95 protein-coding genes, 5 tRNA genes and 1 other RNA gene are annotated in these 88,543 nt (G+C 64.5%); 49 read left to right on the top strand and 52 right to left on the bottom strand.

What is annotated here, in order from left to right:
- Nucleotides 1-153: 153 nt before the first annotated feature.
- The 3 genes from DY926_RS09185 to DY926_RS09175 are packed head-to-tail and all read right to left on the bottom strand — an operon-like array spanning nucleotide 154 to nucleotide 1,789.
- Nucleotides 154-663, bottom strand: a complete 510-nt coding sequence (locus tag DY926_RS09185; protein ID WP_116703086.1) for a DUF192 domain-containing protein — start codon at nucleotides 661-663, stop codon at nucleotides 154-156.
- 35 nt (nucleotides 664-698) lie between these two features.
- A complete protein-coding gene (locus DY926_RS09180) occupies nucleotides 699-1,358 on the bottom strand; it encodes an MBL fold metallo-hydrolase (protein ID WP_116703085.1) in 660 nt (219 codons plus the stop codon).
- 50 nt (nucleotides 1,359-1,408) lie between these two features.
- Nucleotides 1,409-1,789: a baeRF12 domain-containing protein gene (locus DY926_RS09175; protein ID WP_116703084.1), complete on the bottom strand. Its 381-nt coding sequence runs from the start codon at nucleotides 1,787-1,789 to the stop codon at nucleotides 1,409-1,411.
- Nucleotides 1,790-1,917: 128 nt separating this feature from the next.
- Between DY926_RS09175 and DY926_RS09170 the strand changes: the two genes are divergently transcribed.
- The 4 genes from DY926_RS09170 (at nucleotide 1,918) to DY926_RS09155 (ending at nucleotide 5,124) form a co-directional block, all read left to right on the top strand.
- The gene (locus tag DY926_RS09170) at nucleotides 1,918-3,003 is read left to right on the top strand and encodes an XdhC family protein (RefSeq protein ID WP_116703083.1); all 1,086 of its coding nucleotides are present in this window, start codon (nucleotides 1,918-1,920) and stop codon (nucleotides 3,001-3,003) included.
- Nucleotides 3,000-3,638 carry a nucleotidyltransferase family protein gene (locus tag DY926_RS09165; protein ID WP_116703082.1) on the top strand — a complete coding sequence of 213 codons (639 nt, stop codon included), beginning with the start codon at nucleotides 3,000-3,002 and terminating at the stop codon, nucleotides 3,636-3,638. Before DY926_RS09170 ends, DY926_RS09165 begins: the two co-directional genes overlap by 4 nt.
- An 80-nt stretch (nucleotides 3,639-3,718) precedes the next feature.
- On the top strand, nucleotides 3,719-4,069 hold the full coding sequence (locus DY926_RS09160) for a RidA family protein (protein ID WP_116703081.1): 351 nt from the start codon (nucleotides 3,719-3,721) through the stop codon (nucleotides 4,067-4,069).
- Nucleotides 4,070-4,389: 320 nt separating this feature from the next.
- The gene (locus tag DY926_RS09155; protein WP_116703080.1) at nucleotides 4,390-5,124 is read left to right on the top strand and encodes a CHAP domain-containing protein; all 735 of its coding nucleotides are present in this window, start codon (nucleotides 4,390-4,392) and stop codon (nucleotides 5,122-5,124) included.
- A gap of 22 nt (nucleotides 5,125-5,146) precedes the next feature.
- Here DY926_RS09155 and DY926_RS09150 read toward each other — a convergent pair whose 3' ends face one another.
- The 13 genes from DY926_RS09150 to lgt all read right to left on the bottom strand — a co-directional run bounded on the left by DY926_RS09150 (nucleotide 5,147) and on the right by lgt (nucleotide 16,445).
- Nucleotides 5,147-5,605: a 23S rRNA (pseudouridine(1915)-N(3))-methyltransferase RlmH gene (locus tag DY926_RS09150; protein ID WP_116703079.1), complete on the bottom strand. Its 459-nt coding sequence runs from the start codon at nucleotides 5,603-5,605 to the stop codon at nucleotides 5,147-5,149.
- 3 nt (nucleotides 5,606-5,608) lie between these two features.
- A complete protein-coding gene (gene rsfS / locus DY926_RS09145; RefSeq protein WP_116703100.1) occupies nucleotides 5,609-6,058 on the bottom strand; it encodes a ribosome silencing factor in 450 nt (149 codons plus the stop codon).
- 95 nt (nucleotides 6,059-6,153) lie between these two features.
- Nucleotides 6,154-6,801 carry a nicotinate-nucleotide adenylyltransferase gene (locus DY926_RS09140; protein WP_116703078.1) on the bottom strand — a complete coding sequence of 216 codons (648 nt, stop codon included), beginning with the start codon at nucleotides 6,799-6,801 and terminating at the stop codon, nucleotides 6,154-6,156.
- A gap of 4 nt (nucleotides 6,802-6,805) precedes the next feature.
- Nucleotides 6,806-8,089: a glutamate-5-semialdehyde dehydrogenase gene (locus tag DY926_RS09135; protein ID WP_116703077.1), complete on the bottom strand. Its 1,284-nt coding sequence runs from the start codon at nucleotides 8,087-8,089 to the stop codon at nucleotides 6,806-6,808.
- Between the two features lie 46 nt (nucleotides 8,090-8,135).
- On the bottom strand, nucleotides 8,136-9,230 hold the full coding sequence (gene ychF, locus DY926_RS09130; protein ID WP_116703076.1) for a redox-regulated ATPase YchF: 1,095 nt from the start codon (nucleotides 9,228-9,230) through the stop codon (nucleotides 8,136-8,138).
- Nucleotides 9,231-9,236: 6 nt separating this feature from the next.
- On the bottom strand, nucleotides 9,237-9,809 hold the full coding sequence (gene pth / locus DY926_RS09125; RefSeq protein ID WP_116703075.1) for an aminoacyl-tRNA hydrolase: 573 nt from the start codon (nucleotides 9,807-9,809) through the stop codon (nucleotides 9,237-9,239).
- A gap of 34 nt (nucleotides 9,810-9,843) precedes the next feature.
- The gene (locus DY926_RS09120; protein WP_116703074.1) at nucleotides 9,844-10,461 is read right to left on the bottom strand and encodes a 50S ribosomal protein L25/general stress protein Ctc; all 618 of its coding nucleotides are present in this window, start codon (nucleotides 10,459-10,461) and stop codon (nucleotides 9,844-9,846) included.
- Nucleotides 10,462-10,575: 114 nt separating this feature from the next.
- Nucleotides 10,576-11,166 (bottom strand): histidine phosphatase family protein, encoded by a 591-nt coding sequence (locus DY926_RS09115; protein WP_116703073.1) that lies wholly within the window; start codon nucleotides 11,164-11,166, stop codon nucleotides 10,576-10,578.
- Nucleotides 11,167-11,234: 68 nt separating this feature from the next.
- Nucleotides 11,235-12,224 carry a ribose-phosphate pyrophosphokinase gene (locus DY926_RS09110; RefSeq protein ID WP_116703072.1) on the bottom strand — a complete coding sequence of 330 codons (990 nt, stop codon included), beginning with the start codon at nucleotides 12,222-12,224 and terminating at the stop codon, nucleotides 11,235-11,237.
- Between the two features lie 100 nt (nucleotides 12,225-12,324).
- The gene (locus DY926_RS09105; protein ID WP_116703099.1) at nucleotides 12,325-13,737 is read right to left on the bottom strand and encodes a hypothetical protein; all 1,413 of its coding nucleotides are present in this window, start codon (nucleotides 13,735-13,737) and stop codon (nucleotides 12,325-12,327) included.
- A 10-nt stretch (nucleotides 13,738-13,747) separates the two neighbouring features.
- Nucleotides 13,748-14,539, bottom strand: coding sequence for a peptidoglycan editing factor PgeF (gene pgeF, locus DY926_RS09100; protein ID WP_116703071.1), 792 nt, complete (start codon nucleotides 14,537-14,539; stop codon nucleotides 13,748-13,750).
- Nucleotides 14,536-15,588, bottom strand: a complete 1,053-nt coding sequence (locus DY926_RS09095) for a class I SAM-dependent methyltransferase (protein ID WP_116703070.1) — start codon at nucleotides 15,586-15,588, stop codon at nucleotides 14,536-14,538. Before DY926_RS09095 ends, pgeF begins: the two co-directional genes overlap by 4 nt.
- Nucleotides 15,585-16,445, bottom strand: a complete 861-nt coding sequence (gene lgt / locus DY926_RS09090; RefSeq protein WP_116703098.1) for a prolipoprotein diacylglyceryl transferase — start codon at nucleotides 16,443-16,445, stop codon at nucleotides 15,585-15,587. The genes DY926_RS09095 and lgt overlap by 4 nt, the downstream gene beginning before the upstream one ends.
- A gap of 147 nt (nucleotides 16,446-16,592) precedes the next feature.
- On the opposite strand from lgt, the gene DY926_RS09085 reads away from it, so the two are divergent.
- The 5 genes from DY926_RS09085 to DY926_RS09065 all read left to right on the top strand — a co-directional run bounded on the left by DY926_RS09085 (nucleotide 16,593) and on the right by DY926_RS09065 (nucleotide 19,240).
- On the top strand, nucleotides 16,593-16,877 hold the full coding sequence (locus DY926_RS09085) for an accessory factor UbiK family protein (protein ID WP_116703069.1): 285 nt from the start codon (nucleotides 16,593-16,595) through the stop codon (nucleotides 16,875-16,877).
- 149 nt (nucleotides 16,878-17,026) lie between these two features.
- On the top strand, nucleotides 17,027-17,530 hold the full coding sequence (locus DY926_RS09080; RefSeq protein ID WP_116703068.1) for a type III secretion system chaperone family protein: 504 nt from the start codon (nucleotides 17,027-17,029) through the stop codon (nucleotides 17,528-17,530).
- Nucleotides 17,530-18,372, top strand: a complete 843-nt coding sequence (gene proC / locus DY926_RS09075; RefSeq protein WP_116703067.1) for a pyrroline-5-carboxylate reductase — start codon at nucleotides 17,530-17,532, stop codon at nucleotides 18,370-18,372. The genes DY926_RS09080 and proC overlap by 1 nt, the downstream gene beginning before the upstream one ends.
- 62 nt (nucleotides 18,373-18,434) lie before the next feature.
- Nucleotides 18,435-19,076, top strand: coding sequence for a TetR family transcriptional regulator (locus DY926_RS09070; protein WP_116703097.1), 642 nt, complete (start codon nucleotides 18,435-18,437; stop codon nucleotides 19,074-19,076).
- Nucleotides 19,077-19,165: 89 nt separating this feature from the next.
- Nucleotides 19,166-19,240: transfer RNA gene (locus DY926_RS09065), tRNA-Gln, on the top strand.
- A 199-nt stretch (nucleotides 19,241-19,439) separates the two neighbouring features.
- Here the strand turns inward: DY926_RS09065 and DY926_RS09060 are convergent.
- Nucleotides 19,440-20,492, bottom strand: a complete 1,053-nt coding sequence (locus DY926_RS09060; RefSeq protein WP_116703066.1) for an alpha-E domain-containing protein — start codon at nucleotides 20,490-20,492, stop codon at nucleotides 19,440-19,442.
- Nucleotides 20,474-21,940, bottom strand: a complete 1,467-nt coding sequence (locus DY926_RS09055; RefSeq protein WP_116703065.1) for a circularly permuted type 2 ATP-grasp protein — start codon at nucleotides 21,938-21,940, stop codon at nucleotides 20,474-20,476. Before DY926_RS09055 ends, DY926_RS09060 begins: the two co-directional genes overlap by 19 nt.
- Before the next feature lie 286 nt (nucleotides 21,941-22,226).
- Here DY926_RS09055 and DY926_RS09050 point away from each other — a divergent pair, with 286 nt between their 5' ends.
- Both DY926_RS09050 and DY926_RS09045 read left to right on the top strand, forming a co-directional pair.
- Complete coding sequence (locus tag DY926_RS09050) at nucleotides 22,227-23,144, top strand: transglutaminase family protein (RefSeq protein ID WP_116703064.1); 918 nt, start codon at nucleotides 22,227-22,229, stop codon at nucleotides 23,142-23,144.
- Complete coding sequence (locus tag DY926_RS09045; RefSeq protein ID WP_116703063.1) at nucleotides 23,141-24,202, top strand: zinc-binding metallopeptidase family protein; 1,062 nt, start codon at nucleotides 23,141-23,143, stop codon at nucleotides 24,200-24,202. The genes DY926_RS09050 and DY926_RS09045 overlap by 4 nt, the downstream gene beginning before the upstream one ends.
- A 15-nt stretch (nucleotides 24,203-24,217) precedes the next feature.
- Here DY926_RS09045 and DY926_RS09040 read toward each other — a convergent pair whose 3' ends face one another.
- Entirely contained in the window at nucleotides 24,218-25,174 is a 957-nt protein-coding gene (locus DY926_RS09040; protein ID WP_116703062.1) for a LysR substrate-binding domain-containing protein, read from the bottom strand.
- Nucleotides 25,175-25,280: 106 nt separating this feature from the next.
- On the opposite strand from DY926_RS09040, the gene DY926_RS09035 reads away from it, so the two are divergent.
- Genes DY926_RS09035 through DY926_RS09025 form a run of 3 tightly spaced genes read left to right on the top strand, consistent with a single transcriptional unit; the run spans nucleotide 25,281 to nucleotide 28,011 of the window.
- Nucleotides 25,281-26,024: a (Fe-S)-binding protein gene (locus tag DY926_RS09035; protein ID WP_116703061.1), complete on the top strand. Its 744-nt coding sequence runs from the start codon at nucleotides 25,281-25,283 to the stop codon at nucleotides 26,022-26,024.
- Nucleotides 26,021-27,430, top strand: coding sequence for a lactate utilization protein B (locus DY926_RS09030; RefSeq protein ID WP_116703060.1), 1,410 nt, complete (start codon nucleotides 26,021-26,023; stop codon nucleotides 27,428-27,430). The genes DY926_RS09035 and DY926_RS09030 overlap by 4 nt, the downstream gene beginning before the upstream one ends.
- Nucleotides 27,427-28,011 (top strand): LutC/YkgG family protein, encoded by a 585-nt coding sequence (locus DY926_RS09025; protein ID WP_116703059.1) that lies wholly within the window; start codon nucleotides 27,427-27,429, stop codon nucleotides 28,009-28,011. Before DY926_RS09030 ends, DY926_RS09025 begins: the two co-directional genes overlap by 4 nt.
- 47 nt (nucleotides 28,012-28,058) lie before the next feature.
- Here the strand turns inward: DY926_RS09025 and DY926_RS09020 are convergent, their stop codons facing one another.
- The 3 genes from DY926_RS09020 to DY926_RS09010 form a co-directional block, all read right to left on the bottom strand.
- Complete coding sequence (locus tag DY926_RS09020; protein WP_010514654.1) at nucleotides 28,059-28,328, bottom strand: HU family DNA-binding protein; 270 nt, start codon at nucleotides 28,326-28,328, stop codon at nucleotides 28,059-28,061.
- A 299-nt stretch (nucleotides 28,329-28,627) separates the two neighbouring features.
- The gene (locus tag DY926_RS09015; protein ID WP_116703058.1) at nucleotides 28,628-30,064 is read right to left on the bottom strand and encodes a hypothetical protein; all 1,437 of its coding nucleotides are present in this window, start codon (nucleotides 30,062-30,064) and stop codon (nucleotides 28,628-28,630) included.
- Between the two features lie 141 nt (nucleotides 30,065-30,205).
- Nucleotides 30,206-32,266, bottom strand: a complete 2,061-nt coding sequence (locus tag DY926_RS09010) for an NAD(+) synthase (protein WP_116703057.1) — start codon at nucleotides 32,264-32,266, stop codon at nucleotides 30,206-30,208.
- Nucleotides 32,267-32,392: 126 nt separating this feature from the next.
- On the opposite strand from DY926_RS09010, the gene DY926_RS09005 reads away from it, so the two are divergent.
- Nucleotides 32,393-32,569: a DUF1328 domain-containing protein gene (locus DY926_RS09005; RefSeq protein ID WP_116703056.1), complete on the top strand. Its 177-nt coding sequence runs from the start codon at nucleotides 32,393-32,395 to the stop codon at nucleotides 32,567-32,569.
- Here DY926_RS09005 and DY926_RS09000 read toward each other — a convergent pair.
- From DY926_RS09000 to DY926_RS08970, 7 genes are all read right to left on the bottom strand, one after another.
- A complete protein-coding gene (locus DY926_RS09000; protein WP_241503138.1) occupies nucleotides 32,526-33,017 on the bottom strand; it encodes a disulfide bond formation protein B in 492 nt (163 codons plus the stop codon). The genes DY926_RS09005 and DY926_RS09000 overlap by 44 nt on opposite strands.
- A gap of 27 nt (nucleotides 33,018-33,044) precedes the next feature.
- Entirely contained in the window at nucleotides 33,045-34,397 is a 1,353-nt protein-coding gene (locus DY926_RS08995) for an alpha,alpha-trehalose-phosphate synthase (UDP-forming) (RefSeq protein WP_116703054.1), read from the bottom strand.
- Nucleotides 34,385-35,140, bottom strand: coding sequence for a trehalose-phosphatase (otsB, locus tag DY926_RS08990; protein WP_116703053.1), 756 nt, complete (start codon nucleotides 35,138-35,140; stop codon nucleotides 34,385-34,387). Before otsB ends, DY926_RS08995 begins: the two co-directional genes overlap by 13 nt.
- A gap of 102 nt (nucleotides 35,141-35,242) precedes the next feature.
- On the bottom strand, nucleotides 35,243-35,896 hold the full coding sequence (locus DY926_RS08985) for a DUF2155 domain-containing protein (protein ID WP_116703052.1): 654 nt from the start codon (nucleotides 35,894-35,896) through the stop codon (nucleotides 35,243-35,245).
- Nucleotides 35,893-36,123 carry a hypothetical protein gene (locus tag DY926_RS08980; protein WP_116703051.1) on the bottom strand — a complete coding sequence of 77 codons (231 nt, stop codon included), beginning with the start codon at nucleotides 36,121-36,123 and terminating at the stop codon, nucleotides 35,893-35,895. Before DY926_RS08980 ends, DY926_RS08985 begins: the two co-directional genes overlap by 4 nt.
- Nucleotides 36,120-36,653: an outer membrane lipid asymmetry maintenance protein MlaD gene (gene mlaD, locus DY926_RS08975; RefSeq protein WP_116703050.1), complete on the bottom strand. Its 534-nt coding sequence runs from the start codon at nucleotides 36,651-36,653 to the stop codon at nucleotides 36,120-36,122. Before mlaD ends, DY926_RS08980 begins: the two co-directional genes overlap by 4 nt.
- Before the next feature lie 58 nt (nucleotides 36,654-36,711).
- Nucleotides 36,712-37,080 carry an NADH-ubiquinone oxidoreductase subunit NDUFA12 family protein gene (locus tag DY926_RS08970; RefSeq protein WP_116703049.1) on the bottom strand — a complete coding sequence of 123 codons (369 nt, stop codon included), beginning with the start codon at nucleotides 37,078-37,080 and terminating at the stop codon, nucleotides 36,712-36,714.
- A 295-nt stretch (nucleotides 37,081-37,375) separates the two neighbouring features.
- Between DY926_RS08970 and DY926_RS08965 the strand changes: the two genes are divergently transcribed.
- The 6 genes from DY926_RS08965 to DY926_RS08940 all read left to right on the top strand — a co-directional run bounded on the left by DY926_RS08965 (nucleotide 37,376) and on the right by DY926_RS08940 (nucleotide 44,576).
- Nucleotides 37,376-38,959, top strand: a complete 1,584-nt coding sequence (locus DY926_RS08965; RefSeq protein WP_116703048.1) for a TSCPD domain-containing protein — start codon at nucleotides 37,376-37,378, stop codon at nucleotides 38,957-38,959.
- Between the two features lie 42 nt (nucleotides 38,960-39,001).
- The gene (locus tag DY926_RS08960) at nucleotides 39,002-39,469 is read left to right on the top strand and encodes a RidA family protein (protein ID WP_116703096.1); all 468 of its coding nucleotides are present in this window, start codon (nucleotides 39,002-39,004) and stop codon (nucleotides 39,467-39,469) included.
- 77 nt (nucleotides 39,470-39,546) lie between these two features.
- A complete protein-coding gene (locus DY926_RS08955) occupies nucleotides 39,547-40,701 on the top strand; it encodes a GNAT family N-acetyltransferase (protein ID WP_186336118.1) in 1,155 nt (384 codons plus the stop codon).
- A 106-nt stretch (nucleotides 40,702-40,807) separates the two neighbouring features.
- Nucleotides 40,808-41,794, top strand: a complete 987-nt coding sequence (locus DY926_RS08950) for a zinc-dependent alcohol dehydrogenase family protein (RefSeq protein ID WP_116703046.1) — start codon at nucleotides 40,808-40,810, stop codon at nucleotides 41,792-41,794.
- A 165-nt stretch (nucleotides 41,795-41,959) separates the two neighbouring features.
- On the top strand, nucleotides 41,960-43,729 hold the full coding sequence (locus DY926_RS08945) for a DEAD/DEAH box helicase (RefSeq protein ID WP_116703045.1): 1,770 nt from the start codon (nucleotides 41,960-41,962) through the stop codon (nucleotides 43,727-43,729).
- Between the two features lie 91 nt (nucleotides 43,730-43,820).
- Nucleotides 43,821-44,576: a hypothetical protein gene (locus tag DY926_RS08940; RefSeq protein ID WP_241503137.1), complete on the top strand. Its 756-nt coding sequence runs from the start codon at nucleotides 43,821-43,823 to the stop codon at nucleotides 44,574-44,576.
- 107 nt (nucleotides 44,577-44,683) lie between these two features.
- On the opposite strand, the gene DY926_RS08935 is transcribed toward DY926_RS08940, so the two are convergent.
- Nucleotides 44,684-45,202, bottom strand: a complete 519-nt coding sequence (locus DY926_RS08935; protein WP_116703043.1) for a hypothetical protein — start codon at nucleotides 45,200-45,202, stop codon at nucleotides 44,684-44,686.
- A 308-nt stretch (nucleotides 45,203-45,510) separates the two neighbouring features.
- On the opposite strand from DY926_RS08935, the gene DY926_RS08930 reads away from it, so the two are divergent.
- The 5 genes from DY926_RS08930 (at nucleotide 45,511) to DY926_RS08910 (ending at nucleotide 49,979) form a co-directional block, all read left to right on the top strand.
- Nucleotides 45,511-45,729, top strand: a complete 219-nt coding sequence (locus DY926_RS08930; RefSeq protein WP_116703095.1) for a hypothetical protein — start codon at nucleotides 45,511-45,513, stop codon at nucleotides 45,727-45,729.
- Nucleotides 45,726-46,397, top strand: coding sequence for a S24 family peptidase (locus tag DY926_RS08925; protein WP_116703042.1), 672 nt, complete (start codon nucleotides 45,726-45,728; stop codon nucleotides 46,395-46,397). Before DY926_RS08930 ends, DY926_RS08925 begins: the two co-directional genes overlap by 4 nt.
- Before the next feature lie 87 nt (nucleotides 46,398-46,484).
- Entirely contained in the window at nucleotides 46,485-48,290 is a 1,806-nt protein-coding gene (lepA, locus tag DY926_RS08920; protein WP_116703041.1) for a translation elongation factor 4, read from the top strand.
- A gap of 144 nt (nucleotides 48,291-48,434) precedes the next feature.
- A tRNA-Ser gene (locus DY926_RS08915) sits at nucleotides 48,435-48,525 on the top strand.
- Between the two features lie 632 nt (nucleotides 48,526-49,157).
- A complete protein-coding gene (locus tag DY926_RS08910) occupies nucleotides 49,158-49,979 on the top strand; it encodes an SDR family NAD(P)-dependent oxidoreductase (protein ID WP_241503136.1) in 822 nt (273 codons plus the stop codon).
- Between the two features lie 29 nt (nucleotides 49,980-50,008).
- Here DY926_RS08910 and DY926_RS08905 read toward each other — a convergent pair whose 3' ends face one another.
- Nucleotides 50,009-51,376 carry an 8-oxoguanine deaminase gene (locus DY926_RS08905; RefSeq protein WP_116703040.1) on the bottom strand — a complete coding sequence of 456 codons (1,368 nt, stop codon included), beginning with the start codon at nucleotides 51,374-51,376 and terminating at the stop codon, nucleotides 50,009-50,011.
- 181 nt (nucleotides 51,377-51,557) lie between these two features.
- Here DY926_RS08905 and DY926_RS08900 point away from each other — a divergent pair, with 181 nt between their 5' ends.
- Nucleotides 51,558-52,112: a DsbA family protein gene (locus tag DY926_RS08900; protein WP_116703039.1), complete on the top strand. Its 555-nt coding sequence runs from the start codon at nucleotides 51,558-51,560 to the stop codon at nucleotides 52,110-52,112.
- A 55-nt stretch (nucleotides 52,113-52,167) separates the two neighbouring features.
- Here DY926_RS08900 and DY926_RS08895 read toward each other — a convergent pair whose 3' ends face one another.
- The 3 genes from DY926_RS08895 to DY926_RS08885 form a co-directional block, all read right to left on the bottom strand.
- Entirely contained in the window at nucleotides 52,168-53,061 is an 894-nt protein-coding gene (locus DY926_RS08895; RefSeq protein WP_116703038.1) for a diacylglycerol/lipid kinase family protein, read from the bottom strand.
- Between the two features lie 123 nt (nucleotides 53,062-53,184).
- Nucleotides 53,185-53,259, bottom strand: a tRNA-Thr gene (locus DY926_RS08890).
- A gap of 95 nt (nucleotides 53,260-53,354) precedes the next feature.
- The gene (locus DY926_RS08885; RefSeq protein WP_116703037.1) at nucleotides 53,355-55,496 is read right to left on the bottom strand and encodes an AsmA family protein; all 2,142 of its coding nucleotides are present in this window, start codon (nucleotides 55,494-55,496) and stop codon (nucleotides 53,355-53,357) included.
- Nucleotides 55,497-55,685: 189 nt separating this feature from the next.
- On the opposite strand from DY926_RS08885, the gene ilvD reads away from it, so the two are divergent.
- Complete coding sequence (ilvD, locus tag DY926_RS08880) at nucleotides 55,686-57,548, top strand: dihydroxy-acid dehydratase (RefSeq protein WP_116703093.1); 1,863 nt, start codon at nucleotides 55,686-55,688, stop codon at nucleotides 57,546-57,548.
- Between the two features lie 86 nt (nucleotides 57,549-57,634).
- Here ilvD and DY926_RS08875 read toward each other — a convergent pair whose 3' ends face one another.
- Nucleotides 57,635-57,847: a hypothetical protein gene (locus DY926_RS08875; protein WP_116703092.1), complete on the bottom strand. Its 213-nt coding sequence runs from the start codon at nucleotides 57,845-57,847 to the stop codon at nucleotides 57,635-57,637.
- Nucleotides 57,848-58,321: 474 nt separating this feature from the next.
- On the opposite strand from DY926_RS08875, the gene DY926_RS08870 reads away from it, so the two are divergent.
- The 3 genes from DY926_RS08870 to DY926_RS08855 all read left to right on the top strand — a co-directional run bounded on the left by DY926_RS08870 (nucleotide 58,322) and on the right by DY926_RS08855 (nucleotide 60,273).
- Entirely contained in the window at nucleotides 58,322-58,981 is a 660-nt protein-coding gene (locus DY926_RS08870) for a hypothetical protein (protein WP_241503135.1), read from the top strand.
- Nucleotides 58,982-59,120: 139 nt separating this feature from the next.
- Nucleotides 59,121-59,960 (top strand): DNA/RNA non-specific endonuclease, encoded by an 840-nt coding sequence (locus DY926_RS08860; RefSeq protein ID WP_241503134.1) that lies wholly within the window; start codon nucleotides 59,121-59,123, stop codon nucleotides 59,958-59,960.
- Nucleotides 59,961-59,988: 28 nt separating this feature from the next.
- A complete protein-coding gene (locus tag DY926_RS08855; protein ID WP_116703034.1) occupies nucleotides 59,989-60,273 on the top strand; it encodes a hypothetical protein in 285 nt (94 codons plus the stop codon).
- Nucleotides 60,274-60,366: 93 nt separating this feature from the next.
- Here the strand turns inward: DY926_RS08855 and rpsI are convergent, their stop codons facing one another.
- Both rpsI and rplM read right to left on the bottom strand, forming a co-directional pair.
- Nucleotides 60,367-60,870: a 30S ribosomal protein S9 gene (gene rpsI / locus DY926_RS08850; RefSeq protein ID WP_102325205.1), complete on the bottom strand. Its 504-nt coding sequence runs from the start codon at nucleotides 60,868-60,870 to the stop codon at nucleotides 60,367-60,369.
- Between the two features lie 5 nt (nucleotides 60,871-60,875).
- Nucleotides 60,876-61,358, bottom strand: coding sequence for a 50S ribosomal protein L13 (gene rplM / locus DY926_RS08845; RefSeq protein ID WP_116703033.1), 483 nt, complete (start codon nucleotides 61,356-61,358; stop codon nucleotides 60,876-60,878).
- A gap of 231 nt (nucleotides 61,359-61,589) precedes the next feature.
- Here rplM and DY926_RS08840 point away from each other — a divergent pair, with 231 nt between their 5' ends.
- Complete coding sequence (locus DY926_RS08840) at nucleotides 61,590-62,936, top strand: hypothetical protein (protein ID WP_116703032.1); 1,347 nt, start codon at nucleotides 61,590-61,592, stop codon at nucleotides 62,934-62,936.
- A complete protein-coding gene (locus DY926_RS08835) occupies nucleotides 62,936-63,796 on the top strand; it encodes an NAD(P)H-binding protein (RefSeq protein WP_116703031.1) in 861 nt (286 codons plus the stop codon). Before DY926_RS08840 ends, DY926_RS08835 begins: the two co-directional genes overlap by 1 nt.
- A gap of 47 nt (nucleotides 63,797-63,843) precedes the next feature.
- Here DY926_RS08835 and DY926_RS08830 read toward each other — a convergent pair.
- Nucleotides 63,844-63,919: transfer RNA gene (locus tag DY926_RS08830), tRNA-His, on the bottom strand.
- A gap of 43 nt (nucleotides 63,920-63,962) precedes the next feature.
- Nucleotides 63,963-65,168: an aminotransferase gene (locus DY926_RS08825; RefSeq protein WP_116703030.1), complete on the bottom strand. Its 1,206-nt coding sequence runs from the start codon at nucleotides 65,166-65,168 to the stop codon at nucleotides 63,963-63,965.
- Between the two features lie 150 nt (nucleotides 65,169-65,318).
- Between DY926_RS08825 and DY926_RS08820 the strand changes: the two genes are divergently transcribed.
- The 6 genes from DY926_RS08820 (at nucleotide 65,319) to DY926_RS08795 (ending at nucleotide 72,078) form a co-directional block, all read left to right on the top strand.
- Complete coding sequence (locus DY926_RS08820) at nucleotides 65,319-65,657, top strand: P-II family nitrogen regulator (RefSeq protein WP_116703029.1); 339 nt, start codon at nucleotides 65,319-65,321, stop codon at nucleotides 65,655-65,657.
- Between the two features lie 123 nt (nucleotides 65,658-65,780).
- Nucleotides 65,781-67,241 (top strand): type I glutamate--ammonia ligase, encoded by a 1,461-nt coding sequence (gene glnA / locus DY926_RS08815; RefSeq protein WP_116703028.1) that lies wholly within the window; start codon nucleotides 65,781-65,783, stop codon nucleotides 67,239-67,241.
- Between the two features lie 216 nt (nucleotides 67,242-67,457).
- The gene (locus DY926_RS08810) at nucleotides 67,458-68,501 is read left to right on the top strand and encodes an NAD(P)H-quinone oxidoreductase (RefSeq protein WP_186336117.1); all 1,044 of its coding nucleotides are present in this window, start codon (nucleotides 67,458-67,460) and stop codon (nucleotides 68,499-68,501) included.
- Between the two features lie 11 nt (nucleotides 68,502-68,512).
- Nucleotides 68,513-69,304, top strand: a complete 792-nt coding sequence (locus DY926_RS08805; protein ID WP_116703027.1) for an alpha/beta fold hydrolase — start codon at nucleotides 68,513-68,515, stop codon at nucleotides 69,302-69,304.
- Between the two features lie 129 nt (nucleotides 69,305-69,433).
- Nucleotides 69,434-70,597: an energy transducer TonB gene (locus DY926_RS08800; protein ID WP_116703026.1), complete on the top strand. Its 1,164-nt coding sequence runs from the start codon at nucleotides 69,434-69,436 to the stop codon at nucleotides 70,595-70,597.
- Nucleotides 70,598-70,623: 26 nt separating this feature from the next.
- Nucleotides 70,624-72,078 (top strand): AMP nucleosidase, encoded by a 1,455-nt coding sequence (locus DY926_RS08795; protein WP_116703025.1) that lies wholly within the window; start codon nucleotides 70,624-70,626, stop codon nucleotides 72,076-72,078.
- A gap of 78 nt (nucleotides 72,079-72,156) precedes the next feature.
- Here DY926_RS08795 and DY926_RS08790 read toward each other — a convergent pair whose 3' ends face one another.
- The 5 genes from DY926_RS08790 to DY926_RS08770 form a co-directional block, all read right to left on the bottom strand.
- Nucleotides 72,157-72,972 carry a TIGR00282 family metallophosphoesterase gene (locus tag DY926_RS08790; RefSeq protein WP_116703024.1) on the bottom strand — a complete coding sequence of 272 codons (816 nt, stop codon included), beginning with the start codon at nucleotides 72,970-72,972 and terminating at the stop codon, nucleotides 72,157-72,159.
- A 14-nt stretch (nucleotides 72,973-72,986) separates the two neighbouring features.
- Entirely contained in the window at nucleotides 72,987-73,598 is a 612-nt protein-coding gene (locus tag DY926_RS08785; RefSeq protein ID WP_116703023.1) for a 5-formyltetrahydrofolate cyclo-ligase, read from the bottom strand.
- A 10-nt stretch (nucleotides 73,599-73,608) separates the two neighbouring features.
- A non-coding RNA gene (ssrS, locus tag DY926_RS08780) (6S RNA) lies at nucleotides 73,609-73,767 on the bottom strand.
- Between the two features lie 9 nt (nucleotides 73,768-73,776).
- Nucleotides 73,777-74,118, bottom strand: coding sequence for a cell division protein ZapA (locus DY926_RS08775; RefSeq protein WP_116703022.1), 342 nt, complete (start codon nucleotides 74,116-74,118; stop codon nucleotides 73,777-73,779).
- Between the two features lie 4 nt (nucleotides 74,119-74,122).
- Nucleotides 74,123-74,389, bottom strand: a complete 267-nt coding sequence (locus DY926_RS08770; RefSeq protein ID WP_116703089.1) for a hypothetical protein — start codon at nucleotides 74,387-74,389, stop codon at nucleotides 74,123-74,125.
- A 56-nt stretch (nucleotides 74,390-74,445) separates the two neighbouring features.
- Between DY926_RS08770 and DY926_RS08765 the strand changes: the two genes are divergently transcribed.
- On the top strand, nucleotides 74,446-74,865 hold the full coding sequence (locus DY926_RS08765) for a hypothetical protein (RefSeq protein ID WP_116703021.1): 420 nt from the start codon (nucleotides 74,446-74,448) through the stop codon (nucleotides 74,863-74,865).
- A 69-nt stretch (nucleotides 74,866-74,934) separates the two neighbouring features.
- The gene (gene thiE, locus DY926_RS08760) at nucleotides 74,935-75,561 is read left to right on the top strand and encodes a thiamine phosphate synthase (protein ID WP_116703020.1); all 627 of its coding nucleotides are present in this window, start codon (nucleotides 74,935-74,937) and stop codon (nucleotides 75,559-75,561) included.
- Nucleotides 75,562-75,588: 27 nt separating this feature from the next.
- On the opposite strand, the gene epmA is transcribed toward thiE, so the two are convergent.
- Nucleotides 75,589-76,605 (bottom strand): EF-P lysine aminoacylase EpmA, encoded by a 1,017-nt coding sequence (epmA, locus tag DY926_RS08755; protein WP_116703019.1) that lies wholly within the window; start codon nucleotides 76,603-76,605, stop codon nucleotides 75,589-75,591.
- A gap of 51 nt (nucleotides 76,606-76,656) precedes the next feature.
- Here epmA and DY926_RS08750 point away from each other — a divergent pair, with 51 nt between their 5' ends.
- The 6 genes from DY926_RS08750 (at nucleotide 76,657) to DY926_RS08725 (ending at nucleotide 82,318) form a co-directional block, all read left to right on the top strand.
- Nucleotides 76,657-77,736, top strand: coding sequence for a lysine-2,3-aminomutase-like protein (locus DY926_RS08750; protein ID WP_116703018.1), 1,080 nt, complete (start codon nucleotides 76,657-76,659; stop codon nucleotides 77,734-77,736).
- Nucleotides 77,737-77,822: 86 nt separating this feature from the next.
- Nucleotides 77,823-78,389: an elongation factor P gene (gene efp, locus DY926_RS08745; RefSeq protein ID WP_116703017.1), complete on the top strand. Its 567-nt coding sequence runs from the start codon at nucleotides 77,823-77,825 to the stop codon at nucleotides 78,387-78,389.
- Between the two features lie 109 nt (nucleotides 78,390-78,498).
- Nucleotides 78,499-79,320 carry an inositol monophosphatase family protein gene (locus DY926_RS08740; protein WP_186336122.1) on the top strand — a complete coding sequence of 274 codons (822 nt, stop codon included), beginning with the start codon at nucleotides 78,499-78,501 and terminating at the stop codon, nucleotides 79,318-79,320.
- A gap of 194 nt (nucleotides 79,321-79,514) precedes the next feature.
- Entirely contained in the window at nucleotides 79,515-80,276 is a 762-nt protein-coding gene (locus tag DY926_RS08735) for an OmpA family protein (protein WP_116703015.1), read from the top strand.
- A 12-nt stretch (nucleotides 80,277-80,288) separates the two neighbouring features.
- Complete coding sequence (locus DY926_RS08730) at nucleotides 80,289-81,335, top strand: flagellar motor protein MotA (protein ID WP_116703014.1); 1,047 nt, start codon at nucleotides 80,289-80,291, stop codon at nucleotides 81,333-81,335.
- Between the two features lie 20 nt (nucleotides 81,336-81,355).
- Nucleotides 81,356-82,318, top strand: coding sequence for a peptidoglycan -binding protein (locus DY926_RS08725; RefSeq protein ID WP_116703013.1), 963 nt, complete (start codon nucleotides 81,356-81,358; stop codon nucleotides 82,316-82,318).
- A gap of 142 nt (nucleotides 82,319-82,460) precedes the next feature.
- On the opposite strand, the gene DY926_RS08720 is transcribed toward DY926_RS08725, so the two are convergent.
- Together DY926_RS08720 and ykgO are read right to left on the bottom strand one after the other, a co-directional pair.
- Nucleotides 82,461-82,985, bottom strand: a complete 525-nt coding sequence (locus DY926_RS08720) for a tetratricopeptide repeat protein (protein ID WP_241503133.1) — start codon at nucleotides 82,983-82,985, stop codon at nucleotides 82,461-82,463.
- 166 nt (nucleotides 82,986-83,151) lie between these two features.
- Entirely contained in the window at nucleotides 83,152-83,277 is a 126-nt protein-coding gene (gene ykgO / locus DY926_RS08715; protein WP_003617324.1) for a type B 50S ribosomal protein L36, read from the bottom strand.
- A 405-nt stretch (nucleotides 83,278-83,682) separates the two neighbouring features.
- On the opposite strand from ykgO, the gene DY926_RS08710 reads away from it, so the two are divergent.
- Together DY926_RS08710 and DY926_RS08705 are read left to right on the top strand one after the other, a co-directional pair.
- Nucleotides 83,683-83,759: transfer RNA gene (locus DY926_RS08710), tRNA-Asp, on the top strand.
- Between the two features lie 152 nt (nucleotides 83,760-83,911).
- Nucleotides 83,912-85,009 carry an NADH:flavin oxidoreductase/NADH oxidase gene (locus DY926_RS08705; protein ID WP_116703087.1) on the top strand — a complete coding sequence of 366 codons (1,098 nt, stop codon included), beginning with the start codon at nucleotides 83,912-83,914 and terminating at the stop codon, nucleotides 85,007-85,009.
- A gap of 21 nt (nucleotides 85,010-85,030) precedes the next feature.
- Here the strand turns inward: DY926_RS08705 and DY926_RS08700 are convergent, their stop codons facing one another.
- The 5 genes from DY926_RS08700 to pgl form a co-directional block, all read right to left on the bottom strand.
- Nucleotides 85,031-85,861: a fructosamine kinase family protein gene (locus tag DY926_RS08700; protein WP_116703012.1), complete on the bottom strand. Its 831-nt coding sequence runs from the start codon at nucleotides 85,859-85,861 to the stop codon at nucleotides 85,031-85,033.
- Nucleotides 85,858-86,331: a low molecular weight protein-tyrosine-phosphatase gene (locus DY926_RS08695; protein ID WP_116703011.1), complete on the bottom strand. Its 474-nt coding sequence runs from the start codon at nucleotides 86,329-86,331 to the stop codon at nucleotides 85,858-85,860. Before DY926_RS08695 ends, DY926_RS08700 begins: the two co-directional genes overlap by 4 nt.
- 39 nt (nucleotides 86,332-86,370) lie before the next feature.
- Nucleotides 86,371-86,934, bottom strand: coding sequence for a gluconokinase (locus tag DY926_RS08690; RefSeq protein WP_186336116.1), 564 nt, complete (start codon nucleotides 86,932-86,934; stop codon nucleotides 86,371-86,373).
- Complete coding sequence (gene rpiA, locus DY926_RS08685; RefSeq protein ID WP_116703009.1) at nucleotides 86,931-87,635, bottom strand: ribose-5-phosphate isomerase RpiA; 705 nt, start codon at nucleotides 87,633-87,635, stop codon at nucleotides 86,931-86,933. The genes DY926_RS08690 and rpiA overlap by 4 nt, the downstream gene beginning before the upstream one ends.
- Nucleotides 87,636-87,731: 96 nt before the next feature.
- Complete coding sequence (gene pgl, locus DY926_RS08680; RefSeq protein ID WP_116703008.1) at nucleotides 87,732-88,481, bottom strand: 6-phosphogluconolactonase; 750 nt, start codon at nucleotides 88,479-88,481, stop codon at nucleotides 87,732-87,734.
- Nucleotides 88,482-88,543: the final 62 nt, after the last annotated feature.

Raw genomic sequence — 88,543 nt, 5'->3', positions numbered from 1 at the left:
AATCCACCGGAGAAGCTCAAGAAGTTTCCTCAGCGCCGCCGGTGAAGCGGGATATAGGACCACCCCAGCTAACCGTCAATCAAAAAATCAGAAAAAACAGAAATTAAATGACCAGAAAATGAATGAACCCCAGAAAACCGCCAGATAATAGAATTACTTACCGGCGGGCTGGTTTGTCAGCACGGGGGAATCCACCCGGTCACCCACTACGATTCCGAGCTTTTCGGTAATACCCGCCTGCAGCTCCACCGTGGCGCGCACGGGGCCATGACTGCTGATACGGGCGAGGCTGAGGGGTACGGCGTTCTCGACAATGGATGAAATGCGGTTATCCGCCCCGATAAAGACGATATCGAGGGAAGCTCTGGTATTTTCCATCCACATGTCACTCTGGCGCGGAAAGGGCCAGACGAAGATCATGCCACCATCCGCCGGAACGGACGGGCGGAACATTTCGCCCACCTGCTGCTCACGCGGGGTCATGGCCTTTTCCACCGTAAAAAGGTGCTTCGTGCCATTGGCGCTGGTGATTGTCAGCGGCACGGTGGGCAGGGGTGCCTGTGCGTGAGTGGGTTCACCCGTTTCTTCCGCCAGGACGGGCACGGACACCGTGGCCATGCATGCGGCCAGAACCAGCCTCAGGCCTGTCTTGAAGGACATCATACGCACTTTCTCTCCTGCACCATGTTATTCATTCGTCAGGCCAGAAAGGAATTTCCCGTCCGTTCGGCACCTATTGTCGTTGCCGGGCCATGACCGGGCAGGATGGTGACATCATCGCCCAGCGGAAGCAATTCCCGGCGGATGGATGAAATCAGTTGTTCATGATTGCCATACGGGAGATCGGTCCGCCCCACGCTACCGGCAAAAAGGGTGTCCCCCACCAGCGCGAAGCGGGCGGCGGGATCATAAAAGATGACATGGCCGGGTGTGTGGCCGGGCACGTGCCGGACCTCGAATTCATGACCCAGACATTCCAGCTTTTCGCCATGCGTCACGAACCTGTCAGGCGTGACGTTTTCCAGTCCCGTCAGGCCGAACAGGGCGGCCTGTTCGGGAATGGAGGCCAGCAATGGCGCATCCCCCTTTTCGGGGCCGATGACAGGCACCGGTGTTTCCTGCCTGTGGGACAGGACCTTGCGCAAGGCATCGGCCCCACCGGCATGGTCCAGATGGCCATGGGTCAGCCAGATCGCATCCACCGACAGGCCATGGCGTTCGATAAACGCCATGATGCGCGACACATCCCCGCCCGGATCAACCACCACGGCGTGGTGGGTTTCAGGGTTCCATAAAATGGAACAGTTCTGCCCGAAAGCGGTAACGGGCACGACTTCGAGTGACAGGGATGCCGACATGGATATGACCCTATTATGGAATGCGCCCTACATACCGCAGGGCGCATGCATCAGCCAGCGGCGGTCAGCGGCCAGCCGGTCGCGGGAATATCGAAATGCTTCGCGAGGTCATGGTCGGGCGTGTTGGTCAGGTCGCGTTCCAGTTCCTTGACCACCAGCGGGCGGGCCTGCACGTCCAGATGCGTGCGGATCTGGTGCATCACCTCACCCGGCGCGGCGATGGCAATGCCGGGAGCTTCCTTACGGCGGACCGCATCATTCAGGAATTCGGCAATCACCTTGCCATACGCGCCATTGCGGGGGGCATCCATGCCCTTGGCGTCGTCGCTTTTGAGGTGCGTGAAGGTCGCAAGGCCATGTTCGCCATGCTTGAGAAAACGGGCATGAATGCTGTCAGCAACAACATACCAGACGGGATCAACATAACTCATTTGTATTTCTCCATTCATGTGCTGGCCCACCATGGGCGGACACATGCGTTATTACATACATGGGCTGCCCGGGCCTGCATGTCTACTGGCTGGCATGACTGTATCTGTGCTGATAGGGTAGCTTTGTCATGACACAACCTTCCTCTACACGGGATCCCCTGGATCTCCTGATCGAATGGGCTCGGGCGGGCCAGCCCTGCGCCCTGGCGACCGTGACCTCGACATGGGGCAGTTCTCCACGCCCTGCGGGCAGCATGATGGCGGTATGCGCCAACGGCCGCATCGAAGGCTCGGTCAGCGGGGGCTGCGTGGAAGGCGCGGTGATCGAGGAAGCCCGCGCCGTAATGGAAACCGGGCAGCCCGCCAGCCTGTCCTATGGTGTGTCGAGCGATGATGCATGGGCGGTCGGGCTGGCCTGCGGCGGCATGCTGGATGTGTATGTCGCGGCAATACGCACCCCCGCCCACCCACAGGGCACGCTGGACCTGAAACTGCTGGAAACCATTGCCGCCAGACGTCAGGCCCGCAAACCCGTTATTGTCGCGACCGAGCTTGCCACGGGGCAGTCATGCCTCCTGTCCGGGGATGATCTGCTCCCCCCGATGGCGGATACGGTCATGGCCGGGAAAATTCAGGCCCGCGCGCGGGAGGTTTTTGAAACCGGGCGCAGCCTGCGCGTGGAAGACGATGCGGGGCAGGCGCAGTGGTTCCTGCACCTGATTCCCATGCCGCCGCGCCTGCTGGTTGTTGGCGCGGTGCATATCGCACAGGTTCTCGCCCCCATGGCGCAGACCACCGGGTTCTGCGTAACCGTGGTTGATCCACGCTCCCAACTGGCCACGCCGGAACGCTTCCCCGGTATCGAGCTTGAAACCGACTGGCCAGATGAAACGCTTGCGCGGCTGGGCGTGGACAACCAGACCGCCATTGTCACCCTGACCCATGATGCCAAGCTGGACGACCCGACGCTGCACTATGCGCTGAACAGTGATGCTTTTTACATAGGCGCGCTGGGTTCACGCAAAACGCAGGCATCGCGCGTGGAGCGGCTGCGGGAGAATGGCTATTCCGAAGCACAGATTGCACGAATTCATGGTCCCATCGGCCTTGCGATCGGTGCTGTCGGCGCGGCGGAAATTGCCGTGTCCATTCTGGCTGAAATTGTCGCCCTGCGGCACAACAAGCCGCTAGGCCGGTTATCCGGCTGGGCATGAGCGAAACGCCACCGCGTATCGCAGCCATTGTTCTGGCCGCGGGCAGCTCAAGCCGCACGGCGCCCGCGCACAAGCTTCTTGCCCCCGACGCCACGGGCCTGCCCATGATCGCGCGCACCCTGCGTGCCGTCACGGCCAGCAGGGCCGACCCGGTTACGGTCGTGCTCGGCCACCGGGCCGAAGAGATCCGGCAGGCCGCCCTGTCCGGGGTACGGACGCGACGCAGGATCGATTTCGTCACCGCACAGGATTACATGACCGGCCTGTCCTGCACACTGGCCACCGGCATACAGGCCGTCAGCACACAGCAGGATGTGGCGGGCGCAGTGATCTGCCTGGGAGACATGCCCCTGATTGGCGCGGAGCTGATAGACCAGCTTATCACCGCGTTCATGGCGCATCCTGGGCGGCCCGGCGCCATGCCGGTGCATGAAGGCAGGCGGGGCAATCCGATCCTGTGGAGCCGCAAGCTGTTCCCTGCCCTCCTGACCCTGAATGGCGATCAGGGTGCGCGTTCCCTGCTGCGCCAGCACGAATCCACGATGTTACGGATTCCCGCCGGGCCGGAGATTACGCAGGATTTCGACACCACTGACCGGCTGGCCGAATTCGCACGGCTTTTTACAGGCAGTTGACCTCGGACCGGACCGGCGCAAAGAGAGGGGAACAGGATTGCGGTCCATCGCACGCCTGCCAACCAATCAGGATCAATGACATGAGCAAGATCATCCGCACCGAACCCAACCCCATCCTGTCCAAGGTTGTGGAATATCATGGCTTCCTGTTCACGCAGGGATTCGTGGCCCGCGACCTGTCGGGCGACATTACCGCCCAGACAAAGGACGTGCTGGCCCAGATTGACGAGGCACTGGAACTGCACGGCACCGACAACACCCGCCTGCTGCAGGCCCAGATCTGGCTGAAGGACATCAATGACCGTGATGCCATGAACGCCGTTTGGAGCGCCTGGCTGCCCAAGGATGGCGCGCCCGCGCGTGCATGCATTCAGGCCACGATGGCCCACCCCGACGTGCTGGTCGAGATCATGCTGACCTGCACAAAATAAGACCCTGAAGGAGCGGGAAAGCCCCTGTTAAACATGTCACATTTTTGCAACTTTCCCGCTTTTCGAGAATCATTCCACTTCTGTTCTCCCACGCGCCACATGCAGCCCTATCGCCTGAAAAACAGGGAACAAAATCTTTCTATTGGGATTTTATTCCTATTTTTTGCGTGAAGTTGGATTTTTGGGCGAAATATAGCGTGTAGCTCTTCATCCCTGACAGCACAGGCTTGTCACGGCTGCGATGGGCTTGCTACTCGATGAACACGATGTGAGCGGGTTATTGTCAGATCACCCCGGCAGTGGTGGAGAGATTGCGGAAAATGTGGATCAGAAACCTGAAGCGTAGCGTTTTACTTTCCGTTCTCGGTGCTTCGTTCGGATTCATGTTTTCAGCGCAGGGTCATGCCCGCACCACCCAGCATACCAGCCATGTGACACATTCCACGGCCCGCCATGCCCTGGTCCACCATGCCAGCGCACGGCGCGGGGTGGAACGCGGGCACGTGATCCAGTGCGTGGCCTTTGCCAAGGCCGCCTCCGCCGTTGAAATCCATGGCAACGCCATTGACTGGTGGTACAAGGCCGCCGGCCGCTACGCACGCGGCAATGCGCCAGAAGAAGGCAGCGTCCTGAACTTCCGCGGCACGCGCCGCATGCCGCTTGGTCATGTGGCGGTGGTCCGCCATCTGGTCAATAACCGCACCATCATCATTGACCAGTCCCACTGGGGGCAGCGCGGGATCAGCCGCGATGTGTCCGTGATTGATGTCTCGCCAAATAATGACTGGTCGGCCGTGCGCGTGGCGCTGAACAACCACAGCGGCGCCTATGGCAGCATCTACCCGACCTACGGCTTCATCTATGCCCGCCCCGATACGACATCGGACATGATGCTGAGCACCTACCAGAGAGCCACCCGCAACCCGGCGGTCATGGCGCAGGCCCAGTCGCGTCGCCTCAGCACGGAAGTGGCGGAAGCGCCGGACAGCCTGGCCGGACGTGCCTCGTCTTCTCTCGCCTATACGGATGATGCGCCGAATCGTTCCCTGCGGTAGGCCGTTTTTTACGGGCCGCCCCTCAGGGACGGCCCGCCCGGTGATAGGGATGCCCCGCCGAAATGGCGCGGGCACGATAGAGCTGTTCAGCCAGCATGCCCCGCACCAGCATATGCGGCCATGTCATCCTGCCAAAGGAAAGGGTATGGTCCGCGCGCTGGATAACCGGACCATCCAGACCTTCCGCCCCACCAATCACGAAGCATAACGGGCGCGGCGTCTCCACCCAGCGCTCCACTGCCTGTGAAAAGGATATGCTGTCATAGGTCTGGCCACCTTCATCCATGGCCACGACAATGGCGCGATCCGGCAGGGCGGAGAGGATGGCCGCCCCTTCCCTGCGCTTGATCTCGTTGGGTGCACCGCGCCCTTCAGCCAGTTCCGTCAGCTTTATGCGCGGCGAGAGGCGGGTGGCGTAACGTTCGAACAGGTCACGCTCCACCCGGTCCTTCATCCGCCCGACGGCAATCAGGTGAAACACCGCTTATTCCACCGGTGCGGCAGGAGCCTCCGGCGGCACGTCCAGTTCCGCGCCCCACATCCGCTCAAGCCCGTACAGCGCGCGCGCTTCCGCCTTGAACAGATGCACAACGATGTCACCCGCATCCAGCAGCACCCAGTCGGAACCGTTGGCCCCTTCGGTCAGGACGCGCTTCAGCCCGGCCTCGCCCAGCTTGCGGTCGATATGCGCGGCCATGGCGGCGATCTGCCTGTCCGCCAGGCCGGTTGCGATCACCATCCGGTCGGCAAAGGAGGCGCGTCCCGTCAGGTCAATGACAACGATGTCTTCCGCCTTGTCATCTTCCAGGCTGGTGGTGATGATTTCCAGAAACTGCTCAACACGCGGGTCCGGCTCCCGTGTTTCGGCGGAGACGGGACCGGCGACGGCGGCTTTCTTGCGGGGCGTGCCCGGCACCTGCACGGCACTGCCCAGTGAACCTGCCGCCGGGCGCGGCTGCGCCGTGGAAGAGGTACTGCCGGTCCGGCGCTTGGCGCCATTCTCGGCTGTCGGCTTTCTGGTTATGGCTGTTACTCCCGTTCGTGGCCACAAGCGGCCCGCGATGCACGTATTTGCGTAGCAGATATAGCGTTCTGCGGCGCGGGAAGAAAGACCCATGCCGGGGGCGCGCACATGGGCAGCAGGCGCGCCGCCCGTGCGGGCAGCCGCCAGCACGCCAGCCTGCGCGCAACCCGCCCGTGCAGTGCGGCCGGATTATAGCCCGGCCGTGGCAGAACCGCGAACGGAACCATACTGACAATATCCTGCCATCGCCGCCACCGCCCCATCTGCGCCAGCCCGTCCGCCCCCATGAGCCAGACAAAACGTACATGCGGAAAAAGCCGCTTCAACCGCCTTAGCGTATCAAACGTGTAACGGGTTCCCAGCCGGGCTTCGATATCGGTCGCCACCAGCCTGCGCTGCCTGACGGAATGGATACGCGCGCGCACCCCGGCCAGACGCTCCGCCATGGGGGCCATGCCCGCCACCGGCTTGAGCGGGTTGCCGGGCGAGACAAGGAACCAGACCTGATCCAGCCCCAGTTGCCGCAGGGCGCGACGGGCCAACTGGATATGCCCGTCATGCACCGGGTTGAACGACCCGCCAAACAGCCCCACCCGCATATACCGCCCATCCCCATGCGCGGGGATGGTGGCCTGTTCCCGGTCCGGGGGCATGCGCTCAGGGCCGGACCTGTCCGGTGCCGATCACCTCGTAACGGTAGGTGGTCAACTGCTCCAGCCCGACCGGGCCACGGGCATGGAAACGCCCGGTGGCAATGCCGATTTCCGCGCCGAAGCCGAATTCGCCCCCATCACAGAACTGGGTGGAGGCATTCCACATCACCACCGCGCTGTCGGTGCCGTTGAGGAAGGTTGCGGCAGCCTGCGGATCTTCCGTCACGATGGCCTCGGTATGCGCGCTGCCGTAACGGGCGATATGGGCCAGCGCGTCCTCTACATTATCCACAACGCCTACGGACAGGACGGCGTCGAGCCATTCCGTGGCGAAGTCATCTTCCGTGGCCGCGGGCAGGTCCGGCACGATGTCCCGCGCCCGCGCATCGGCGCGGAAGGTGCAGCCACGCGTCGCCAGGTCCTCGATCAGTCCGGGCAGGATCTTGGGCGCGATCGCCTGATCCACCAGCAGGGTCTCGGTCGCGCCACAGATGCCGGGGCGGCGCAGCTTGGCGTTGAGCACGATGCGCCGCGCCATTTCCAGATCGGCGGCGGCATGGACATAGGTGTGGCACAGCCCTTCGGCATGGGCCAGCACGGGCACACGCGCCTCGGCACATACACGCTCGACCAGTGACTTGCCGCCACGGGGAATGATCAGGTCGATCAGCCCCGCCGCACCAAGCATGGAGGCGACATGCGCGCGCTCGGCATCGGGCGGTATCTGCACACATTCCACCGGCAGGCCGGCGGCGCGCAGCCCCGCCTGCATGGCGGCGTGAATGACGCGCGCGCTGTTCAGGCTGTCCGATCCGCCGCGCAGGATCACGGCATTGCCGGACTTGATACACAGGGCGGCGGCATCCGCCCCCACATTGGGGCGGCTTTCATAGATCATGCCGATCACGCCCACCGGCGTTGCGACCCGGCGGATACGCAGGCCATTGGGGCGGTCCCATTCCGCCATGACATGGCCGACGGGGTCCGGCAGGCTGGCCACCTGTTCCAGCCCCTGCGCCATGGCCTCGACCCGTTCGGGGTTGAGGGTCAACCGGTCACGGAATGCAGCAGCCCCGGTAAAGGCCGCCACGTCACGCGCATTGGCGGCCAGCAGTTCGGCCTGGCTGGCGCGCAGGGCGGAAGCCGCCGCTGTCAGGGCCTTGTTGCGGGTTTCGGTCGTGCTGCGGGCCAGCATGCGGGCCGCCTGCCGCGCAGCCACGGCCATAGCGCGGATCACGTCCGGCTGCGGTGCATCAGCCCGCGTGGGGGTTGCAACAGCCTGATCCATGATCCGTTACTCCTTCATCCATTCCTGAACGGGCAATACGCCCGTATCAGACGTTAAAGCGGAACAGCAGGACATCACCATCCTGCACCACATAATCCCGCCCTTCGATACGCAGCTTCCCGGCCTCGCGGGCGCCAGCTTCGCCATTGCAGGCAATATAGTCATCGAATGCAATGGTTTCGCAGGCAATGAAGCCACGTTCAAAATCATTGTGAATGACAGCGGCGGCCTGCGGGGCCTTCGTGCCTTTGGTAATGGTCCAGGCCCGCGTTTCCTTCGGCCCTACGGTAAAGTAGGTGCTCAGGCCCAGCAGCCGGTAGCCGGCAGCGATCACGCGGTCCAGCCCGCTATCCTTCAGGCCCAGACCTTCGAGGAACTCGACGCGGTCTTCCGCGCCCAGCTGGCTGACTTCGGCCTCGATCGCGGCGGAGACCACGACCATGGCCGCGCCCTCGGCCTCGGCGCGGGCGCGGACGCGCTCGGAAAACTCGTTGCCGGTCGCGGCCGATGCCTCATCCACATTGCAGACATACAGCACGGGCTTGGAGGTCATGAGCTGGAGGCGGCGCACGGCTTCCTCCTGCCCCGCGGGGATGGCCTTGCGCGCGGGCTGGCCTTCACGCAGGGCCGCGATCAGCGGTTCCATCAGTTCGACCTGGGCCGCCGCCTCGCGGTCATTGCCGCGCGCCTTTTTCTGGAGGGCGACAATGCGCTTTTCCAGAGATTCGAGATCGGCCAGCATGAGTTCCGTCTCGATGATCTCCGCATCGCGGATGGGGTCAACGCCGCCTTCCACGTGGGTAATGTCATCATCCTCGAAACAGCGCAGGACGTGGATGATGGCATCCACCTCGCGGATATTGGCCAGGAACTGGTTGCCCAGACCCTCGCCACGCGACGCGCCGCGCACAAGGCCCGCGATATCGACGAATTCAAGGCTGGTGGGCAGGATCTTCTGTGACTTGCCAATACGCGCCAGCTCGGCCAGCCGCGCATCGGGCACCGCGACCCGGCCGACATTGGGCTCGATCGTGCAGAAGGGATAATTCGCGGCCTGCGCCGAAGCGGTCTCGGTCAGGGCGTTGAACAGCGTCGATTTGCCCACATTCGGCAGGCCCACGATGCCACAGTTAAAGCCCATACGCCCTTACTCCCCGGCCTGCGCGGCCATTTTTGTCATGAACAGTTCCGGCTGCCCGTCCGCCAGCAGCGTGGCCGTATCGGCCAGCGTGTCGAGCATCGGGTCCAGCCACTCACGGTCCGTGCGGGAGAAGTCACCCAGCACATGGCCCGTCACACGCTCACGGCTGCCGGGATGCCCGATGCCCAGCCGCACGCGCCAGTATTCTTTGGTGCCCAGCATGCGGTCCATCGACCGCAGGCCGTTATGCCCCGCGGCACCCCCACCCCGCTTTACGCGGATGCGACCGGGCGCGAGGTCCAGTTCGTCATGGAACGCCGTAATGGAGTCGGCTGGCAGCTTGTAGAAGGCCGCCGCCTGCTGAACGCTCTCACCCGAGAGGTTCATGTACGTCATGGGCTTGAGCAGCAGCACCTTGTGCCGTCCGACCATCCCTTCCGCGACTTCACCGCGAAAGCGCTTCCGCCACGGGGAGAACCCGTGGCGGTCGGCAATCCGGTCCACGGCCATGAACCCGACATTGTGACGATTCCGGCTCATCCCCGGCTCGGGATTACCAAGACCGGTCCAGAGCAGCATCGTGTTTTCTCCTGTCGTGTCCGTGGCCGGGGGATCAGCCCTCGGCTTCCGTGGTGGCGGCTTCTTCGGTGGCTTCCTCGTCAACGCTCGGCGGGGCGACGTTGGCGATCACGAAGTTCGTGCCATGCAGGACCGGGGTCACGTTCTCGGTGCCCTTCAGGTCTTCCCAGCGCACGTTGTCGTGGAAGTCGAGGCCCGACAGGTCGGCGGTGAAGTATTCCGGGATGTTGGCCGGATCAACCACAACTTCAACCGTATGACGGACGATGTTCATCACGCCACCACGCTTGACGCCGGGGGCGACTTCTTCACCTTCGAAGCGGATTTCCACTTCCACGTGCACCTTGTGACCGGCGGCGAGGCGCTGGTAGTCCACATGGATCGGCGCATCGGTCACGGGGTGAAGCTGGATCTCGCGCAGCAGGGCGTGCACGGACGCACCGCCATCGACCGAGATGTCATAGATGCGCGAACGCCAGCCGGCCTTGTGCAGCTCACGATGCACGATGCGGGGGTCAAGCGCGATCAGGACGGGTTCCTGCTTGGCACCATAGATAACGCCGGGCACATGGCCGGCACGCCTCGTTGCACGCGCTGCCCCCTTACCAGCCTTCGCGCGCGAAGAGACTTCGATTTTCGTGAATTTGGTCACTTGTTCTGCTCCTGAAACACAAGCGCGCGGGCCTCCAGGGGTGCCAGCGCGTGCGCGGCCTTTAACGGAAAACCGCGCCCGATGCAATCACCCACGGCCCGGCGGCCGGTTTTTTCAGGTCAGCGCGGTCAGGCTCCACTGGGGCGTGGCACCCGGCTCGGCCCATATGGGGGTGGCGTTGGCCAGCCGGACATTGGGCTTGAGATGCATGGCCGAACGCAGGGCGCGGAACATCGCGCCATGGCATACGATCAGCGGCACGCCTTCGGGTGTGAGCGCACGGTTCACGGCGGCGACGGCGCGTTCACGCAGTGCGGCGAAACTCTCGCCATTGGCGGGGGTATAATCACCCGCGATCCAGCTATCGTACCATGTGCCCATCGCCTTGCCTTCCTCATCACCGAAGCAGACTTCCATCAGGCCGTCGTCAAAGGTGATGTCGAAGCGGGGCGCGCCGTGGGCGGCAAGCTGGTCGGCCACGATCTCGGCCGTGCGCCGCGCGCGGATCAGCGGCGAGGACACGATCCGCACGATGGGGGAATGGTCGGTCCAGTGGCGGGCCAGCAGCAGGCCCGCAGCCTCGGCCTGCGCGATTCCGGTCGGGTTGAGGGGGATATCCGTACGCCCCTGTGAACGCCCCTGCGCATTCCAGTCCGTCTCCCCATGGCGCAGATACCAGTAAGGGCGGGCGATCAGCTCGGTCATGGGTCGTTCCTTCTTGCTACACCCCTGCGGGGGTAGCGCCGTGCCGGTCAGACGGTCAATCCCCGCGCTCAGTCAAACAGCGAGGAGACCGAACTTTCATCCGATATGGCCTGCATGGCCTGCGAGATGAGCGCCGCCGTGCTGATCTGGCGGATATTGGTGGCCGCGCGCACGGCGTCGGTCGCGACGATGCTGTCCGTCAGCGTCAGCATGCCCAGCGGCGACTGGCCCACGCGGCTGACCGCGCTGCCGGTCAGCACGCCATGGGTCACATAGGCCTCGACCGCAGCCGCGCCATGCTTCATCAGCGCTTCCGCCGCGTTGCACAGCGAACCGCCACTATCAACAATGTCATCGACCAGGATGCAGTAGCGGCCCCGCACGTCACCGATCACGTTCATGACCTCCGACACGCCCGCGCGTTCGCGGCGCTTGTCGATGATGGCCAGGTCCACGTTCAGCCGCTGCGCCATCTGGCGCGCGCGGACCACGCCACCCACATCGGGCGAGACGATCATGAGGTTATGCGCGCCACCGGGAATGTCCATGGGCGGGGCCTCATAGGACAGGCGGGGTTCGCCCTCGAGCTTCATGCGGCCCCGGATATCGCGGGTGAACAGGGGGGCGGCGTACAGGTTGTCAACGGGAATGTCGAAAAAGCCCTGAATCTGCATGGCGTGCAGGTCCATGGTCAGGACACGGTTGGCCCCGGCCTCGACCAGGATATTGGCGACCAGCTTGGCGCTGATGGGCGTGCGCGGGCCGGATTTGCGGTCCTGCCGCGCATAACCGAAATAGGGCATGACCGCCGTGATGCGTCGCGCCGACCCGCGACGCAGCGCGTCGAGCATGATCAGCAGTTCCATGAGGTTGTCATTGGTGGGCGAGCAGGTGCTCTGGATGACGAAAACATCCTCGCCACGCACGTTCTCATGGATTTCGACAAAGATCTCCATATCCGCGAACCGCCGGACGGTGGCATTGCAGAGCGGCATCCCCAGCTCTGCCGCGACTTTCTCTGCAAGTGGCAGGTTGCTGTTACAGGCAACAATCTTCATCGTGTGACGCTCCTGGGCGGCGGTGCAGGCAGTGGGGCGGCCGTTTTTCGTCCGCTCCCGTCGTTCATGAGCCGGGTTCTAACAACCGCCACATACCCTGTCACCTGCCTAAGGATGGAGAAACCTGCACGTCTGCCCCTCGTTGCCGATCCGTCACACCCGCGCGTGAGGGCGGAAGCGTCACACCGGGGAAAGTCGTGCGGCGCGGCGGCTGCACGGCAGGTGCGGACACGGCGGGAACGGAAGGGGCCTGGACGGGCGCATGCACGCCCGCCGACTCCGTGCCGGACGGCGCAACCACCGCAGGTGCTGCAACAGGAGCCGCCACCGGGGGCCGGGGCGCTGGCGCAACCGGGGGAACCGCCGCCACGACCGGATGCTGTTCAACACCGGATGGCACGGCAGGCGCTGGTGCAGTGGATGGTGCAACCGCCGGTGTCGCGACCGCTGCGGGCATGGGAGCAGGCTGCGGCGGAACCGCCCTGACGGGCGCAGCGACCGGCCTGGCAGCCATTACCGGAGGAGTCGCAGCCGGTGCAGCAGGATGTTTCCCCGCAGCCACAGGCGGCTGCAACGCCGCTGCCTGCTGGGCTGGCAGCGTGCCATCGGCTGGCAGGGGCGCGTTGGCCCGGCCGGAATAGCGCGTGATGATCTGGCGGACGGCCCCCGCCGCTTCATCCGCCGCCGCAACCGCGACATCCCCCCACTGGTGGTCGAGCGAATGGGCGGCAATGTCATGGATCTGGGTGGCGGACCCGGCTTCATGGCCCTGCGCGTCCAGCACCTGCCATGTCAGGGTAATATGTTCCTGCGGGGTGGTGGAGGTTGTCATGACCGCGTTGTTCAGCACCACCGTGCAGCGCACCGTGTAATCCGCGCCGGACGCACCGTGGCGGATATCATCATGCGCATCGGGAAAGGCCGCAATGAACGCACGCGCCAGCGCGCGGTCGCCATCACCCGGCGCGTCATGCACGCCCGCGAAATAGACATGCGCCGGACGGTTCTTGAGGCTGTTGGGGTCTTTCTGCATCTGCGCGGCGCGGATGCCGGTCAGCAGGTCCGCAACGCCGGGGGCGGCTTCCTGCGCGGAATGTACCGCCGCCTGCCCGTCAGTCGCCTGCCACCGGGCGGCGGGCACGGGCGCGCCGTCCAGATGGCCGCGTTCCTCGCCCTTTGGCGTGATGACGGCATAAACCGGGGTGACCGCGCCATCATGGAACTCGGTTGTCATTTTCAGCCACCAGTCACCCGGATGCGCCGCCTGTCCCGTGGCGGGCACGGACTGGGCCAGCATGGCGTCAACCATGGCGTGCTGCCACTGCCCGGCCCCGGCCATATCGGTGCCCGATGCGGTGGACAGCGGAATGGCCAGCCGGGCCGTGGGGGCCTGCGCGGCACCACCAGTTGCGTCATGGCGGAAAGGATGCGGCACGCTGACACATCCACCAAGTGCGGAAAGCGCCACGACGGCTGAAAGTGTGATCAGGCGCCGGACGGAAGCTTCTGACATCATGCCTACCCTATATCGCCCGGCAGGCAATAACGGAAATCTGGTGCCCGATGGCCCCGCCCCCGGCCAGTGTGCGGCGGCGATGGCTGAAAAAGCGTACCTCGTCGGACAGGGTATCGAGTCCCAGCGCCGTCGCCTGCGCGACACCACACCGCGCAAGCCGCATGACGCAGTAGCCGGGCAGGTCAAACATGAAATGCCCCACGCGGGACGCGAGCGTGAAAAAGTCCTCCGCCCCCGGATCGCTGGCCAGTACCACATCACGCATGTCGGGACCGACCTCGTAGCTGCGCGGGGCGATGCAGGGGCCGACAACGGCACGGATCTCGCCCGCCGGGCACCCCAGCGCCGCCATGGCGGCAACGGTAGAGTCCAGAATACCGCCACACGCGCCACGCCAGCCCGCATGGGCCGCACCTACCACCGTACCCGTGGCGTTGCTGAACAGCACCGGCGCGCAGTCCGCCGTAATCACGCCCAGCGCAAGGCCGGGCGTGCTGGTGACCATGGCGTCCCCTTCCGGTCCCCGTCCTGTCTGCCACGGCGCATCGACCGTCAGGGTCCGGGCGCCATGCACCTGTGTCAGCCCGAGCAGGTGGTCCGGCGCCACACCGACATACGCCGCCACGCGGCGACGGTTTTCACGCAGCGCCGCAGGATCATCCGCCGAGCGGACCGAGCAGTTCAGCGTGGCGTACGGCCCCACGGACACACCGCCCTGCCGGGTAAAGAACCCGTGCCTGATACCCGCGAGTTCCGGGGCCCGGACCACCTGCCGGTCGGTAATCATGCCCTCCGTCATGGGGCGGCTCCTTTACTTGTACTTGCTGGTGCGTCCACACGCGGGCCGGCAAATCCCGGCAGGCTCCCGCCCAGCCCGGCCGATAGGCCCAGCACGCGGAAAAGCCGGCCCATATGTTCCGGCGCGGCCAGCCGGGCGGTGGCAGCCCTGATATCCGCCGCCTGCTGCGGCGCGGCGCGGGCCAGTTGTTCGCTACGCGCATGCAGGCCAAGGGCCGCGAGAAACGCGCCCTGCGGCATGCTGCCCCATACATCCACGCCACGCGCCACCTGTGCAAGGGCATGAAAATCCACATGCGCGGTCAGGTCCGCCGTGCCGGGGTCGCGCAGCGGGTCGGCCGGGCGGCCATGGCGCAGGGCCTGCAGGCTGTCGCCATGGGCGGGGGCGTCATAGCCATAATCAATGAACAGCGCCGCGCCGGACCAGCGGCGCAGCCGTTCGGCCACCGCGCGGGTAAAGTCCAGCGCAGGCTCACAGGTTTCCAGCACGCCCCCTTCGGGCACCATGCGCGTGGCGGCGGGGTGGCCGGGCGGCAGGGTGGCAGGGTGACGGACCAATGCCCCGGCCTGCACGAAGTGCTCGTCCCATCCCGCCGCGTTCCTGACGAACTGCCGGATGGGCAGGGCATCGAAAAACTCGTTCGCCAGCAGAATCGTCGGACCATCAGGCACGTCGGCCAGCGTTTCATGCCAGCCCACGGGCCGGGCCGTGGCATCCTGCAATGCCTGTGCCTGCCGGGCGCGCAGGCAGGGCGAAGTCTCGATCAGGTGCACCCGCGCCGCCGCATGGCAGTCCGGGGCAACACGCCGCAGCAGGCGCTGCGCATCCGCCATGAGCGTGCCGCGCCCGGGCCCGGCCTCCACCAGCATGAACGGGTCGGGACGGCCCAGAAGCTGCCAGACAACAGCCGTCCAGCCGCCCAGAAGCTCACCAAACACCTGCGATATTTCAGGGGCGGTTATGAAATCGGCAAAGGGGTCCTGCCCGGCGTAATAGGCGGCGTTGGCGCGCGCCATGAAATGGTCCAGACGCTCGCCCGGCGCGTTCACCGCGCGGCTCCGTCTTCCCCGTCCGCCGCTTCGGGCTCCGCCATGACCACGGTGCGGGCCGGGCGTATCCATGCGTTCAGCATAAGTCCCGCCCCCCCGATGGCCATGGGCACGCTCAGCACCTGCCCCATCGTCACGCCAAAGGGCAGGAAGCCGATGAACGCATCAGGTTCGCGGAAACATTCGCACACCGTGCGCGCCACCGCGTAACCGAACAGGAAAAGTCCCGCAATAAAGCCCGGATGCTGCCGCACCCGCAGGCTGCGCGAGACGCACCACAGCACGGTGAACAGCACCAGCCCCTCGGCAAAGGCTTCATACAGTTCCGACGGGTGGCGCGGCTCCGGCCCGGCATCGGGAAAGATCATGGCCCATGGCAGGGAAGACGGGGCCGGACGCCCCCACAGCTCCCCGTTGATGAAGTTGGCGATACGCCCCAGCCCCAGCCCGATGGGCACCACGGTCGTGATCCGGTCGGAGAAGGCCAGGAAACTCAGCCCGTTCAGGCGCGTAAATACAATCAGCGCGATAATCACGCCCGCCGCCCCGCCATGAAAGGACATGCCGCCATGCCATACCTCAAGGATGGCCAGCGGATGCGACAGGTAATAACCGGGCTGGTAGAACGCGATGTAGCCCAGCCGCCCCCCCAGCACCACGCCCAGCGTCGCCCATGTCAGGAAATCATCCACCTGCAGCGCGGTGGCCGCGCGCGGCGCAAGGGCGACAAGATGGCGCGCAATGCGCCACCCCGCGATCAGCGCCACGATGTAGGCCATGGCGTACCAGCGTATGGCGATCGGCCCGAAATGGACCATCACCGGATCAAACTGCGGAAAGATCAGGACAGGCAGCATCAGCCCACTTTCGTTATCATGGTCGGGCGCGTGCGGAGGCACCACAATCGTGCGGATAGCCCTGAGGCGGCAATGTGTCTATAGTAGCGCCTTTCATCCGCGCGGCGTGCGAACGGACGCTGCGCGAAACGTCATGGAGTATCCACTATGTCCGTCAGGCCCCGTATTCTTGATGACCTTGCCGGTGTGGCAGGCGGCGCGTTCTCGGCGCTGACCGGCGCGCGTGAGGAAATCGGCGCGATTGTCCGCGCCCGCGTGGACGAGACCCTGAGCGGCCTGAACCTGGTGCGCCGTGATGAATTCGAGGTGGTGCGCGAGATGGCGAGCCGCGCGCGGCTGGCGCAGGCCAACCTTGAAAGCCAGATTGCCCGGCTGGAAGAACGCGTGTCCGACCTTGAGGCCAGCCTGACCTCCCCCACCCCGGGGCGGTAAGCACAACGCTTGCAGCCAGTGCCTGCGGACCATAGTGTAATGATGTGGTCCGGCCCTGATTCCCCGCAACAGGGCACGGACCAGGTTGCAGAGACACGGAATCCGGCGTCAGCCCGGATCTCCTCCACGACGGCTTCGGGGAGTGCCACATGCCTGCTCTGACTCACACAGCAATCGCACGCAACACGAATCCACTCGATCTGATGGAACAGATCGTGGGCGGATACGACTGGAATTTCGAACGCCGCAGCGATTCGGAAATGGCGGCCGAAGCCCCGGGCAAATGGTGCGATTACGGCCTGTTCTTCTGCTGGTCGGAAGAAGTAAGCGCCATGCATTTCACCTGCACGTTCGACCTGAAGGTCCCCGCCGAGCAGCGCCGCAACCTGTTCGAACTGGTGGCGCTGGCGAACGAACGGCTCTGGATCGGGCATTTCGGCATGGATATGGAACATGGCACGCCGGTCTTCCGCCACGCGGTCCTGCTGCGCGGCTCACGCGGGGCGTCCATGGAAAGCCTGGAGGACATGATCGACATCGCGCTGACCGAGTGCGAGCGTTTCTACCCCGCGTTCCAGTTCGTGCTGTGGGGCGGCAAGAAACCGGCCGAGGCGCTGGAAGCGGCCATGCTCGACTGCGCCGGGATGGCATGATGACACAGACCACAACCCTGCCGCCCGTCCTGCTGGTCGGGTGCGGCAACATGGGCGGGGCCATGCTGGACGGATGGCTGAAGGAAGGGCTGGCCCCTTCCTTCATCATCGACAGGCACCGGGAGTCGGTACCCGCCCCGCACCACCTCGTGCGCAGCCCCGATGACGTGCCGGATGACTTCCACCCCGCGATGATCGTGCTGGCCACGAAACCGCAGAAGGTGGACGCCGTCATGGCGGCCATCGCGCCGTTCGCGCTGCGCGCGCCCGTGCTGTCCGTTCTGGCGGGCCGGACAGTGGCAGGGCTAAGTGACGCGCTGGCCGACCAGTTGCCCGCGGGCAGCCCCGTTCCGGTCGTGATCCGCGCCATGCCCAACACGCCGTGCAGCATCGGGCAGGGCATGACCGTATGCTATGCGCCCCCCATCGCCACCCCGGCGCAGCGCATGCTGTGCACACGCCTGCTGCGCGCGGTGGGGGATGTGGCATGGATCGACCATGAAGATCAGATGGATATGGTCACCGCCATATCTGGCAGCGGCCCGGCCTATGTCTTCCTGCTGGCCGAACTGATGGAGCAGGTGGGCGTGGCCGGGGGACTACCCCCGGAACTGGCCCGCCAGATCGCGCGCCAGACCGTGGCCGGTGCGGGCGCGCTCATGGTGCGCAGCGGAACCGACCCCGCCCTCCTGCGCCGCAATGTGACCAGCCCCGGCGGCACCACCCAGAAAGCACTTGAAGTGCTGATGGCCCCGGATGCATGGCCCGCCACCCTCGCCACCGCGCTGAAGGCGGCGGCGCATCGCTCACGCGAACTGTCCGGCCCGCAGCCCGTTTCATGACCATGGGCCTGCCCGCCGCAGGCCCCATTTTGACACCCCTAGCCCGGAAGACCAGATATTCCATGGATAACGACCAGTTTGACGCCACCCTTCTCCGTTCCGCGCTGGAACGCGCCAGCCTGCACGGATGGCGACGTGTGACGGTCGTTGACGCCGCGCGGGATGCCGGGCTGAGCCTTGAGACCGCGCGCAGGCGCTTCCCGTGCAAGGCCGCCATCCTGCTCACGCTGGGGCGCCTGGCGGATGAGGCGGCGCTGGTGGAGGATGAATCCGAAGGCAGCGTGCGCGAAAAGCTGTTCGACATGCTCATGCGCCGCCTGGACGTGTTCCAGCAGTATCGCGACGGCGTGCGCAGCGTCCTGCGCGCCCTGCCCACCGACCCGCTTATGGCCGTGCTGCTGGGGGGGGCGACGCTGGAAAGCATGCGGTGGATGGCGGACGCCGCCGGGCTGAACACCAGCGGGCTGACCGGGGCGATCCGCCTGCAGGCACTGGTGGGCGTATGGACCGCAACGCTGCGCACATGGGATCGTGATGACAGTCAGGACATGGGCATCACCATGGCGGCACTGGATCAGGCGCTGGACCGCGCGGCCCGCTTTACCGGCCTTGGCCCGGCCGAGACGCAAGGCCCCGGCGGCATGGATCACGGCATGGACACTGACCCGATGGTTGACCTGCCGCTTGAACCCCTGCCGGAATAACGAAACCTGACTGTCCCCCCTTTACGGGGCAGTCATTTAGACATTAGAAGAACTGCACATCGCGCCCATGGTGCGGTTCTTTTACATGGTGGGGCGTAGCCAAGTGGTAAGGCAGCGGATTTTGATTCCGCCATGCGGAGGTTCGAACCCTCCCGCCCCAGCCAGCTTCTTTCCATAAAGACTGTTTGAAACAGCCAATCCACGGAACATCCTGTAATCATAAGGAAGTTCTTGGTGAAGCTTTGTTCAAAAAAGCTTCAGATCAACGTCGTATCCCTAAGGCACGGCGACGCCCGGAACCTTCCGTTATTTGCCAATAGCACCACCCGCTACCGCGCACGGCAGCGGGCGGCGCGATAGCTGTCAGTTCTGGACCTGCGCCATGCCATCGGCGGCGGAGGAAACCGACACGACAGGCGGCCAGAAGGCCTGGGCAATCTCGTTCTGGATCTGGCGCAGTTCGCGCTGTATCCAGTCCATGTATTCATGCAGCCCGCGCAGGATGATGTCCTCCACCGTCTGTTCGGCCAGCGTGACCCGCAGTTCCTCCACCCGTTCAAGAATCGGCCCGCAATGGCGCAGCCGGTGTTCCCCCGCCAGCGCCCCCAGCGCGCTGTAAACATTGCACAGGCTGTTGGACAGCGAACGCGGGAAACCGTTGTTCTTGAGCAGGAAGCCCACGATATTGGCGGGCGTCATGCCATCGGGCAGCACGCGGCGGAAGGCATGATAGGCGGCGGCCGACCGCAGCACCGATGTCCACTGGCTCATGTCGATGTCGGACCCCACCCCCGCACCGCTGGGCAGGAGGGTATGGTATTTTATGTCGATCAGCCGGGTGATCTGGTCCGCGCGTTCCAGATTCTTGCCAAGACTGTAGAACAGCCAGCCCTGATCGCGGTACAGCGTGCCTTCGGTAATGCCGAAATGGGTCTGGCAGTCCTGCTTGAGCCGGGTGCATAGCGGGGAAAGATAACCCGCCCCCACATCGCCCGGCCCCAGTTCGATCACCCAGCGGGTAAAGACATTCAGGTGCATCCACATCTCGGTCGAGATGAGGGGGCGCAGCACGCGGGCGTTTTCACGCGCGCAGCGGGCAAGGGAGAGGATGGAATCGGGATTTCCTTCCTCGGTAATATAAAAGGTGACGACCGCCTGCTCGGTCGCGGCCTTGTGGTGGCGGAAGAAAAAGGCCGCATCCGCGTTGATGTGGATGATGCTGTCCCAGCCCGCATCCACGCTGCCCGCCCGCACGGAAGACCCCGTGACCTCGATCAGCCGGGCCATGTTCTCGATGCGCTCCATGTAGCGCGCCAGCCACATCATGTTCTCGGCGTAACGCGAAAGCAGATTGCGCAACCCCGGCAGCAGCGGGGCGGGAAAGACCGAAACCTGTGTCATGATGCCAGCACCCATGTATCCTTTGACCCGCCCCCCTGCGAGGAATTGACCACCAGCGACCCCTTGCGCAGCGCCACGCGCGACAGGCCGCCAGGCAGCACCCATGTATCGCGCCCCGTCACGGCAAAGGGCCGCAGGTCAACATGCCGCGCCTCCACCCCGGCCGGGCACAGGGTGGGCGATACCGACAAGCTGATGACCGGCTGGCTTATGTAATTGGCCGGATCGGCCCGCAGCCGGGCACGGAAATCATCCAGTTCGGCCTGTGTGGCGTGCGGGCCGATCAGCAGGCCATAGCCACCGGATTCCCCCACCGGCTTGACCACAAGCTTTTCCAGGTTGGCCAGCGTGTATTCCAGCCCCTCGCGCTCGGCGCAGATATGGGTCTCCACATTGGTCAGGATCGGTTCCTCATCCAGATAATAGCGGATGATGCGCGGCATATAGGCATAGACCGCCTTGTCATCCGCCACGCCGGTCCCGATCGCGTTGGCCAGCGTCACGTTCCCACGCCGGTAGGCATCCACCAGCCCCGGCACGCCCAGCAGGCTGTCCGGGTTGAAGACCTGTGGATCAAGAAAATCATCATTGAGGCGGCGATAGATGGAATGGACCGGGCGCGGCCCGGCCACGGTGCGCATGTAAACGCGCCCGTCCTCCACCAGCAGGTCACGCCCCTCCACCAGCGGGATGCCCATTTCACGCGCCAGGAACACATGCTCGAAATAGGCGGCGTTATAAATGCCGGGGGAGAGCAGGACGACCTGCGGGTCCGCCACCCCTGCGGGCGCGACCTCCACCAGCGCGCGGTGCAGGCGCGGGCCGTATTCATCCACCGGGCGGATATCAAGCCCCGTGGCCAGATCGGGCATGAGGCGCAGCATCATCTGCCGGTCCTCCAGCACGTATGATACGCCCGATGGGGTGCGCGCATTATCTTCAAGCACCAGAAAGCGCCCGTCGCGGTCACGCACGAGGTCGGTGCCGTTGATATGGACATAAACCCCGCCCGGCACATCCAGCCCGACCATGGCCTGACAGTAATTGGCGTTGCCCAGCACCAGTGAGGCGGGCACCACGTTGTCACGCAGGATGTGGCGATCGTGGTAGATGTCGTGCAGGAACATATTGATCGCGCGCACGCGCTGCTGCACGCCGCGATCCACATGGTCCCATTCAGCCGCGGTCAGCACGCGGGGGATCACATCGAAAGGCAGGACGCGGTCGATGGCCTCACGGTCGGAATAGACGGTAAAGGTAATGCCCAGGCGGTAGAACTGGGCCTCCACCGCGGCGGCGCGGCGGCGCAGTTCCGCCAGGCCGAAACGCGACAGCCGGTCACGCACCGTCTGCAGGCCGGCAGGTGGCTGGTCCTTGCGGTTAAGCAGTTCACAGAAGAAATCCGGAATGTCATACGTCGCGAACAGCCCGGCCGCCTGTGCCGCCATTTTCGTATCACTCATGCCCTACCCCCGTTGGACTGGAGATGGGTCAGGCGCGAAGGAATCATGTCCACCCACCTGTCGTTTCATTTCACTTCCCGCTAGCGGAGCAAGAAAATCGCTTCTTGCCAAGAACGAATATGCATTCATTTCCCTTTCGCGCGCAGATACCCGAAAAATACGATATTGCCGCCCTCGCCAATCCTGATAGCGTGGGTGAAGCATCCATAACCGCGTCCAGCCTTACCCATCGCCGGATCACGATGGCGGGCATGCGGAACCGTTTTCCGAGGCTGAGAGTGAGTATATGAACGCGCATGTCATGCTGGTCCATCATACACGGTACCGATACGACCGGCCTGTTCATCTCGGCCCACAAACGATCCGGCTGCACCCCACGCCCGGCTGCCCCAACGTACGCGGCCACTCACTGGACATCACCCCCGATCCACATGTCCGCACATGGGGGGAGGACAGGTTCGGCAACCGCATCGCGCGCGTCAGCTTTCCCGAGCGGGTGACCCATTTCGACATCACCGTACGCCTGACCACCGACCAGACCCCGGTGGACCCGTTCCGCTTCACCATCGCGCCCGCCGCACGGAACTGGCCCGCACAGGGCGCAGGGGGCAACCCGGCACTTGCGGCCTACATGCAGGCAACGCCACCTGCCACAACCACCACGCCGACCCCGCTGCTGGATGAGATCACCGCGCAATGGCGCGCCCGCCTGCCCTGCCCGACGCTGGAACTGCTGGTGGCGCTGACGCGTGACATCGCCGCGCGCATCACCTACCGCATCCGGCTGGAAGCAGGCGTATGGTCACCGGAGCAGACACTGCGCAATGGCGCGGGATCGTGCCGTGACAGCGCATGGCTGCTGATCGCCATACTGCGCAGGCTCGGCTTTGCCGCGCGCTTTGTCTCGGGCTACCTGTTCCAGCCCGAACGCGACGCCCCGGAGCGGATGGGCTGCGAACTGCATGCGTGGACACAGGTGCATGTGCCCGGCGCGGGCTGGATCGGGCTGGATACGACATCGGGCCTGCTGGCCGCGCAGGGGCACATCCCGCTGGCGGTTGCCGTGACACCGCATGAGGCAGCCCCCGTCAGCGGGCTGCTGGACAAATGCGTCGCCACCTTTGAAGCCGTGATGGAAACAATTCCCCTTCCCGGCCTTACTCACACACCCTTACGCCAGCAACGGTCGATCCTGTCCTCATGAAGCTGTTTTTCTGCCAGTCATGCCAGCAGGTGCTGTTTTTTGAAAACACGGCGTGCGAACGCTGCGGCATGACTCTGGGCTACCTGCCCGAACGGACCACGCTTTCCGCGCTGGAAGCCATGGGGGAAGGGTTGTGGCGCCCCATGGCCGCGCCGGACAGCCCGCGCGTGATGTGCGCCAATAACGCCCATAGCGCGTGTAACTGGCTGACGGAGCCGGGGCAGACCTTCTGCGTGGCGTGCAGTTTCAACCGCACCATTCCCAACCTGTCGGTACCGGGCAACATCGCGCGGTGGCAGAAGCTGGAAGTCGCCAAGCACCGCCTGTTCTACACGCTGCTGCGCCTCGGCCTGCCGCTGCGCAACCGGCGGCAGGACCCCGAAAACGGGCTGGCCTTCGATTTTCTGGACAGCCACCCCGACGGCACGCCCGCCATGACCGGCCACATGAACGGCATCATCACCATTGCCCTGAACGAGGCCGATGACGCCCAGCGTGAACAGATGCGGCTGGAAATGGGCGAGTATTACCGCACCCTGCTGGGCCATTTCCGCCATGAGATCGGGCATTATTACTGGAACGTACTGATCCGTGACGCCAGCCCCGACCGGCTGGCCGCCTGCCGCGAGATCTTTGGCGATGACCGGCGCGATTACGCCGCCGCCCTGAAGGAACATTACGAAAAGCCCCCCAGCCCCGCATGGCGTGGCCGGTATGTCAGCCAGTACGCAACGTCCCACCCGTGGGAGGACTTTGCCGAGACATGGGCCCATTACCTGCACATCATCTCCACGCTGGAGACCGCATGGGCCTATGGCATGTCCATCAACGCGGCGGGCGCCCATGCCCCGCCGCTACGGGCGGATGTGTGCAAGGACCCCTATACCGAAATGTCGTTCGACGAGATCACGCAGGGCTGGCTGCCGCTGACCTATGCCGCCAACAGCCTGAACCGCTCCATGGGCCTGCCGGATTTCTATCCCTTCGTCCTGACACCGGAAATCCTGCGCAAGCTGTCCTTCATCCACGACCTGATCCACGCCAGCCGCGTGGCCTGACACCGCCCCGCGCCGTCACGCCCCGGCCTGACCGGCTTCCATGTCCGGCAGGCCCGGCGTGAGGGTAACGGTGCTGTCACGCATGTCCCGGCAGCACGCACGCAGGGTGGAGATGAAGTTGCTCAGCAACGGCACATGCTGCCCCCCGCGCATGGCGATGGCCAGTTCCGCGCGGGGCGCCTTGGCCCCGAGTGAATGATAGGTCACGCCACCGGAATGGATCTGGTGCAGCGAGCGCGGCACGACCGATACCCCCAGCCCGGCGGCGACCAGCGGCACGGTCGATGCGATCTGCGGCGCCTGCTGGCCCATGCGGGGCGTGAAACCGGCATTGTGGCAGGCGGACAGAATGGCGTCATGAAAGCCCGGCCCCAGTTCACGCGGGAAGATGATGAATGGCTCATCCGCCAGCATTTCCAGTTCCAGGTTGGGGTGAATGGCCAGCGGGTGCCCCTTGGGCAGGGCGACGACCGTTTCCTCCTCCAGCAGGGGGGAGACCAGCAGCCCCGCACCATCGGGCACCGGAGGGCGGACGATGGCGATGTCTATGGCGCGGTCATGCAGCGCCTTGCACAGTGCAGGGGTATTGCTTTCCTCAAGGTAGATGGTGACATCGGGCCATGCCTCGCGGAAGCGCCGCACGGTCAGCGGGATCATGGGCAGCAGCGAGACCGCGCCCGCAAGCCCCACGCGGATATGCCCCTTCTCACCCCGCGCCAGCCCCTGCGCGGTGGAAAGGAACTGCTGCTGCATGCCCAGAAGCGCGCGTGCCTGGTCCAGCAGCACCAGCCCGATATCGGTCAGCCTGACCCCACGGGTCAGCCGCTGGAACAGCAAGACGCCCAGCTCGTTCTCGAGCTGCTTGATCTGCTGGCTCAGCGGCGGCTGTTCCATGCCAAGCTGTTCCGCCGCACGGGTAAAGCTGCCATTCTCGGCTACAGCCACGAAATATCGTAAATGCCTTAAATCCATCTTTCATATAAATTATATATGGAAATCACCTTCAATATATATTTGACGAAATAACGTGCCATGCGCCACGTTTCGCGCCAATCGTGCTGAGTATGGGTGTCCCCTGATGAAAATTGGCCTGTTCATTCCGTGTTATATCGACGCGTTCTACCCCGAGGCTGGTATCGCCACGCTGGAACTGCTGGAGAAACTGGGACAGGATGTCGAATATCCGCTGGACCAGACCTGCTGCGGGCAGCCAATGGGCAATTCCGGCTGCAATTCGGACGCCGCCGCGGCGGAAGCACTGTTCGTGCGCAACTTCGCGCGATTCGACAAGATCGTCATGCCCTCCGGCAGTTGCACGCATCATGTGCGCGATAATTTCGATGCGATCCCGCAGACCGATGAAGTCCGCCATGTGCGTGAAAACACCTTTGAACTGGTCGAGTTCCTGCACGACATCCTGAAGGTCGAGGCCTTTCCGTGGGCGGAGTTCAACCACACCGTCGGCCTGCACAACAGTTGCGGCACCCTGCGCGCCCTGCGCACGGCCAGCATGTCGGAACTGGGGGAAAAGCCGTTCTCCAAGCCGATGGACCTGCTGAAAAAGGTGAAGGGCATCCGCTTCGTAACCCCCAAGCGGCCTGATGAATGCTGTGGTTTTGGCGGCACCTTCTCGGTCACGGAAGAAGCGATCTCCGCCCGCATGGGGGTGGACAAGGTGCGTGACCACCACGATGCGGGGGCGGAATATATCGTCTCGGCTGACTCGTCATGCATGATGCACCAGCAGGGCTGCGCGGAACGCGCAGGCGTGCCCATCCGCTTCATCCATATTGCGCAGATCCTTAACGGAGCAGCACAATGAGCAACAGACCCGTCAACCATGCCCGGGCGGCCGAGCATTTTCTGGAAGACGCCCCCCACCTCAAGTTCCATGACGAACGCCTGTGGGACATGCGCCAGAAGCGCGACGCCCAGATGCACATGCTGCCCGAATGGCAGGAACTGCGTGAGGAAGCGTCGCGCATCAAGGAACACACCCTCGCACAACTGCCGGAATATCTTGAGCAGTTCGAGGAGAACGCGAAGAAAAACGGCATCCATGTACACTGGGCGCGTGACGGGGCGGAACACAACCGCATCGTGGGCGACATCCTGAAGGCACATGGCGCACGCAGCCTGATCAAGAGCAAGTCCATGGTCACGGAAGAATGTGACATGCGGCCCTATCTTGAAAAACAGGGTGTCACCGTAACCGAAACCGACCTGGGTGAACGCATCCAGCAGCTTGATGACCAGTTGCCCAGCCACATCGTGGTGCCCGCCGTTCACAAGCTGACATCGGACGTGGCCAAGATCTTCGCCAAGGATTACCACACCGACCCCAACATCCGTGACCCGCACCTGCTGGCCGAAGCCCAGCGCCAGGCGGCGCGGCCCGTGATCCTGCATGCCGATGCGGGCATGACCGGCGGCAACTTCGTGGTGGCGGAAACCGGCACGTTCGTGGTCTGCACCAATGAAGGCAATGCCGACCTGAGTGCGACGGTGCCCAACCTGCATATCGCCACCATCGGCATCGAACGCCTGGTGCCGCGCATGGCCGATCTGGGCGTGTTCATCCGCCTGCTGTCACGCAGCGCGCTGGGTTCGCCCATCACGCAGTACACCACCCATTTCCGTGGCCCGCAGGATGGGGGCGAAATGCATGTGGTGCTGGTGGATAACGGCCGCTCGCACCGTCTGGGCATGGATGATTTCTGGACATCGCTCAAATGCATCCGCTGTGGCGCGTGCATGAACACCTGCCCGGTGTACCGCCGCTCGGGCGGGCTGTCCTATGGCGCGGTCTATTCCGGGCCGATCGGGGCGATCATTGATCCCACCTTCAATGAACGCAAATACAGCACGCTTCCCTTCGCCTCGACACTGAACGGAAGCTGCACCAATGTCTGCCCGGTCAAGATCGACATTCATGAACAGCTGTACAAATGGCGGCGCGTGCTGGTGCAGCACCGTGAAATACCGTTTGTAAAGCGTGAGATCATGTACATGGCGGGCAAGCTCATGGGCCAGCCCAAGATGTACCGCGCCGCACTGCGCGCGACCGAAACGTCGCTTGAAAGCCTGCCGCGCTTTGCGCTGTACAACTGGCTGAACCCGTGGGGCAAGCACCGCGAACTGCCGCACCCGATCAAACAGACATTTCACGACTGGTACAAGAAGAACCGCGCCACACCCGCGGCCACCGCACCGGAGAGCGGAAAATGAGCGCACGCGACACCATACTGCAGGCCCTGCGGGCCAACCGCCCCACACCGCAGAACCACCCCCTGCCCCCCGTCGCGACACTGGGGGATCTGGATGCAAGCCGGGAGCGCTTCATCACCAACCTGAAAATACTGGGCGGTGACGTGCTGGAGCCGGTGGAGGGCGAAACACTGGACCAGGCGATCCTGCGCCGCCACCCGGATGCAAAGGTCATCTGCTCCAACGTGCCCGAAGCCAAGGGCACACTGCCGGTGGAGCGCATCAAGACCCCGCAGGACGCCGCGACGGTGGATGTGGCCGTGGTGCGCGCGGCGTTCGGCATTGCGGAAATGGGATCGATCTTCCTGAGCGAAGCCCAGCTTCCCATCAATTCCTTTGCGCATCTGGCGCAGCATATCGTGGTGCTGCTCTCGACCGGGGAACTGACTGCCAACATGCACACCACCTACCAGACGCGCCCGGAATTCAAGTCCGCGCGTTATGGCGTGCTGATGAGCGGCCCCTCCGCCACGGCGGATATTCAGGGCGTGCTGATCCGTGGCGCACAGGGCGTGCGCTCACTTTCCGTCTGGTTTACCTGATCGGGACGGCCTGCCATTTCTTGACCGAAATGGCAGAGCCGCCTTTATCAGACGGCTTTTTTCAGGTTCGGGCTGGCCTTGAAGCGTACGGTCTTGCCCGCCTTGACCTTGACCGGCTCACCCGTGCGGGGGTTAAGCGCCTTGCGGGCCTTGGTTTTCTTGACAGTGAATGTTCCGAATGACGGCAGGGTGAAGCCACCCTCGCGCTTGAGTTCCTTGACAATCGCCGCAATCAGGTCAGACGCTGCCTGATTGGCCGCAACGCCCGTGCAATCGATTGAATCCTGTATGACAGCGGCAATAAAGGCCTTGCTCATCGGAACAGCCTGCTCCTCTCTGGCTAAAAATGAATTCTGTCCTGACCTGATCCCGTCTCGGTCGGGACCATCATCATCCACCCGGCTGGACGGTCGCGGCTTGTAACCTGCCGGGGGATGTTAGGCCAGCAATTTTTTGTTATCACATGTAAATTCATATTGATCTGATCAGCAAGAAGCGGATTCCTTCCATAAAAGGAAGGAATACACTGGCACCGTGTCAGGTAATGGGTAATTTATATCGTTTCCGTATCGTTATTCAACGGAAAATCATGACACCGGGAGACAATATTCCCCGGTCAGACCTTGAAATTCTGGGCCTTCAGGTCCGTCACGCCAACAAAGGTAAGCCGCGTGCTGTCCTCAAGGCTGATGGTCGTGCTGCCACCCGCAATGGTGGCGTGGTCGAGCATGGACTGGATGGATGCCGGAGTCGTATCGTAACCGGACAGTTTTATGACATTGCCGGACGCACCGGCAAAATCCTGAATGATGTCGGTGCCGCCCGCCTGCCCCTTGATAAAATCGAATTCCGTGCCGGCATGCCCCGCCGTAAGCACGTCATTGCCCGATCCGGCCTGAAGCATGGCCTGACCGTTCCCGCCGATCAGCGTATCATTGCCGCTACCGGCGATCAGCCGCAGCGTGCCGCCTGACAGGCCACCATCAAGGGTTTCATTGCCGCTACCCGCATGGAAGGTCATGCTACCGCTGCCATGCGCCGCAAGGTCCAGCCCGGCGGTGCCGAATATGGTGGCGTTGGTGCCGCTGACTGTATCGGACACACCGTTACTGCCGCCAATGAATGTAAGTGTGCCGGGCACGCTGACCTGAATGACGCTGCTGTCCAGCCCGTCAACCTGCGTGGACATGCTGGCGGAAATCGTATCGTTGCTGCCACCACTTACGGACAGCGCGCCATCGGCCGTGATGGAACTGTCACTGACCGAATCCACACTCAGCCTGCCATGGCCGGAAATGACATCGTTCTGGCCACCCTGTACCGTATTTATGGTCTGCTTTGTGTATTCACCTTCAAAAAAACCACCATCGTCATAGGTTGTTATGGTGTCGTTACTCTCATTGCTGACCACAACACCATCAATGACCTCTATGGACGAACCACCACCATTGAAGGCGGATGCCGTGGCGCCGGGCGTGGTCCAGTCCCCGCTGACCGTGGGCGTGCCCGCATAACCGTAAACCGTGTCCGACCCGCCCATGGTGTGGACGAGGTCATTTCCCGTACCACTGACAAAAACCGTGTTGCCGCCAGCGGCATAATAATTCACATCGCCCGAACCGGCATTGAACTCCACCGTGCCAAGGTTGCCATCCATAATATTGACGGCCCTGTCCCCGCCATTGAGCGAGATGCCCTGGTTCAGCGGCGTTGACGTAGTACTGCCGATATCAATGGCCGATACGCCGCCCTGCGTGGTGAAAGTCCCGCCACCCGTGATCTCCTGCACCCCATCCGCGCCAGCAGCCGTGCGCAGGGCGCCATCAATCATTGCCACACCAGCAACACGGGCGGCTTCCGCATCGGATGTCACGCCCCCCGCCACGGATACCGCATCGACCCGCATGCTGGCGTCGCTTACGTCCATGACGTTGGAAAGCACCTGCAGGGCAGCCTGCTCACCGGCCTGCTGCAGACCCTGTATGATCTGGCTGCTGTCCTGGTTAATGCCCAGCGTAAGCCCGGTGGCCCCGGTTACGGTCACGTACCCCATACATTCCGTTCCTTTTCCTACGGAAGCAGGCCATATCCGTACGACCGTGCCACCGATGACCCGCCATCCGTTCCCTGTGGGAAACCGGAAGAAGCATCATTCAGGACCGATTTTGTACTGTATTTATTAAAAAAGTCGGAATCAGTTCAGGGGCACACGCATTTCGAGTTCTTCCAGCCAGATACGTGCATTTCCATCCGACGGCGCGCGCCAGTCGCCACGCGGTGACAGCGCGCCACCCGCCACGACCTTCGGCCCGTTGGGCATGGCGGAGCGCTTGAACTGGCTGAACCCGAAAAACCGCCGGAGGAAGACCGCCAGCCAGTGACGGATCTCACCCAGCGTATAAGCCCGCCTGCCCTGCTGCGGGAAACCCGGCGGCCACTGCCCGCGCTGCGCATCACCCCATGCATGCAGCGCCATGAACGCGATCTTTGACGGGCGGAAGCCGTAGCGCAGCACATGGAACAGGGTAAAATCTTGCAGGGCATAGGGGCCGATCATGGCCTCGGTACTCTGCACTTCCTGCCCTGCCGTGGCAGGCACCAGTTCGGGCGAGATTTCGGTGGCAAGGATCGCCTCCAGCACCGTGCAGGTCCGCGCCTTTTCCTGCCCGTTGGCCATGACCCAGCGGATCAGGTGCTGGATCAGGGTTTTGGGGAGGCCGGAATTGACATTGTAATGCGCCATCTGGTCACCCACGCCATAGGTGCACCACCCCAGCGCCAGTTCGGACAGGTCGCCCGTGCCAATCACGATCCCGCCGGACTGGTTGGCCAGGCGGAACAGGTAATCGGTGCGCAGGCCCGCCTGCACGTTTTCAAACGTGACATCATACACCGCCTCCCCCCGGCCGAAGGGGTGGCCCATCTGCTCCAGCATCAGCCGGGCGGTAGGGCGTATGTCAATTTCATGGGCCTGTATGCCAAGGGCGGCCATGAGTTCATGGGCATTGCCATGGGTGTCGCTGCTGGTGCCGAAACCGGGCATGGTGTAGCCCAGCACGGCCTGCCGCCCCAGCCCGCTTTCATCCGCCGCGCGCGCGGCGACCAGCAGGGCATGGGTGGAATCCAGCCCCCCCGATACCCCGATCACCATGGTTTTTGCCCCCGACGCCACCAGCCGCCGCTTCAGCGCCGTGACCTGTATGGTAAAGGCCTCGTAACAGTCCTGATCGAGCAGCGCCGGGTCACTGGGCACGAACGGAAAACGGGGAATGGCGCGGCGCAGGCCGATATTTGCGGCAGGCGGCGTGACCTGAAACGGGATGCTGCGCCATTCCCGTGCTGCAGCATGGGCGCGATTGTTGGCGAAGGTGCCCATGCGCAGGCGTTCCTGACGCAGCAGGTCCAGGTCGATATCGGCCATGACCGATACCGGGCCGGTGGGAAAACGCGTGCTTTCCGCCAGCGTCGCACCATTTTCAAAAATCGAGGCCTGCCCGTCCCACGCGACATCGGTGGTGGATTCGCCTTCCCCCGCCGCCGCGTACAGATAGGCGCAGATACACCGTGCCGAATGGGACTGGCACAGCAGCGTGCGGGTGCGCGCCTTGCCAACCGTGATGTTGCTGGCGGAAAGGTTGGCAATGACCGTGGCCCCGGCAAGTGCCGCCTCTATGCCCGGCGGCTGGGGCACCCACATGTCCTCACAGATCTCGGCGGCGACCACCAGCCCCGCAACACCACTGGCATGGAACAGCAGGTCGGTGCCGAAGGGCACGTCCTGGCCGCCTATGCCGATATGCGCGCCACGCAGCCCGGCCCCGGCCGTGAACTGTCGTGCCTCATAGAACTCGCGGTAATTGGGCAGGTAGGATTTGGGGATGACACCCAGTATCCGCCCGTCATGCAGGGCGATGGCGCAGTTGTACAGCGCATTTCCATGCACCAGCGGCGCGCCCACCAGCACCAGCGGCAGCAGGCCCGCCGTCTGGCGCGCAAGCCAGCCGAGCGCATCATGCACCCGCTCAAGCAGCACGTCCTGCTGGCGCAGGTCCTCGATCGCGTAGCCGGACAGCCCGAGTTCAGGGAAGACGGCCACCACCGCGCCGTCATCATGGCATGCGCGGATGCTCTCATGCGTGCGCCGGGCGTTTTCCATCGGGTCGGCCATCGCCACGGGCAGCGTGCAGGCCGCCACACGGGCGAATCCGTGTTGGTACAGCCCATGAAATCCGGTTGTGCCACTGCCTGCTGTCATGCCTTGCCTCCCGCCCGGTCTGGCCAAAATCACCTGCGCCGATGAACCGGCTGCTTTCTGGCGCATTGTTATAGGGCGGATGTCAATCCCGCGCCTGTCACAACAACGATCGGAAGGAACCGGATCATGGACCTGTTACGCTGGACCATCACATTCCTTGTCCTGGCCCTGATCGCCGCGGTTTTTGGCTTCGGCGGCATTTCTGACACCTTTGCCTATTTCGGCAAGATCCTTTTCTTTGTCTTCATCGTCCTGTTCATCATTGGATTGTTTTTTGGCCGCGGCCGCGGAACCTTGCCCTGACCCTGACCTTCAGCCCCCGGCGCACAGGCACGATCAGCAACAGGGCATAGAGTCCGTTCATCGCCGCCATGGATAGCGGCAGGCCGGGTACCAGATACGTTGCCGCGTCGCACGGCTTGGCCGCGTGGCGCGGCATGGCGGCCAGACGCTCGGAAATGCTGCCGCCATGGAAAACGGGCGCCCGACATTCCGACAGCGGGCTACGCCACCATCCCTGCTCCACCCCCACATGCACGCCCGACAGCACCACGCTCGACAGCAGGGCGATGACGCACAGCCATGACAGGAACCGCCCCATGGCATCGGGCAGCGCCAGTATGCCAAGGCCAAGCCCGATCATGATGCGATAGGGCCAGCGTTCCAGCAGGCACAGCCCGCATGGCACGATGCCCAGCATATGCTCACTCCACCACGCCACGCCCAGCGCGGCGCAGCCTGCCACCACCATAAGCAGACCAAGCGCACGCATGGCAGACTATGTCCGGCAGGCGGCGGGTGCGGCCTCAAGCGCGCGCATGAAGTCGGCCGCCCAGCTTATGGCCGTGGTGCGGCTGACCTCACGCTCCAGCGCCTGCCAGCGTGTGCGCCGCTCCGCCAGCCCCATGGTCAGGGCGGCGTGGAGCGCATCGGCAATCTCGTCCGGGTCATAGGGATTGACCAGAATCCCCTCTTCCATCTCCGGTGCCGCCCCCGCGAAATGCGACAGGATCAGCACGCCCGGATTGGCCGGGTCCTGCGCTGCCACATATTCCTTGGCCACAAGGTTCATCCCGTCGCGCAGCGGAGTGATCAGGGCCGCTTCCGACCGGCGGTAGAACCCGGCCAGCACCTCCCGCGGGAGCGGGCGGGTGATGTAGCGGATCGGCGTCCAGTCGAATTCGGAATAGGCCCCGTTGATCCGGCCGGTCAGTTCATCAAGCTGGCGGCGGAGCTGGCGGTATTCCTCCACGCTCCCGCGCGAGATGGGGGCGACCTGCAGGAAGGTTACCTTGCCACGATGTTCGGGGTAACGCGCCAGAAACGCCTCATACCCACGAAAGCGCTCCGGCAGCCCCTTGGAATAGTCCAGCCGGTCCACGCCCAGCACCAGGCTCGCCCCACGCAGGCTGCCCTCCAGCCGCGCCACCTCCGGGCCTTTCATGCTTTTTTCCGCCTGTGCGCGGAATTCATCGGGGTCGATCCCGATGGGGAACGCCTGCCCGCGTTCAGGCAGGCCGTTCACCCGCAGCGCCTGATTCAGGTTCTCGGCGTCCTCGGCGGTCTGTACGCCAACGAGGTCATAGCTCTGCATATCCTCCAGCAGCAGGTCCGCCCCCGGCAGCGCGCGCACGAGGCTCCATGGCGGGAAGGGAATGTGCAGGAAGAAACCGATCCGGCACCGCACGCCAAGGTCACGCAACGCCTGACCCAGCGGGAACAGGTGGTAATCATGCACCCAGATCACATCATCGGGGCGCAGCAGGGGCAGGAGCGTGCGGGCGAACATGGCGTTGACCGCAAGATAGGTTTCCCAGTCCGTGCGGGAATAGTTCATCAGCCCGACACGGTAGTGAAACAGCGGCCACAGGATGCCGTTGGAAAAATTCTGGTAGAACCCCTCGTACTGCTGGGGCGTGAGATCAATGGTGGCATAGGTCACGTTATCAACGCGGTCCAGCCGTGGCACCGGGTCGCCACCATGAAGCTGCACCTGCTTGCCCGACCAGCCGAACCAGAGTGATTCACCTTCCCGCAGGGCGTCCTTCAAGCCGACGGCCAGACCACCGGCGGGCTGGCTGCGCTCACGCGGGGAAGGCACACGGTTTGAAACGATAATCAGCCGCCCCATGCGTCATTCCCCCCTTGTGCAAGATGCGCAAGCCAGGCGCGGAAAGTTGCGGGATCAGGAAAATCAACCGGAATACGCAGCCCGATACCCCCCAGTTGCACCGCCATGCGGATGCCGTCCTCATCGGTCACGTCATCCCCCACGAAAACCGGCGCACGCCCGGCAAAGGGCGCGGCCTGCATGAGGGCTTCCACCGCATGCCCCTTGTCCACGCCCGCCGGGCGGATTTCCCACGCCATCTTGGCGGCCTGCACGTGGAACACGCCACCTGTCGTGGCCACCCATTCATCCGCGATCCTGCCCAGCATCGGCCCGGCATCCGGCGCGCCGCGATAGTGCAGGACAAGACCCGCCTTCTTACGCTCGATCCGCACGCCGGGATGGGCCTGCGCCAGCCTGTCGGCCTGCTCGAACCATGCGGCGGGCACGGGCGGCAAAGCGGAGCGTTCTATCGCCTGCCCCGGCGCATGCCGGATGGCGATGCCATGCTCCCCCGCCACGGCATAGGGCACATCGCCAAGGAAATGGTCGATCTGTTCAATCGGACGCCCGGAAATGACAGCCAGCGCATCACCACATTTGTCACGCAGCCGCCGCAGCGTATCGAGCAGGCCGGGTGCAACGACGACGGATTCCGGCGTGGGGGCGATATCGACCAGCGTACCATCAAAATCCAGCAGGAACGCCGCCCTGGCGGGCGGAGGCAGCCGATCGAGCGAAGGAAAGGAAGATATCTTGCTCATGATGGTTCTAGCCTCCGGTAAAGCAGGTGGATAAGCAACCCCGGAACCGGCCCGGATGGCGGCCCGCATTGATACGATATAAATTAAACTATTTTCTAATTTCTAATGCAGCATCAGCGGGGCAGCCCCCCCGCTGTCCGGGGCGGCGGGCGCGGATGAAGCAGGCGGGGACGCGGGCGGCGTCACCACCACGGGTGCCTGCATGGGGGAGAGCGGCTGCGGCGCGCCATCAGTGGGAACGGGCGCCGCGTTACCGGCGGGCGCGGCAGGTGTTTCGGCAGGGGTGGCGCCGGGTGCCGCCGGGGCCTGTGCCGCAACAACGGCAAGCGGCGGCGGCACGGGGGCTACGTTATCACCACTACAGCCAACCAGTTGCACATCATAAAGCGGGTTCTGGAAAACGCCTGTTCCCGGTTCCGCAACCGCCATCCATCCCTGGAATCCGGCCATGCCCGCATGCGCGTCGCGCACATCCAGCCACGACGCTGCATCGGCTGGCAGGGTCGGGGGGCGCTGCAGGCACGATGTCGCGTGCAGCGTCAGGCTTTTATAGGCCACATCCTGCCCCACGGGCACGCTCAGCGTCTGGACATGGGCATCGAGCTTGTCCAGCACCCGGATCTGGGCGACCGATTTTCCCTGCCATGTATCGGGCGGGTAGATGGCGGGGGCGGCCAGCCATTCGACCGCGCCCGCGCAGGCAGGCAGGCAGACCAGAAACAGGGCGGGCAGGCAGGCGGTGGCGAGCCGTTTCATGCCTTCGGGCTCCGCAGGCTGTTGACCATATCATGCAGGATCTGGCGCATCGCGGCCTCATCCACGCCCATCAGGATCGCATCCTCGAACGCATCACGCATGATCCCCTGCAATTCGGCATGGTTTTCCTGCAATACCAGCAGTTTGTCACGGCAGGATACGGGCGTGCCATCGGACTGGGGCCATATGGCGGGCATGGCGGCGTCATCGGGCATGGCGGAGGTCATGGCGCATCCGGTGCGGCAGGCGCGGGCGGCTGCGCGGCCTTGTTCTGCCGGTTCGCGGTCAATGTATCGGTTACGGAGAAGATGAACTTGCTCAGAAGCTGTTCCAGGCTGATCGCGCCCTGCGTCTGGCCGATCGTGCCGCCGGGGGCCAGCATCCTGTCATCCCCCCCCGGTGAAAGGGCGATGTATTTGCCCCCAAGCAGGCTGTCGCTGGTGATGATGGCCGCCGTATCATCAGGCAGCTTTATGTCCGGCCGCACCGTAAAGGTGACCTGTGCCGCGTAGGTTTTCGGGTCAACCCGTTCCTCCACCACCTGCCCCACGGTAATGCCCGCCAGCCGCACGTCCGACCCTACGGACAGGCCGTCGATATGCGCAAAGCCCGCGTTCAGCCGGTAGCCCGATTCATGGGGGCGTCCCTTGTCCACCACAGCGTAGGCCAGCAACCCCGCGAGTACCGCCAGCACCGCGAAACCGGCGAAAAGTTCGCCCGGCTGACGGCCCGCGCGCCCTGAAACAGCAGCAACCATGATGGCTAAGCTTCCCCAATCTGCAATGGCGCGACCCTAACAGGTTACGCCGGGGACTTCATCCCTCGGGGTACCATGCCTCATAATCGCTGGTGGTAGAAGCCCGCTGGCCGCCCTGCGTGTCACTGCCGGGGGGGTGATAGGCCTCCGGCGTGCCGGTCCGGTTGGGCTGCCAGGGCTGCTGCCATGGCTGGCGCGCGCTCTCGGGCAGGGGTTCGGCGTCCATATGGTGCAGCCAGCCCCACCATTCGGGCGGCACGGCGGATGCGTCCTCGCCCTTGTGGTAGATGACCCAGCGTTCATGCCGCTTTTCCCCGCCGCCGGTGCGGTTGAGGGTACGGGCCTCATAATAGCAGCGGCCATCGGCATCCTTGCCAACCAGCCGCCCCTTGAATCGGGTGTAGATACGGGTGCCTAGATTTGCCATGCGCGCAGCCTAATCCGCGCGCCCCCGCGTGGTCCACGCGCATTATGCACATGGCTCTGTCACATCTGCGGGATCAGATTGCACGGGTGTGCATTTCCGTCCGGGGAAATAGAGTGATTCCCGCGCGTGAGCCGTGCCGGTGGCGGAAAAAACCGCGCCGGACCGCCGGAAAGCGGGCTGTCCGGCACGACTTTCCAGTTATCCCCCATATCCACGGTATCCAGTGGAATGTATAGTTGCGACTCCGGCCCGAACGGGTTCCGCCGCGCGTGCGGCTGCCGGTAGAACAGTGGGCATGACAGCACGAAGCCACTGGAACGGCGTGCGCATGCGCACCGTCGAGGCCGCAGCCGACCCCGACGCCGCACCACGTTCCGTTACCCTGCCCGCGGACTGGGATGACACGGCAGCCGAGGCCCTGGCCCGGCTGGCCCCCGGCCACGGCCCCGCCAGCCTGCCGACCGAGGCGGCGCGATGGATAGATGACCTGTGCATGGGAGAAATCTCCGGCCCCGTCATCCGCCCGGTCGCCCGCACGCTGTCGTGCCTGCTGCTCATGCGCCAGGCCGCCCCGGCGGAAAGCCTGTGGCATGGCCACCATGACCGCAGGCCCGCCTTCGTGGTCAACCTCGCCGCCTTTGTCGAGGCGGATAATGGGTTCATGGCGCAGGACTTCGTGGTGGCGCTACGGCTGCTCGCCCGGGTGCTGCGCGCGGTTTCGCGGCAGAAAGCCCATATGCGCAACGGTGAACTGCCGCTGCCCGACCCCCACGGCCCGACCCGCGCGCACCTGCGCCCCGTGGTGGAAGAAGGCCACGAGCGCCCGCCCACCGCCGGCACCCTCCAGCTCACCAACCTTGATGCCTGCCTTGCGGGCATGGGTCTGGATTATGACAGCGAGGCCGGGCGCGACGCGGCGTGCAGCATCGTGGCGCTGGCCACCCTTGTCGCCCATTCCGGCGAGGGCGCGGACGCCATGCCCCTGCCCCCCGTGCGCAGCGTTGTTCCCGGCATAAGCGAGGTCGCCCGCGCCGTATGGCAGGAAGCCGCCATCGCCACCGACCAGCCCGCCGCCCGGGTGGAAACCGGTTTTTCCGCCCCCGGCCCCATAGATGCACTGCTGGGCGTGGAGTCCTGCGGCCTCGCCCCCGTCTTTTCGCCGCTGCGCATGGACGGGCGGCTGGCCACGAGCACGCTGGCGCGCCTTGCCGCGCGCGGCCTGACGCTGGAAGCGGCGTTCGCGGCCACGCTGGCGGGTGAAACCGTTCTGCCGCTGCCCGGCGCCATGGCCCATCAGGCCATGCACCGCGCGCTGGGTGGTTTTGCCGACCGCATGCCCCCGCGCCCCGACGCCACGCGTGACACGCTGGCCACACGCTCGGGGCTGGAACGCGGCGTGCGCCGCCACCTGCCGCCCCGCCATGGCGGCTTTACCCAGAAGGCCAGCGTGGGCGGCCACCGCCTGTTCCTGCGCACGGGGGAATATGCCGACGGGTCGCTGGGCGAGGTCAGCCTGACGCCTACGCGCGAAAGCCCGATGGTCCGTGGCCTCATGGACACGCTGGGCCAGGCGGTCAGCATCGGGCTGCAGTATGGTGCGCCGCTGGAAAGCTATGTCGAGGCCTTCGCCTACAGCCATTTCGGCCCCGCCGGCACGGTGGAGGGCGATCCTGTTGCATCCTACGCGACATCCATGCTGGACTACGCATTCCGGGCGCTGTCTGATGCCTATCTGGGCCGCAGGCTGCCCGACGCCCCGCATGAAGACATGATGGCGGACACACCGGCCCCCATGCTGCCACTTGACCTGCCCGAGTCCGGCCATGACGATGGTGATGATACGCCCCCCCGGCGGCGCGGGCTGCGACTGGTCGGCTGAAACCGGCCCCACCCGACCGCCCCAGATACAAGGATGACCGTGATGCCTGACAAAACCCCTGAACAGCGCCTCAAGCAGCTTGGCATCGTGCTGCCCACGCCTGCCACGCCCGTTGCGAATTACGTGACGGCCGTGCTCAGCGGGTCCATGCTGACGGTATCGGGGCAGTTGCCGCTGGTTGATGGCAAGCTGCTGACCACAGGCAAGCTGGGCGGCACCGTTGCGGTGGAACTGGCGGTCGAGGCCGCGCGCTACAGCATGATCAACGTGATCGCGCAGGTAAAGGCCGCCGTGGGCGACCTGTCGCGCGTGCGGCGCGTGGTGCGGCTGGGCGGATTCATTGCCTGCACGCCGGACTTCACGCAGCATGCCACCGTCATGAACGGGGCGTCTGACCTGGCGGTCGCGGTGTTCGGGGATGCGGGCCGCCACGCCCGCTCCACCGTGGGCGTGCCCTCGCTCCCGCTTGATTCGGCGGTGGAAGTGGAAGGCCTGTTCGAAATCGGCTGATGCCCCGGCCACACTGACACAAGGGAGCCCGTCATGACCCAACCGCCCCACACGGCCCGCCCACCGGTGCGCCGGTCATGACCGGCCCCACCATGACCCTGCACCCCGCCATAGCCGAAATCCCGGCGGGGGAATGGGATGCCTGCGCGGGCAATGACAATCCCTTCGTCAGCCACGCCTTCCTCTCGGCGCTGGAGGATAGCGGTTCCGCCAGCCCCGATGCGGGCTGGATGCCCCAGCACCTGGCCATGCGCGATGGCACGGGCCGCCTGCTGGCGGTGGCCCCCTTCTACGCCAAGAGCCATTCCTTTGGTGAATATGTATTCGACCAGCAATGGGCGCAGGTTTTTGCCCGCGCGGGTGGCGAATATTATCCCAAATTACAGGTGGCCGTTCCCTTTTCCCCCGTGCCGGGGCCGCGCCTGCTGGTCCATGCGGATGCCCCCGATGCCGATGCCCTGCGCCAGATGGCCGCGCGCGCATTGCGGCAGGCCTGTGAGGAACTGGGCCTGTCCTCCGTCCATGTCACGTTCTGCACCGGCCATGAATATGACCTGCTGGGCCGTAACGGGTGGCTGCAGCGGCTGGGCGTGCAGTACCACTGGGATAACGAGGGTTATGCCAGCTTTGACGATTTTCTCGAGTCCCTCGCCTCGCGCAAGCGCAAGGCCATCCGCCGCGAACGGCGCGACGCCCATGCCTGCGGGCTGACCTTCCATACCTATCGCGGCACGGAGATCACCCCCGCCCTGTGGCGTGACTTCTACGGGTTCTACCTTTCCACCGTGGACCGCAAATGGGGCCGGGCCTATCTCCAGCCCACCTTCTTCCGCCTGCTATCGGAACGGCTGGGGGACCGGGTGGTGCTCATGATTGCACGGCAGGGCGACACCCCCGTGGCCGGTGCGCTCAACCTCATGGGGCGCGATACGCTGTACGGGCGCAACTGGGGGCGGCTGGAAGGTGACTGGCCGTTCCTGCATTTTGAGCTGTGCTATTATCAGGCCATCGACTTCGCCATCGCCCACGGGCTGAAACGGGTGGAGGCCGGAGCACAGGGCGAACACAAGCTCCAGCGCGGCTACCGCCCCTGCCTGACCCATTCCGCGCACTGGATTGCCCATCCCGGCCTGCGGGCGGCGGTGGGTGATTTCCTGGGACGCGAACGCGCGGCGATCGAGGCCGAGCTACCCGCGCTCGACGCCCTGACCCCCTACCGCACCGCGTTGTGATAACAAGATGATGCATGTCATGCCGCATGGGCGCGCAGGCATGGTATCCATGGCCGCAACTGCACTGGCGACCGACAGGCCGCACCGATAGCCCAAGGACCGGACCATGTACGCAATGCGACTGCTTGCCCCCCATACTCCCCTGCAATGGACCGAACTGCCGGACCCGCAACCGGGCAACGGGCAGATCCGTGTCAAGGTCGGGGCCTGCGGCGTGTGCCGCACGGACCTGCACGTGGTGGACGCGGACCTGCCCTTTCCCGGCCATGCGCTGACACCGGGGCACGAGATCGTGGGCCGCATCGACGCCATCGGCCCCGGCGTGACAGACCTGAAGCTGGGCCAGCGCGTGGGCATACCGTGGCTGGGCCATACCTGCGGCTGCTGCCATTACTGCGAGACCCAGCACGAGAACCTGTGCGACCACCCGCTGTTCACCGGCTACACGCGCGATGGCGGCTACGCCACGCTGGCGGTGGCGGACGCGCATTTCACCTTTCCCCTGCCCGATGGGGATGATGATGTCGCCATGGCGCCGCTTCTGTGCGCGGGGCTGATCGGCTGGCGGTCGCTGGTCATGGCGGGCACGGATGCGCGGCGCATCGGGCTGTACGGCTTCGGGGCGGCGGCCCACATCATCGCACAGGTGGCCATGTGGCAGGGCCGCTCGGTCTATGCCTTCACCCGGCCGGGGGATACGAAAACGCAGGAATTCGCCCGCACGCTGGGGGCCGTATGGGCAGGTGGCTCGGATGAAGCACCGCCCGAACAGCTTGACGCCGCCATCATCTTCGCCCCCGTGGGGTCACTGGTGCCCGCGGCACTCAAGGCCGTGCACAAGGCGGGCCGCGTGGTCTGCGCCGGGATTCACATGAGTGAAATCCCCGCCTTTTCCTATGACCTGTTATGGGAGGAGCGCCAGATCGTCTCGGTCGCTAACCTGACGCGGCAGGATGGCATTGATTTCCTTGAAATCGCGCCGCGTGTGGGAATCCGCACCACCACCACCACCTATCCGCTACGCGAGGCCAACAGGGCGCTTGATGACCTGCGCAACGGGCGCTTCGAGGGCGCGGCCGTGCTGGTGCCCTGAACGGCGCGGGCAGAGGGGGAAAACGGGCCGCGCATTATTATTTCTGGCTTTTGGGGCAATCATTCTTTATGCACCGGCCTTCTCCCCTGACGCATGAACGGCCGGCGGCCAGTTTCCTTCCTGCGTCGCCTGTGTTCTTCATGTTCTGTCCGGATTGCCCGATATATGCCGTTTCCCGAAACCCACCCCGCCCTGCAACGCGCGCTGGACGAGCGTGGGTACGATGCCCCGACTCCCGTCCAGAAAGCTGTTCTGGATGTCGCAGCCGAAGGCCGCGACCTGCTCGTTTCCGCCCAGACCGGCTCCGGCAAGACCGTAGCCTTCGGTCTGGCCATGGCCGACACCCTGCTGGGTGGAGCCGAACGTTTTGGCCCGGCGGGTCCGCCGCTGGCCGTGATCATCGCCCCCACGCGTGAACTCGCCATGCAGGTCACGCGTGAACTGACATGGCTGTATGCCCCGGCTGGCGGGCGTATCGTATCGTGCATCGGCGGCATGGACGCGCGGCGTGAAGCCCGCGCCCTGCAGCTTGGCGCACATATCGTGGTCGGCACGCCGGGACGGCTGTGCGACCACCAGTCGCGCGGGCGTCTGGACATGTCCGACCTGCGCGTGGTCGTGCTGGACGAAGCGGACGAGATGCTTGACCTCGGCTTCCGTGACGAGCTTGAGCAGCTGCTTGACGCCATGCCCAAGACCCGGCGCACGCTGCTGTTTTCCGCCACGATCGCCAAGGAAATCGCATCGCTGGCCCGGCGCTACCAGAATGACGCCGTGCGCATCGACACCCTGTCGGGCGCGAAGCAGCATGCCGACATCGAATACCGCGCCGTGGTGGCCGATGCCCGTGAACTGATCCCCGCCGTGGTGAACGTCCTGCGCTATACCGACAGCCAGACCACCATGGTGTTCTGCGCCACGCGCGAGATGGTGCGCCACATGCAGGCCGCACTGGTGGAGCGTGGATTCTCCTCCGTCGCGCTGTCGGGTGAACTGGGACAGAACGAGCGCACCCGCGCCATCGACAGCCTGCGCAAGGGCCAGGCCAATGTGTGCGTCGCGACCGACGTGGCGGCCCGTGGCATCGACATCCCGGCACTGGCGCTGGTTGTCCACGCCACGCTGCCGACCGACCCGGCCACCCTGCTGCACCGTTCGGGCCGCACGGGCCGCGCGGGCCGCAAGGGCGTGTGCGTGCTGATGGTTCCCATGTCGCAGCGCCGCCGGGCCGAGCGCCTGATGCAGGGTGCGAAGATCACGGCCACATGGTCGGGCGTGCCCACGGCTGCCGAGATCCGCGCCAATGACGCCAAGCGCCTGCTGGCCGATCCCGCCCTGAACGAGGACGTGGCCGAAGCGGATGCGGAACTGGTTGGCCAGCTTGTCGAGGGCCGCACCAGCGAACAGCTTGCCGCTGCCCTGCTGCAGATGTACCGCGCCCGCCTGCCCGCGCCGGAAAACGTGCGCCACATCACGCCCGACGCGCCGCGCCCCGTGCGTGAGCGTAGCGAGCGTGACGGCCCCCGCCCCACGCGTGACAGCTACGCCAGCGCCGAACCGGGTGCATGGTTCGCCATGAATGTGGGCCGGCAGGAAAAGGCTGACCCGAAATGGCTGATCCCGCTGATCTGCCGCCTGGGCGGTGTGCGCAAGGCCGATATTGGCGCCATCCGCATCAACGATACCCAGACCCTGTTCGAGATCACGCCGGATTCCACAGACAAATTCCGTTCGTGCATCGCCTCGATCGAGAATGACGAAGTGCAGATCACACCCGCCAGCGCCCCCGCTGGTGGTGGTGGCGCCCGCCGCAGCGGCCCGCCGCGTGGTGGCCGCCCGTTCGCCCGCAAGCCCGGTGGTGGCGGTGGCCGTCCCGGCGGGTTTGGTGGCCCGCCGCGTGGGGCTGCGTCCTCGCGCAAGCGGCCCCGCACCTGAGCGGAGCGGCAACCTGACCCGTAACTGAGCGTTTCATTCATGCCCGGCACTGCCGGGCATGTTTTTATGTGCTCAGGAAAAAGGTCTGCCCGTGCCGAACATATCCCGCTCCGCCCTCTGCCTTCTTGGCCTGCTCACACTCTGCACAGCAACGGACCGGCCCGCGCGGGCGGCTGCTACGGATACCGCACTGGCCGACCAGCTTGCCGCCGCCAGCGGGCATTACGCGGCTGATACCAACCTGTTTGGCGCGGGGCCGCTGTCGATCGTGCTGAAGCAGGAACTGGGCGCGCAATATGACAGTTTCGTGCAGAACATGCAGGTTGCAGGCCCGCTCCAGCCCGTAGGCGACATCCTGTTCATGACCGGCAACAGGCAGCATGCGGGGGCGGACAGCATCGCATGGCTGCTGGTGGACCGTACGGGCCACAACATGACCGTGGGTATCCTGAACCCCGGGCATCTCTCACTTTATGGTTTCGGCCCCACGCCCATCACCAAGCCCCGGGATGTGCGCACCATGCTGGAAAACATGCAGAACGTGCCCCCGTTCTGCAATCCGCCGCAGAACCTGCAACCCGGCGCGCAGATCCAGTTGCAGGCAACCCTGCACCACGGCGCGACCTGCGTCTATCGCCTCGGGCTGCATAAGGGGGAAAAGGTCACGGCGCGGCTGGACGCGAAACCCGGCAATGCGGTCCTGCGCCTGATCGACCCGCGCCTTGTACAGAACAGCGATGCGCAGGCATGGCTTGTCCTGCACGATGACCTTTACCTGCTACAGGTCGAACCCGGCCCCGACGGGCAGGCGGAACAGCCATTCACGCTGACGGTAAAGGCGGACTGAAAACAGGGGGAAAGGCTGGTCCTGTCCTGACGGGAGAGGACCGGCATCCCTGCCCGTTCAGATCGGGATAAAAAAAGGCCGGTGCCCGCAGGCACCGGCCTTTTCATTTACTGGCCCGAACCGCCAAGAAGGCTGTTCACATCGGAGCCGGTCTGGCTTTTCAGATTGTCCCAGCGCTGGCGCTCCGCATTGCCGGCGTTGCGCAGGGAGTCGAGCCGGTTCTTGGGCGCGTTGCGAATCGCATCAAGGCGGTCGCGACCGTTCTGGATGGTCTGGTCAACGCGCGCGCGTTCATCCGTCAGCTTCTGCTTTTCGGCGTCACGGGCGCTGTCCCACCGGCCAACCGTGTTCTGACGCGCGGAGTTCACCTTGTCGTCATAATCCTTGCGCAGGTTCTGCGAGCCGTCCCGCAGGGCCTGTTCGCGCTGCTGCACGTTCTGGTTGACGCGGTCCTGATAGGACTGGACACGATTGTTCGCACAGTCCTCGGCCTGGGCTGCGCGGCCGATCACATCCCATTTGGGGGTGTTCTGGCCGTTGCTGCAATCCGCCGCCAGCGCGCCGACAGACGGAATGAAAGGTGCCCCGGCCAGGGACAGAACAAGAATATATTCCCGAAATTTCATAAAGACTGCCTTGGATTATGGATTTCTACATGCACTTTACCGAAACATGTATCACATCCGGGTCAGAAATATGACAATGTGCCATGTTCGTTAAAAGATATAATAACCCGTTTCCAAAAACGTAGGGCACGCAGCACATGCCACCTTCCATGCAGGCGCAGGGGACGCCACCCCACGTGGTGGACAGACCGCGCCAACCCCAGTAAGCAAAATGCCAGCATATCTGCCTGACCATGCCTGAACCCATGTCACGGCCTGTCGTGGAACAGCGGCGGGGCCGTCATCTGTTTCCTAGCGGTCCCTGCCCCATGTGGAATGAACCCTATCTTGAATCGTGCTGCCGCAGCGCGCTGCACCGGCTGAAACTGAGCGGACATGATGGCCGCCCCACCGGCCTGCGCGATGACCCCTGCCTGCGCCGGCTGGAGGGCATGGGGCTGGCATGCAGGGGTCAGGATGAACGATTCGCCCTGACCGAACAGGGCCACGCCCGCCACCGGACCGAAATACTGAAACTGCCGACATGATCAGCCATACCGATATCTGGCGCGCCCTGGACCGTCTGGCCGCGGAACGCGGGCTGACCCCCTCCGGCCTTGCACGGGCGGCGGGGCTGGACAGCACCACCTTCAACCCCTCCAAGCGGATCACGCCTGCGGGCCGCCCCCGCTGGCCGGGCACGGAAAGCCTTGCGCGCACCCTGTCGGCCACAGGCATCTCGTTCGAAGGGTTCAGCCGCCTGCTATCGGGCCATCATGACCCCGAAACAGGCGGCAAGGCCCACCATTCGCACCTGAAGATCGTGTCGTTTTCCCAACTGGCCCATCCCGAACTGTTTGACGAGACTGGCCTGCCCGATGGCGAATCATGGGAAAAATGGGACTTCCACGGCATGGCGGACCATCATTCCTATGCCGTGCATGTGGATAGTGATTGCATGGAACCGATCTTTCGCCGGGGGGGGACGCTGATCGTCTCGCCCACCGCCGCGATACGCCAGTCGGACCGGGTGCTGCTCCACACCCCACGGGGCACACCCTGCTGTGGCGTGGTGGTGGAACGCTGGCATGACGCCCCTGTCACTACCCCGCTGCACGAGCTTGTCCGCATCCGCGCGCTGGCCGGAATGGATGAACAGGAAATCATCATGGATGGCGGTACCCGCATCCACCGCATCACCATGGCCTGCATGTAACGCACGTTCGCGGCACCGGTGATATTTTCCACCTGGCCATGACAGGTAGCGGCTGACTTTCCCACGAATTTACACTATGTCTCGCCCATGACCGACACGCCCCTCTCCCTGATCCGCAATTTCTCGATCATCGCGCATATCGACCATGGGAAATCCACCCTGGCCGACCGCCTGATCCAGGCCTGCGGCGCGCTGACACAGCGGGAAATGACCAATCAGGTTCTGGACAATATGGATCTGGAACGTGAACGTGGCATCACCATCAAGGCGCAGACCGTGCGCCTGGCCTACCCTGCCGAAGATGGCAAGACCTACGTGCTCAACCTCATGGACACGCCGGGCCATGTTGACTTCGCCTATGAGGTCAGCCGCTCGCTTGCCGCGTGCGAGGGATCGCTGCTGGTGGTCGATGCGTCACAGGGGGTGGAAGCGCAGACGCTGGCCAATGTGTATCAGGCCATCGACGCCAACCACGAGATCGTGCCGGTCCTGAACAAGGTTGACCTGCCCGCCGCCGACTGCCCGCGCGTGAAGGAGCAGATCGAGGAAGTGGTAGGTATTCCCGCCGATGACGCGGTCGAGGTTTCAGCCAAGACCGGCCTGAACATCGAGGCCGTTCTGGAAGCGCTGGTCAAGCGCCTGCCCCCGCCCACCGGCGATGCCGAAGCCCCGCTCAAGGCGCTGCTGGTCGATAGCTGGTACGATCCGTACCTGGGCGTGATTACACTGGTGCGCGTGAAGGAAGGCCGCCTGAAGCGCGGCATGCGCATCCGCATGATGTCAACCGGCGTGGTCCACCAGGTGGATCAGGTGGGTGTGTTCGCCCCGCGCATGACCAATGTGGACGAGCTGGGCCCGGGTGAGATCGGCTACATCAACGCCGCCATCAAGACCGTGGCCGACACTAATGTGGGCGACACCATTACCGATGACCGCCGCCCGGCCAGTGAGCCGCTGGCGGGCTTCAAGCCCTCCATCCCTGTGGTGTGGTGCGGCCTGTACCCGGTCGTGGCCGATGATTTTGAAAAACTGCGCGACAGCCTGTCCAAGCTGCGGCTGAACGATGCCTCCTTCCACTACGAGGCCGAGACCTCCGCCGCCCTTGGCTTCGGTTTCCGCTGCGGGTTCCTCGGGCTGCTGCATCTGGAAATCATTCAGGAGCGCCTGAGCCGCGAGTTCAATCTCGACCTGATCGCAACAGCACCTTCGGTTGTGTACAAGATGCTGCTGACCAATGGCGAGACGGCGGAACTGCACAACCCGGCCGACATGCCCGACCTGTCCCTGATCGAGAAGATTGAGGAGCCATGGATCAGGGCGACCATCATGGTGCCGGACGAATATCTTGGCGCGGTCCTGACCCTGTGCAGCGAACGCCGCGGCGTACAGGTGGACCTGACCTATGTCGGCAACCGGGCCATGGCGGTCTATCGCCTGCCGCTGAACGAGGTCGTGTTCGACTTCTACGACCGCCTGAAATCGGTCACGCGCGGTTACGCCAGCTTTGACTACCAGATGGACGGGTATGAGGAGAGCGACCTCGTGCGCATTTCCATCCTGGTCAATCAGGAGCCGGTGGATGCGCTGTCGTTCATTGCTCACCGCTCGGCCGCGGAAACACGCGGGCGTTCGATCTGCGCCAAGCTCAAGGAACTGATTCCCCGCCAGCTTTTCAAGATTGCGGTGCAGGCCGCGATTGGCAGCCGGATCATCGCGCGTGAGACCATTGGCGCCATGTCCAAGGACGTGACGGCAAAATGTTATGGCGGTGACATCTCGCGCAAGCGCAAGCTGCTGGAAAAGCAGAAAGAAGGCAAAAAGCGCATGCGCCAGTTCGGCAAGGTCGAGATCCCGCAGAGCGCGTTCCTCGCCGCGCTGAAGATGGACCAGTAACACCCCTGCGCTCCGGCCATGAAAGTCTCGTGGCCGGAGGAAAAGGATATGGCGTTTTCCTCTTGCGCCGCCAGAAATTGGTGATATGTTCCGCACGCATCGGACACAGCCACCTGATCAGGCAGGCAAAAACCGATAACGGCTGGAGAGATGGCCGAGCGGCTTAAGGCGCACGCTTGGAAAGCGTGTGTACGTTAATAGCGTACCGTGGGTTCGAATCCCACTCTCTCCGCCACGCCCTGCGGGCTTCCGGTTCAGATGACAATTCCTGCTTCCCACCGCCATGGCACGGACACGTGAAACACCGTGGACGGAACTTCCGGGCGCTTCATTCCATAATGGTTCTGTGCCGTATGGGTTTACGTGATCCTATGGGAAGTGAAGTATTCATGGGCGGGAGGATGGTATCTTTCCAACCTTCATGGAAATACTCCCGAACATAACTTTATATTTTTCTTATATACATGATTAATTACTGAGATTTATGAATTTCATTCATGATAATATTCAAAATATCAAATCACAATAAAGAATTATGAAATAATTGTGAAATTATTTTGTTTTCTTGAGATTGATTATCAGAAAGTTATGCAGAACCTATTTCAGGTCCGTCAGTAAACCATCCGGATTTTTTCATAATCCATATTTTCTATTTCGGAATATGATATGGTTAAATGATATATAATATCCATAAACAATCTTTCCCCATCAAATATTGTCGTATCCGGGGCCACAGATGGCTCAGGGTTATCGACGGATTATTATGTTCCAGATAACATGGCCCGCATCAGGCAGCGGGACATATTCCATATCGCCGCATGCCTGACACGATGATGCAGTCCGGCAGGCAGGAAAGTAAGAGAATCATTGGAAAAGAGTGATCTGAACGGAAAAACAGGTTTCTCCACCCGCAAGGTCGCCGTGGTAACCGGCGCAACGGGGGGAATCGGTCAGGCGCTCGTGCAGCGCATGATCGCGCGCGGGTATTCCGTTATCCTGCTCTCGCGCCAGACCGCGCGGGACATGTCCGGTGTCACCACCGTCGCCTGTGACCTGACCGATATGGACAGCCTCCACCGGGCCGCCACCACCATCGTTGAAACGGCACCGCAGATTGACGTGCTGGTGCACTGCGCGGGCGTGATCGCACCGCAGAGCGTGGGGCAACTGGACAGTGCGGCGATTGCAAACCAGATCACCGTTGACCTGACCGCGCCCATTGAACTGACAAACGCCCTGCTGCCCGCCATGCAGCGCGGGGGGCATATCGTATTCGTCAACTCGATGGCGGCCATTTTCCCGCTGGCGGGCAGCAGCGTCTATACGGCGGCCAAATGCGGCCTGCGTGGATTCGCCCGGGCGCTGGAACAGGAACTGCGGCCCCGCCGCATTCAGGTCACCTCCATCTATCCCGCCAGCGTCAACACCCCCATGCTGAGTCGGGAAATGGAAGCTGGCGGCTCGATCTACAATTTCATCGACCCGCCGCAGGACCCGGACGTTACCGCAGAACGGATCATGCAGTGTTGCGAGCGGAACAGCCGGGAGGTGTTCAGTTCCGTATTCGACAAGGCATTCACCCATGCCTGCCTTTTCTCCATGGGGCTGCTCAACCTGTGCCTGCCCGTCATGAAATTCCTGGGCCGCAGGGGCTACCGCGCCTATCGCCGGCGGCCCCCGCAGGGCTGAACGGGTACCGCCCTGCGGGGCGGGAGGGTTCAGGCCTTCTCCAGCAGTTCGCGGGCCAATTCATTATGCCGCCGGGCCAGCCGGGCGGGATCGTGCGCGGTGAACAGCCCGTCGCGGATCAGCACGCGCCCGTTGACGATGCTGCATGACACACGGCGTGGCGTGCAGAAAACCAGCGCCGCCACCGGGTCCGACTGCGCGCCCGCATGGTCGATGCCGCGCAGGTCGAACGCCACGATGTCCGCCGCCATGCCCGGTGCCAGATGCCCGATATCATCACGCCCCAGCACCGCAGCACCACCACGCGTGGCCAGTTCCAGCACTTCACGCGCCTGCATCATGGGCTGGTTGTCCGGCGTTTCAATCAGGCGGCCAAGCAGCATGGCCTGACGGGCCTCACCCAGCATGTGGCTTCCATCGTTGGAGGCAGACCCATCCACCCCCAGCCCCACGCGCATGCCCGACGCCACCATGCGCCGGACCGGCGCGATCCCCGATCCCAGCCGCATGTTGGAACACGGGCAATGGGCCATGCCGGTATGGGTCGCCCCGAAGCGGCGGATGCCCGCGTCGTCCAGACGCACACAATGGGCGTGCCAGACATCCGCGCCAACCCAGCCCGTATCCTCGGCGTATTCGGCGGGGGTCATGTTGAATTTTTCGCGGCTATAAGCGATGTCGCTGGCGTTTTCCGCCAGATGGGTATGCAGCATGGTCCCGGTTGCGCGCGCAAGGGCGGCGGCATTGCGCATGAGATCCCGACTGACGGAAAAGGGCGAACAGGGGGCCACGGCAATCCGCTGCATCGCAAGTGGTGCGGGGTCATGATAGGTTTCGATCACGCGCTGTGTGTCGGCCAGGATTGCATCCTCGTCCTCCACCACGCGATCAGGCGGCAGGCCGCCCTGGCTTTCCCCCACGCTCATTGACCCACGTGCAGCGTGGAAGCGCATGCCCATCTCGGCCGCCGCCTCGATCTCATCATCAAGACGCGCGCCATTGGGGAACAGGTACAGGTGGTCGCTGCTGGTGGTGCAGCCCGACCAGAGCAGTTCCGTCATGGCGGTGCAGGCCGAAACGCGGATCATTTCCGGCGTCAGTCCCGCCCATATGGGGTAGAGGGCCTGCAACCACCCGAACAGCGATGTATCCTGCGCCGCCGGGATGACCCGCGTCAGGGTCTGGTACATATGGTGGTGGGTGTTGACCAAGCCCGGCATCACCACATGGCCCGCCATGTCCATGACCTCATCGGCGGCGGGCAGCGGATCGGCCGGGGTGCCGATGGCGGCGACCTGACGGTCACGGATGAGTATCCAGCCCCCCTCGATTTCCCGCCTTCCGGCGTCCATCGTTACCAGACGCAGCGCGTTCTTGAGCAAAAGGGTGCGGGTCATGCATCACCACCTGACAGGACATGAAGATGTTTCGGTTATGCAGCCTTTTGGGGGCGATGCCCATACGATGGGAAACACGAAACGTGATTTATCCGCGTTTTAAAAAACCCCGGCCCATCCTGTATGGATAAATCCGTAGGTCCGCACCAGACCGCGCAACCGTGAGGAAGGAACCGCAAACATGTCCACTCCCCTGCATCCCGACCCGCTTGAATGGGGGCATGGCCCCAAGGTTCTGGACGTTTTTGTCGAACCCACCTGCCCCTTTTCCGTCCGCGCCTTCAACAAGCTGTGGGATCTGCTCGCCAGCGTCGGGGAGGACCGGATCACGATCAGGGTCCGCCTGCATTCCCAGCCATGGCACATGTTTTCCGGCGTGATTGTCCGGTGCATCCTGGCGGCCTCCACGCTGGAGGGCGGCAGGGAAACCGCCCGCGCCGTCATGACCGCTATTGGCGCGCACCGGGAGGAATTCGAGTTTACCGATCACTGCTCCGGCCCGAACATGGACGCCACACCCAACGACATCATCCGCCGGATTGAAAAATATAGTGGTGTCGCCCTGGCCGATGCCTTCGCGGTGCCCGAACTGCAGAAGGCCATCAAATGGCAGTGCAAGTATTCCCGCCAGAACGGGATTCACGTCTCCCCCACCTTCATGGTCGATGGCCTGATTGACCCGGCCATGAGCAGTGGCGACACCGTCGAGGCATGGGAAAAGCATCTGTTCGGGTAAAAACCCGATCATCTCCCCGGTGGTGGCACACCCGCTTCCACCGGGGATAGGCGCATCAGATGCCACTCCGATCAGTCGCGACTGCAATACGCAGGGGATGGTCGGCTATGTCGATGCGCACCGGCGTAAAGCCGCGTGCATCGCCATCCCCCTGCACAGGCAGGGCGGCGGGCGAGGAAATTTCAATCACCCGTGCCTGCACGATGGTCACATCCCGCAGGCGGCCCAGATTGCCGCGCAACAGGGCAAGCCCGGCACGCACCGTCGCCCCGATCCCGGCGGAATGGAACAGCACGACGGAAAAGAGACGCTCCGCCTGCATGGACTGCGGGGCCAGCACATATTTCCCGGCATAGAGCGCGCCCTTCGATACAATGACCGAGGCCGCTTCATATGCCGCGCCGTCCACCGTTACAGTCATGGGGGGGAAACGGTATTGCCGCAATGCGCCCAGCATGCTCGCAACATACGCCATGCGCCCGACCGCGCGTTTCAGGCGAAGGGAGACATGGTGGACCACATGGGCATCAAACCCGACCCCCACCATCTGCACGAAAAGCCCTTCCCCCGCGCTGGAGCGCAGGCGCCCCGGCCATACGCGCCTGCTGCCGCCTGCCGTGATGATACGCGCGACCCGCGCCACATCGAACGGCAGCCCAAGCTCACGCGCCAGCACATTGGCCGTTCCCAGCGGCAGGATGGCCAGCACGATGTCTGCCCCGGCCATGCCCTGCGCCACTTCGGCAATGGTGCCGTCTCCCCCCGCCGCCACGATATGCGTGCAGCCGGGCGTCCGCGCCGCCATACGGGCCAGCATGGTGGCATGGCCGCTGTATTGTGTGTGACCGATCTCGACATGCAGCCCGGCCTGCCGCAGGTATTGTGCAAGATGGGCCACCCGCTCAAGCCGGTGCCCCCCGGCATGCGGGTTTACAACAATAAAGATCATTACCTGTTTATTCTGATACCATAAGCAGGTCACGACCAAGGGCCGGTCGTCATATGCCGGGAAGGAAGGACGGAAACCGTCCACCCGGCATGCCCGCAATGCCATGTTCTGAAATAGGATGGATGGTGCCGGGTGAGGGATTTGAACCCCCGGCCTTCGGTTTACAAAACCGCTGCACTACCACTGTGCTAACCCGGCCTGACGGCAGAACGGTCCCCATGCGGGGAGGTTCCAGTCACGTCTGTCCTCCTTTTTGCCGAAATGGCCTGCACGGTCAAGCAGGGATTCGCCCTTTAGCGCCCGTCCATCCGGCGTGCCCAGACGGAGCGGATGTAATCACGCTCCGCCCGGCTCAGGCCACGATAATCCCCGTCTTTTCCCGCCTGCCGGTCGGAGGCCGCACCCGTATGCGCGCCACGCTGGCCCGCATGCTGGCCCGGCTGGCGGGCATGGGGGGCGATACCTGCTGCGGGATTCGCCTCGACCTCACGCAGCGCGCTGGCGCAGGAGGATTTCTCCCCCACCCCGGCCTCGATCGTGGGCAGCAGCCCGACCGGGGAGAAGACAAAGCCCGTCAGCACGGACGCCACGGCCCGGCCGATCACCTCCGCCCCCGGCGTGATGCGCGGATGCTTGAGCGGCCCCGTGATGTAGAGCGGGCCCGGCAGTGACGCGATGGCGAAATGGCGTGAACGCGACAGGAGGGCATAGTCGATGGTGTTGTTGCTGAAGCTCACATCCCCCTTGCCAACGGTGCGCGTATCCCCCGTTTCCAGCAGCATGGTGTGGGTGTGGAACACCCCCTCCTGCAGCGGCATGTCCACAATCAGGCATTTCAGGTCGGTACGGGCGGGCAGGCCAAGGACGGACAGCAGCGCCTTGCCGAACTCAAGGCCGACAAGGTCGGGCAGGATGGCGGAAATATCCCCGCCTTCATCCAGCGCCATGGTCACGCCACCATTGCCGCTGCCCACGATCTCGGCCAGGGACTGGCCGTGGCCATGGATCATGATATGGCCGCCAATGGTGCCCTGCCCGTGATAGTTGCCCAACGCCTTCATCAGGCGGGCAAGGTCGATCTCCTCCATGTCGATGCGGATGCGCGCATTGACCCCGTTCCCCTCGGGCACGAAGGTTCCGCTACTGGCAAGCCTGCCGCTCCCCACCCCGAAGTTCAGGCGGTGGACATCAATGGCGCCATCGCGCACATCGAGCAGCACGTCGATATTATCCAGCGGGGTGTGCTGGTTCTCGATGTGGTCGCCATGATAGACCAGATGGACATTGGTCGCCCGCAGCCGCGGCAGGCTGATGGGCGATGTGGGCAGGACCGCGCCGCTGGCCTCATGCGCCTTCTGCTCGGCCGCCTGCTGCGCGGTGGACGGGTGCTCGCCAGGTGTCGCCCCGAAGAAACCGCCCAGATCGGCCAGATCGACATGGCGGGAATGCAGGTCCGTATCCACGAACGTCACGGCCTGATGCGGGTCGATGCGCAGCGTGCCCCCCAGGTCGCTGGAGCCGACCGTACCCTCGAAATCATGGAAGCGGATACGCTGGTCCACATAATCCAGACTGCCCGCCACGTGGTAGGGCGGTGTCTGTGGAATGACCACGCCCGTCAGCGGATAGAGCAGCGACATGTCCGGCCCCGCCAGCGTCAGCTTCAGCCGCGCGCCGCTGAAGGAGAGCGGGTCATCCACCGACCCCACCAGCGTCAGTTGCGTGGGGCCATGATGCACCACCACGTCAATCGGGTAAGGCTGCGCGCGGTCCATGAGCGAAACCAGCGCCCCGCCCGAGAAATGCCCCGTAATCGCCTGCCCGGTATAGGTGCCGCGCAGGTCCGCCACGATGCGGGGGTCGGCATTGTCCTGCGCGGGGGTGGTGTGTACCTCGGCGCGCATGTCGCTTTTCAGGCGCGCATGCACCAGGTGCAGATGGCCATCAGTAATCGTCAGTTCACCGATCTGTGGCACGCTGGCGGTGCCATCGGTTTTGCCCTGGGTGGGAAAATGATAATTCGCCTGCCCATCGCGGCGGGCATCCAGTTCCACTGTCGGCCTGTCCAGCGCGATGACCGGCAGTTCCAGCCTGCCCCCCAGCAGGTGCCACAGGTTGACGCCTATCGTCAGGTGGTCCGCCGTGGCGAAGGGTGGCAGGTTGTCAAAGCCCTCCGGCTCGTCAATCCGCACGTCATCGGCGGTGATGCGGGTGATCCGGCCGGGCTGGACATGCAGGTGCGCAAGCGTGACCTTTCGGCCCAGCGCGGCACCTGCCCTGTGTTCCACCAGCGGAATGAACCAGTCCCATGACCAGAAGATGACAAGCGCCAGCACCCCGGCTGCCAGCACGCCCGTGACCGGAAAATACAACTGTTCCAGCAGGCCGGCGGTCTGCGCGTTCTGCTGGCGGTTTTCACGGTCCGGTTCGGACATGCTGTGCACGCTCCTTGTGCATGGAAAAAAAAGTATCAGATAAACGGGTGGTCCCAGCCGGAGTTGCGGCCACCCGCCCACCGCCCCGTGCGACCGGCGGCAGCTTGGGGCTGGCGCGTGGCCCGCGTGTCCTGTATGCGGTCAGGCAGCTTCAATCCCTTTATCATACCTGATCGTGAGGTCACCGTCATGCCTGCCTATCGTTCCCGCACTACGACACATGGCCGCAACATGGCCGGTGCGCGCAGCCTGTGGCGTGCAACCGGTATGCAGGATGGTGATTTTGGCAAGCCGATCATCGCCATCGCCAACTCCTTCACGCAGTTCGTGCCCGGGCATGTCCACCTCAAGGATCTGGGGCAGCTCGTGGCCGGTGCGGTGGCCGAAGCCGGTGGCGTGGGGCGTGAGTTCAACACCATCGCGGTGGATGACGGCATCGCCATGGGCCATGGCGGCATGCTGTACAGTCTGCCGTCGCGCGAACTGATCGCCGATGCGGTGGAATACATGGTCAATGCGCACTGCGCCGATGCGCTGGTGTGCATAAGCAACTGCGACAAGATCACGCCCGGCATGCTCATGGCGGCGATGCGGCTGAACATCCCGACCATCTTCGTCTCCGGCGGGCCGATGGAAGCGGGCAAGGTGCTGAACGACGGCACCGAGCAGCAGGTTGATCTCATCACCTCCATGGTGGCGGCGGCCAACCCGGATGTGAGCGATGAGCAGTCGAACCGGATCGAACGCTCCGCCTGCCCCACCTGCGGGTCGTGCTCGGGCATGTTCACCGCCAATTCCATGAACTGCCTGACCGAGGCGCTGGGCCTTGCCCTGCCCGGCAATGGCAGCCTTGTCGCCACCCATGCCGACCGGCGCGAACTGTTCATGCGCGCGGGCCGCGACATCGTGGCCCTTGCCCGCCGCTGGTACGAAAACGACGACGCCACCGCCCTGCCGCGCGGCATCGCCAGCAAGGCCGCGTTTGAAAACGCCATGTCGGTCGATATCGCCATGGGCGGCTCCACCAACACGGTGCTGCACCTGCTGGCGGCGGCGCATGAAGGCGGCGTACACTTCACCATGGCGGATATCGACCGCCTGTCCCACAAGGTGCCGAACCTGTGCAAGGTCTCGCCCTCGCGCATGGATATCCATATGGAGGACGTGCATCGCGCCGGTGGCATTCCCGCCATCATGGGGGAACTGGCGCGCATGGGCCTGCTGCATGGCGACGTGCCCAGCGTGCACGCCCCCACGCTGACGCAGGCGCTGGAGAAGTGGGACATCAGCGCTCCCACGGTGGATGAGGCGGCACGGACCTTCTTCCGCGCGGCCCCCGGCGGGGTGCGGACCACGCAGGCCTTCTCCCAGTCCAGCCGCTACAAGGCGCTTGATACCGACCGCGCGCAGGGTGCGATCCGTGACCAGGAACATGCCTATAGCCGTGACGGCGGGCTTGCGGTGCTGTTCGGCAACCTGGCGGAGGACGGGGCCATCGTCAAAACCGCCGGTGTCGCGGCGAACCTGCTGACCTTCAGCGGTCCCGCGCGCATTTTCGAAAGTCAGGACGCCGCCGTATCCGCCATCCTGAACAACCACATCGTGCCCGGCGATGTGGTCGTGATCCGTTACGAAGGCCCCAAGGGCGGCCCCGGCATGCAGGAAATGCTGTATCCGACCAGCTACCTGAAATCCAAGGGACTGGCCGAGAAATGCGCCCTGATTACCGATGGCCGCTTTTCGGGCGGGAGTTCGGGCCTGTCGATCGGCCATATCTCGCCCGAGGCGGCGGAAGGCGGGATCATCGGGCTGCTGGAGGAAGGCGACACCATCGAGATCGACATCCCCAACCGCGTCCTGCGCACCACGGTCACTGATGCCGAACTGGCCGCGCGCCGCGACCGGATGGAAGAACGTGGCGACCGCGCCTGGCAGCCGGACCGTGAGCGCACGGTTTCCGTGGCATTGCAGGCCTATAGCGCCCTGACCACCAGCGCAGCCCGCGGTGCGGTGCGTGATGTCAGCCAGCTTGGCCGCCGCACCAGCCGCTGACACGACCGGCCCGGCCGGTAGCAGATACGCAACGCCCCGGCGGGAACGGGTTCCCGCCGGGGCGTTCTGCGTTCAGGCCCATGGTGTTACACCCGCGCCGGGCGGCGATCCTGCTGCCCCTTCAGGCGGAAGGCGCGGGTTACATGCGCCCGCAGCACCGCCAGATCCGGCAGGATGACGTTATGGAGGGAGCGGACACTATCATGCGCGGCATAAAAGCGCAGTGATGTGGCGATGCCGGTAATGATGGCGGCCCCCACGAACACACCATCCACTTCTATGATTTTTGAATCGAACATGACTTCCTGCCCTGAGCTGCCGTTTTTTCCCGGCATGTGGCATGCCCCCCTTTCATGGGGGCACCATTTGACCAATTTATGGCATGATTTTTGCTATATTCGTGCCATGACCGCGCCAACGCGACAGAAGCCATGGAAGTTGCCGACCCCGCGCACAGTAGTGCAAAAAAAACAGGCCACCATATTCCCTCTCCTGACACGACTGGCGCGCTGGCATACAGCATCACGCCATCCATGATCTTTCCAGACGGGGAGACACAAAGGCCGTTATTATGGCATTTTCATGATCGGATGCCGCTTATCCGGGTCGATACTGAAACAATACATCATGACCCGGTTGCAGGCGGGTGTATTATTTAATTATATGTCCACCACACGCGGCAGGGCAGTCATGCCCCTGCCCCCCGTGACAGAAGCAGGGTAAAAGCGTTTTCTTTCCCTTACGCAACCAACCGACAGACCCGGTGCCGCCCCTTGATCAGCCTGACATATTTCTCCCACCCCGCACTCCGGCACGGGCTGTGCCGCGCCATTGCGGGTGGCCTGCCGCTCGTGCTTGTGGTGCTGGGCGGCCTGCCCCACACGGCCCATGCCGCACCCACCTATCCCGCGCCGATCGTGGCCGGTGACAGCACGGCCCATGCATGGGGCATCACGACCCGCTTTGCCCAGACCACGCCATGCCGGGTGGAGATCACGCTCAATCAGGCCGTATTCATGGCCCATATACCGGAAATGATTCAGGCAGGCATTTTCAACGCGCAGGTCACGCCCGCCCTGCAGCAGCAGGCCCCGCATTACCTGATGAACACATTGCAGACCGATGTGACGCCCGGCTTCGTCCATACGCTGTTTACCCAGCGCAATGCGCCCGCAAGCTGCCATTTCGCATGGTCCTACACCGCGCCCGATGGCACTGCGCACCCCATGCTGGGCTTTGACATGACCCGGCAGGCTCATGACCGGATCGACTGGGACCACCTGCGCTTTGGCGACCTGGTGATGATGGGCGTAAAGCCCACGATGGACCGCGAATTCGACGTGCTGGTCAATGAGGAAACCATGGACGTGACCATCGCCCTGTCCAAAAATCAGGACGAGGCCGACCTGCCCCCGCCCACCGGGTCGAAATAGCCCTGACCCCGCCTGCCTGAGCGGGATAAATGACAGGCAATCTTTCCCTGCCAGCGGGTGTTGTGGGCATGCAGGCTTGTGGCGCGTAGCCCCTCCCCTGCGCCGGTCGATGCCCCATGGATGAAAGCCCGCTTTCCCGATGACGCCACAGCCCATATCCCGCCTGTCCGGCCGGATCATCCAGACCCTTGCCTGCCTGCTGATCATGGCCAGCAGCGTGGCCGCACGAGCGGCGGAGTGCCCCGGCTTCGGGGCCGTGGGCCAGTTGCCCACGCTCGATAGCGCACAACTGGCATCCCAGACACAGCTTTTATGTAACGCGCGGTTCGCCGTGCTTCATTCCGGCATTGCGCACGAGCCGCTATGGGCCGCTGAACATCTGGATACGGCCATGGTCCGGGCCGCCATGGACACCCCGCGACAGGGGGACTTCCACCCCGATTCCCGCATTCCCGCCACCCTGCGCGCGGAACTGGAAGATTATGTCCGCTCCGGCTTTGACCGTGGGCACATGGCACCATCGGGCGACATGCCGGACCCGCAGGCGCAGGAGGAAAGTTTCGCCCTGTCCAACATCGTGCCCCAGCGCGCGGAACTGAACCGTGGCAGGTGGGCCGACATCGAATCCGCCGTGCGCAGGCTGGCCCTGCGGGAGGGGGAACTCTATGTCGTGACCGGCCCGGCCTTCCATACACGCAGCATCAGGGCAATAGGACAGGACCGGGTGTTTGTTCCCACCTCCACATGGAAAGCGGTCTATGATCCGCGCAGGCGGCAGACGGGGGTGTATGTCTGCCACAACACGCGCAATCCCGGCTGCAGCCATGTCAGCGTGGCCCTGCTGACCCATGTAACAGGGGTTGATCCCTTTCCCGCCCTGCCCGCGGCCATGAAACAGGTCTGCATGACCCTGCCCTTTGGCCGCGTGCACGCAACGCACCGCAAGCGGCATCCACGCCATGCTGTCTCACTGTGGTAGGATAGGCGTTAGTTGAGGAGGCATGACCATGACAGCCCAGCACCCCCCATCCGGCACGGATACCGCCCTCGTTCCCTTTGCCGATAACAGCGCCAGCCGCACCATTGGCGGCATGACGGTGGAAAACGGGACGGACAGCATCGCCTTTTACGGCCAGACGGACCTGGCGCGCGACAGCACCGGGCTAGAGCGCGCGCGCGCATTGCTGGCGTTCTTCCAGCAGGTGGTCACCACGCTTGAAGCCCAGAAAGACCTGCCGCGCAGCCTGCCCACGTGCAAGGCCGCACGGGTGCCCAACCCCTTTGCCCGATAGCAGGGGCCTGATGCACAACAGGGCCGGTCCCTTGCGGAACCGACCCTGTTGAAAAACCTGTAACCCGCCGCAAACACGGCGGGAAAAGCAGGATCAGCGCTTGCTGAACTGGAAGGAACGACGAGCCTTGGCGCGGCCGTACTTCTTACGTTCAACAACACGCGAATCGCGCGTCAGGAAGCCGGCAGCCTTCAGGATGCTGCGCAGCGCGGGTTCGTAATGCGTCAGCGCGCGGCTGATGCCATGACGGACCGCACCGGCCTGACCCGACAGACCACCACCGACGACGGTGCAGTACACGTCGAACTGGTTGTAGCGGTCAGCAACCAGGAACGGCTGCGTGATCAGCATGCGCAGAACCGGGCGTGCGAAATAGGTGCCGACCGGACGGCCATTGACGATGATGTCGCCCTTGCCCGGCTTGATCCACACGCGGGCAACCGCGTCCTTACGGCGACCCGTGGCGTAGGAACGGCCCTGCGCGTCGCGCTTGGCTTCGTAAACGGGGGCGGCTTCCTGCGAGGAGACGACCTGACCGGAGGCAACCGCGTCCTTCAGATCGGCCAGCGTGCCTGTACGCTCTTGTGTTTCGGACATGATGTTCAGGCCCCGACGTTCTGATTGGTGACGGCGTTCTTGCGGTTCATTGATGCAACATCAAGAACCTGCGGCTTCTGCCCGTCATGCGGGTGTTCGCTGCCGGCATAGACGTACAGGTGCTTCATCTGCGCGCGCTGCAGCGGGCCACGGGTGATCATGCGCTCAACCGCCTTGCGCACCACGTCACCGGGGTTCTTGCCGGTCAGGCGCTGGGTGATCGTGCGTTCCTTGATCCCGCCGGGATAGCCGGTGTGGTAATGGAACAGCTTCTGGTCCACCTTGTTGCCGGTCAGACGGATCTTCTCGGCGTTGATGACGACGATGTTGTCGCCGCAATCAACATGCGGGGTGAACTGGGGCTTGTGCTTGCCGCGCAGGCGCTGGGCGATGATCGCCGCCAGCCGGCCCAGAACGAGGCCTTCGGCGTCGATCAGGGTCCAGCCACGCGTCACCTCTGCGGGTTTCAGCGAGGGTGTGGTCTTCATGGATTCAGTGTTCCGTCCAGATAAGGTAGTGGTAACGGGTGGCGCGTTATCATCCCTCCATGGCGCAAACGTCAAGTGCATAATGCCGGGAGGCGGCATTTTTCCGGCAAAAAATGGCATGTGGTATCATAATACCGCCATCTTTCCGGCCCAACCTTCCCCACTGGCGATTGCCGAGGGGGTGCGGAATGGGATAGCACTCGCCTCAGGCTCATTACGGATGTCAGGCTCGTGAAGAAACTCTACCCCGCCATTCCCCTGCTTGTGCTTGTGCTGCTTGTCGGCGGCTGGGGGGTGCATCATTTTTCCGAGCGCAGGCTTGAAGCCGGCATTGCCGACTTCCGCGCCTCCCTTGGGCATGACGCCACCTTCAGCTACGCCACGGCCCGCCCCCGCACGCTGGCGCGCGGGGCACACTTTACTGCCGTGACATACCACAACCCGGCCATGACACTTACGGCGGCGGATGTGCGGCTGGGCGGCCTGACCGGCAACAACGTGCAGGGCGAGAAGATCGGCAGCCTTGTACTGCGTGATGTAAAGGTCATGACACCGGACAGCACGATTTCGCTGGACCGGGTGGCGCTGACCAACCTCGTGCTGCCCAACACCGCGCGCGCCGCAGCCGACATGGCCCGCCCGCTGGGCTTCGATTCCCTGGTGCTGGACCGGGCCACGCTGTCCAACATGCACCTGGCCATCCCGCGCAGCCAGACCGACATTACGGTCGGGCGCATGGTGGTGGGGCAGTACGGATCGGGCCGGTCCTCCAACCTTGATGTCGAGCGGCTGGCGACCCAGATCAACCTTGCCCCCACGCGCCGCCTGTCGGTCGAGCACATCCGGCTCGACGGGCCGGATTTCGCGGGCGAGGTGGCAAGCCTGCTTCAGTCGGGCCACCTGATCCATGAAAGCCATGCCCAGACCATGGACCTGAAGAAGGTGGAGATCGACAGCACGCACCCCATGCTCCAGATCGACCACGTAGCCACATCGCGTTCCTCCACCGAGACGGAGGATAAGATGGACACAACCCTGACCAACCTGACGATCTGGTCCACCGGGTCTGACAACCCGTCCATCCTCAATGCCTTCGGCTACGACCATTTCACCGGCAACATCCACGCCAACAGCACCAGCGACCGCAGCGCGGGCCGCATCCATCTGGAACCGCTGACAGTCAGCGCGCCGGACATGGGCAACCTGAGCATGGTGGCCGAGCTGGACCAGATCCCCTTTGACGACATGTCCATCATCCCCGAGACTGCCCGCATCGTCTCCGCCGCCCTGACATGGGAAGACCATTCACTGGCGGACCACGTGCTGGCCGGGCTAGCCAAGAGCCGTGACATGGATGTGGATACCTACAGGCAGAACCTGCTGGCCTCGCTCACCAACTCCGGTGACGACTCGATGCGCGCGATGGGCCGCTTCCTCCAGTCCCCATCCGACCACCCGCTGCAGGTCGCGCTGCGCCCGATGAAGCCGGTCAACCTCATGATGCTGGGGATCGCCCTGTCCATGGCGGGTGACCCGTCGGTCGCAGCCCCTCTGGGCCTGACCATCTCGACACCCTGATGCCCGATAGCGGGCCGGTGCATGTCATCGGCGCGACCGGCCGGTCGGGGCTGGCGCTATGTCGCGCACTGGCCGGACAGGGCCGGAGCTTCGTTCCGGTCGTGCGTGACCTTGCACGCTGGCAGGCCACGGGCATAACTGCACCTGCCCGCCGGGCTGATCTGGAATCTGATCCCACCACCCTGCGCGCCGCACTGGCCGATGCCACATCGGTCGTGCTGACCGCCCATGCCCGCCACCTGCCCGCCGTGCTGGCGGCCGCCCCCGCGCATGCCCGGATCGTGGCGCTGGGCAGCACGCGCATCTTCACCCGCTGGCCCGACGCCCATGCCCGGGGCGTGCTGCATGGTGCACAGGCCTTCGCCCGGTCCGACCGGGATGGCGTGCTGCTTCACCCCACAATGATTTATGGCGCCACGGGCGAGGATAATGTGCAGCGCCTTGCCGCCCTCATGCAGCGCCTGCCGGTGCTGCCGCTGCCGCGTGGCGGGCGGGCGCGCGTGCAGCCCATATGGCAGGGTGATGTCACCCGCGCCCTGATCGCGGCCCTGAACCGCCCATGGGCGGGGCCGCACAGTCTGGTCATCGCCGGGCGGGATCAGGTCACCTACCGTGATTTCACGCGCATGGTGGCACGGGCTGCGGGACTCCGCCCCCGGCGCGTGCTGCCGGTACCGGGAACAGTGCTGATCGCCCTGTCACGCCTGCGCCTGCCGGGGTTGCCACGCATAACACCGCCCGAGGTCAGGCGGCTGCTGGAAGACAAGATTTTCGATATCGCGCCCATGCGCGCGCAGCTCGGCTTTCAGCCGCGACCACTTGAGGACGGGTTGGCCCTTACATTCCCGCAACCGGCATGAGCCGGTGGGGCATGTAAAACATATTCATTATTTCTAGGAAACTAGAGTGGGGCGAACGACGGGGCTCGAACCCGCGACATCCAAGACCACAACCTGGCGCTCTACCAACTGAGCTACGTCCGCCACAACTGGCCCGTGATTTAGAGAAACCACGGGCAGCCGTCAATTACCCTTTTCGAATTTCTGCAACATTTCCTTCGCAAAGCCGCTCACGCACCGTCTGCAGCCTCTGGATGGCCGACGCGATCACCCCGGTCTTCTTGCAAAATGCAAAGCGCACGTAGCTGTCGGGTATGTTCTGGCCACGCGGGTCATAGAAAGCCGAGACCGGAATCGCGGCGACTCCCCCATCGCGCACCATCTGCTGGCAGAACGCGACATCCCCCCCACGGAAACCCAGCGGCGTGATGTCGGCAATCAGGAAGTAACTGCCATCGCACGGCAGCACGTCGAATCCGGCGCGCACCAGTCCCTCGGCCAGCCAGTCCCGCGCCGAGCGCATGCCCTCGGCCAGCCGCTCGAAATAGGCGGTGTCCTTGTCGAGCCCGAGCGCCACCGCGCGCTGCAGGTTGGGGGCGACGGTAAAGGTCAGGAGCTGGTGCGCCTTGGCCACCAGGTCGGCCAGCGGGGCCGGGGCGGTCACGTAGCCCACCTTCCACCCCGTCATGGAAAAGCTCTTGCCCGCGCTGCCAATGCGGATCGTGCGTTCACGCATGCCCGGCAGTGCCATGAGCGGCTGGTGGCGCACGGGGGCGAAGGTCAGGTGCTCGTAAACCTCGTCACACACGGCATAGGCGTCATGGCGCGCCAGCAGCCCGGCAATGAACTCAAGTTCGTCACGGGTGAAGACCTTGCCCGTCGGGTTCATGGGCGTGTTGAGCAGGACGGCCTTGGTGCGCGGGCTGAAGGCTGCCGCCAGGGTGGCACGCGGCAGGTCCCAGTGCGGCGGGGCCAGGCGCACGGTGCGCACCACCGCGCCCAGCATTTCCAGCACCGGCAGGTAGGTGTCGTACAGGGGCTCGAACACCACCACCTCATCACCGCGGTTGACCAGCGCCATGAGCGAGGCCGTGATGGCCTCCGTCGCCCCGCATGTCACCACGACCTCGCGGTTGGGATCGACCGAAATGCCGTAGAACCGTGCATTGGACCGCGCCACGGCGCGGCGCAGTTCGGGCACGCCCGTAAGCGGCGGGTACTGGTTGCGCCCGTCGCGCAGCGCGGCGGCGGCAGCTTCCACCAGGTCAACCGGACCTTCGGTATCCGGGAACCCCTGACCGAGGTTGATCGCGCCATGTTCCGCCGCCAGCGCGGACATGACGGAAAAAATGGTGGTAGGCAGCCCCGAAAGCATGGAGTTCGTCGGTTTCATCGTGGCATCCTGTCGTACGGGCGTGTGAGCGCGCGTGTGCGCTTTTTTGCCATATCATCCGATTGCCTGAAATCCAAAGCCGTGCAACCCTGTCGCCGCCAGATAAACGGCGCGCAGGCGCACCACAGGACGGAAGACTGACACAGCGGCATGAAAAAGATCGAAGCCATCATCAAGCCCTTCAAGCTCGACGAGGTGAAAGATGCCCTGCATGAGATCGGCCTGATGGGCATCACCGTGATCGAGGCCAAGGGCTTCGGCCGCCAGAAGGGGCAGACGGAACTCTATCGGGGTGCCGAATACATCATCGATTTCCTGCCCAAGGTTAAGCTCGAGATCGTATGCCCGGACGACATGACCGAGCGTGCGATCGAAGCAATCATGACCGCCGCCCGGACCGGGCGCATCGGGGATGGCAAGATATTCGTCACTCCCGTGTCGGACGTGATCCGCATCCGGACGGGGGAACGGGGGGTCGACGCCATCTGAGCCGCTCCATCCGGACATTGATGCCATGTATCTAGGCTATCGACAGCAGCCATACGTTTCCGTAACCATAACCGCCGCGCCGCATGGAACGGCACACTAGTAGTCAGGACAGGTAAATTTAACATGGCAAAAAAAGCACAGGCTTCTGCCACGGTCTCGGCACCGTCGCATTCCGCTGAAGCCATCGCGAAGGTTTTTGAAATCATCAAGGAAAACGCGGTCGAGATGGTTGACCTGCGTTTCACCGATCCGCGTGGCAAGTGGCACCACACCACCCAGTACGTCACCACGATCGAGGAAGACACCTTCCGCGAAGGGTTCATGTTTGACGGCTCCTCCATCGCGGGGTGGAAAGCCATCAACGAAAGCGACATGATCCTGCTGCCTGACCCGACAACGGCGGTCATGGACCCGTTCTCCGCCAAGCCGCAGCTTATCCTGGTCTGTGACATCGTGGAGCCCTCCACCGGGCAGTTCTACAACCGCGACCCGCGCGCCACCGCCAAGCTGGCCGAGCAGTACCTGAAGTCCACCGGCCTGGGCGACACCGCCTTCTTCGGCCCGGAAGCCGAATTCTTCATCTTTGACAGCGTGCGCTTCGGCACCGGCCCGAACTTCGGCACCTACGAGCTGGAAAGCGTTGAAGGCCCGGGCGCGTCGCTCAAGGACTACCCCGAAGGCAACATGGGCCACCGCCCCGGCGTGAAGGGCGGCTACTTCCCCGTCGCTCCCGTGGACAGCGAAGGCGACCTGCGCGCCGAAATGCTGACCACCATGGGCGAGATGGGCCTGCCGATCGAGAAGCATCACCACGAAGTCGCACAGTCGCAGCATGAGCTGGGCACGAAGTTCGCGACGCTGGTGAAGGCGGCCGACTTCATGCAGATCTACAAGTACTGCGTGCACAACGTCGCCCATTCCTATGGCAAGACGGCCACGTTCATGCCGAAGCCGATCTATGGCGACAACGGCTCGGGCATGCATGTGCACCAGTCCATCTGGCGCGATGGCAAGCCCACATTCGGCGGCAACGGCTATGCCGACCTGTCGGATGAGGCGCTGTACTACATCGGCGGCATCATCAAGCACGCCAAGGCGCTCAACGCCTTCACCAACCCGTCCACCAATTCCTACAAGCGCCTGATCCCGGGCTTTGAAGCGCCCGTGCTGCTGGCCTACTCGGCCCGTAACCGTTCTGCTTCGTGCCGCATCCCCTACGCGACCAGCCCGAAGGCGAAGCGCGTCGAGGTCCGCTTCCCCGATCCGACGGCCAACCCCTACCTTGCGTTCGCCGCCATGCTCATGGCCGGTCTGGACGGCATCAAGAACAAGATCCATCCGGGCGACGCCATGGACAAGGACCTGTACGACCTGCCGCCGGAAGAGCTGAAGCAGATCCCGACCGTTGCGGGTTCCCTGCGTGAAGCCCTGACCGCGCTGGAAGCTGATCACGAGTTCCTGCTGGCCGGTGGCGTGTTCACCAAGGACCAGATCGAGAGCTACTGTGAAATCAAGTGGCAGGATGTGTACAAGTTCGAACACACCCCGCATCCGGCCGAGTTCGAGATGTACTACTCCGTCTGATTTCCTTTCCCTTACGGGTCAGGATACGCAGCGAAGCGCCGGGACCAGCAGGTCCCGGCGCTTTTTTCATGCCTGGTGCGCGGGCACGCGACTCCGCGCGCAACTGGCGGAAAAGGCACACGTTTGCCTGATCTCCCCTCCGCCCCGCCGTTTCGGTCGCCATATCACCTACACCTCGGCGCGTACATGCCGCATGCTACCCCCAGGAGGACAGACATGACCCAGCACGTTCCCGACACCATGCAGGCCGTCACCACCACGGCACCCGGCGGCCCCGATTCCCTCATCATCTCCACCGTACCGGTACCGCAGCCCGCGGCAGGGGAAGTGCTGGTCCGGGTCATGGCGGCAGGCATCAACCGCCCCGACATCATGCAGCGCCAGGGGCTGTACCCGCCACCGCCGGGGGCCAGCCCGTTAATGGGGCTGGAAGTGGCGGGCGAAGTCGTGGCCCGTGGCGCGGGCCTGACGGCGGATGACTTCCCGGCAGTGGGCGCGCGGGTGTGTGCGCTGGTCAATGGCGGGGGATACGCGCAGTACTGCACCGTGCCCGCCGGGCAGTGCCTGCCATGGCCGGCCGGTTTTGATGCGGTTCATGCCGCTGCCCTGCCGGAGACGTTCTTTACCGTCTGGTCCAACCTGTTCATGACGGCGGGTCTGAAACCGGGGGAGCGCGTGCTGGTCCATGGCGGCACCAGCGGCATTGGCACCGTCGCCATCCAGCTAGTGCGCGCGCTGGGCGGCACGGTGTACGCCACCGCCGGAACGGATGAAAAATGCGCGCTGTGCACGGCACTTGGCGCCAGTGCGGCGATCAATTACCGCACCGAGGATTTTCCGCAGCGCATAAAGGAACTGACCGATGGCGGCGGCGTAAATGTCATACTGGACATGGTTGGCGCATCGTATCTGGAGGGCAACCTGCGTTCACTCGCGCCGGAAGGGCGTCTGGTCATCATCGCGCTACAGGGCGGGGCAAAGGCCGATGGCGTCAATCTGGCCCGCATCATGACCCGCAGGCTGGTCGTGACCGGCACCACGCTGCGCCCGCGTGACAGTGCGTACAAGGCGGAAATCGCCCGGCAGCTTGAAGCCCGCGTCTGGCCCCTGCTGGCCCGCCGGGCCATCCGCCCGCTCATCCACGCCACGTTCCCCTTTGCGCGGGTTGCCGATGCCCATAAACTCATGGAAAACGGGTCACATATGGGGAAAATCATGCTCGACCTCCAGCAGCAGGCCAGCGGCATGACAGGGCGATAGGAACGGATCTGGTGCTACTGAACGTCATCGAGCGTGGGCCTGAGGAAACCGGGCCGGATACGGATGCCCGCCCGCCGGTTGTCCTGCTGCACGGCCTGTTCGGCCGGGCGCGCAATCTGGGCTTTTTCCAGCGTCGCCTGGCCCGCACGCGGCGCACGCTGGCGGTGGACCTGCGCAACCATGGCGACAGCCCGCACGGGCTTATGGACTACAACGCCATGGCCGCCGACCTGCTGGAAACGCTGGGCCACCACAATGCCCTGCCTGCCACGCTGGTCGGCCATTCCATGGGGGGCAAGGTCGCCATGACGCTGGCGCTGACCCGGCCGGGCATGGTGCATAGCCTGCTGGTGGCCGACATCCCGCCCGCGCGCACCGGCCATGGGCAGTTCGGGCTGGGTGAGCAGATGCTGCGCGTCTCGTTTCCCCCCTACCTGAACCGCGCGGGGGCGGACACGCTGCTCCAGCACTACATTCCCAACACCGATGTCCGGGCGCTGATGCTCCAGAACATCCGTATCGGGGAAAATCCCGGCTGGACCATAGGGCTGCGCGAGATCGTGGAGTCCATGTCCAACGTGGAAAGCTGGCCCTACATGCCTGAAGGCTATACCTATCCCGGCCCGACGCTGTTCCTGGCGGGAGAGAATTCGCCCTATATCCGGCCCGAGCATTATGCCATCATGCGCAGGCTGTTTCCGTGCTACCGGCTGGAACTGATCGAACGGGCGGGACACTGGCTGCATGTCGAAAATCCACAGAGATTTGCGCAATTACTGGAAAACTTCACCGAAAGTTACTGAACGGCCTTCCGTTACATATCCGGTCCTTGACAGCCCCCCCCCCTGCGTCAGTTATGCTGGCGATATAACAGGGCGGGCGGACGCGCGGCCCCCACAACAGACCAGCATGGCGGAGACCCGTAGCCTTTCATGACGGCGACACTCAGTCCCTCCTCCCGGTGGCGCAACGCCGTGGAGCCCGTACTGATCCCACATGGCACGGGCGTGACAGGCACCCAGCCGGTTTCCGACGCGCGCGAACATTTCCAGCCGCCCGAGCGCGAGCGTCTGCTGCCCGGCGTGGTCGTGCCGCGGCCGGAGGGCTACCGCAAGCTACGCCCCATGCTGTCGGGCCTGATCCGCCCCGACACGGTGGAAACGCCCGGCCCGGGACGCAGCATCGCCATATCGGGGCTGGTGCATGCGGTCCTGCTGGCGGTCATCCTGGTCGAATCCGCCCATCACCGCCAGCATGGCTCACCCGAGGCGATGCAGTCGGAGCCGCAGGTGGAAATGGTGTTCTCGCCGCCTACCTCCAGCGGGTTGCAGGGCCAGTCCTCGCCCGACATGGCGGGGGGCGAGAACGCGCGCCACCCGCAGCAGGACACGCAGCGTGAGCCGACCGCGCAGGAGAAGAACCCCAACCAGCCCCAGAACAGCGAGGATTCATCGCCCTCGGCCAACAGCCCGAGCGCGCAGACCCCCTCCGCCCCGCCACTGGGCGAGGCACCATCCGACCTGTCGGTGCCGCAGTCACAGCAGCAGGACCAGTTCAATCCCGCCATGCAGACCTCGGGCCACGGGCAGCACGCGGCCCAGCAGTCGCACAGCCCGTCATCACCCAACGCCTATGCGGCCCTCCAGCACCCGATGAACTGGTCCTTCTCCGCCTCGCCCCTGCCGCGCCGTGACCGGCATGGACGCGCGGGCGGCACGGGGGGGCCGATCGACCTGTCGCTTGGGCCGGTGGTCAGCAATGGCAAGATCAACGCGCCCTATTCCTCCTCCACCCAGATCAAGGGCGTGAGCGACGATTACGGCAATGAACTCGACCGCTGGATCCGCAGCCACATGTACTACCCCGAGGAAGCCGCCCGCGCGGGTGAGGAAGGGCCATCCTCGGTGCATGTGGAACTCGACCGCGAGGGACATGTCACCAAGGTCCGCCTGACCGGGCAGTCCGGCTCCTATTACCTTGATGCGGCGACGGTGGGCATGTTCCGCAACGCCCAGCTCCCGCCCGTGCCGCCGGACATGCAGGGTGATACATTCCCCATTGACCTGACCATCAACTACATCCTCATCCGCCGCTAGGCGGGACAGACACAGCGAGATGACGCATGGACACAGCCAGATTACTGCAACAGGCGGGGCGTGATTTCCGTGCATTCGACAATGCCGACGCCGCCGTGGCCCGGATTGCCGAACTGTACGACCGCGCCGCAACCCGTATCCGCCATGCCTTCAGCACGCGCGACACGACGGGGCTGGCTGATGCGACCTATCCCTACCTGGCCTTCATCCCCAACGCGCCGCTGCCGCCCGATGGCCCGCGCCCGCCATTTGATGTGGTGCTCGAACCCGGCTTCTACGGTACGACACTGACGCGCCCCGCCCTGTTTGCCGATTACTGGCGCGAACAGATCACGAGCCTGCTGCACCATTACAAGACCCCGGTCATGGTCGGGATGTCGCACCAGCCGATACCGCTGTCCTATGTGATGGAGGAAGCCGTCACCTCCTTGACGGAGGCGGACCTTGTGTGGATACAGTCGCATTTCGCGCTGCCGGACCTGCATGTCACGGACGATTCGATCGCCAACTGCGACTATATCCCCCGCCCCGATACCCCCCGGCCACTGGCGCTGTTCACCGCCGCACGCACCGATTATTCACTGGCGCGCCTGCATCACTACACCGGCACCGCGCCACGCCATTTCCAGCGCTTCATCCTGCTGACCAATTACCAGCGCTATGTTGATGCATTCCGTGAATACGGGCATGCGCAGGTCGATAGCGGCACGGAATACACGGCCTTTGTCGAGCCGGGCGAGATCATCCATACGCGCGAGGCCCCGCACGCCAGCGCCCATGCGGGCCACAGCCTGCCGCAGATGCCCGCCTACCACCTGTGCCGCCCCGATGGCGATGGCATCACGCTCATCAACATCGGCGTGGGGCCTGCCAACGCCAAGACGATCACGGACCACCTGGCGGTGCTGCGCCCGCATTGCTGGCTCATGGTCGGGCACTGCGCGGGCCTGCGCCGCAGCCAGAAGCTGGGGGATTACGTACTGGCCCATGGCTACCTGCGTGATGACCATGTGCTCGATGACGACCTGCCGCCATGGGTGCCCATTCCCCCCATTGCGGAAGTACAGGTCGCGCTGCAGGACGTGACGGCCCGCGTGACCGGCCTGCATGATGCCGAGGTCAAGACCCGCCTGCGCACCGGCACGGTCATGACAACGGACAACCGTAACTGGGAACTGCGGCTCAACGCGCTGTTCACCCGCATCAACACATCCCGCGCCATTGCGGTGGACATGGAATCGGCCACCATCGCGGCCAACGGGTTCCGCTTCCGCGTACCCTACGGCACGCTGCTGTGCGTATCGGACAAGCCGCTGCATGGGGAACTGAAGCTGCGCGGCATGGCCAACGCCTTCTATCGCGAGCGGGTGCGCCAGCATCTGGTGGTGGGCATCGAGACCATGCAGCAGTTGCGCGCACAGGGCGTGGACCGGCTGCATTCACGCAAGCTGCGCGGGTTTGACGAACCCGCCTTCCGGTAGATCCGGAATAAAGAACAGTCTCGGGGCGCCACCTTTTTCAAAAAGGTGGCGCTTCCTGAAGCTTTCCGCTGAATAGCCTCAGAAATCCGGCATGGTCGGCGCCAGGTGCCCGCCCTGCCGCAGCGGGGCCATGCGGCGGGCAAGGCCGGTGGCGTCATCGGTTTCCACCATCATGCCCGCGATGCTGGCCTCGCCCTCGGCTGGCTGCAGGCGGTCACCGGGCATCTTGCGCACGAAACGCGCAATGGCCGCGTCCTTGCCCATGCCGATCACACTGTCATAATCACCGCACATGCCCGCATCGGTCTGGAAAGCCGTGCCGCCGGACAGGATGCGATGGTCCGCCGTGGGCGTATGGGTATGGGTTCCGATCACCAGCGAGACCCGGCCATCGAGATAATGGCCCATGGCCCATTTCTCGCTCGTGGCCTCGGCATGCACATCCACGATGGCGGCGTGCACCGTCACCCCCAGCCGGTGGCGGGAGAGGATATCGGTCATTGCACGGAACGGGTCATCCATCGCATCCATGAACTGGCGGCCCATGACATTGGCCACCAGCACCTTGCGCCCATCGACCAGTTCCACCACCACGCTCCCCTGCCCCGGCGTTCCGGGCGGATAGTTGGCGGGGCGGATGATGCGTGGTTCGCTGCCGATATGGCCGATCAGATCGCGGCGGTCCCAGCTATGGTTGCCCAGCGTGATCACGTCCACGCCCGCATCCAGCAGGTCACGCCCGATGGCGGGCGACAGGCCGAAGCCGTGGCTTGCATTCTCGCCATTCACCACCACGCAATCGAGCGCCAGTTCACGCCGCAGCGCCGGCATGCGGGAAATCACGGCCTCGCGCCCGACCCGGCCCACGATGTCACCCAGAAACAGTATTCTCAAGAAAACAGCCTTTTTTACCGTGTCCGCCCGTCACCACGACACCGGATCCATTCACGTTCGGTCACGATCGCAGGCAACGCCACGTCATACCGGCCGGTGGGGATGCATGTCACTTCCTGAAAGGACAGGCCAAACCCCACGGCGCGCGCGCCACGCAGTGCGGCCAGCGTACGATCATAATAACCCCCACCATATCCCAACCGCATGCCGCGCCTGTCAAACGCAAGCAGCGGCACGCACACGACATCGGGCCGCACGGGGGGGCCTTCGGGGTGGCATGTGCCATAGCGCCCGGTCTGGATGACACATTCGGGCTGCCACAGGCGGAATGTAAGGGGATGGCCCTTTGGCGTGGTTTCAGGCAGGGCGACGCACAGCCCGTCGGCATGGAGGGCCTGCATCACGGGGCGCAGGTCGATCTCGCCCGGCAGGGGCCAGACGAGGGAAATGCAGTCACCCGCCCCCACCATGGCGCGCAGCCCCCGCACCATGCGGCGGCGCAGGCTGTCTTCCACCATGGCGCGCGTGGCGCTGGCGGCAAAAGCCTGCCGCCGCCGTGTCATTTCATCGCGCAGCGCCTGCTTGGCGCGGGCGATGGGCCATGATCCGGGCTGGGATAACGTCATGAAACCATAATACGGAGCCGCCGTGGCCGTTGGTCGGATCAGCCCTCCCGGACCTGCTGACGCAGGTGGGCGCCAGATAACGTGACCACGATCACGACAGTGCCAGCTCCCTAGGAAGTGCTTATCGGCCCAGGGGTTGAATCATGCCTGACGCACCCGGCAGCCCCGCCCCTTCATTCTACTCATCTTCCATGGCGGCCGCAATGTTTTCCGCACGTTCGACCAGATGGGCAAGCTGCTCGCGCCGCCGCTCGTTCTCGATGCGCGCCTGCTTGCCCAGCGCAAGCTGGTGGGCGGTGTCGGACGACATTTTTTCCGCCGTCAGGTCATGGATTTCATCGGCCATGAGCAGGGCGGCAAGGGCGAGCAGCCGCCCCTCCCCGCTATGGCCGCCCAGCGCGTGAATACGCTCGATCCGGCGCTCGACCTCCTGCGCCATGGCCTGGAGATGTTTCTCCTGCCCTTCCTTGCACCCCACGGCATAGGAAAAGCCGTTGATGCGCACCGTCACCTGGCTCATGGGCCTATTCCTCCCCGCCGGTCAGTTCTTCTTCCTCGCCCAGCACGTCGCGCACGCGGGCGATCAGGGCGTCGATATTGGCGGCAAGCGCATGAACATCCACATCCGGCGTGGACGGGCGCGCCACGGACGCCAGCTCCGCGCGGCGGTCAAGAGCAAAGGCAATACGGTTCAACGCCAGTTCCAGACGGTCGGCCGGGTGCTGCCCGGTCTGGGGCGGAGCGTCTGCCGCTTCCTGTTCCGATGGCACGATAATGTCAGACACGTTCATCCTTTCCCGCATTCCTCCCCTTGAACTGATCGCGCGGTGCGGTTTCAACGTCAAGCATGATCGACAAACATGACCATTCTGTGCCGCATCCCGCCCATATCGTCATTGCCAGCGCACATGACCTGGCGCTGGTCATGGCGGTGCCGGAGGCCATACGCATGGGCTGCACCGTGGTTTCGCCCCCCGGCGCCGGCTGTTTCATGGGGGCGGCATGGTGGGTTGCCCTGACGGCGGACTGCCCCCTGCCCGGCCTGCTGGATTGCGGGCAGGCGGCCGGTTACGCGGCGGCGGCGCTGCATGCGGGCGTGCGGGGCATTATTGTCGCGGCACCTGACCCACAGCATCATGCGCTCGCATCACTGGCGCAGGGCATGGGCGCGCGGGTGCTGCGCCAGCGCCCGCGCGCGCTGGAACTGCCCGTGCGCGGGGCGCGTGATGTGCTGGACAGGTACCTGCGCACCCGCCACGTATCGTAACGACACGGGGGGTCAGGCCCCATGCGGGGGCTGTTCGCCATCGCCACGGTAGCCTAGGATCGGGCCGACATGACCGATTGCCAGCTTTACCTCATCACGCCCGAATCGCTTGATCCCGTGGCGTTCGCCCCCCGCCTGGCCGAAGCGCTGGATGGCGGCCCCGTTGCCGCCGTGCAGTTGCGCCTGAAAAACGTGGCGGACGACACGCTGCGCCGTGCGGTGGACATCCTCCAGCCCGTGGCCCATGCGCGCGATGTGGCCTTCATTCTCAATGACCGCCCCGACCTTGCCGTTTCCTGCGGGTGCGACGGCGCGCATGTGGGCATGGACGATACCGACGTGGCCACCGCGCGCCGCATACTGGGTGATGACCTGCAACTGGGCGTCTCGTGCTACGACAGCCGCGACATGGCCCTGCGCGCGGGGGAAGGCGGGGCTGACTACGTGGCGTTCGGGGCGTTTTTCCCCTCCCCGTCCAAGGAAACGGAAGTCCGGGCCGATCCGTCCCTGCTGACATGGTGGAGCAGCATGATCGAACTGCCCGTGGTGGCCATTGGCGGCATAACCCCCGCCAACTGCGCGCCGCTCGTGCGCGCGGGGGCGGATTTCCTGGCGGTGATCAGCGCCGTATGGTCCCACCCCGATGGCCCGGCCGCCGGTGTGCGGGCCATGAACGCGGCCATCGAGGCGGCCTGAAATCCGGCGCGCGGCCCGAAGGCAGCGTTACGATCCCAGCCACTGTACATCGGCAATGCGCCCCGTGCCCGCCGCCAGCATGACCAGACGGTCAAACCCCAGCGCGATGCCCGCGCAGGGGGGCAGGCTGTCGAGTGCTGCGAGAAAGGCCTCGTCAAGCGGCCAGTCCAGCCCGCCCTCATGGGGGTAGAGTTCCGTGCGGCGGGCGCGGTCCACCATGAAACGCTGGCGCTGCTCGGCGCTGTCGGTCAGTTCCTCGAAGGCGTTGGCCAGTTCGATCCCGCCCGCATACAGTTCAAAACGCAGCGCAACACGCGGGTCCGCCGGGTCGCGGCGGGCAAGGGCCGCCTGGCTGGCGGGCCAGTGTGTCAGGAATGTCGGGCGCGTCCGGCCGATATGGGGTTCGATGCGGGCCATCATCAGGCGGAAGAACAGGTCTTCCCACGTCTCGCCCGCACGTAGCGTGCAGCCTGCGGCATCGGCCAGGGCGGCAGCGTTCCCCTCGGTCGCCAGAATGTCCACCCCGGCATAACGGTGAAAGGCATCCGCGACCGACAGCCTCTCGAACGCGGGCGCAATGCCGATTTCAGCACCCCCCGCCCGCACGACGGGCGGCAGCACCGCGCGGAGCAGGGCCTCCGTCTCATCCATCAGGGCGGAAAGGGTCGCACCGGGGCGGTACCATTCCAGCATGGTGAACTCATGCGCGTGCAGGTGGCTGCCTTCCGCGTTCCGCCATACCCGGGCAAGCTGGTACACCGGCAGGCCGGTCGCGGCCACGATGCGCTTCATGGCGAATTCCGGGCTGGTATGCAGCCATAATGGCTGGATCGCGCCATCCGGCCCGACCCGCTCGGTGCGGAATACCTTCAGGTGCACTTCCTCGCCCGGAGTCGGGACGGCGCAGGGGGTTTCAACTTCCACATAGCCACGGGCATCGAAAAACGCCCTGATCCCGCGCCGCACCAGATTACGCCGCAGCAGGAAGGGCAGACGGTCCACAATCCGGTCCGGATCGGCGGAAGCGGGAACAGAATCGGGCATGGGGCGGCATCTCCGGTTGCAGCGGCTACGGGGGCGCAGTACAGCCCCGGCATGACATCCGCGGTCAATCCCCCCCGTTCCGGGCCACGGGCCATCACGCGCACCCTGCGCAGCGTGACGGACCTGCTTGATGCCGGGCTGGTTCCCCCCACGCAGGCACCGGAGCTGGAGCAGGTGGCCCGGCAGTATGCCACCGCCATCCCGCCCGCCTTCGCCAGCCTGATCGAAACGCCGGATGACCCGATCGGGCGGCAGGTCATTCCCCACCCGTCGGAATGCCATACGGAAGCGGCGGAAGATCCCGACCCGATCGGGGATGACGCGCTCTCCCCCGTGCCGGGCATCGTGCACCGTTATGCCGACCGCGCGCTGCTCAAGCCCCTGCTGGTCTGCCCGCTCTACTGCCGCTTCTGTTTCCGCCGCGAGCATGTCGGCCCCGGTGGCGGCGTGCTGGATGACGCGGCACTGGCGCGCGCGCTCGACTGGCTGCGCACGCATACCGACATACACGAAGTGGTCATGACCGGGGGCGATCCGCTCATGCTCTCGCCACGGCGGATGCGCGCGATCATGACCGCGCTGGAAGGCATGGCGCATATCCACACCATCCGCATCCATTCACGCGTGCCGGTTGCCGACCCGGAGCGACTGGATGCGGAGATGGCGGAGGCGCTGGACACCACGCGCTCCATGTGGCTGGTGGTGCATGTCAATCACGCACGCGAACTGACCCCGCAGGCCCGCGCCGCCATACGCCGGGTGCAGGCGCGCGCCATTCCCGTGCTGGGGCAGTCGGTGCTGCTGCGCGGGGTGAACGACACGCCCGAAGCCATGGAAGACCTGCTGCGCGCGCAGGTTGCCGCCCGTATCCGCCCGTATTACCTGCACCAGCTTGACCCCGCCCCCGGCACCGCGCGCTTCCACGTGCCCATACGCGAGGGGCAGCGCCTGCTGGCCGGCCTGCGCGGGCGGGTGACGGGCATCGCGTGGCCCACCTATGTGCTGGACATTCCCGGTGGCCATGGCAAGGTGCCCATCGCACCCGATTACCTGCATACGGGGCCGGACGGCCACCTGCGCGTGCGTGCACCCGATGGCACGATCCACCGGCTTGCGCGCGAACGCGGCTGAAAAGACAGCCGCAAACCTTGCCCTTCCGCGCCGGGGACGCTAGAAGCCGAACCGCCATACTTCCCATAACCATTACAGGGACCACCATGAAGCAGCAGGCAAACCTGATCCGTGCCGGGCAGGTCATCGAGCACGACGGCCGTCGCTGGACGGTCCTGAAGCAGCAGATCATCACCCCCGGTAAGGGCGGCGCGTTCATCCAGGTCGAGATGCGCGACCTCAAGACCGGCAACAAGACCAACGAACGCTGGCGCACCGCCGACAGCGTCGAGCGCCTGATGACCGAGGAGAAGGAATACACCTACTCCTACATGGACGGTGACAACATCGTGCTGATGGACCCCGAGACGTTCGAGCAGCTTCTCCTGCCGCTGGACCTGCTGGGCGACCAGGCCCCGTTCCTTCAGGACAACATGACGCTGGTGCTCAACCTGGTGGAAGGCGACCCGGTTGGCGTGGTCCTGCCCGCGCAGGTCACGCTGGAAGTGGTCGAGGCCGACCCCGTGGTCAAGGGCCAGACGGCCAGCTCGTCCTACAAGCCCGCGCGCCTGTCCAACGGCGTGAAGACCATGGTGCCCCCCTTCATCGAAGCGGGCGAGCACATCGTGGTCCGCACCGAGGACAGCACCTACGTCGAGCGCGCCAAGTCCTGATCCCGCCCGCCATGCCGGGGCGTGAAAATGCCCCGCATGGCCGGTTTTTCCAGCCCCTTACCCATTTCCCGTTCCACCGCCGAACTAGACAGGACCGATCACCGTGGCAATGCGACTCTCTCCCCATATGACGGTGATGCAGAACGCTGCCCAGAAGGCCGCACGCCGTCTTCTGCGTGACTTCAATGAAGTCGAGCAGCTTCAGGTCAGCATCAAGGGCCCTGGCGATTTCGTGTCGCAGGCCGACCTGCGGGCCGAAACCACCATCCGCGAGGAACTGGCCCGCGCACGCCCCGGCTACGCCTTCCTGATGGAAGAAAGCGGTGCTTCGGGGAGCGAGGGATGGACGTGGCGCTGGATCGTGGACCCGCTGGACGGCACGACCAACTTCCTGCACGGCATCCCGCACTGGGCCATCTCGATCGGGCTGCAGCGCCGCCTGCCCGATGGCACGATCGAGATCGTGGCCGGGCTGGTCTATAACCCCGCCGCCAATGAGATGTTCTGGGCGGAAAAGGGCGTGGGCGCGTTCCTGAACGACCGCCGCCTGCGTGTGTCCGGCCGTCGTTCCATGCATGAGGCCCTGTTCGCCACCGGCATCCCGTTTGCCAAGGTTCCGGCACGCGCACGGCTGTCCTTTGCCCGCACGCTGGGCGCGCTCATGCCGCAGGTTGCCGGTATCCGCCGATTCGGCGCGGCGGCGCTCGACCTCGCATGGGTCGCGGCGGGTCGTTACGATGGCTACTGGGAACTGGGCATCAAGCCGTGGGACTGTGCCGCGGGCATCCTGCTGGTGCGCGAGGCCGGTGGCTACGCGACGGACCCGGCTGGCGTGGACCTGAACGACCTGGGTTCCTCCATCGACGCGGTTGTCGCCAACCCGAACATGCATGGCCCGCTGCGTGAACTGGTTGCCAGCAGCATCGACTAACCACCTGTCCGGAAACGGATAAAGGTTTCCGGCCGCCGCCTTTTCCCCAAAAGGCGGCGTTGCCTGCAGCCTTCCTGGAGCACATCTCCATCCTTCAGGCCGCACCCGTGTCACCGCACTGCCTCCCTGCCGGGATGGCCGCCGGTGTTTTGCCGATTGCAGCATCCAACATCGCCCGGTAGCCTGCCGGGGCGATGTATCATATCTCTCCCTCCCTCCCGTTTTTCCGCCGCTACCTGCGCGGCCTGGCCCTGCTGGGCGCCGTGGGCTGCGGGCTGTCCGGCCCGGGGCAGAACGCCCATGCGCAGGTTACGACCAGCACAAGCGCGCTCGACGCCCTTGGCGCGCCCCAGCGCCCGGCGGCCACACCCCATGCGGGCGAGGCCACGAGTGGCAGCACGGGCACGGACATTCCGGGCAGTCACGCCCCGGCATCGGCCATCGCATCGCCCGCCGCCCTGGCATCGCTGCCACCCGTCGCCACCCAGCCGCCCGACAACCCCGTGCTGCGGCCGCCGGAACTGCATGTGCCCGCCCACCCGCTGCCGCTGCCGCCGGAAGTCAAGGCCGACCCGCAGGCGCGCGGGCGGGCGGAACGGATTCCCGGTGGCACGCGCCTGCACTTCACCATGCAGTCCGCGGCCATGAATTCGCGCATGATTACGGCCCTGCAAACATTTGCCACAATCATGAACCGGCTGCCCGACCAGCACGTCAACATCGCCGCTTATGGCGAGGGCCGGCGGGATGATCCCTCTACACCCCGCCGTGTTGCGCTGTCGCGCGGGCTTGCGGCACGATCGGTGCTGATCCATGCAGGTGTAGCACCCACGCGCATCTACGTCCGCGCGGTCGGCCTGCCCGATGAAAACGCGCAGGGAGCCGGAGCGGATTGTATTGACGTTACCCGTTCGGGTGTGGTGGCCTCGGCTTCCACCAGTCCACCTGCGCATTAAGGAAACCATTGCGTGACACGTCCGACGACCTATCTTGTACGGGTTCTGCTGTTTCTTCTGGCGGTCGGGGGTGTCACAGCCCTGCTTTCCTCCACACTTTACCAGGCATTCTGCAACAACCCCTATCTGGACGGGCTGATCGTCGGCATCCTGCTGCTGGGTATCGGGTGGAACATCACCATGATCCTGCGGCTGATCCCGGAGGTACGCTGGGTCAGCATCCTGCGCCACCCGCGTGACGGGCTGACCACCCCGCCGCCGCCGCGCCTGCTTGCCCCCATGGCCTCCATGCTGGCCACGCATGAAAAGGGGCGCAGGCTGACCCTGTCCGCCCCGGTCATGCAGTCGCTGCTCGACAGCCTCTCCGCCCGGCTCGATGAGGGGCGTGAACTCTCGCGCTACCTGACGGGCCTGCTGATCTTCCTCGGCCTGCTGGGCACGTTTTACGGGCTGCTGCTGACCGTTGGCTCCATTGCTGATGTGATCGGGAACATGAGCGTTGGCAGCGGCGACATGAATGTCATGTTCGACCAGCTCAAATCCGGCCTTGCCGGGCCGCTGCACGGCATGGGCACGGCATTTTCGGGCTCCATGTTCGGGCTGGCGGGTGCGCTGGTGCTGGGTTTTCTGGACCTGACCGCCGGACAGGCCCAGACCCGCTTTTTCAACGAGCTGGAGGAATGGCTGGCCAGCATCACCCGGCTTTCGGCCACAGGGCTGCAGGTTGGCGGCAATGACGCCAGCATTCCGGCCTATGTGCAGGCATTGCTGGAACATACCGCCGAGAACATGGAAAAGCTTCAGGTCCTGCTGGCCCGTAGCGAGGAAATCCGCGCGCAGGAACAGCGCCTGCTGACCGCGCTGAACGACCGTCTGGCCCAGATGGCCGACAGCCGTGCCGATGACCACCTGCAGGGAATCGAATCCCTGCTGGCCCGCCTGGTGCAGGAATCAGCGGCGGGACGGGAGCAGATGGCGACCGACATCCGCAATGACCTGCGCCTGCTTGCCCGCACCATTGCCGCGAGCGCCCCCGGAATGAACCATTCCGCCTCCTGATCGCATATAAGGTTCACCCCATGGCGCGCCGCTCCCGTCGCTCGATCCGTTCCGAACTGAATGCCTGGCCCGGCTATGTCGATGCGCTGTCCACGCTGCTGATGGTCATCATCTTCGTGCTGCTTGTTTTCGTGCTGGGGCAGGCCTTCCTGTCCGTCGCGCTGAACAAGCGCCAGCAGGCGCTGACCCAGCTTGAGCATGAAGTGACCCGGCTGGGCCAGATGCTCTCGCTGGAGCGCAGCCACACAAGCGCGCTGCAGCACGAGGTCGCGACCCTGCAGAAAGCACATGAGGCGGATGTGGCCACCGCCACGTCACTGACCGCACAGCTCAACCAGCAGACCACCGAACGCGACAGCGCGCAGGCCCACGCCACCGCGCTGGATGAACAGGTTGCCCAGCTCCGCCAGCAGCTCAGCGCCATTGCGAGCGTGCTGGATGTTACGGAAAACGAGGTGCATGACCGCGACCGGAAGATCGACAACCTCGGCCTGCAGCTCAACGTGGCGCTGGCGGAAAAAGTGGAGCAGTTGCAGCATTACCGCTCCGAATTCTTCGGCCGCCTGCGTGATGTCATGCAGAACCACAAGGGCGTGCAGATTGTAGGGGACCGCTTCGTATTCCAGAGCGAGGTCCTGTTCCCCCCCGGCGGGGCCGAACTCTCACCCGAGGGTGTGCAGGAAATCAAGATTCTGGCCGCAACCCTGCGGCAGGTCGCCCAGGAAATCCCGGCCGATGTGCCATGGATACTGCGTGTGGACGGGCATGCCGACCGCCAGCCGATCCACTCCGCCTTTGCCAGCAACTGGGAGCTGTCTTCCGCCCGCGCCATTACCGTGGTCAAGCTGCTGATTGCCGAAGGGATCAGCCCGCGCCATCTGGCCGCCACCGGCTTTTCCGATTACCAGCCGCTGGACCCCGGCACGACGCCCGAAGCCTTTGCACGTAACCGGCGCATCGAATTCCGCCTGACCGACCGCTGAAGGCCCCGGTCAGGTTCGGGGCACAGATTAACAATTTTTGGTGAAGCTCTTTGCAAGAAGCTTCAGGAACGCCGCCTTTTTGAAAAAAGGCGGCACCCAGAAATTTCTGTCTTCTACGGGACCGGTTTGCCGGGCGTGGCGTTCAGGTTGGCTGGCCAAAAGCCTTCAGGCGCAGGCGTTCCGTCTCATGCGCGGCGTCGGGCGTTGTCGGGTCGAGTTGCAGCACATGCTGCCATGCCTTCCACGCGGCCTGCCAGTCGCCACGTATTTCCTCGACATTGACAAGGATTTTCCATGCCATGAGGTCGCGCCCGTCATGATGCAGGGCCACACCCAGATCGGCCACCGCGCCATCGGGGTTGGCGGCGGCCAGCCGTGCCTGCGCACGGTTGCGCCACAGCACCTCAATATCAGGCTGGAGCAGCAGGGCGTCATCCATGTCCTGCACGGCATCAAGCGGGCGCTGGGCGTCCAGATCATCCTGCGCGCGGCGCAGCAGCAGGCTGGTGGTGGGCGCCAGATCCTTCATGCGTAACTGTTCGATCCGGCCCAGAAGGTCGTGCGCGCCGTTGGCCGTGGCGGCATGGGCCAGTTCCGTTTCCAGTTCCGCAATCGTGGGCGGGGCGGCAGGCCGTGACGTGGCGGGCGGCCCCGCATGCTGGCCCACGCCATGGGGGCCAGGAGCCTGCGCCCATGCTGCGGGCGCACCGGCCAGAGCTGTTATTACAAGAAAGTGTACGCACGAAAAGCCACGAACACAGGTTGTTAAAAACCTGTCTGCGCGGCTTTGCGGCTGTTCAGGAAGAACGTTGACGGTCAAGGCCGTCAGGCAATCAGCCCTGACGGGCCTTCATGCGCGGGTTCTTCTTGTTGATGACATAGACCTTGCCCCGACGACGGACCACGCGGCAGTCCTTGTCGCGAACCTTGGCCGATTTCAGGCTGTTTCTGATTTTCATGATCCGACCCTCGACTAGCGGCGGAATACCGCCAAAGAGGCGCCCGAATACCCTTCCCTGCGGCAGGAGTCAACTCCATGCCCGGATTCTGGCGTCATTTAGGGCGGGATTCTCCCTTTCCGACAGCTTCCGGCAAAAAAGGCACAATGTCAGAGGGCACATACGGCAGTCCATATCGCGCCCATAAACCGCACCACCTGCCCGGCAGCGGAGAATCGACCATGCACCGTACCCACGGTCCGCGCCCTGCGGGTCAATTCTCCTCCCCTGACGCACCTTTACGCAAAAATGCCCTGAACCTGCCCGTCATGACGTTTTTTTTTGCCTGCCCTGTTGCCATGAGGGGAGCAGCCTGTTATTTGCCCTCTCACCGAACGGTTGCAGCCCCACGGGGCAGTAACGGATGCGGGTGTAGCTCAGTTGGTTAGAGCGCCGGCCTGTCACGCCGGAGGTCGCGGGTTCGAGCCCCGTCACTCGCGCCATTTCCCGGTGCCCCTCCCAAATACATATATATTCCATGCCCTGTGCAAGTCGTGATGGCATCCGTGCCGTCCATGCATGCCTGTACGCATTGCGTCATCTGGGCCATGGGGTCAGTCTGTCTGCCTGTTCGCGGTAAACGGATACCAATATGATGACTGACCTCTTTACCCCCTACACGCTCAAGGGCGAGACCCTGCGCAACCGCATCGTGGTTTCCCCCATGTGCCAGTACATGGCGGTCGAGGGCATGGTAAATGACTGGCATAATGTCCATTACCCCACCCTGGCCCGTGGCGGCGCGGGGCTGGTGGTGGTCGAGGCCACGGCCGTCTCACCCGAGGGGCGGATCACGCCGGGTTGTCTGGGCCTGTGGAATGACGCGCAGGCCGATGCCTTCCGCCCGCTGGTGCGCGCCATACGCGACGCAGGCGCGGTGCCCGGCATCCAGATCGCCCATGCAGGCCGCAAGGCCAGCGCCAACCGCCCGTGGGAAGGCGATGACCACATCGCAGCCGATGACCCGCGCGGGTGGGAAACCATAGCCCCCTCCGCCCTGGCCTTTGGCGCGGGCCTGCCCAAGGTGCCACGTGCCATGACGATGGCGGACATAACCCGCGTGCGGCAGGATTTCGTGGCCAGCGCCCGGCGCGCGCGGGATGCGGGGTTTGGCTGGCTCATGCTGCACTTCGCCCATGGCTATCTTGCGCAGAGCTTCCTGTCGGTCCACTCCAACCAGCGTGACGACAGCTATGGCGGAAGCCTTGAAAACCGCGCCCGCTTTCTGGTGGAGACATTGCAGGAAGTCCGCGCCGTCTGGCCGGAGGACCGTCCCCTCAGCGCCCGTCTGGGCATGATCGAGTTCGACGGGCAGGATGAGCAGACGCTGCGCGACGCCATTACGGTGGCCAGGACCCTGCGCGACTCCGGACTGGACTTTCTTGATGTCAGCATCGGCTTTTCCACACCGGAAGCGAAAATTCCGTGGGGTCCGTCCTTCATGGCGCCCATCGCGCAACGCGTACGCCAAGAAACCGGGCTGCCGGTCGCCACAAGCTGGTATCTGGGCAATGCGCAGGCCATTGACGGGCTGATCCGTGACGAACGGATCGATCTGGCCATGATTGGCCGTCCCTTCCTTGAAAACCCGCACTGGCCCTATGCCGCGGCCCGCACGCTGGGGCGCGAGGATGCGCCGTGGGTACTGCCCGCGCCCTATGCCCACTGGCTGGCGCGCTACCGCTCACTCTGATCGTGGCGGGCGCGAATGGCCTCAGCCGCCATTCGCGCCCGTGGCATCCAGATAATGCGCCACCAGCGGCATGTAGGTGGGACCAAACAGGCGCAGGTGCACCAGCGCGGTCCATAGCCGGTAGATCGCGAATCGGACCTCGTATCCCGCCTCAAGCGGTCCATGGGCTGCATAGAATGTCGGGGCGGGCCGGTCGAATATGCCAGCGGTGGCCAGATCGACCTCCGCATGCCCGTAATAGCAGCACGGGTCGATCAGCCCGGAAACCCGTCCCCCTGACACCAGCACATTGCCGCCCCACAGGTCACCATGCAGCAGGGATGCCGCAGGCCTTTCGGGCAGCAGGTCAGGCAGGCGGCGCATGAGGGCCTCAAGCTGGCGGGCAAGGTCTATGCCCACATGCTCCAGATGCACGCCAATACGCTGCTGCGCCCAGAACTCCGGCCAGCTACGTGACCATGTATTGCACACGGGCAACGTGCCAAAGGCGTAATCCGTAGGCCATCCGTAACAGGCCTCATCCGGCTGCGGGGGCCTGCCTGCATGGGCCTGCGCCAGCACGTGCCCCAGATCCAGCCAGCCGCTCGACAGCGTGCCATCGGCGGGCAGGTATTGCAGAACCAGCGCATCCTCATCCACGCCCAGCACCTGCGGCACCGGCGCGCCGGTACGGCCAAGGCTGCGCAGCATGTCCGCTTCCGCCACCGGGTCGGGGCCGTTCTTGACCACGACCTTGCGCCCGTCATTCAGGTAAAGCAGCAGCGTATGGGCAATGTCCCCGCCCTGCAGGGCCTGCCAGTTCCATATCTGCGCGCCCAGCAGGGCCGCGCCATGCCGGGCCAGGCGGCTCATGACCGGCTCCGCAATTTCCTGACCAGCCCTTCCGCCCCGGCCGTCACGTCGCGCCATGTGGTGTCAAACGCGCTGGCCGGGCTGTAATAGGGGTCCGCCACGCTCTGGCCCTGCCGTCCGGGCACATGGTCCAGCAGCAGCGAGACTTCGGCGCGGCTGCCCGGCGGGCGGATGGAGAGCAGGTGCTCAAGGTTGGCGCGGTCCAGCGCCACGATATGGGTAAAGCGCGCGAAATCCGTCACCTTGACCACGCGCGCGCGGTAGCTGGTTATGTCGATCCCGTGCCGCCGGGCCACGCTGCAGGCCCGCTGGTCCGGCGGGGCGCCCACATGCCAGCTTCCCGTTCCTGCCGAATCGACCGTAACCGCCAGCCCCGCCTTTGTCGCGACGTGACGGAACGCGGCCTCCGCCAACGGGGAGCGGCAGATATTTCCCATGCAGACGAACAGGACGGCGGGCGTGGGGGTCATTTATCCTCGGAACCGGATGGTGAAAGGGAAAAGCGGCCCCTACCCCGCATGATCGCGTTCGGGAAACCGCTGCTTCAGCAGGCCAAGGGTCTCGGCAATCAGTTCGGCGGGGGTTGCCTCCAGATGCACCACGATCGGATGTTCGTCCGGCGTGGGCGGCTCCAGCGTGGCAAGCTGGCTGGGCAGCAGGCTTGCGGGCATGTAATGCCCGCGCCGCCGCTTGAGCCGGTCGTACAGCGTGTCCTCAGGTATTTCCAGATAGACGAACACGATGCCCTCCGCCCCATCGGAGCGCAGCAGGTCACGATAGGACCGCTTGAGCGCCGAACAGGTCAGGATACCCCCCTGCCCTGACGCCACGCGCTTGAGCAGCCAGTCATGGCAGGCCGTAAGCCATGGCAGGCGGTCGGCATCGGTCAGGGGAATTCCGGCGGCCATTTTCGCCACATTGGCCGGGGGGTGCAGCAGGTCACCTTCCTGATAGGGCCAGCCCAGCAGGTTATGCAGCCCCTCCGCCAGCGTGGTCTTGCCACAGCCCGACACGCCCATGATCACGATGACCTTTGGCTGGACGCCCTGGTCGGACAATCCCCGCCCGGTCATGACGCGCGCAGTCTCTGCAGGCCGCCCGCCGTGGCCACGATCACTTCCGACGTGCGGCCGATGAACAGCCCCGTCTCGATCACGCCCACCACCCGGTCAAGCTGGAGCTGGAGCTTTTCCGAATCCGCGATCTCGCCAAAATGGCAGTCGAGGATCATGTTGCCACCATCGGTCACGAACACGTTGCCGCTGCGGTCCAGCCGCTGCGTCACCCGCGCGCCAAGTGCTTCAAGCCTGCGCGCAGTGCTGGTCCAGCCAAAGGATGCGACCTCTACCGGCACGGGCACGCGCGCGCCCAGACGGTCCACCAGCTTGCTGTCATCCACCACAACCACGAACCGGCGCGAGGCGGCGGCCACGATCTTTTCCCGGAACAGTGCGCCCCCCAGACCCTTGATCAGGTTGAGGGTGCCACGCTCGACCTCATCCGCGCCATCAATGTCGATGTCGATCTCGGGATGGGTGGCGAACGTGACCAGCTTGATCCCGTGGGAACGCGCCTGCTCGGCTGAATGTTCCGAAGTGGGGATGGCGCAGAACCGCAGCCCTTCCGCCCAGCGGCGGCCCAGTTCCTCGATCATGAAGGCGGAGGTGCTGCCCGAACCCAGGCCGACCACCATGCCTTCCTTGACCATGTCGGCGGCTTCGATCGCCGCCTGCCGCTTCAGTTCCGCCCTCGGGTCCGCATTATGCGTGGACATGCGCTGTTTCCTCTCCTGCGGGACATTTCTTTCGGGTGTCCCGTCTTTTCTTATTTGCCTTGCTGCGTATCACCGCCCGTGCGGCGCATCATGCATTTATTGTCCCGCCGCCGCCGTGTCCATAAGCCACGTCAGGTCTCCCTCGGTGGTGATGTGGCTTGCGGGTTCCGCCGGGTCGCCCGCGCGCACTCGGGCGAAGGCCTCGCGCTTGCCCGCCCCGGCCAGCATGAACACCACATGCCGGCTGGAATGGATGGCAGGATAGGTCAGGGTCAGGCGCGTATGCGGCGCGTCATCGGGCACGCAGGTCGAGACCCACAGCTTCCTTTCCTCCAGCACCGGCTGGCGCGGGAAAAGCGATGCGGTATGCCCGTTATCGCCCAGCCCCAGCATCACCACGTCAAACAGCGGGCGGCCGGGTTCCAGCACCTTGCCGCCATAGACCTTTTCCAGCTCCGCCTGGTATTTCGCCGCCGCCTGCGCCGGGTCGCCCGATGTGGGCATGGGATGCACGTTGCCGGGCGGCACCGGCACATGGGCCAGCATTTCCGTCTCCACCATGTGGTAGTTGCTGGCCGGGTCGCTGGCCGGCACGAAACGCTCGTCACCAAAGAAGAACTGCGTGTTCGCCCACGGGAAACGGTCGCGATATTCGTCCGACGCCAGGATCTGGTACAGCCGCCTGGGCGTGGACCCGCCCGACAGCGCCAGCACGAACGGGCCGCCCTTCTTGGCCAGCGCCTGTTCGGTCAGCCATCTGGCCATATGCCGGGCAATGGCTTCCCCGTCCGGCAGGACCACCATGGTCCCGGTCTTCACATCATGTCCACCAGTCATGTCATGCATCTCCCAGCACGTATTTCTCGATGCCATTGGCGAATCCTTCCTCCTCGCAGGAGGTGGAGACG

This window comes from Komagataeibacter melaceti, from assembly GCF_003403295.1.
GTDB lineage: Bacteria > Pseudomonadota > Alphaproteobacteria > Acetobacterales > Acetobacteraceae > Komagataeibacter > Komagataeibacter melaceti.
The sequence above is the reverse complement of the archived record's forward strand: the minus strand, read 5'-3'. Positions and strand labels throughout refer to the sequence as shown.

Excerpts from the sequence above, each read along its gene's own strand:
- DY926_RS09185 (WP_116703086.1), bottom strand. The coding sequence starts at position 663 with ATGATGTCCTTCAAGACAGGCCTGAGGCTGGTTCTGGCCGCATGCATG.
- DY926_RS09180 (WP_116703085.1), bottom strand. The coding sequence starts at position 1,358 with ATGTCGGCATCCCTGTCACTCGAAGTCGTGCCCGTTACCGCTTTCGGG.
- DY926_RS09175 (WP_116703084.1), bottom strand. The coding sequence starts at position 1,789 with ATGAGTTATGTTGATCCCGTCTGGTATGTTGTTGCTGACAGCATTCAT.
- DY926_RS09170 (WP_116703083.1), top strand. The coding sequence starts at position 1,918 with ATGACACAACCTTCCTCTACACGGGATCCCCTGGATCTCCTGATCGAA.
- DY926_RS09165 (WP_116703082.1), top strand. The coding sequence starts at position 3,000 with ATGAGCGAAACGCCACCGCGTATCGCAGCCATTGTTCTGGCCGCGGGC.
- DY926_RS09160 (WP_116703081.1), top strand. The coding sequence starts at position 3,719 with ATGAGCAAGATCATCCGCACCGAACCCAACCCCATCCTGTCCAAGGTT.
- DY926_RS09155 (WP_116703080.1), top strand. The coding sequence starts at position 4,390 with ATGTGGATCAGAAACCTGAAGCGTAGCGTTTTACTTTCCGTTCTCGGT.
- DY926_RS09140 (WP_116703078.1), bottom strand. The coding sequence starts at position 6,801 with ATGCCCCCGGACCGGGAACAGGCCACCATCCCCGCGCATGGGGATGGG.
- DY926_RS09135 (WP_116703077.1), bottom strand. The coding sequence starts at position 8,089 with ATGGATCAGGCTGTTGCAACCCCCACGCGGGCTGATGCACCGCAGCCG.
- ychF (WP_116703076.1), bottom strand. The coding sequence starts at position 9,230 with ATGGGCTTTAACTGTGGCATCGTGGGCCTGCCGAATGTGGGCAAATCG.
- pth (WP_116703075.1), bottom strand. The coding sequence starts at position 9,809 with ATGCTGCTCTGGACCGGTCTTGGTAATCCCGAGCCGGGGATGAGCCGG.
- DY926_RS09115 (WP_116703073.1), bottom strand. The coding sequence starts at position 11,166 with ATGACCGAGCTGATCGCCCGCCCTTACTGGTATCTGCGCCATGGGGAG.
- DY926_RS09110 (WP_116703072.1), bottom strand. The coding sequence starts at position 12,224 with ATGAAGATTGTTGCCTGTAACAGCAACCTGCCACTTGCAGAGAAAGTC.
- DY926_RS09105 (WP_116703099.1), bottom strand. The coding sequence starts at position 13,737 with ATGTCAGAAGCTTCCGTCCGGCGCCTGATCACACTTTCAGCCGTCGTG.
- pgeF (WP_116703071.1), bottom strand. The coding sequence starts at position 14,539 with ATGACGGAGGGCATGATTACCGACCGGCAGGTGGTCCGGGCCCCGGAA.
- lgt (WP_116703098.1), bottom strand. The coding sequence starts at position 16,445 with ATGCTGCCTGTCCTGATCTTTCCGCAGTTTGATCCGGTGATGGTCCAT.
- DY926_RS09085 (WP_116703069.1), top strand. The coding sequence starts at position 16,593 with ATGTCCGTCAGGCCCCGTATTCTTGATGACCTTGCCGGTGTGGCAGGC.
- DY926_RS09080 (WP_116703068.1), top strand. The coding sequence starts at position 17,027 with ATGCCTGCTCTGACTCACACAGCAATCGCACGCAACACGAATCCACTC.
- proC (WP_116703067.1), top strand. The coding sequence starts at position 17,530 with ATGACACAGACCACAACCCTGCCGCCCGTCCTGCTGGTCGGGTGCGGC.
- DY926_RS09070 (WP_116703097.1), top strand. The coding sequence starts at position 18,435 with ATGGATAACGACCAGTTTGACGCCACCCTTCTCCGTTCCGCGCTGGAA.
- DY926_RS09060 (WP_116703066.1), bottom strand. The coding sequence starts at position 20,492 with ATGGGTGCTGGCATCATGACACAGGTTTCGGTCTTTCCCGCCCCGCTG.
- DY926_RS09055 (WP_116703065.1), bottom strand. The coding sequence starts at position 21,940 with ATGAGTGATACGAAAATGGCGGCACAGGCGGCCGGGCTGTTCGCGACG.
- DY926_RS09050 (WP_116703064.1), top strand. The coding sequence starts at position 22,227 with ATGAACGCGCATGTCATGCTGGTCCATCATACACGGTACCGATACGAC.
- DY926_RS09045 (WP_116703063.1), top strand. The coding sequence starts at position 23,141 with ATGAAGCTGTTTTTCTGCCAGTCATGCCAGCAGGTGCTGTTTTTTGAA.
- DY926_RS09040 (WP_116703062.1), bottom strand. The coding sequence starts at position 25,174 with ATGGATTTAAGGCATTTACGATATTTCGTGGCTGTAGCCGAGAATGGC.
- DY926_RS09035 (WP_116703061.1), top strand. The coding sequence starts at position 25,281 with ATGAAAATTGGCCTGTTCATTCCGTGTTATATCGACGCGTTCTACCCC.
- DY926_RS09030 (WP_116703060.1), top strand. The coding sequence starts at position 26,021 with ATGAGCAACAGACCCGTCAACCATGCCCGGGCGGCCGAGCATTTTCTG.
- DY926_RS09025 (WP_116703059.1), top strand. The coding sequence starts at position 27,427 with ATGAGCGCACGCGACACCATACTGCAGGCCCTGCGGGCCAACCGCCCC.
- DY926_RS09020 (WP_010514654.1), bottom strand. The coding sequence starts at position 28,328 with ATGAGCAAGGCCTTTATTGCCGCTGTCATACAGGATTCAATCGATTGC.
- DY926_RS09015 (WP_116703058.1), bottom strand. The coding sequence starts at position 30,064 with ATGGGGTACGTGACCGTAACCGGGGCCACCGGGCTTACGCTGGGCATT.
- DY926_RS09010 (WP_116703057.1), bottom strand. The coding sequence starts at position 32,266 with ATGACAGCAGGCAGTGGCACAACCGGATTTCATGGGCTGTACCAACAC.
- DY926_RS09005 (WP_116703056.1), top strand. The coding sequence starts at position 32,393 with ATGGACCTGTTACGCTGGACCATCACATTCCTTGTCCTGGCCCTGATC.
- DY926_RS09000 (WP_241503138.1), bottom strand. The coding sequence starts at position 33,017 with ATGGTGGTGGCAGGCTGCGCCGCGCTGGGCGTGGCGTGGTGGAGTGAG.
- DY926_RS08995 (WP_116703054.1), bottom strand. The coding sequence starts at position 34,397 with ATGGGGCGGCTGATTATCGTTTCAAACCGTGTGCCTTCCCCGCGTGAG.
- otsB (WP_116703053.1), bottom strand. The coding sequence starts at position 35,140 with ATGAGCAAGATATCTTCCTTTCCTTCGCTCGATCGGCTGCCTCCGCCC.
- DY926_RS08985 (WP_116703052.1), bottom strand. The coding sequence starts at position 35,896 with ATGAAACGGCTCGCCACCGCCTGCCTGCCCGCCCTGTTTCTGGTCTGC.
- DY926_RS08980 (WP_116703051.1), bottom strand. The coding sequence starts at position 36,123 with ATGACCTCCGCCATGCCCGATGACGCCGCCATGCCCGCCATATGGCCC.
- mlaD (WP_116703050.1), bottom strand. The coding sequence starts at position 36,653 with ATGGTTGCTGCTGTTTCAGGGCGCGCGGGCCGTCAGCCGGGCGAACTT.
- DY926_RS08970 (WP_116703049.1), bottom strand. The coding sequence starts at position 37,080 with ATGGCAAATCTAGGCACCCGTATCTACACCCGATTCAAGGGGCGGCTG.
- DY926_RS08965 (WP_116703048.1), top strand. The coding sequence starts at position 37,376 with ATGACAGCACGAAGCCACTGGAACGGCGTGCGCATGCGCACCGTCGAG.
- DY926_RS08960 (WP_116703096.1), top strand. The coding sequence starts at position 39,002 with ATGCCTGACAAAACCCCTGAACAGCGCCTCAAGCAGCTTGGCATCGTG.
- DY926_RS08955 (WP_186336118.1), top strand. The coding sequence starts at position 39,547 with ATGACCGGCCCCACCATGACCCTGCACCCCGCCATAGCCGAAATCCCG.
- DY926_RS08950 (WP_116703046.1), top strand. The coding sequence starts at position 40,808 with ATGTACGCAATGCGACTGCTTGCCCCCCATACTCCCCTGCAATGGACC.
- DY926_RS08945 (WP_116703045.1), top strand. The coding sequence starts at position 41,960 with ATGCCGTTTCCCGAAACCCACCCCGCCCTGCAACGCGCGCTGGACGAG.
- DY926_RS08935 (WP_116703043.1), bottom strand. The coding sequence starts at position 45,202 with ATGAAATTTCGGGAATATATTCTTGTTCTGTCCCTGGCCGGGGCACCT.
- DY926_RS08930 (WP_116703095.1), top strand. The coding sequence starts at position 45,511 with ATGTGGAATGAACCCTATCTTGAATCGTGCTGCCGCAGCGCGCTGCAC.
- DY926_RS08925 (WP_116703042.1), top strand. The coding sequence starts at position 45,726 with ATGATCAGCCATACCGATATCTGGCGCGCCCTGGACCGTCTGGCCGCG.
- lepA (WP_116703041.1), top strand. The coding sequence starts at position 46,485 with ATGACCGACACGCCCCTCTCCCTGATCCGCAATTTCTCGATCATCGCG.
- DY926_RS08905 (WP_116703040.1), bottom strand. The coding sequence starts at position 51,376 with ATGACCCGCACCCTTTTGCTCAAGAACGCGCTGCGTCTGGTAACGATG.
- DY926_RS08900 (WP_116703039.1), top strand. The coding sequence starts at position 51,558 with ATGTCCACTCCCCTGCATCCCGACCCGCTTGAATGGGGGCATGGCCCC.
- DY926_RS08895 (WP_116703038.1), bottom strand. The coding sequence starts at position 53,061 with ATGATCTTTATTGTTGTAAACCCGCATGCCGGGGGGCACCGGCTTGAG.
- DY926_RS08885 (WP_116703037.1), bottom strand. The coding sequence starts at position 55,496 with ATGTCCGAACCGGACCGTGAAAACCGCCAGCAGAACGCGCAGACCGCC.
- ilvD (WP_116703093.1), top strand. The coding sequence starts at position 55,686 with ATGCCTGCCTATCGTTCCCGCACTACGACACATGGCCGCAACATGGCC.
- DY926_RS08875 (WP_116703092.1), bottom strand. The coding sequence starts at position 57,847 with ATGTTCGATTCAAAAATCATAGAAGTGGATGGTGTGTTCGTGGGGGCC.
- DY926_RS08860 (WP_241503134.1), top strand. The coding sequence starts at position 59,121 with ATGACGCCACAGCCCATATCCCGCCTGTCCGGCCGGATCATCCAGACC.
- DY926_RS08855 (WP_116703034.1), top strand. The coding sequence starts at position 59,989 with ATGACAGCCCAGCACCCCCCATCCGGCACGGATACCGCCCTCGTTCCC.
- rpsI (WP_102325205.1), bottom strand. The coding sequence starts at position 60,870 with ATGTCCGAAACACAAGAGCGTACAGGCACGCTGGCCGATCTGAAGGAC.
- rplM (WP_116703033.1), bottom strand. The coding sequence starts at position 61,358 with ATGAAGACCACACCCTCGCTGAAACCCGCAGAGGTGACGCGTGGCTGG.
- DY926_RS08835 (WP_116703031.1), top strand. The coding sequence starts at position 62,936 with ATGCCCGATAGCGGGCCGGTGCATGTCATCGGCGCGACCGGCCGGTCG.
- DY926_RS08825 (WP_116703030.1), bottom strand. The coding sequence starts at position 65,168 with ATGAAACCGACGAACTCCATGCTTTCGGGGCTGCCTACCACCATTTTT.
- DY926_RS08820 (WP_116703029.1), top strand. The coding sequence starts at position 65,319 with ATGAAAAAGATCGAAGCCATCATCAAGCCCTTCAAGCTCGACGAGGTG.
- glnA (WP_116703028.1), top strand. The coding sequence starts at position 65,781 with ATGGCAAAAAAAGCACAGGCTTCTGCCACGGTCTCGGCACCGTCGCAT.
- DY926_RS08810 (WP_186336117.1), top strand. The coding sequence starts at position 67,458 with ATGACCCAGCACGTTCCCGACACCATGCAGGCCGTCACCACCACGGCA.
- DY926_RS08800 (WP_116703026.1), top strand. The coding sequence starts at position 69,434 with ATGACGGCGACACTCAGTCCCTCCTCCCGGTGGCGCAACGCCGTGGAG.
- DY926_RS08795 (WP_116703025.1), top strand. The coding sequence starts at position 70,624 with ATGGACACAGCCAGATTACTGCAACAGGCGGGGCGTGATTTCCGTGCA.
- DY926_RS08785 (WP_116703023.1), bottom strand. The coding sequence starts at position 73,598 with ATGACGTTATCCCAGCCCGGATCATGGCCCATCGCCCGCGCCAAGCAG.
- DY926_RS08775 (WP_116703022.1), bottom strand. The coding sequence starts at position 74,118 with ATGAGCCAGGTGACGGTGCGCATCAACGGCTTTTCCTATGCCGTGGGG.
- DY926_RS08770 (WP_116703089.1), bottom strand. The coding sequence starts at position 74,389 with ATGAACGTGTCTGACATTATCGTGCCATCGGAACAGGAAGCGGCAGAC.
- DY926_RS08765 (WP_116703021.1), top strand. The coding sequence starts at position 74,446 with ATGATCGACAAACATGACCATTCTGTGCCGCATCCCGCCCATATCGTC.
- thiE (WP_116703020.1), top strand. The coding sequence starts at position 74,935 with ATGACCGATTGCCAGCTTTACCTCATCACGCCCGAATCGCTTGATCCC.
- epmA (WP_116703019.1), bottom strand. The coding sequence starts at position 76,605 with ATGCCCGATTCTGTTCCCGCTTCCGCCGATCCGGACCGGATTGTGGAC.
- DY926_RS08750 (WP_116703018.1), top strand. The coding sequence starts at position 76,657 with ATGACATCCGCGGTCAATCCCCCCCGTTCCGGGCCACGGGCCATCACG.
- efp (WP_116703017.1), top strand. The coding sequence starts at position 77,823 with ATGAAGCAGCAGGCAAACCTGATCCGTGCCGGGCAGGTCATCGAGCAC.
- DY926_RS08740 (WP_186336122.1), top strand. The coding sequence starts at position 78,499 with ATGCGACTCTCTCCCCATATGACGGTGATGCAGAACGCTGCCCAGAAG.
- DY926_RS08735 (WP_116703015.1), top strand. The coding sequence starts at position 79,515 with ATGTATCATATCTCTCCCTCCCTCCCGTTTTTCCGCCGCTACCTGCGC.
- DY926_RS08725 (WP_116703013.1), top strand. The coding sequence starts at position 81,356 with ATGGCGCGCCGCTCCCGTCGCTCGATCCGTTCCGAACTGAATGCCTGG.
- ykgO (WP_003617324.1), bottom strand. The coding sequence starts at position 83,277 with ATGAAAATCAGAAACAGCCTGAAATCGGCCAAGGTTCGCGACAAGGAC.
- DY926_RS08705 (WP_116703087.1), top strand. The coding sequence starts at position 83,912 with ATGACTGACCTCTTTACCCCCTACACGCTCAAGGGCGAGACCCTGCGC.
- DY926_RS08700 (WP_116703012.1), bottom strand. The coding sequence starts at position 85,861 with ATGAGCCGCCTGGCCCGGCATGGCGCGGCCCTGCTGGGCGCGCAGATA.
- DY926_RS08695 (WP_116703011.1), bottom strand. The coding sequence starts at position 86,331 with ATGACCCCCACGCCCGCCGTCCTGTTCGTCTGCATGGGAAATATCTGC.
- DY926_RS08690 (WP_186336116.1), bottom strand. The coding sequence starts at position 86,934 with ATGACCGGGCGGGGATTGTCCGACCAGGGCGTCCAGCCAAAGGTCATC.
- rpiA (WP_116703009.1), bottom strand. The coding sequence starts at position 87,635 with ATGTCCACGCATAATGCGGACCCGAGGGCGGAACTGAAGCGGCAGGCG.
- pgl (WP_116703008.1), bottom strand. The coding sequence starts at position 88,481 with ATGCATGACATGACTGGTGGACATGATGTGAAGACCGGGACCATGGTG.